The sequence below is a fragment of the Sphingobacterium kitahiroshimense genome, from assembly GCF_025961315.1.
GTDB lineage: Bacteria > Bacteroidota > Bacteroidia > Sphingobacteriales > Sphingobacteriaceae > Sphingobacterium > Sphingobacterium anhuiense.
Genome location: NZ_JAOQNK010000001.1, coordinates 1,153,432 through 1,268,774, shown reverse-complemented (window position 1 = coordinate 1,268,774; position 115,343 = coordinate 1,153,432). Strand labels below are relative to the sequence as shown.

Sequence of the window (115,343 nt, the reverse complement as noted above, 5' to 3'; positions counted from 1 at the left end):
TTACCCAACCTGTTACTGTCGGAATTGTGAAGTACCCGATAATACCGATAATCATAAAGATGATGTACACCGTATTGCTGGTATCAGGAATGTAGGTTGGATCGGCAAGCATTGCTATATCCCTTTCCAGTATGAGGGATTGTATTCTTGCCAGCATCGAGCTGAACAAATCCGAAACAGGAAGCCAGAGATATACGCTGACATACCTAGTGATCCACTGTGTGAGCGTGGACTGAAATCCGTCCCAAACGGAAATAGCAAAAGCTATTGGTCCGAGTATGGAAAGGACTATCAGGAAGAACGTCCGTATGGTATCAATAACCAAAGCAGCCGCCTGAAAAAGTATTTCCAGTAAATTGCGAAACCAATCCTTTATGGCTTTCTCTATCTTGTAGGCTTGCCTGTCCATATACATTCCCGCCATTGTACCAACGTCCGATGGCGACCAGCCCAATTCATCCAGCTTTTTATCAAACTCTTCGTCTGATACCATATAGGCCGTTTCGGGATTTCTGACCATTGCCTCGTATTCCAATTGGTCTTTCTGCTGTTGCAGCTTGTTGAGATCAAGCACCTGGTCTTCGAGTATGGCGTGGGTTCCTGTAACCACCGGGCTTAATACTGCATTAATGGTTCCCAACACGATGGTTGGGAAGAACATTATACAAAGCCCCAAAGCGAACGGACGCAACAACGGGAACACATCAATAGGTTCTGCTCGGCTTAAAGCCTGCCAAACCTTTAATGCCACATAGAACAACGCCCCCAATCCCGCCAAACCTTTAGCTACTGCCGCCATATCGCTTGCAAGCGGCATCATATCGTCGTAAAGCGAACGCAGGAGTTCGTGAAGATTATCCCATTCCATTTTTACCAGTATTTTTGATTAGAGGTTCCGTAGAGTTCAAGAACCCTTTTGGCATCGTTTTTCTTTTTCGCTCTCAGGTAGCTTACAGAAATGTTCTTATTGGTGTAGTAGCGTACAAGGCTGTGGTAATCCTTTACCTCTTTGTACACACGATCAATAATATCCATACGCTCTTTGTCGTTTAACGAAAGGCTTGAAGAGGTTATAATTTGCTTCAATTCTTTTAGCAGTTCGGTACTTTCATTGAGCAGTGCCGAATAACCATTGCCGATGGCAACCAATTCCTGCGGTGTAAAATTTGGGTCGTTCATCATCTTGCCAAAATTCTGCACGTACATTTCGGAAACATCGCCTACCAACAATACGGTTTGCTGTACCTTACGGGCATCTTTCACAAGGTTGTTGATAGCTTTCAGCTTGTCGTAATATTCCTTGCCCTGGTCGTACACTTTCTTCACTTCGTTGAAGTTCTTAACGACATTGCTCACAGTGGAAGAAGTCTGTATGATTTCGTTCGCACTGTTGATAATCCCTGAAGCCAGGTTTGCAGGGTCAGTTACTACAAATTGGGCTTTCGCTGACGGTGCTACGGCGAGCATTAGTGCCGTACACACCAGATACAATACTTTTTTCATTGTTTCTGATTTTTTAAATGTTAATGATTATTGATTTGATTTGTCCCGCCTTTGCATTGCGAGGTGCTTAATGGCGAGTTCTACGTTACCGTCGAGTTCAGCAGCAAGCTGCATCACTTCCATTTTTTCGGTTTCTTCGGTGGTGTAAGCGAGGTATTCCTCCAAACTAACTTCGGTGGCATAGACTGCCGAGTGCGTACCACCTAAGCCAATCCAAACCTCTTTGTACAAGCGGCTTGCATCGTTGTTCATATTGATAGAAAGTACCTGACCTTTCTCTTTATCCGTAAGCCCCAACATCGCCTGTATGTCATCGAATTTGTTCATATACTTGCGTTGGTCTAAGAGGATTTTACAATCGGAGTTATTGATGATACTTTCTTTCACAATGGGCGACTGGATAATATCATCGACCTCTTGCGTTACGACAATTGCTTCTCCGAAGAATTTGCGGACGGTCTTAAACAAATACTTGATGTATTCTGCCATTCCCTCTTTGGCAATCGCTTTCCACGCTTCTTCAATCAGGATGAGCTTGCGGATGCCTTTCAGCCTACGCATCTTGTTGATAAAGACTTCCATAATGATGATGGTCACAATGGGAAAGAGGATTTTGTGGTCTTTAATCGCATCAATTTCAAACACGATAAAACGTTTGCTCAACAAGTCTAACTGCTTATCGGAATTGAGTAAATAATCATATTCGCCACCTTTGTAATAAGGTTCGAGTACGTTCAGGAAATTGGCAATATCAAAGTCTTTTTCCCTTACTTGTTTTTCTTCGAGTACCTTTCGGTAATCGCCTTTTACATACTCATAGAAGCCGTTGAATGATGGGTAAACATCTTCTTGTTTGATGCGTTCGATATAGCCTGATACAGCATTTGATAATGCTACTTCTTCTGAGCGAGTTGGTGGTTCATCATCACGTTTCCAAAGCGTCAATATCAAAGTCTTGACACTTTCACGCTTCTCAATATCGAACACACCATCATCGGTATAGAAAGGATTAAAAGCAATCGGATTATCTTCGGTGTAGGTAAAGTAAACACCGTCTTCGCCTTTGGTTTTACCTTTAATGAGTTCGCATAATCCTTGATAAGAATTACCAGTGTCAACAAGCAAAACGTGAGCGCCTTGTTCGTAATACTGTCGTACCATATGGTTTGTGAAGAAAGATTTACCAGAACCTGATGGACCGAGTATGAACTTGTTACGATTGGTAATAATTCCACGTTTCATCGGCAAATCTGAAATATCCAAATGGATAGGCTTCCCGGTTAATCGGTCAGCCATTTTTATCCCGAATGGCGATGGCGAATTGTGGTAATTGGTTTCTTCTGTAAAAAAGCACAAAGCTGGCTCTATGAACGTGTAAAAGCTTTCCTCATTCGGAAAATCGCCGGCATTGCCCGGCATTCCTGCCCAATACAAAGTGGCTACGTCCGTAGTGTTATGACGTGGCTTGCATTCCATTAAAGCCAAAGCACTACCGCAATCATTCTTCAACTGTTTCAGTTCAGTAGGGTCTTCCGACCACGCCATAATGTTGAAGTGTGCCCTTACAGAAGATAGACCAAACGAATGTGCTTCATTGAGGTACTTTTCTATCCACTCTTTGTTGATTTGGTTGGCACGACTGTAACGAGCCAGTGAGTGCATATTCCTTGCGGACTTCTCAAACTTTTGTAGATTGGCTTCACTGTTATCCAAAAACAAATATTGGTTGTAAATGTGGTTGCAGTTTAACAACAAGCCCACAGGTGCGGCGAATGACAAACGGCAATCGCTACGGTCGGTAGATAGCTTTTCAAAACGGGTATCAGCCGATACCGTTCCGGGTAAATCGTCAGTATCGGACAATGTGTGCAGGCTCAACCTTTTGTTCCCGATACGGACTTCTTCCGTTCCGAGAGCGATGTCCTGCATCGGTGTTCCGGCTTCCCTTGATAGCGTAAGGTACTGTTCCAGTAGTCCCTGTGTATCTTCTGTGCCGATGATTTCATCTTCGGTCAGTCGTTTCAGGGTTATGAAACCGCTATCGTTTACGATACGTTCAAATTGTGCCACGGTTTCCATAAAACGATGTATCGTTTCCTTGTTCCTGATTTCCTTTGGTATCAGTGAACCTTTGCAAAGCGATGAAAAATTACTTTGCATACGCATACGCTCTTTGGTTGTCTTGGTTAAAAAGAGGTAGCAGTAATGGTTTAGGAACGGTCGCTCATTAAAATGACGTTGATAGGATTTTGCTAAAAAACTCTGGTCTTCCTTTTCCAAATTGGGAGCGTAGCTTTCTTTGATGTACCAATCCTGTTTATGTACGACTGTAAAATCAGGCAAAGTTTTAATAGCCTTATGCCAGGCGGAATGAATGGCTTCATATTCCGCAGAAGCTACAGTAAACAGTTCCGGTAAACGAACCTCAAAGCAGGCGGTAATGTCTGCATCTTTGGAAAGGATGCAGTTGTTTTCTACTGCCAACAAAGGAAATTTGTTTTCCAGCGTTGTTGTCTTTGCAACGTTTCTCATAGGGCATTCGATTTAGGAGTGAATTTTAAATAGCGGTGTACAGGCTTGCGACAAATGATGTATCGGGGATGTCTTTTTCCTGCCCCGATTTTCATTAGCCCGTGTTCGCCGTACTTCCTGTTTAGTGAAAAGGTCTGCCACACAATGAGCGAAGCACCGCCTGCTCCGAGGAACAGGCAGATGTAAGAGTTTACTCCTGCCATATACAGTATCATCACGAGGATGAGTGTACCAAGCAGTCCGCCTGCGAAAATGAACAGGTATTGTGCTTTCAGTCCCTTAAATTCCACTGTCCTGCCTATGCCTTTGTTTATGTTGTAATTGTTCATAAAGCAAAGGATTAAAGGAAGAATGAACGCAGGATGGTAGCCGCTACGATTAAGAAGATACACGCACCGAACCAGCTTGCCGCAGTCTTCGATGTGTCGGGGTCGCCCGAACTGAACTTATTGTAAACTTTAACGCCCCCTATCAAGCCCACGACCGCACCGATGGCGTAGATTAATTGGGTTGCGGGGTCGAAATAAGACGTTACCATTTGGGTAGCCTCGTTGATACCTGCCGAACCGTTTCCCTGTGCGAACACACCAATTCCTGACAGCATTGCCACGGCTGCCAGCAAAACTTTTTTTCTCTGTTTTTCCATAATTGAAACACATTAATTTGTTATTGTTATCCCGCACCTTGCGGACTTTCGGGACAAAGGTGTTTCAGAAATCAGGGCGTTATAATAAAGTGGCAGTCAAAGGAATGATTTGGCAGTGAGTGGCGTTGTAGTGAGTGTTTAAGCATAAAAAAACGCCAAACTTTTTTACTGTTTGGCGTTTACTAACCCGGCTGTTTATTTTACATTTTTCGCCCTTTCGGTTTGCTTTTCTTTGGTTGGGTTGGCTGTTGTTTTTCGACAGCTTTTTGTATGTTCTTTTCAGTTTTTAAATTGCTTTTTATCAAACCAACAAGAAAGGTTTTCTCCCACGGTATTTGCTTCGCTCCAAACTGCAATTTCAAGCCCTGTTTTGCCAGTCCGTGTGTCAATTCAAATCCATAATGTCTGTTCCATCCAACCCTGTCAAGCAATCTTTCAGAGGGAAAACTCACAGCGATTAAATCTTTGGGAAGCTCTTTTATATTCCGATAGTCAGGCTCCTGAAATTCGTGTGTCTTCGGGTTGTATGGAATAGTATAGGTTCTTTTGTCTTCATCATAATAGTTTTCTATATCCGAGAACACAATCCCTTTAGAAAGAAAGTCATCTTTAGGTCGTAACATATCCATACGAATATCCACATAGAACGTATGCCCTGCAATATCTATGGTAGGCAGCATTCCTTTGTTTACACGCAAGTCGTAGGCTTCCTGATTAATTTCATTTTCCATATTTCCTTGTTTTTAAAAATGACAAAGGGAAGTCTATATAAACTCCCCAATGTCAAAATCACTCAAATCACTTTTCCGCAAAGAGGAAGAACTGTCTTCCGTTTCAGATGAAAGGGTGCTATCCAAAAGCTCGGCTATTCTTCGGGAAGCATCTTCCATAGAATTTTCCAATAGGCTGAATAATTCGGTTCCTTGTATTTTTTGAACTATAGCTATCGCTGTTTCCTTTTGGGCTGGTTCCAAATTTTCTTTTTGGAGCAGCATCCCCACGGAGCTTAGTTCTTCAAAGGTAACCCCTTGGGCAAAACCGTCATCGCCACCGGATATTCCGTACCTGTTCCAATCTTCTTCCTCTTCCTCCAAATCAGGCATATTTCTGAAAACTTCGTCCAGCTCTTCCTGCGGAATTTGAACACTTACGTTTTCATTCTCGTCGTATTCAATGTCTAAATTAGCGGGGTTTATCTCCGGTTCCTCAATTTGGCGTTCATTGGCAGTGTTTGGCACTGAAAGGCGTTCTACGGGTTTAGGTTGCCCCATAATATCGGGCAGGTTCGGATTGACTTTCTTCTGCGGAGGTTCTTGTTTTGACCTTTTATGAATGACAATCTTATCCTGCAAAAGCAGGACAATGACAATCAGCAGGCATATCACAATTACTATTTCCATAACGTAGGGTTTTTAAAACAAGCCTTTGTACTTTTCGTTGAACTCTTTTGTAATCATATCTTCAAACACTTTAAAATGATGTTCAAGAATATTATTGAGATAGGCAAACAAGGGTATTTTATCATCGCCTATAATCTGGACTATGCGGGTTAAACGCTCGTGATGTTCAGGGCTTAGGTATATGCTTTTATTGCCTCTTTTCTGTATTTTATTCATTTGCATAAATGCGTTTTCATAGGTTGTTTTAGCTGTATTGCTAACTGTATCGGAGTTGCTGCCGGCTGCAACAGTATTCCTGTTCTTTTTATCTTTCTTCATTATAGAATGGGTTTAAAATGTTCATTGAAATAATCGGTAATATCGTCCCCGTACTCCCTGAAATGATGTTCAAGAATGTTGTCAATGTAAGAGTAGAGCGTTGTTCTTTCCTCTCTTGTCAGTTGAACGATGCGGAGCAATCTTTCGTGGTATTCAGGGCGTATGTAGACCACCTTGCCATTACGCCCCGATGGAAAGCGATTGACCAAAAATGTTTCCTCGTAGTCCGCTTTCTTTGATGCACTGTTACGGGCTTTTTCCCTGGGCTTGTTTTCCTTTGGTACATCCTGCTTTTTGTTAATGGTCGGTGGAGCAACAGGCTCATCGCCGCTTATGACGTTCATAAGGTATTCCTCATCAACATTGGGCTTTTCAAAATCGTTGTTTTTGTTATCTGAAGCCATACTTTACTGTTTTTATAGATGAGTGATTTTTAAAAATTCCTCGACAAACAAATCCATTTTGGTTGCTTTCATTAACTGTGGTTCGGCAGGCAGCAAACTTGACCGGAATACATAACTGCCTGTGTCGTCTGTTTCCTTTCGGAAACGCTTGCTGTCCATTATCCTTGTTTCCATTACGGGCAGGTTGAGTTCTTTGATGACACTTTGATACGCATCATACAAACCTGTTTTTTCCCTGCCGTCCACTTGGTTCCAGAACAGCCACATCTCTTGTTCGGGATTGCCCTCGTCCGTTTGGGGAAGTCCGAGAAAGGCTTTGGTAAAGCCCAAGGTACTTTCCACTACCAAACGGTCGGCAGTAATGGGCGAAAAGATAAAGTCCATTTTTTTCAAGGTAGTCAGTACACCTTTGGTATTGGCTGTTCCCGGCAGGTCGAAGAAAACCACATCCGGTACAACGGCCGACTGGCTTCTATATTCCGATGCTTTTTCCAAAGCCGTTTCAGCTTTGCATTTGATAATCGGGTATGCTTTTTTGTTGATGGCTTGGAACTGCTTCATTGCTGCCTTTTTATGGTAGTCGTTCTGCATTATGGTTCTCTTATCCCGTTCACGCATATTGGTCAGGCTGTGTTGCGGAAAGTCGCAGTCCATCACCAGCACATTAAAACCTAAACGGTAGTGAAGCACACTTGCCAGCAAAGTGGTCATTGTAGATTTTCCCACACCGCCTTTTTGGGTGGAGAAGCTGATTTTTAAAGTTTTCTTTGTTGTTTCCATTATTTAAAAATTTATTGTTACACACTTTATTTGTTTTGCAGGATTGAATATTTGACTATTACCTCATTACAATATTCCTGCATTCCCTTTTGGGTACTTTCCTGCACAGGTATTTACTTTCATTTTTGCCTTGTCAGGTACATTCTTTGGCAAGTGGCAAAACTTGCAACAGGTAAATTGCTTTACCGCTTTTATGCTTTTACACTTTTATTGTTTTATACTTTTAAAACCTTATGCTTTTATTCCAAACTGCCTGTTTGCAAACCTGATTTTCCTCTTTATTTAGATACATTTTTTACTACCTGCACTAAAATTATACGGCAAATAAAGCGATTGATTTGCCCGCTGATTGCGGTGTGGCAGTGTTTGGCGTTCAAAGGCAGTGTTTGGCACTGCTATACTATACACTGCTTTCGTAAACAGGGCTTTACTTTGTACAATGATTTTTATTAACGGATTTATGCAAAATTTTTTTGACAAATCGGAGGGTAACGGGAACGGCATCGAGCCGTTTTTCCCTGTTACATTTAATCCGTCCCGCAGGGCGGATTTTTGTGTTCAACGGAACACGGCAAGTTGTGTTTTGAGGCACTCGAAACTGAGTTAGTGCCTCAAAACAACTTGCCCTGCTGGGAGCTTAAAAAACGTCTTCCGAAGTCAGCGTTTTGTGTGGATTAAAAATGGATTAGTGATGAACGAGAACAATAACAAAAAACAGAATAAGGGCGGACGGAGAGCTAAGACCGACCCAAGCATCCACCGCCACGTTTTCCGTCTTACGGACGAAGAAAATGCCAAACTTTTATCGCTTTTTGAAGCATCAGGAATGCCCAATAAAGCAAAGTTTATCATTTCCCTACTGTTCAGTAAGGAAATGAAATCGGTTAGAATTGATAAAGGAACGGTTGATTTTTATATGCGATTGACCACGTTTCACAGTCAGTTTCGCTCCGTAGGTGTGAATTATAATCAGATTGTAAAGCTGTTGTACAAGAATTTTTCTGAGAAAAAAGCCGCAGCGTTCCTTTACAAATTGGAAAAACAGACGGCTGAAATGGCGATGCTATGCCAAAAAATCATTCAGATAACCGAAGAATTTGAAGCAAAACATCTAAAAAAACAGTCTTAGAAATGATAGCGAAAATCGGAAGAAGCGGAAATTTATATGGAGCATTGGCGTACAATCAGCTCAAAGTGGAGAATGAAAACGGACAGATTTTGTTTGCCAATAAGATAATTGAAACTGCCAACGGTCATTATTCTGTTGCACAATTAGCCCAATCTTTTACTCCTTACCTGATTGCCAACCGCAATACCGAGAAACATACTTTGCATATTTCGCTCAATCCCGACCCGAATGATAAGGTAAGCGATGACAGATACAGGGAAATGGCAGAGCAGTATATGAGGGAAATGGGTTACGGCGAACAACCTTTTGTGGTATTCAAACATACCGATATTGACCGCAGTCATATCCATATCGTTTCAGTTTGCGTGGACGAAGAGGGCAAAAAGATTTCGGACAAATTCGAGAAAATGCGGTCTATGAATGTTTGCCGTGAACTCGAAAGGAAATACGGTTTGATACCCGCAACGGATAAGGAACACAAGCAGAACGATAAGATTTTCCGTCCGGTGGATTACAAAGCTGGAGATGTAAAAAGCCAAATCGCTTCGGTTGTTCGCCACCTGCCGAATTATTATCAATACCAAACTTTGGGAGAATACAACGCTTTGCTTTCCCTGTTCAATGTTACTACCGAAAAAGTGGAGGGCGAATTGCAGGGGCAGCTACGGCAGGGTTTATTATATATTCCGTTAAATGAAAAAGGAGAAAGAGCCGGACATCCATTCAAGGCTTCGCTTTTCGGAAAAAACGCAGGGCTACCGACTTTGGAATTGCATTTTGCAAAAAGCAAAGAGGCTTTAAAAGACCACCCGACAAAGCCAACCATTAAAGCTGCCGTTACCATTGCCCTGCAATCAACAAATGATGAGCAGGGTTTTAAAAAGCAGTTAGGCGAGCAAGGCATTAATGTAGTGGTGCGTAGAAATGACACAGGACGTATTTACGGAATAACTTTTATAGACCACAATTCTAAAACGGTTTGGAAAGGTTCACGATTGGCAAAGGAACTTTCTGCTAATACCTTTAATGATTATTGGAACAATAATATCAAACCCGAGGTTAAAGAGCCAGTTGAACTACAATCGAAAATATCAAGAACAAATGATGCAGATCTTCCTGCGGAAGAACCTCATCATTTGTTCGACTTCCTGGATACAACTGAAAAACACGAAGACGGTTTGATAGAAGCGTTGGGCGGTTTATTGCCCGAAGCTCAGGGCGAAGATTACGAAGAACAGGATTTTGCCAATAAAACGAAGAAAAAGAAAAAAAAGAAAAAAGGAAGAAGATTGTAATTTGTCGGCAAAGCCTAACTGGCACATAAAGCGAACGACAACAAATAATAATATTAATTCTCGATAATCTCCTTTCGGTGCTTAATTCCCCAATTGGAAAGGTTGTGAATAATCGGAATCAACTCATTGAATACTTTTCAGAAATGGTAGACTGAACTCAATATATAAACGTCATTTTGCTTTAATTTTCTTTCTATGCTTTAGTCCAAAATCAATTAAAGCATTGACAACTGTTTCCGTTTCTTTGGCATGTGCGGTAAGCGCATAAGAAACGGTAACAGGTTTGGTGCTATTAACCGTTCGGGTAATCAGCAAATTATCTTCCAATTCCTGTAGCTCTTTGGATAGAACTTTTGGGGATATTCCCAGAGCCATTTCTTGCAAATCTTTAAACCTCATTGTGCCGTAGTTCTGTAAATTATGCAGGATACAAAATTTCCATTTGCCACTTAACAGTTCAATTCCATCTTTTAATGCCAATATACTTTCTTTATTGACGTCACTTCTCTTATCGCTCATAAAATAGTTACTTTCCTAAAGGTAATGAATAGCAAATATAAATCGAATATCCGATAGTTTTGTAGTCAGAAATAAAAAAATAATTCATTATGAAAGTAACAGTAATCGCAAACATTTCGGCTAACGGCAGAATTTTGATAGCCGATAACCCGCATCACCAGCTGCCACCGGAAGCAATGGAATTTTACGTGCAATTTGTAAGACAGGTTGGAAACGTTGTGATAGGATTAAAAACCTTTGAAAATTTTCTAAAATTCCCAAAAGAAGTAAAAGAACTTTTTAATGGAATAGAAATCATCATATTGTCTGATAATCCTTATACTACTGATGGCTACAAGACTGTGGGAAGTCCAGAAGAGGCTGTTGAATATATGTCTACAAAAGGTGTGCAAGAAATCGCCGTTGGAGGCGGAGCAGGTACTTTCAACGCCTTTATCGACAAAGACTTGGTTACAGATATTTATTTTAACATCAATCCGTTAATCACTGGAGCCGGTAGTATTTTAGGAAACAATATTGAACTAAACTCTAAGTTTAAACATAAAGAATACAACCATAAAGACGGTTTTGTTCAACTACATCTAACTAAGGAAGAAGGAATAACAACGAACCAATAACCTTTGTAAACAAGAGTTGAATACCGACCTCAGAATTACTATTTGTAATAGCAAGAAAATGAGTTTAAAGAAATTGTGAAAACGATAGAAATATATAATACACAAATGTACAAGAAGAAAGTACAAATTATCTGCTTAGGGTGCTCTTAACGCCAAACAACGCAATGTACTGCCATTGAATGCCACATCATTTTAATCGGGCTTCATTGTCTCTATATTCACGCCCGAACATTTAAAAATTTATAAAAATGCAGGGGGAAGATGATTTAAGAGGTTTAGCCAAAATAATGGCTTTTATGAGGGCTGTGAGTATCCTTTTGGTACTGATGCACCTTTATTGGTTCTGCTACGGTTTCTTTATGGAACGTGGCTGGACGTTGGAAGTAATCAACAAAATATTAGGCAATTTTGACAAAACGGCGGGTTTATTTTCACATACCTTATATACCAAAGCGTTTGCTTTGGTATTGCTTGCATTGAGTTGTTTGGGAACCAAAGGCGTAAAGAATGAGAAGATAACCTGGTCTAAAATTTACGTGGCTTTGGGCGTTGGTTTTGTGCTGTTCTTTTTGAACACACCGTTGTTAAAACTATCTCCGGTAATAGGCACATTTCTGTATATTCTTACTATCTCATTAGGTTATATCGCCTTGCTTATGGCTGGTGTATGGATGAGCCGATTGCTTCGTACCAATCTGATGGACGATGTTTTCAATAATGAGAACGAGAGTTTTCAGCAGGAAACTAAATTGATGGAAAACGAATATTCTGTGAATCTTCCCACCAAGTTTTATTATAAAGGAAAATGGAACAACGGCTGGATAAATATCGTCAACCCTTTTCGAGCCTCAATTGTGTTGGGTACTCCGGGTTCGGGAAAATCGTATGCAATCGTAAACAACTATATTAAGCAGCAGATTGAAAAAGGTTTTAGTATGTACATCTACGATTTCAAGTTTGATGATCTTTCTACCATTGCTTACAATCATTTATTGAAGCATCGGGATAAGTACAAAGTTCAACCCAAATTCTACGTCATCAACTTTGACGACCCACGCAAAAGTCATCGTTGCAATCCACTCAATCCCGACTTTATGACGGACATTTCAGATGCTTACGAAGCGGCTTACACCATAATGCTGAACCTCAACCGTAGCTGGATACAGAAGCAAGGGGATTTTTTCGTGGAAAGCCCAATTATCCTATTGGCGGCAATTATTTGGTATCTGAAAATCTATGAAAACGGTAAGTATTGTACATTCCCACACGCCATTGAATTGCTTAATAAAAAGTATTCGGACGTATTTACTATTTTAACCTCATATCCCGATTTGGAAAATTATTTGTCGCCTTTTATGGATGCGTGGCAATCCGGTGCGCAAGACCAATTACAGGGGCAAATCGCATCGGCAAAAATTCCTTTGTCAAGAATGATTAGCCCGCAGTTGTATTGGGTAATGACAGGCGATGATTTTTCGCTTGACATCAACAATCCGAAAGAGCCAAAGATATTATGTGTAGGTAACAATCCCGACCGTCAAAATATCTACTCCGCAGCATTGGGTTTGTACAATTCAAGGATTGTGAAGCTCATCAACAAAAAGGGGCAATTAAAGAGTTCTGTTATCATAGATGAGTTGCCAACCATTTATTTTAGAGGACTGGATAATCTTATCGCAACTGCGAGAAGTAATAAGGTAGCGGTTTGTTTGGGTTTTCAGGATTTTTCGCAATTAACAAGGGATTACGGCGACAAGGAAAGTAAGGTTATCCAAAATACGGTAGGTAATATTTTCAGCGGGCAGGTTGTAGGAGAAACGGCAAAAAGTCTTTCGGAACGCTTCGGAAAAGTATTGCAGAAACGCCAAAGTATGACGATTAACAGGAATGATAAATCTACCTCTATTTCCACACAGTTAGACAGCCTTATTCCGGCATCGAAAATTTCAACACTTACACAGGGTATGTTTGTGGGTTCAGTTTCGGACAACTTTGATGAACGTATCGACCAAAAGATTTTCCACGCTGAAATTGTAGTGGACAATGAAAAAGTTGCCGCAGAAACTAAAGTATATCAGAAGATACCGGAAATCCTATCCTTTGTTGATGAACACGGAGAAGACAAAATGAAACAGAAAATTGAAAGCAATTACCGTCAGATAAAACAGGATATTGTACAGATTATCGAAACGGAATTGGAGCGTATTAAACACGACCCAAACTTACAGCATTTGGTGAAATAAGAATAGATACAGAATGTAGGTAGCGTTTTAAAAAATAAATAGAGTGTTGTGTTCAGTAAGCTTTGTTTAATTTATTTTACTATACTTTTTAGGTTTCATTCCAATATGTTTTTCAAACAATCGTGTGAAATGACTAAGGTTTGAAAATCCAAGTTGATAGCCGACTTCCGCAACAGATAGTTTTTCTTCACGAAGTAAAAATGCCGCTTTCTGCATTCTTAATTTTTGATAATAATTGTAAATGCTATCCCCAAAAATTTGCTTGAATATTTTCCCCAACTTACTTACGCTCATGTTGGCTTTTGTCGCCAAAATATCCAATTGGGGAGGCTCATTTATATTGTCCAACATTTCTTCTCGCAATTTATAAACCGCTTTTATATCTTTTGGATGAATGGAGTATTTCGGTAATTCATCACGTTGTAATAAGTTTTCAAAAAACAAAAAAATTAATTCCTCAGCTTTTATTTTATAGTAAAAGTTTGCAAGAGGATGCAAAACCGCTATTTCGAAAATATCAGCAGCTACCGATTGTATTTTTGGTGAAACAAATTCTTCATACAAATAGGATTGCTCTTTTTGTACTACTAATTCCGTCAGTCGGGCATTGTTATCTTTTTCTAACAACTGCCTTAAAAAATTGGCTTCAATGCGTATAATAATATTGCTTGTTTCAAATAAGTTCGGCACTTCAATGTCTAATGCCACATCAGCAGTGGATACCTGAACAGAAGGCATAAATTTAAAAGATGATTTTTTTTGCGTATTCTGTTTTCCTGTTATTATATTTCTGAAACTAAAAATCAACACGCTTTTACTATCGTTATGCTTACTACGTTTTATGAAAAGACTTTTTTTTAGCTCATAATGCTGAAGCATAATACTGAGCTGAGGCAAAGGCTCTATCATTTTCAAATAGCCTGTTCCCAAACTTTCGGGGAAGTTCAAGTAACCGTTTTTATCAGTCAAACCACCCGACTTTTTGATGTATTCAGGTATGTTGTTTATCTCAATTGCTTTTTCCATTTCAACAAAAATACCATATTGGACTATTTTCACATCAAAAGTAACTATTTTATCCGTATGTAACTCCCGAAATTTGCAACGTAAATTATTTAAATAAAATAAAAATGGACAGTATAGAAAAGTTATACGATGTAATTGTAGCAGGTGCAGGACCTACAGGTTTGATGTTGGCTTGCGAATTAAAACTGATGGGGGCAAATGTTGCAATAGTAGAACGCAGAGTTCAAGGTACTACGGGAGAATCCCGTGCTCCTGGCATTAATGCCAGATCAATGGAGAATTTTAGAATGAGAGGTCTGGCAGAAGAGTTTGAAAAGCATGGAAATCCTCTAAAGGCAGTTCTTTTTTCGGGCATGCTAATGATGCCTAAGGCATTAGATCCTGATTTTCCGGATGCATTAATACTACCTCAACATCAAACAGAACGAATTTTGACAAAGCGGGCTACCGAATTAGGAGTAGATATTCATTGGGCTACCGAATTAATTTATTTTACTCAAGATGAAAATCAAGCAAATGTTTTTGTTCAGCAAAACGGGAATATAAAACAGTTAAGTGCCAAATATCTTGCAGGTTGCGACGGCGGAAACAGTGTAGTTAGAAGATTATGTGGTGAAAGTTTTACAGGAGAAGACCCGATTTCTCATTGGATTGTAGCGGATGTGCTGTTGAACACTCCACCGGCAGAAAATGAAAGATTTGGTCGTAACCTTAAAATAGGAACTTATCAGGTTTCAAATGTTGAAGAAGATTGGTTTAGAGTAAGTCTGATGAAAGTTACACCGCCGACAGACAGGAGCCAACCTGTTACTTTAGAAGAATTGCGGCAGTCAATGATAGAAGGAATTGGTACAGATTTCGGATTGCGTTCCGCCCGTTGGATGTCAAGATTTGGTGATGGTTTTAGACAAGTAAAAAAATATCGTTACGGGCGTGTATTTCTGCTTGGAGATGCCGCACATACACATTCACCTATTGGCGGTCAGGGTTTAAATCTTGGTGTTCAGGATGCAGTGAATTTAGGCTGGAAATTGGGCATGGTTGCCACAGGCAAAGCTTCTGTTTCTTTACTCGATAGTTTTGAAGAAGAGCGACATCCAGTAGGTGCCAAAGTACTTCAAATGGCAAAAGCACAAACTGCACTTATCAAACCGGGTACACAAATAGAAGCCCTAAGAGAGATTGTAAATACGATGGTGGAAGTACCCGAAGTAACACTTCATTTATCCAGAATATTAAGTGGTTTGGGTATTCGATATGATTGGGGAGAAGGATTTCACCCAATGCTAGGACAAAGGATACCTAATATAAAATTATTAATAAATGGTGTAGAAAAAGATTTGTTTTCTCTGATGCACAAAGCCCGACCATTATTGCTGAATTTTAATATCGAAGATAATATAGAAATCCCTGCATATCAGTCGAGCATTGATATTATTAAGGGAGTTCCAATAGTGAAAGGAAATAGTTCTGTATGGAACTTACCTGCAATCGGAGAAGTGCCTGCTATCAATAGTGTTTTCATAAGACCAGACGGATTTGTGGCCTGGGTTCAAACGGCAGAAGAACAGTTTAACAGCGAAAGACTAAATGAAGCTATAAATAAATGGTTGAAGTAAGAGATAAAACATAACAAACACCAGATGGCAGAAAGCCACTTGCCTGTACCCTGCATTTGTAACATTTCGTTTTTTACCAACAGCGAATTCGTAGACTCCAGCTCTTTAAGTGCTTAATTAAAACAGGCGAAGTTTTCCATTAAACTTCGCCTGTTTTATGTTTAACTAATTTAGAGGTCATTTCCTGAAAAATGCTCAGTAGAAAACTCAAAGAGCTTGAGTTGAATCAACTCATCACTGTAAAATATCAACTTAGCCAATACGGCGAAACGCTAAAAATATCTTACCCTCACTATTGGGATTGAATCACCGAAAGCAGATAATTGGGTAGGTTTAGTTCTATTGTGGGTCGCAGAGTAGAATTGTCTGGATTCATACAGTTCAAGTTCTTTAATTAATCTACAACAACTACTTCATCGGACACAAGCGTTACCACGTCATTCAAATCAATAAAATTACTTTCATCAGGGTGGACTTTTTGTTTGTAGTTTTCACTTGCAAAGAAGCTGTTAAAGTCGTTCATTGAGGCAAAATAAATATCAGTTATACCGTCATACGCTGGTAGTGGAAAACCTTCAATTATTTTAGGATGAGAAACAACATACTTTTTCACATATTGCTTTGATTCGGGAATAGACATAAACAAAGGTGCGTGATGATTTCTATGATAATCAATAAAATCTTCTTTGCTCATTCCTGTGGTTTTTCGGATTAAAAACGTAAACTTTAGCATATTTGTAATTTTAATTTCTACAAAGGTAGAACGCTTCATTTTTTTAGACAATTACGCATAAATTTATGCGTATTCTATCTGGTTACAGAGACATAGAAAACTGTGTAACTTTGCAGAAGTAAAATAGTTTATATGTATCAAAAGAAAACACCTGTTCAACTTGACTGCGGTTTACATTTTTTCAAAGAACTTCTAAATGGCAAATGGAAACTGATGCTTGTTTATTATATTTCCAAAAACCTCAAACGTCCAAGTGAACTGCAGCGTAAAATTCCAAACGCTGACAGAAGAGTTATGGACCAACAATTGCAAGAATTAGTATTGCACGGATTTATCAATAAAAAGACTTTCAATACCAAAGTTCCTAAAGTTGAATATGAACTTACAGAACTTGGTGAAAAACTTTTACCATTGATTTTAACTATTGAACAATGGGGCGAAGAAAACCGATTTGTACTTAACAAAGCATTAGAAAAAGACCCTAAATTTGAAAACGTAGTCTGATTTTAATGGAAATTGCCATATATTATGCAAAGTTACTTTTCCTATACGTTACATACGATACAACAAGTATTGCCAAAATGAACAATGGATACAGAATATTGAATATAGGATCGCCAACAACCGAGTGTGCAATAAATGCAGATATGAAACTAATTGACAAACCAATATAAGCTGTTTCTTTCGCAAAACGGAAAGGCAGCCAAAGTGCAATGGCGGCAAGACCTTTTGCAATTGCTAATTCAATCCTGAAATAATCAGGAAAACCCAAATGCTGAAACGCTTCTTTTAAAGCAGGATTTGACAAATACGCAAATGTTGAAAATGCCATTGCTAACGACATCAACCCTGTTGTAATGTAATAAGTGATTTTTGTTGACTTCATTTTTCTCTTTTTAATTTTTAATGCTGTAAAATTACTTATATTTGATTACTAATAGTTAGTAGTAAACAAAAGGTTAGTGGTAACTATTAGGTTACTTTCAATAAATTATGAAACAAAAAGTAATGTATTCAGAAGTACAATGCACTAAGCACATCAACTCGGTAGAGGACGCATTGTACGTATTGGGTGGTAAATGGAAATTACGAATTATTATAGCTTTGTTTAGCGGACAGACCCGTTTCAACGAATTACAGCGGACAATTAAAGGCATTTCAGCAAGAGTACTTTCTAACGAATTAAAGCAATTAGAATTGAACGGATTGCTCACAAGAGTCGTACACGCTGAACAAACACCTATTGTTGTAGAATATATTTATACAGAATATGCAACAACACTTAAAGATGTTGTTACAGCATTAGCTGATTGGGGAGAAAAACACAAAAAAAAATTACAGCTAAGCTATAATGTTTAATTACGCAAAAACGAAACATACATTGTCAGCATCCATTTTTCCTGAGAGAAACGAGCCTCAGCTCCCATAAATAAAAAATATAAACAATGACTAGCAATTGGGATAAATTCGACCATCTTTTTAAACGACAGGAAGTTCCTGCCAAAACAATCCTTTTACAGGAAGGAGAAATTTCGAGAACAATGTTCTTTATCGAGAAAGGCTGTTTGCGGACCTGGGTAAATAATGACGGTAGAGAAATTACTACTCAATTTTTCTTTGAAGGCGACAAGGTTTCTTCTATTGAAAGTTTTAGAACAAATCAACTGAGTTTATACAGCATTGAAAGTTTAGAACCTTGTATTTTACAGACGATTTCGCAACAAGACTTTCAAAACGTGTTAGAAAATTTGCCAGAAATCAAAGAAGAGATGCAGGAACATTTATTCAGACGACTTTTGCAATCTCAAAAAATTTTCTATTCCTATCTTAAAAATACGCCTCAACAACGCTACCAAGAGCTTATTGAAGAATATCCCCATATTATCCAGCGTATTCCGCAACATTATATCGCGTCCTATTTAGGCATCACTTCTGTTTCATTAAGCCGAATACGAAACAGGCGATAAGTCCATTTTCCTTCAAATTTATTTGTGACGTGAAATACCATACAAATAAAATCCATTGGCTATCTCTTTGCCATTTCTTTACAATTGTTATCGTCAAAGCATTTGCTACTTCTCAACTTTGCAGAATAAAATCAAGTAAAGTAAAAAATGAGAGTAGCAATAGTACTTTGAAAATTATCACAGACAATCGACATTAAGGTTTACAGCCCAAAAAACTCATTTTGGTTACAACGTAACTCAATTTGGCAACAAATAACTTTTGGCTTCTTCTGACTTTTGCATTATCAAATTTTAAAGAATAAGAATATGCAAAAAACAATTTTCATTACAGGAGCTTCCGCAGGTTTGGGAAAAGCAACTGCCAAGCTGTTTCAGTCAAAAGGTTGGAATGTCATCGCTACTATGCGAAATCCTGAAAGAGAAACAGAGCTAACTACATTACACAATGTTTGGGTTACCCACCTCGATGTACTGGATTTGGAGTCCATCAAAAAAGCAGTAAACCTAGGTATCCAAAGTTTTGGGAAAATTGATGTGTTGCTTAACAATGCTGGTTATGGTGCTTACGGAACATTGGAATCTTTCACAAGGGAAAGAATCATTCGTCAATTTAACACTAATGTAATTGGGCTGTTGGATGTTACCAAAGCATTACTTCCGCACTTTCGCCAGAACAAAGATGGCGTTATCATTAATATTTCCTCTATCGGAGGTAAAATGGCATTTCCATTAGGCTCTTTATATCATGGAACTAAATTTGCTGTTGAAGGTATTTCGGAAGCTTTGAACTATGAGGTGGAACAATTTGGCGGAAAAGTAAAAATCATTGAACCTGGCGCCATTGCCACCGACTTTGCAAGCCGTTCATTAGATTTTTCAAATGACGAAACGATGGCAGAATATCAACCATTAGTTGGTAAAGTATTGGAAGGAATGCCCGCCTTATATAAAAATGCGTCATCAGGGACTTTGATTGCCAATGCAATTTATGAAGCAGCTACCGATAACAAAAATCAATTGAGATATATTGCGGGGGAAGACGCTAAAATGTTTATAGCAAACCGTCAACAAATAGATGATGAAATTTTTATTGGAGGAGTAAAATCACAATTCGGATTGTAAACAATTAAAAAAAATATACAGCCATTGGTAATACAATAATTCTATATTTATAACGACTTTAACCAATAATTTATGGGTGCATTTGTCCATTTAAAAACTGTTTCGGATTTATTCAAATTATTTTATTCGAATAAAAACATCCAGCACCCTTTGGTTGCTGTTGTAGATTTCAGCAAGGTAGATGAACATATACGTGATGACACAAGGATTTCAGCTGGTTTTTATTCGATGATGTTCAAAAACTATTCTAAAAACAATATCAAATATGGTCGCAAGGTTGTTGATTTTCAGGATGGAAATTTGATTTGTATGGCACCAAATCAAATCATTGAAATGGATAATGATGTTGAGGTGTCAGAGAATATGTTAGGGTGGGGTTTGTTCTTTCACCCTGACTTGATAAGAACTACTTCTTTGGGACATAAAATAAAAGGGTATAACTTCTTTTCTTATGAAATATCCGAAGGCCTTCATCTATCGGAAAAGGAAAAGCAGATTTTATACGATTGTGTGTTAAAAATCCAAACGGAATTAAAGGAAAACATAGATGAGCACAGTCAAAACATAATAGTATCAACCCTTGAATTGTTGTTAAACTATTGTTCGAGATTTTACGGACGACAATTCATTACAAGAAAAACCGTGAACCACGATTTGCTTACACGGATGGAACAGTTATTAAATACGTATTTTGAACAAGAAGAAGCCTTACAAAGGGGATTGCCAACAGTTGAGTATCTGGCAGGGGAGCTAAATCTTTCCCCTCGTTATTTAGGTGACCTACTTCGGTCACTCACAGGACATAATGCACAACAACACATTCACGAAAAATTAATTGAAAAAGCAAAAGATTATTTAACAGAAACCCATTTATCGGTATCGGAAATTGCTTATCAATTAGGATTTGAACATCCGCAATCCTTTAGCAAACTATTTAAAGCAAAAACACAGCTCTCACCTTTGGAATTTAAACAATCGTTTAATTGACGAGCGACAAACAATGAAAGGCAATCTCTTTGCCATTTCTTTACAATTGTTATCGTCAGAGCATTTGCTACTTCTCAACTTTGCAGAATAAAATAAAGTAAAAAATGAGAGTAGCAATAGTATTTAATCATCCTTACGAGGGAAGTTATAACAATGCCATATTAGATGCCGTAACAAAAGGGCTAAAAAATGCAGATCACGAAGTTGACCTGATGCATCTTGACAATGACGGATTTAATCCTGTAATGTCAAAGGCCGATTTAAAAGCCTTTGTAGAACACAAACCCATTGACCCGCAGGTAATAGATTACAGCGAACGTCTAAAAAAGGCAGACCATCTGATTTTTATCTTTCCTATTTGGTGGGATTTAATGCCTGCAATGACAAAAGGATTTATTGACCGTGTTTTAAGTCCCGGAATTGTATATGACCATCATCCAAGAGGTTTTGGATTAGTCCCACTTTTGAAAAACCTAAAAAGCGTGACTATCATCACTACAATGAATAAACCCAAAATAATGTATTCCCTGCTTATTGGAAATTTAATCAGGAAAGCAATGCTAAAAAGTGTTTTTAAAACTATGGGTTACAAAAATCTTAATTGGATAAGCTTTGCTTCAGTAAAATCAGTAAGTCAGAAAAAGAGAAGCAATTGGCTGATTAACCTTGAAAACAGATTTTCAAAATTCAACTAAACAACCCTTTGTATTATGAAACTGAACAGAAATTATATTACCCCTTTTATTTCCTTGGTTTTTCTTGTTGTGGGACTTTCGGGGTTACTGATGTTTTTCCATTTGTTTGACGGCTATACCGAAGTTGTCCACGAGTTCCTTGGTGTTTTTTTTGTTGTTTGTGCCGTTTTCCATATCATACTTAATTGGAAAGCATTAAGGATTCATTTCAAAAAGGGTGTCTTCATTCCTACGGCATTAGCTGTTATAGTCGTATCTGTACTATTCATCGTTCAGCAACATTTCAATCCGAAAGTGGATACCATACTTTTGGATAGAATAATAAAAGCACCTATCAATGATGCTTTTAAGGCGTTGGGGGTTGATTATTCCGAAGCCGTAAAAAGATTAGATACAAAAGGAATATCAGTTGAAGGAGCTACAACAATAGAAGCTATTTGGATTAACAATAGTGCTGACCCTGAAGAAGTGATTGATTTAATTGTTGAATAATTACTTGTAATAAAAAAAATATGAACGATAAAACCTTATTATATATTCAGGATATTGTGCAGGAAACTGCGGATACCATAACGATACACTTTACCCAGCCAGAACAGCAATTGAGCTATCTATCAGGGCAATTTTTAACTCTTATTTCTGAAATTGAAGGAAAGGAAGAAAGACGTTCATACTCGCTCTGTTCTTCGCCATATATAGATAAAAACTTGTCTGTAACGGTAAAAAGAGTAAAAGGAGGGAAAATGTCAAATCATCTCAGCAATAATGTCAAGGCTGGAGATACGATAGCTGCATTGCCACCTATGGGTAATTTTAAATTTAAACCCGAAAATAACCAACGTCATATTGTGCTTGTTGGAGGTGGAAGTGGAATTACTCCTTTGTTTTCTATTATCAAGTCGGCTCTTATAAAAGAGCCTGAGTCAATGGTATCTTTGATATATGTAAATTCAAACAGAGAAAATACTATCTTTTATCATCAGCTTGAACAATGGTCTTCCAAGTTTTCATCACGTTTCCGTATCGTCTATTATTGGAGCGATGTTATAAAGAATGAACAGCTGAAATCAGGTTTTTTGTCAAGACTTTTTAAAAGGGTAAATGGAAATGCCCATAGAATAAATGCTATGCGACTGAAAACAATTCTTACTGATTTACAACTTAAAAATGACACAAACACCGAGTTTTATATTTGTGGCCCGCAGGAACTGATGGAAATGGCAACAGGCACTATACAAAAAACAGGGTTTTCTAAAGAAGTTGTTCATAAAGAAAGTTTTTACACTGCCACAAAAACAACGCATAAACCAGCTGAAGCGCAACAAGAATATCAAATAAAAATACTTTTAAAAGGTAAAGAACACGAAGTAAATATACCAGCGGGTAAGTCTATTTTATTTGCAGGACTTGAATCAGGACTTGATATGCCTTATTCCTGTCAAAGTGGAAATTGCATAAGCTGTGCTGGCAGATGCCTGTCAGGAAAAGTAGAAATGTTAGTAACCGAAGGACTTACGGAAGAGCAAATTAAAGACGGATATGTGCTTACTTGTGTAGGATATCCCAAATCTGATGATGTGGTAATCGAATTTAATAGGATAATTTAAAATGAAATATTTAGTAATAGAAAATGAAGAGCAAGAAATAGGTGAATTTCTTTTCGATATTGCAGATTTCTTCTGGAATAATGGAAACGAAGTTTATATCAGCAACAATTATAATGATGAGATTGACTATCATGATTTTGTAAAAAAATGTGATTGTATAGTTTTGTTGATTAATAAGGATTGTTCGGCAGAATCATTTTTTGCAAATGAACAAGATAAGTTTCAAAAAGATTTTGACATAAAGAAAGGCAATACTAAAAAAATAATGCTGGTTTTCTCAATGAATGGTGTTTATTCTAATGCTATTCCATTTCCCCATAAAATTTTTCATTTTAATAAGTTAAATAAAAATGAATTGAAACGCTTTTTCAATTGGTCTAAGAAATTAAATCTGTTTGATAAACAAAAGTAGTCCAAGCAAAATTTAACCTAGTATAATTATGCTTTTGCAAGATAGCGAACGTTGACATTAACACAAATTCCTTTACTATAACGGATTAGGATTTAAAAGTAACAGAATGGATAAATTTTACAATGAAACGCTATATAAGCTGGAAGTAGAAATCAAGGAATTAGAGATTGAAACTGCTTGTCCAATACAACGGATTGAAAAGGTTATACCCATCATCATACTATGCCTTTCCGAAGTAAAAGAATATGTTTTAAAAAACGGATTTAAAAATATTGATAAGGAAATCCATTTTTTCAAAAACCAGAAACCGGTTATTGTTTCAAAACTCATTTACTATAATGCCATTTATAAAATTGAAACAAAGAAACCTAATGATGCAAAGGCTGTCAGGAAATACCTCAAGGAAGAATTAGGAAAACTCAAAAAGTATTTTGACAACAATCTCGAATTTTATAAATACCATCGGACAAACAATTCGTTTATTGACGAAAAGCTGTTTGTTCGAGGGAAACACGATATAAAATTGAGTTTGGATACTATTTATTTTGAAACGGACCATAGATTTTCTACCTCACACGATTATAAAGTGGCAAAGGTTATTGCCAATGACCTAATACAACTCTATCTCGAAGATCAGTTAAGCAATAATAGTAAGAAAAAAAATAACAGTTCCACTCTTAATTGGACAGGTAACAAAACAGCATTAACCGAATTAATTTACGCACTATATTCACAAGGTGTATTTGGTAATGCAGACATAAAAGTCATCGCCAAAACATTTGAAAGCACATTCAATATTAATTTAGGAGACTTCTATCATACGTTTATGGAAATTAAATCTCGGAAAATAAACCGAACTAAATTCCTTGACAGCTTGCGTGATGCCCTGATTAAGAAAATGGACGAGCAGGACGAGAAGTAACAGAACTTGTTTACAATACACCACGAGGTAAATGAATACCTTTTGTTTGTACAAAGGTTTCCGAAATACTTGGAGTTTCTTGCTGTTTTTCGGTCTGTTCAGCAGGTTCTTCTTTAGGCTCAGGCGTGATAGTGATAGATAACAGTATCTTCCGTTCTAGGCCAGCCAGTTCCGTTTTGAGTTCGCTTAATCGACTTTCTTTAGACCACGTACCGTTTACCACTTCCTGAAGAATTGGCAGGTCTTTTTGTATCTCCGCAATTTTCTTTTGCTCCTGCTCGATATAGCCGGGCAATTTCTCCAGTGCATTAAGGAAGTTCATAGCCGCCAGCTTTTCATCTTTGGCGATTAGACCGTTGTTGTAGGTATATTTGATATTGCCCTCTCCTTGTACCCAAAAACGGTTTACCTTTATATCCACGCCCTCTTTTTCAGACATTTCGGTTTTGACCAATAAGGTAAAACCGTACAGGCTTCCTATTTCTTCGTACTGACCTCCGGTACGGGCTTTGTCCGCAAGCTGGTTGAGCTTTGCACCGATTTGTTTCATATCCCCATTGGGTGGTAAACCGTCCAACTGCACAGAATTTGCGATTGTACCGTCTGAATGCTTTTGTAAGCGCCCTTGAAGATTTTCCCAATCAAGGCTCATTCGGTTAAAACGGGACTGCGCACCTTCCAGCAATTCCGTAAAGTCTTGCAGTTTGTATTTGGCGCTGAATTTAGAACGGTTGAACGCCTGTTTTTCGCTTTCCAGTCCGGCAATCTGTTTTTCTAACTTGGCTTTATCCAACAGGTCTGTATTCCCTGATAGGATAGCCACGTATTCCGAAAAGTTCATTCCCGATTTTTCGTCCATACTGCCCTCGTCAATCGTTCGTTTGCCGAGATTGTTATTTTTTAGTTGGTCTATAAATAGCTGTTTATTATAAAGCAGGTTAAACTTGTAACTATCCAATGATTTTTCAACAGCATAGATAATCACATCTACTTTGTTATCGGCAAAGAATTTGGCAATTTCATTACCTTTTCGGACAGCCCTACCGTCACGTTGGGCAAGGTCGCTTGGTCGCCACGGTGTATCGAGATGATGAACGCCAACGGCTCTTTTCTGTGCGTTTACCCCTGTACCCAACATACTTGTAGAACCAAACAGCACACGGATTTTACCCTCGTTCATTCCTTTGATAATTTCCTGACGTTTCTTATCATTTTTCGCCTCCTGAATAAAGCGGACTTCATTTGTAGGTATGCCGTGGTCTTCCACGAGCTTACGTTTGATTTCGGAGTACACATTCCATTCGCCCGGCTTGTAGGTTCCCAAATCGGAGAAAACGAACTGCGTTCCTTTCTGTGCGTTGTATTGGTTGTAATACTTGGCAATGTTTGCCGCACAATGCGAAGCCTTGTTATCGGGGTGGTCATCATACGCACCGCTTACCATTCGCATATCAAGCGACATCTTCCGGGCGTAATCTGTGGCGATAAGCATCTTTGCTTTTTCTTCCGATGGAGATAAAGGTGCTCTTCCGAGTAGTTCTCCTTTGCCTGTTTTTGCAAATTCCATCAGGCTTTTGATAAATTCTTCTTGGTCGGGAGTAGGTGGTATGTTATACAATACCTCGTTTTTATTAGGGCGGTCAATACCTATATCCTTTGCCGTTCGGTAATCCGTAATTTCGGAGTAGAACTGTGCAAGCTCCGGCACTTTGATAAAGTAGCGGAAACGTTCTTTTGCTACAATATTATTGGCAACCGAAAATTCATAATCGGTTGTTTTCCTTGCATAGATAGCCGCCCACGCATCAAAAGAATGGATGCCCTGTTTTTCCAATGCCCGTGGTCGCAGGTATTTGAACAGCAGATATAGTTCGGTAAGCGAATTACTGATAGTTGTACCTGACAAAAAGGTAGCTCCCATATCCGCATTTGTTCGTTCCTGAATGGTACGGATAGCAAACAGCAGGTTCAATGCCTTTTGGCTTCCGTCCACATTGCCTAATCCGGCTACCCTTGTATGCCTTGTGTTGAACATCAGGTTTTTGAATTGATGACTTTCATCCACGAACAAATGGTCAATGCCCATCATCTTAAAATCCACCACATCATCTTTGCGGTTTTCAATATCGTGTTGCAGGGTTTTGAGCTTCACTTCGAGATTTTCTTTCCGCTTAATTACTCCGGCAAGCATCCCTCTGGTAACTTCCTTGCCTTGCGATTGCAGTGCATCGAGGTTACGATCTACACTGTCTAATTCGATTTCGAGTATTTCCTTTTGTATTTCGGGCGATTGCGGTATCATTCCGAATTGGTCGTGCGTTAAGATGACAGCATCCCATTCGTTATTCTTAATATCCCCAAAAATCCGCAGGCGTTTTTGGGGAGTAAAATCTTCTTTGCCCGGAAACAGGATTTTTGCGTGAGGGTAAGCGGTACGATAAGCTTCGGCAATTTCGTGAACATTACTTTTCAGCCCAATAATCATCGGTTTGTGTGCCAATCCCAAACGCTTCATTTCCTGTGCTGCCGTACACATTACCAACGTTTTTCCTGCACCTACTTCATGGTCGCAGATAGCACCGTTGTTCAGCTTTATCATCCAAACCGTGTCCTTTTGGCTTGAATACAGGTCTTCAATGCCCAATGCCTTACGGTCTAATCCCGGAAAGTCCTGATGGCTTCCGTCATAGTTCGGTCGAACGAAGCAGTTAAACGTATCGTTGTATTGGTAGGTCAGCCTGTTTGTAAACTCATCGTTTTGGGCGTGAAGCCAATAGGTAAAGGCGGTGCGGATTTCATCAATTTTTGTATTCGCCATTTGTATGGCTTCCATATCCCGTACCTTGACCTCCTGGTCGTCAACCGTAATTTTTTTGGTAATATCAGGCGTGGTATTGACAAGGGCGTGTTTGAGCAGGGCAATCCCGTCAAACGTCCGGCTTTCAGCTTTGACAGCGTATTTTTCCCATATATGCAAATTCTTACGGTCGCACTTTACGGAAAAGTCATCGGAGCTTTCAGAGTAATGAACGAGTACATCTGTATCAAAAAGATGTGAAGCAAATCGGGCATAAATGCCTGTGGGTATCCAGCGTTCGCCCAAATTAAAATCTAGTTCCTCAAATTCGATACGTCTTGGTCGGGCTTCCTCCAAAACGATAAGGCTTGCTTTGGCTTCTCTGTCATCGGGATTGCGTTCGAGATACGCTTTGACCTCTTGGGCTTTCTCTACTACGTTCCCTGCAATCCAGCGTTCGGATATTTCGTATTCCTTTTGCAGAGGATTGTAGTAAATACGACCGTGCAATGCTTCTTTTAAAGCATCGTCCGTCATACCGCTGATTTCGGACATATAGTCCAAATCCACGCTTCCGTATTTGTTCAGCGAAGCCGCTAACGCTTCTTCGGGATTGTCCGTTGCTATTGTTAAGGTGGAGAAACTTACAGGACGGCTGAATATATCCGCTTTGTGTACCACGCCACCAACGACACGTTCCAAATAAGGGATTTCCTTACCGGAGCTATCCGTTTTGATGAGCTTGATATTATCGGCACTATTGAGGTTGCTGTACCGTTTGGTAAAGGCATCGTAAAGGAGGTTCAGGGTTTCCCGTTCTTCCTTGTATTCGGTCTGAAACTTTGCCTCTTTATTGTAAAGGTCTTGGTAAACATCACGTACAGCAATGTACGCTTCGGCTCTTGCTTTCTGTAAGGTCGGTAAATGCAAAGGGTGGAAAACTGCCGTACCGTCTGATGTATCTACATCTTGCAGATGACCGACCCAGCCGTTATCCACAACAAGACAATCGTTACGGTGGTACGATTGCAGTTCGCCACTATAAGGAGCAGGTTCGGGAATGACTGGCTTATCAGCTTGGCCATTCCCGTTTATTTGTGAAAACAGGTCGCCGATGGCTTCCTGTTTTTTGCCATTGGTAGATGTATTTCCATTGGTGGCTCTATTAGTAACAGTGGGCGTATAAGGTTGCTGCATCGCACTGCTGAACAGGTCAGGTTGGCGACCTATTGCACCTCTTCTTTTGTTGGTGCTTTGCCTTTTAGCTTGTGTCGTTCTTTTGGGTGGAGCAGCAACCATTACAGGCTCGTCCACATTTTCAAACAAGTCGAAAATGCTTAGTTGCTTTAATTCCTGCGGACTTTCCCGATTGATTATAGGAACAGATAAAGATTGTATTTCCGGTTGAATGGTTACAGGTTCGATAACCGGAGGTGTAACCGTTGGTTCAATCGGAATTTGTATTACAGGCTCATCGTTTCGTTCGCCTTTATATAAACTCAAATTCAGGTGCTTTCCAAAATCATCCGTAAGCATTTGTTTGAGGTCTTTGGCAATTCCGTTAACGCCGTCTTTATGAGTATAGATGAGTGCAGGTTGTCCGTAAGGGTCGGTATCTAATTTGCGGTCGGTATGCACAATTCTTGTGCTGTCCTGAAAGAGCGAATTGCCCGGAGTATTGTATTCTGTTTGCCTGCTTTGGCAAAACAGATCTTCCCTTTCGGTCAGACCTTGTTTTGCTGTGTTCTTTTGCAGGATAATCAAATCACTGCCAACTTCCGTACCTGCATAATCTGTAAACAAGTTGTTGGGCAGGCGAATAACTGAAACGAGATTGTTATCCTGCATCAACGCCCTGCGTATGGGTTCGTTCTTGGGACTATTGAGAATACCCTGCGAAGTAATGTAAGCCAACAAACCGCCCTCACGGAGCATATCAGCACCTTTTAGAAAGAAGTAATTGTGTATGCTTCGGGCAGCCTGCACTTTTGCCGTGTCTTTGCTTCGGGAATAAGAAAGGTCGAATACGGAAGTATCGCCAAAGGGAATATTACTGGCGATTATATCATAGCTATTTTGTTCTTTTTCGGGGATTTCCTCAAAACCACTTATACGGATATTGCTTTCGGGATAGAGCTGTTTCAAAATTTTGCCTGTCAGCAAATCCTTCTCATAAGCGGTAACGTTGGCTTTTTGGTTTTCCGAAAAGGATTGAATGAATGAGCCGATACCTGCGGAGGGTTCGAGGAGTTTATCAATGTTCAGACCGTTATCACGCAAGGTTGCGGAAATCGCATCTATGACCTGTGGCGGTGTATAAAAAGCCGTAAGTACAGAGCTTTTCATACTGTCCACATACCTGCGGTATTGCTTATCGTCTTCGGAATTTTCTTTGAGTAGTGTGTGGAGTTCCTGCGTGAGCGGAAACAGGTCGTGTTCAGTTTTTCTCCAATTATTGATGTCTATTTCATTTTCTATGGGGTTCAACACGAATTTAAGACCGCCAAATCCGCTGTATAGCATCATTAGCAGTCTTTCGCCTACGGTGGCTTGTCGTTTCTCCTTTTCCAGTTTAAAAGCAATTCGCAGGGCATCAATATTCAGTTGGAGATGTTGCTTCTTACTGAAGCCCATTTTCCTCTATCCATATTGCGATGGTTCCGGTTATTTCGGTATAGAGTAAATCAAACTCATAACCGTATGCGAAGTCATCGGTTAGTTCATAGCCGGAGAAAACAGGCTCACAAACAGGGAACATTTTTAGAGCAAAGGGTCGCAGTTCCTCGTCTGCCATTAGGGTATCAAACTCATTGCATACCACCTGAAACACGGTGTCGAATTTGGAGAAATGCAAGCCCTCAAAAAGTATGTAATTGGCTATTTCGTTGCATTGCTCAATAGCGTTTCCCGAACTAAAAGCCCCCTCGTAGGCATTGGCAGCCCACGAGGAACGCTGCTCAATAAATTTATGGTCGTTGGCTTTTTCGGGAAAGCTGGTGTTTAATAATTCTTGCAGTCGTAACCTGAAATACGATAGGTCTTTTTGTTGTGTATCCATACTATAATTTTGTTTAGAATTTTATTTGAAGCCTAAAATTATAGCAGTAGATAAGCCACTTTGCAGAAGTGGCAGGGTTTGGCTTTAAGAGGTAGGATTTGTCGTAAACATAATCGGCTAAGCAACGGAATACAGATTGGTTTTGATTAAATTTGACGATTAAACTATGTGAGGAAGAATATGACTAACAAGGATTTTGACAATAAGAAACCAAATAACATTGTAGAGTATGTAAACCTTGCAAATGATATATCAGACTACCGGAATAGGTTGAACGCAATAGACTTCCTTTCAAAGTATAAATGCTTTGAAAGCAAAAGGGAATTGTATCGTTTGATGAAAACGGATAGAATATTTGAAGTTAAGGAGCAAGCCTTTAGAGCCTTGCAAAATTTTGGCGAAGATGTTAGATTGACCAAAAAAAAGAAAGGAAAGCCAGTTAAAACTATAAATGATAAACTTTTGATTTTGCACAATTCATTTAATGGTGACCCTTATACATTAACAGATTTCAAGATAAAGTTTAAGGATTTATATCCCGACGTTTATGATATTTATAATTATGAAAAGAAATCAAGGTTTGACAGTTTTATAACAAGCTCCATTAAGACATTCGCAAAAAATAAAATAAAGCACAATTATTCCATAAATATACGTTTTGATGCTCCTGACATTTCAATTTCTCGGGAAGTATTTGGAATGGAGTATAAAGGAAGTTCAGATACAAATGACGAATTAGTGATTGAGAATGATACACTAACAATAAAGTGCAATAGAACTGCAAAAATCAATCTCATAAATATTGTTTTTTCAGAAAGCAGTTCAATTCATAATCAGATTATAAAATCTCTGATTTACTATTACATCCGAGTAAACCGCTTCGTTCCTATACAGCATATCTCTATTAACCGAATAAAGCAAACAGGAGAAGAAACAATGCTTGCCTTACCAACTTCAAAAATTGGTATAGAGCAAATATTGAACGATAAATTTTCAGGTATTGACATTTCAACTGCCAATATCAACGACATATTCAAGATTAATGATAAATCTAAAGCAATTCAGTATGCTTTAACCTATCTTATGAAATCTAAAATTACCAATGAAGAAAGTGAGCGGTTTGAAAAGTTATGGAAATCTTTTAATTCAATCTATTATTATTTTGGAAATGGTGCAAACGAAAATGAATGCCACCGATTAATGCGAAATTTCATAATTACTAATCCAACATTGTTTCCAAAATCACTGCATAGAGCAAGAAATATTACAGCTAAAGAACTTCGAGAAAAAGTTCGTTTCAATGAGCTACTAAGTAATGATTATGATACTAAAGAAAAGATAGTTTCCTTTATTGCATTTATCTTCAGGTATCAAAATAAGATTATTTGTAAAAATCTGCTTGATAATATCAGTTATTTTGAAGCTGATTTAAAAGATATTTTCAGTGTGGATAAGGTTGAAAATAAGTTTAATAAGTTCGACTATATCAAAGACCTTTATCACAATTATAAGTCCTCAACTGACAGCGAAATAATCTTTAAAAGGATTACTGGATATTTGGAGGACAAGGTTAAAAATCCTGTAACAAATACCGAATTAGAAATTACTGTCTTCATCTGTATTAAATACTGTTACTATTTACGGAATAAGATATTCCACGCAGAAAAGCAAGATTTAACTTTTAGGTTCGCTAAGAACAATTTGATTTTTGAATTAGAATGGGTAAACGAAATACTGGAAACCCTAATAGTTGAATTAATATCTGCTAATTTAAGTTGGACAAGAAGAAATTAGAATTTTAAATCCCTGTCAAAAACAGGGATTTAATTAAACTCTATTCAGTAATTGGAGCATTCTGCCCACCTCAATATCCATTCTCGAAAAGGCAAACCATTTTTTGCCCAGGTCTTTTAGTGATGCTCCGATATGGTAAAGTTCCACATCGTCAATAATCAAAAAGCGGTCGTGAGCATCGGAAAAAATCTTAATTTCAATCCGAGGATATTGGCTGTTGTACCGTTGTACATCCAGCCGTAGCTGATTACTGATGTTTTTGGTATAGATAGTGGCAGTTGCAGTATTATTCCGTTTACCCAATAAAGTCAATACCGTATCATCTACATAATTATCCAACAGGATAATGGAGGTTTTTGCATTTCGGATAATATCACATACAAAGGCGTAGGCATCAAAAATCTGTCCGTTGTAAAAGATACCTTTTTCGCTGTGGAGCTTGTCGCTTTCCAGTGCCTTAAAAATCTCTTCAAATCTTTGGTCGGCTTCTAATTGTTTCAATTCAATCTTATCCAAACGATGAAAAAGAGAGGCATTGCTGGCAAGCATTCTCCGCATTTCTACAAAGGCTTCCATAATTTCAACACTGACTTTAACCGCTATATTTGAACGGAGTATGGCAGAAGCCATTGCGACCCCTTGTTCGGTAAAAACATAGGGCAGATAACGTCTTCCGCCGTAGCTCAAACTTGAGGTTCCAATTTGGAACCTCAAGTTTTCAACTTCCTCTTCGGTCAGTTGAAAGCAAAAAGAAGCAGGAAACCGCTCAATATTTCTTTTTACGGCTTTGTTGAGGTTTTTTGTTTCCACTTGATATAAGGAAGCGAGGTCGCTATCCAACATCACTTGCTTGCCACGTATGGTATAAATCAGGTTCTTGATTTCCATTGTGCTAATGGTAGGCTTATTTTCCATTACTTTTTGTAGCTTTTATTTTTATCAAACTCAAAAGAGGTTGTACAATCCTCTATCAATACGATATACGCATCGAATTTCTTTCCTGCCTTGCTTTTCATCCCTTTGATAAGTGAAGTTTTCCTTTTATTAACAAGGTTTTCAATATCGGCTATGCCGATTTGTATGCCACATACATTGCGGAACTGCACCCAATTACAAACCTCATCAGGACACTTCACTATTTTATCACGGATAATGAGTTGCTGGCTTTTACATTTCGGGCAAACCAATTTAGGCAGGTTATTTTGAGCAATCGAAGTTTGCAACAATTCATTGGTAATAGATGAGGCGTAAGTTTCCATTTCTTTTTGAAATGCCCCTGCATCGGCTTCGTTGTTTTCGATTTTTTGCAAAGCCAATTCCCATTCGGCGGTCATTGCCACATCCGAAATTTTGCGGTCTTTGACCAATTCGTACACCTGCAACCCTTTTTCGGTAGGGATTAGGGATTTCTTTTCTCGTTGGATATAATTGCGGGTAAACAGGGTTTCAATAATCGCTGCTCTTGTGGCAGGCGTACCTATACCGATATTTTGCAACACTTTCCGTTCGTCTTCGTTTTCAATTTCCTTTCCTGCACTTTCCATAGCCGACAAAAGCCCGGCTTCGGTATAAAGTACAGGTGGTTTGGTTTTCTTTTCCAAAACGGAGGCTTCTTTTATTTTGAGTTCATCGCCTCTTTTCAGTTCGGGTAAATCCTGTACAGGTTCGGTATCATCATCGGAGAAACTGCCTTTAATGGAACGCCAACCTGCTTCAATTACCTTACAACCCTTTGCCATAAAATCATAATGCAATGCTTGTAAACCTACATCGGTTATCTCTTTGATGCAGGCTTGTGAAAGGGCTTCGAGCAATCGAAAGGCAACCATATCATAAACAGAGTTTTCCTTTGCGTTCAGGGCTGACGGGATTTTATCAGTAATCAATAATCCGTGGTGGTCGGTAACACGCAAATCGTTTACAATACGTTTATTGAACCGTCCCCATTTCAGTTTAGCTACGGCTTGCTTACAGGTTTCCCTGTCCTGCAATGCCCTCACGAGGTTGGGAATTTCTGCCCACATATCTTCAGGAATGTATTTGCTTCCGGTACGTGGGTATGTGATAAACTTTTTTTCGTAGAGGCTTTGAGCAATATTGAGCGTTTCTTCGGCAGAAAGATTGAGTTTTTTATTGGCTTCTTTTTGCAATCCAGTAAGGTCAAACAGCAAAGGCGGTTGCTCTGTAACACTTTTGGTTTCTACCGCTGTAACTGTTGCTGTTTCGGTTCGCTGAATGGATTTCAGCGTATCATCGGCAATTTTTTGGTCTTCCCATTTTGTTTTGGAAAGGCTTTTAAAATCTATCAACTCTTTAATGTGCAATAGCTGTATCTGCCAATATTTCTTTACCGAGAAATTTTTGTTTTCCAGATAACGTTTGCATATCAAAGCCAATGTAGGCGTTTGTACCCTGCCGAGTGAATAAATGCCATTACCTGCGACTATGCTCAATGCCTGTGTAGCATTGATGCCCACGAGCCAATCGGCACGGCTTCTGCCTTGTGCAGCTTGGTATAATCCGTCAAATTCTTTTCCGTCTTTAAGGTTATCAAAACCTTGTTTAATAGCTTTTTCAGTTAGTGAGCTTATCCAAAGGCGTTCAAAGGGCTTGTTACATTTCAGGTATTCATAAATGTACCTAAATATCAATTCCCCCTCACGACCTGCATCGGTGGCTACGATGATGCTGTTGCTACGGTTAAAAAGCTGTTCGATGACTTTCAGTTGCTTCAATGCTCCTGTATCAGCGGTATAGCCTTTGTCTTTTTTTACTTTTCGGACGGTCAGCAAAAACGGGTTTGGGAGTATTGGCAAAGCTGCTTTGTCAAATCCCGTAATCCCGTAATCTTCAGGCATTCCCAATCCGATTAAATGACCGAATGCCCACGTAACAAAATAGCCGTTACCTATCAGGTAGCCGTCCTTTTTATCGGATGCTCCCACAAGTCCGGCTATTTCCCTTGCTACGCTTGGTTTTTCTGCAATGATTGTTTTCATATTTTACATTTTTCTGCCTTTGGATTTTGCAGGTGTTTCGGATTGTTCCTGTTGTTCCTGCTGTTGTTTGTTTTTCGGTCTTTGCTGTCCCGACTTCAAAGGCTCGTTGATATTCTTGGTCGCCTCGTTGGTCTTGCCCTCCGAATTGACGGCAGTTTGTGTTTTATGGGCTTCGGCAGGTTTTGCCTGTGCCTTAACTTGGCTTGGAAAGGCAAAATCAGTTTTTCCGGTTTCCTTATTGAATGTGATATAACCTTGATACGGTTGCCCTTTCTTATCTTTCAATCCGTCAATGTAAACGGTTTGCCCGGCTTTGAAATCCTTGTGTTGCTCATCGGTCAGTTCTTTGCCCCTGAATGTTTTTGGAGCTTCCTGCGGTTGGCTTTGCTGATTGTTTTGGCTTTGCCTGTTGGAATTATTGCGGTCAAAAAGGAACTCTACATAACGCTTATCAGCATTGAACTGTACCGTTGCCGAGAACTCCGTTCCTTTCGTGGAAATCATACCGTCTAACTTTAGCGGTTTACCCTCCATTAAAGTTTGCTTTTGCTCATCGTTCAGTTTTACGCCTTTAATTTCATCAGGAATTTTTATGAAATCCGTCCGTAAGGCTATCACATCATTGGTTAGCCTGTCTATGCTGATAATGGACGGCATCAGTTCGCCCGTTTTGGAATTGGTCAGGTTAACCACACGCCCCATATTACCTGTTTCGAGCAGGTTTTTCTTGTCCTCATCCGTAAACTTGTGTCCGAAAAATTCAAAATGCAGGTTTGGTTCTTTTTTGATACCGTGTATTGCTACGATTACATTTCCGTCTTCCGCTTGCTGTAAAGACAATCGGGCATCTGTGCGAAGAACAGAACCTCCGAAATTTACGCCTATCGGCAAAAGTTCATTGGTTTTGTAACCTCGTAACAAAGGGTCAAGCAGGTTTCTTTTTTCAAGGTATTCCTTGCTTAATCCGAGATTGTTCATTGTCCCCCAATCAATCTGCTCCGGTTTGTAGCGGTATTCGCTGGCTTCCGGTGTTGTTTGTATTGTTGCCATATCTTTTTGATTTTCATGTTTGCTATCTTGTTTTGCTCCGGCTTTTATTTCGTGTTCTTTCATCACTTTTTCGCTTTCGGGTGTTGGCTTATCAACCTGCTTTTGCATTTTCTGTGCTTTTTCAACTGCGATAGGTGCAGGCACTTTGAAGAATGAAAAATTGGTAGGGTTCTTTAACTGGCTAAAAAAATTGGAGAAGAAGTTGGAAAAGAAATCGCCACTCTTGTCCACACGCATAAATTGGTTTTGGTTTTTCTTTGTGGGGTCAACGGTTTCCATTTTCCCGTTTTCGTCAATACTCTTTACTGCCTGGATTTTCATTTTTTCTTTATCCAGCACTAATAATATGTCCGATAGTTGTTCGGGCATTTCCTTTTTGTCTGTGGTTTCTTCACTCATAATCTAAAAATTTTGAAATTCACTGCCGAATGTAAAAGAAGCGTTCACTGCATTGCCTGAAGTGGCAGTCAAAGGCAGTGTTTGTCACTTATTGGCGTTCATCTTAATTGCGGGAGGGTTAAAGCTCTCTCTTATGAACTGATGCACATCGGACAGCTTGTAATACAATTTTCCGCTTATCGTATAATAGGGCAGTTTGCCGATAGAGCGATACCGTTGCAGGGAACGGTTGCTTATTTTCAGCATTTGGAGCAAATCCTGATTATCGAGCAGTTCCTCACCATCTATGCTATTACGTTTCTTTTGCAAATCGTCTATATTATCACCCAGCATATCAAGGCGACCCATTAGGCGTTCCATCCACGCCAAAAATTCCATTCTATCAATATTCATAGGAATACTTTTAAGGGTTCATACCTATTTTTTATCTGTCTTTAACCTTCTGCCTTTTTCGATATAGCTTTTGCCTTTTGCCATAAGCTCCTGTACAAATTCATCACTGCTCTGTATGGCATTTGCATTGAGCATATCTTTAATAGCCCCAATGGTGTAGAAATACTGACCATAGATTTTTGAATAAGCTATCTCGCCTTTGGTACGCATACGCCATAGCGTTTTCTCGCTAATGTGTAGATATTGACATACCTCGTGGTTATTAAGCCACAGGTCATCATAACTTTTATCTTCCTGTCTTTTCAGATAGTCGGCAATGGCATTGATACGGCTGTTGAGCTGTTGCCACGCTTCTTCTTCAATGGTTATTATTTTCATTGCACATCATTTAAAGTTCACTATGCAAAATTGTGAAAGGTGGCAGTGTTTGTCTGCCAATGCTTGCCAATTGGTTTGGCGGTTTTTTGAATTTTTTACAAATTGGTAAAACTCTTCTTTAATAAGGGTTTAGGATATTTTTGAATATTTTGTAATGAAGTTTAAGAGCATTTGCCAATTGGCATATATGGGCAAAGAAAAAGCAGTACATTTTGTGTACTGCTTTTAAATTAATGTATCGTATTAGCTAAAGGTCTTTATCCATATATTCTTCGAGGGATATTTTAAGCTGGTCTAAAAATGCAGTTCGGGAACCTGCCCTTGTTTTCATTCGGTGGAAAGAATGATGTATATCGTTTAAGGGAGTTCGGAATAGCACTTGAAAAATCAATGCTAATTTTCGGATGCCTATTTTTCCGTATGCAATGGAATTTGAAGCATACAGGGCGTATATCAGTTCGATAAGTGCATTTTGAGAATTTGTCCACGAAATATCCTTGTTTGCTTCTCCATTTAATAAAATTAAATCTGGATTTTCTTTGGGGCTGATTTTAGTAAGCATATAAATATAAAGTAATTCGTTCGCTATAATATAGGCTATCTTGTTATCATAATATGTTGAAAAACTAAGGTCAATTTCAAATACACCACTCTTTAATCCATCGTGGTAATTGATTTGTCCGAGCCTGAAATAAGTATGGTCACGGTCTGTCCTACCTGCACGATAATATCTGTAAAAATCCTCATTGCAAATACTTTCTTTATATTCTGATTTGAGGTTTTTTAATAGGTTCTCATAATAGCTTTGATGTATTTTACCATTGCTCACAGGGCAAGTTGTTTCAATGCGGAATACTTTGTTATAGTAGATGAGTTTCCCTAAAATTTGCGGTTTAATGTTCTTGAAAAAGTCAATCTCTTGCTGTTCGTCTGCAAAACTATCCTGCAATACTCTTGCTTTTATGATAGACAGCATTTCTTTCAGGAACAAGGTCATTTCAAAAGCCTCGTCCGCCGTTCGCATCATTTGAGAAGACAGTTTATCTTCCTGATGATGAATTTTGGTTATTATTTTATTCAACACGATTTCCATAGCATAGCCGTTTTAGAAGTTCTCACAATTTGTTTCGGAGTTGCATCTATTGTTGATATGCCAAAATTTGGGAATAATATTGAAACGATTATCACAGTTTCCCCCCTATGGGGAGATTTTATTGATATTGCAAGTAGAAAGGGAAAGACGAAAAAAGGGTAAAGCACACTTTGTTAATCTTTTCATTCGAAAAGCACAAAAATTCACTTTACGATTTTTAATCTATTCCATAAAAGCAATTTTTTTATATCGATTTTCATTTTCAAAAAAATCCTTTTTTTGCTTTACTTTTGAGGAGACAATCGTACTCATTTATTTAATTTCAAAGTTTATTATAATTAGTAAGAGGGAATTATTTTCTTAAGAAAATTTTTTATGATTGTAAAAGTTAAAAAAAATTGGTTTTGCCTTTACAATGTCCATTTGGTAATAATTCATCATCATACTTCCTGTTTATCGAGCGTTTTATCTTCCCTGAAAATTGCGGTGTATTTCTGGCTGGTATTTCCATCAGTTCCAAAAGTGCTTTTAGTTCATTTATCATTCCGTCCAATGAGAATATTGTATTGAGATAACTATAGTTAGCACATTTTTTCATTGGAATTATAAGATAGAAAGTCTTTTAGGGGTTGTTCAATGTGGTAACTGATTGCTTTATAAAGATTTTTCTAAATGATTATTTACGTTGGGCGGGCTGCTCCGTTTTAATCTCTTTGTTTCTCCTTATCTTTTTTCTCACCGGAACAAACCCACTGTAACAACAGACCGGAAATAATTAGTGCCTACCCACAGTATATAGTATAGATTGAAATTCTCGATTGCCAAATTATTGTATATCGGGAATTGTTGCCAAATGATTTTTAGAATTATAGAGAAACAGATTTTAATAAAGTTAAGCGGTTTCGTCGAAGCAACATTCTGCATTTGGTATATCAGCACGGAGCCAACTAAAGGATTTTGCTATAATGTCGTCTTTTCAGTTAAAACAAAATGCAATTCGGTTAAATTCAATGCTACTTTTTTTTAGACCTTTACAGTAGGGCATTTTTTATGCAAAGTGATCAGAATTTAGAAGTTTAGGGAAACCGAGGTGATAAAAATTGTAGAGTTTGAAGATCCTATTCCGCAGCTAGACGAAATTTAGTGTGTGTTCGAATTCATTGACCCTGGAAAAATAAATACTGTTACAAGCAAAATCAGATGTTGGAAAAAATCTACCGAAGCGCATTACAACAATAAATTATCTTCCTTGAGATGAGCAAAAAAGTTTAAAAACGATGATACGATATAAAACAATCAGTGAATGGTTTGAAGCTTGGCAAATGCCGAAGCCTGAGCATCCTCTTATTAGTGTATTTTATATAGATACTAGCAGGATAATACGTGGTGGCGATACTTTTAGCAGTTTTTGCGATTTTTATTGCATCGCGCTGAAGCGGGTTACCGGCGTTGAAAATCTCCAATTAAAATACGGGCAAAATTCATACGATTTTAATGAAGGGGTGATGTCTTTCGTGTCGCCTGGTCAAGTAACGACCATCAGCGTAGAGAAGGATATTGAAGTAAAACAATCGGGCTGGTATTTGGTTATACACCCTGATTTTTTATGGAACACGCCTTTAGCCAATAGCATAAAACGATATGACTTTTGGGATTATACAGTAAACGAATCGCTGTTTCTGTCCGAAAAAGAGGAAGATATCCTTATTCAAATCATTGAAAATGTACATCGCGAAACACACGCCAATATCGACAAATATAGCAAACAAATCATCCTATCGCTGTTAGAAAGCCTGCTTAATTACGCCGAACGTTTTTATAACCGTCAGTTTGTAACACGTGAAAAGGCTAATCATCAAATCCTTGATCGTCTGGAAAAGGTTTTGAACGATTATTTAAATAGTGGTCAAACTGCTGTAAAGGGAGTTCCCTCAGTAACAGAAATCGCAGCCCTGCTCAATATTTCCCCCAAATATTTAAGCGGTCTATTACGAATGCACACTGGACAAAACACCCAGTATTATATCCATGAAAAACTGATAGAAAAAGCCAAGGAAAGAATATCGACCAGCGACCTTTCCATTAGTGAAATTGCGTACGAATTAGGGTTTGAGCATTTGCAATCTTTCAGCAGGTTGTTTAAAGCGAAAACGAACCTTTCTCCCGTAGAGTTTAGGCAATCGTTCAAGAATTAGCAAAAGCACCGTAATTTAAGTTCAAATCTCTAATGAAAACAAAGCAACAGGTACCATTAACGGGCTACCAAAAGTTTGTCATTTTTATACTGGCAATCACACAATTTACCGTTATATTGGATTTTATGGTAATGTCGCCGCTTGGTGATATGCTGATGAAATCATTATCACTTAGTCCATCCGGCTTTGGTGCGGCTGTATCTGGCTATGCGATTAGTGCTGGTATCAGCGGCTTGCTAACCGCTGGCTTTGCTGATAGGTTCGACCGCAAAAAAATGTTGCAATTCTTTTATTATGGCTTTATCGTGGGAACTATTTTCTGTGCACTGTCTGAGAGTTACGAAATGTTGCTTGCAGCACGCATTATAACAGGCTTGTTCGGCGGTGTTATTGGTTCGATTTCTATGTCCATTATCACAGATATTTTCCCAATACAAAAACGCGGACAGGTAATGAGCTATGTTCAAATGAGCTTTGGCGCCAGTCAGGTATTGGGTGTACCCATTGGCATTTACATTGCCACACTTTGGCAATGGGAAGCTCCTTTCTGGATGGTAGCGGGATTAAGCATTTTAATTGCCATAGCCATTAGCCTTTACTTAAAGCCAATAAATTCACATTTGGTTTTAAAGAATGTAAGTTCGCCTTTTAGGCACTTAATTAAAACTATTTCCAAAAGAGATTATCGGACAGCTTTTACATCCACTGCTCTCCTTGCCATTGGAGGATTTATGATGATGCCTTTTGGCAGTGTTTTCGCTGTAAACAATCTTGGTGTAAGCTATGAACAGTTGACGATGATGTTGATGGTATCCGGTCTAAGTTCACTGATAATTATGCCTTTTATTGGAAAATGGAGCGACAAGATAGATAAATTTAAAATTTTTGTAACAGCATCCATCTGGATGATGGTTATCTGTGTAGTATACACCAACCTAAGTAGAACACCGTTGCCATTGGTAATCGTTTTAAATATTGTGTTGATGATTGGCATTATCAGCCGTACGATTCCGTCATCTGCGCTCACCAGCAATATTCCTGATATGAACGACCGGGGAGCATTTATGAGCATTAACTCATCTCTGAATCAGATTGCAGGTGGCGTTGCGTCTATAGTCGCAAGTAAAATCGTCACACAAGAAAGCCAGGGTACACCGTTACAGCACTACAATGTAATTGGCTATATCGTTGTTGTGATAACACTTATCAGCATCGGTTCTATGTGGCGGGTAAATAGGCTCGCCGCTCAGCGTGCAAGAATGAAACAGCCGGATGTAATGCTGCCAGGGCAGATGAGTATCTAAGCGAACAGAATTTAGTAAATTTCAGCCAAAGAAAGGTTGCTGACGATACATTTCTGGTAAACAAAACAGCATCATATTAGGCTTTGAACGTCGGTAGTCTTTTGAGCAAGAACTCAGCTTACTTCATTTTTAGTTTTTTGTATAAGAGGAATAGTTTTAATTTATCCTCTTTTCCATATATCGTCCTTTTTGGTTCCAATAATCTGAATTTCGGTTAAGTCTGTTTTTTCTGTTTTGAAGAACTTTGTACCAATAAAACAAATCAATATGAAAGCATTCTTATTATATGAAACCGGAGCACCAGACCAATTGGTTCTAGGAGAAGCGCCAAAACCTACTTTGCAAAAAGGTGAAGTTTTAATTAAGGTAAAAGCCATGGGCATTAATCCCGCCGACGCAAAATATCGCAGTTCAGACGTATTTATTGCCGCTTTTTTTGGTAACGTGCGACCAGCTATTATAGGTTGGGATATATCTGGCGAAATTGTAGAAAAAACGGAAGGTGCCGATGGTTTTGAAGTAGGCGAAGCGGTTTTTGCACTTTCACCAAATGCCCGTGGCTATGCCGAATATGTAGCGGTGAAAGTCGATTTTTTAGCTAAAAAACCTGCCAATGTCAGTTTTGAAGAAGCAGCGGCCGTGCCGATGGCTGCTCTGACAGCGTGGCAACCGCTAGTTCACGGAATGAAAATAAAAAAAGACGACAAAATCCTTATTCATGCTGCATCAGGTGGTGTGGGACACTTTGCTGTACAAATAGCCAAATATTTTGGTGCAGAAGTCATCGCAACTTCATCCGCCAAAAACCGTGATTTTGTTATGTCGCTTGGTGTTGATAAACACATTGACTATCAAACTGAAAATTTTTGGGATGTAATTAAAGAGGTTGATTTTGTTTTTGATACCATTGGCGGAGAAACGTTGGAACATTCTATTGATATAACAAAATCGGGCGGTACAATTATTTCTATTCTGGGGCTTGCAGATGAAAGTTTAAAAGCGAAAGCCAAAGATAAAAATGTAAAGTTAGTTTTATGGGGAATGCAAGCTAAAGGTGAAGATTTAAGAGCAATTACTGAATTGATATCCAAAGGTGTGCTAAAACCCCACATCAATAAGGTGTATCCTTTTACAGATATGGAGGAAGCTCATAAACAAATTGAAACCAATCGTACCGCTGGTAAAATTGTAGTTGTTTTTTAAAAATAACCAATGTTGTCAGAAAAAAAAGGAATTGTTGAAAGAAAAAGAATATGATTTTACGGCAAGCTTTTGAAGTTCAGATTATGACTTTCAATCTTTCCTTCAGGTGTTTACACAGTTCTTCGTCGACTGTATTATATTTATTACGCAGTTTTTTTCCATACTGATACTAAATTTCCGATAATATTTTGTTCAACATTATTTCCGTAGCTTAGTTTGTTAGAGGTTATCATTACTTGTTTCGGGACTCCATCTTTATTGATACACCAAAATTTGGAAATAATATTTGAACCATTATCACATATTGCTACCATATTGGGAAAGATTTATTTTCAATGACTGTTTTTCGATGGATGAGTAAAAAACTAGAAACGCATAAAGTAGGCTACAACTTAACCCCTTTTTTATTACATTTACAGTAATGATTTACAAGGCAATCAAATAAAAGCGAGTGCAGTAAGCACCGTTACTAAATCGTTACCGATAGCGCTTCCAGTTCTTGTAAACTACTCTTTATTAGTCACTTTGGACTATATTAATCTTTTTTGTATAAAAATTCGTTGGCTTGAATATACGGTTAAATACAAAACTAAATAGTATTAAAATTGGTAAAGCTAACCAAGCTGTAAATACTAATTCCAGTCCATTTTGTCCGCCATGACCATGGCACAATGTCTTTCCGCTTATAAACAAAGGTGTCAAACTTGATTGAATAAAAATATACTTAAATAGTATTAGATGTTTTTACAGAATGATTCTATTCGTCTATATCCTCATAAATTAATTCATTTTTTAGTTTGCTTATCGTAATTTTTCTAAAAGTAGGGGCATAATTATTTTGTCCACTGGGTTTAAAATACTCCCTAACATAAGCATCTTCTGTTTCATAATTCTGTGTAATTTTTGGACCCCAATATTGATTTAATGAATTATAAGATACAATGTGATTAGAATCTTCGGTCGAATGGAAATTTTTTGAATTTATAATTTTCGAAATAGCTTTTTGTTTATCCAAATTAGAGATTTTAAGCGTAAATGTTTCATAACTCTCACCAATTGCAAACGATGAGTTATAGTTACTGATCTTAAATTCATCTACTAATGTTATCGCTTGTTCTTCAACTAGTTTGAGCGCATCAGATTTTGTGAAAAAATAATTACTAAAAAATAGATAACATGTAAATAATAGGCAAATAAAACCATAGGTAAGTAGCACATATCTTGCAAACCTTGGGTATCCCAGTTTTTTAGGTATTATATATATCAATAATCCAACAACAATTGGTATACCTATGAAGATGAGAAATAAAATCAAAGGAAAAAGAAAATCATCCATAAAATTAAATGATTAGCAACAATCCCAGTTGAACCAAACTTTGTCAAATCGCTTATTTATCAAATCTTCAGGGTAAATTATTGTATGCATATTTTAATTCGTTATTAGTTCGGTAATCCTTTCCAATTTAACAAAAGAAATGATAGGTTACAACTACCCCTATTCATTTCCCAAATTCTCCGAGATTTTTATTGTGTTAGTCTAATTGCCATAGGGTAGGGACGATTTACACTCTACTTTTGAATCAACAATTGCTTCAGCAAGCATCAGGGTTTGAGTTGGTGGATGAGGGGCTGATGCAACTTATAAATAGAAACTAACAATAAAAATATTATGAACCATCATGGGTACATTGGTAATTAGTTGTAGACTTTATACTCATGATAGCCTTATCACCTTTAAATAACAAATTATCTAGATAAAAAACTTTAGCAAAAACATTCGCAGTAGCAGCCTTGATTTCAGTATCAACATTTACTATGGGAGCAGGTAAACTAGAGGTCTCGAACCCTAAAAAAGCAGTGGTCAGTTTATCTACAACAGATCTAGCCATTGATCATTATATTGCGGTTATGACAGATGGTCAATCAGCAGGAGTGGAGCAATTGTTTACAGAGGACTTCAGCCAGAAAGTACAGGCATCAGAAAAAACACTAAAAATATAACACGAAAAACAGAAGAGCATATATTGAGAAAAATGTCCGCTATTTTAAGTAGAAATAATAACGGTCAGACTTTGGATATTCAGACCAGTAAAAACTGTTTTTGAAAGGATGCTGCATTAAGATGAAATTCATTAATTTCTTTGCATCATCTCGGTTTCCACGATGTATTATTGGATTTTCAAAGCTATTTAATGAAGCGTTGAGAACAAATGAAATAATAAGTTCTCCTTGTGGGATTTGTTGTATACCTGATTGATAGCGCACAAACTGATTTTCATACAGTTGATCCCACACAAATACCTCTGCAGCTTGTGCTGATTCTATTCTTTTAAGACTATCTAATAAGGGTTGAGGATTGATTAATGTGATCTCATATATACTTTTAATAGGTTTACCATAATATAAAGCTATTCTCCAGCGGTTTAGTTTTGTGCTGTCCAAGTACGACAGAATTTTTTCGGAACCCGTAAAAGAATGGTTCCCTTTTTCATCCACATATACTTCTAGTTGATGTTGATACCTTGAATAATTTTGAAAGTCGAAATTATTTCGTTTTAGCTCAGCTACCATATTTTTAACAAATAATCCAATTCCCCCGTAGGGGCTAGGCATGTAGTTCGAATAATTTGTAAAACCTTCTGAAACTTTCTTTCCTATTGAACTGTAAACTTCTGTTGAATATAGATCCCAGTATATATGTAAGAAGTACGAATTTTTAGACTGAAGTAGAGAGTCTTTTTTTAAAATAGTCTTTATCTTATTTAATAACAAGTCATCTGTTGGAATACTAGGGGTCAAAATGCTAATTTCCCCATTACTCACTTTACTAAAATGGATTGAAAATTGTTTTCCTCTCACCAATTCATCCTTTAGAACCTTACTCAGTTCATCAGTAAGCTGTTTTGATGACTGCCCGTTTACAGAAAAGCTAAAGAAAATTAAAAATAGCAGTAATAGTTTCATATGTAAATAGATGCTAGGATAGGAGATATTCCATAATTTGTGGGATTCACAAAAATCGTTTAACTTATTTTAATTTACAATTAAGCCCTGTAATTAGAAGATTTGGTATCTTATGATATCTCTAAGAAAAGCAAATTTAAACAAGTGAAAATACTTATAAGGTTTTGGCTTGTAACAACCATTCTTTTACTTTTTATCCACATAATCCCAATCATGATCTGTCTCATCATTACATAGAAAACCCTCAAACAATTTGCTCTCTATTAATTGTTCCATTTTTTTGCTGTCTGTCGCAATAATAAAGAAAAAACTATCCCATTCCACTGTAAACAAAAGTTCAAAATCAGCAGAATATATGTAGTAATCTTTGAAATTAATTTGATCACAAAATTCAAATTCACTTAATTTATCGAGGTCTACACTAAAGGTCTGTTGGTAGAATTCGTCTGTTATAACAATCTGAGGTTTTCTGAAAAACTGGAAAGTTCTATAAATGCTTGCTTTTGATAACATATCAAAAGTGCCTTCAGTAGGATGATAGATACTTTTCTTATCCGTAAATGCATTAAGATTTTCCAAAAGGTCTGGTCTAGTATAGTTTTTACTTAGCGCACCAATCGAAGTTCGTAAAGCTTTATTAAGTTCAGCATAGTCCGTAAACCCTGATCCAGTAACTACCTTGTTCCATGAGATTGCTTTGCCTTTCAAAAAAATAGTTTCATTTGAGGGATATTCATCATTTTTGTAACTATAAATTTGCCTATTCGCTTTTGGAAGATCTTTCAAGAATTCAAATTCCTGTACAGCTTCTTCATGAGACAATAGTTTTGATTTCTTGAGACTAACCTTGTTATTCGTCTGTGAATCAATTTGAAAGAATGGAATGAAAGCTATAAATGCAGCATCGTAAAAAACTTTGAAATGCTCTTTTATCTTTCCTTGATACGGATAAATGTTTTCATCCTTAAATATGTCGCTCATAAAATTCCTTTATTGCCTTATAAAATGATAATTGTAACAGAGTTTTCTGTAGTTCAGCATCTTTTCGATTGTAAAAATCTAGTATCCAAATTCTTCAAAGTTTGCTTTTTCCATTGCGATCCAGCTTTCCCAGTACTCTTTACCTGTTGCACCAGCACCCTCAGGGTCGATTTCATAGAAGTCGGCAAACACTTCAAAACGTTTTCTTTTTTAAATTTCGGTCAGGAAACGTGTTAAGCATGTCAGCATTTTTCTAAATGATGAAAAAATAATTTCACTCAATCCATCTACATCACCACCATATTCATGGTCATAAACTCTTATCGGAAAATCTTCCTTTCCGCTAGCGTTCCTTGTGTCAAAGACTAATGGTCCGGCATTATTACCTTCGTTTGCAAAGGGAATAAGACCAAGAGGAATCAGCTGTTCTGCTATACACCAGTCAAGATTGTCTATTAATTCCTGTAGCGGTTTTGTGGGACTTGAGAAGGGTAGTCTGATGATTGAACAATCACAGTCTTCGAAGAAATAACGTTTGTGCCATGCTATAAAGTTTTCTGGGAAAGTGATGTTAAACTGTGTTTCTACGTTTTTACAATCTTCATTAGTCAATACTCCAGGAATTAGTTTCCATTCATAACTTCCTTCACTATTAGGTGCCGAAACCATCATTTCTTTTGGAATATTTTCGGTGCAACCGGCCTTCATTCCCGTTTGCCAATATGCCTTAAAAAACTGTTTGATTTCGTCTGTCATGGTCAATAAATCATTTTTAATAGGAAGTTTGATATGAAACTAAATATATAGAAATTTAATAATTATTCATTTATATCACCGACAATTATATTATCTCAAATCTCTTTTCAAGTTTGATAACATCGTTTTCTATAATTTGAAAAGTCCACACACCCTTTTGAATTTCCCAATGATATTCAAAATGGATGAAGTCAAATTCGATTGTCCTTGATGAAGAAAATCCAGTTTCTGGGTTTGTAAGGGGTGGGTGAGTAATTATACATCTAAAAGTCATAACGTTAAATTTTTCTGAGGAATAACCTTAAATATGGTACTCTATTCCAAATTTTAAACCTTCATATGCCAGGAGGTGATCATAAAACCTATTTTCACGATACCTGCCTGTGTAATAGAAATTCAGGGCAAATTTTTCACGAAGGATTTGGATTTATATACCTCGAATTGATTTTTTTTGTTAAAAGCGAAGCTGAGGTTGAAGACGAACTGGACAAAATATTTTTTATGCTAAAGAATATGTGTACGTTAAAGACCTTGCCACGGATCATGAAATCGGCGGTATTTCAACGCTTCTTTCAGTTGGCAAGCTATGCAAAATTGACAAAGGAGGAACGAACTATGTATGATATTAGTTTAAAATGTAAATGGGATGCCGAAGCAGTGCGGATGTATCAAAAGGAACAAGTTGAAGGACTAGAAAAACAATTGAAAGAGGCTAAGCAAGCATCCAAGAAAGCAGTTGCAATTGCTAAAGCTGAAGGCCAACACCAAAAAGCTATTGAGACGGCTGTAAAGCTAAAATCGATGGGATTATCAGTAGACCAAATTGCTGAGGCGACAGGCCTTACCATCGACGAGATTGAAAAACTGAAATAAATCAAATAGATCATATAAAATAACCAATAAAGCCATTCTGTCAAGAATGGCTTTATTGGTTTTATACCATCCTTACGGCTCCAGTATATTTTAATCAAACCAATTACCACAACAATCCCATATCAGAAACAGCTGTTATTGTAGTCAATGCTTTGATTGAAATAGGACCTAGCTTCGTAGATATCTTCGGTGGGCGCTCCCGCAATTATGAAAACAAAAACAGGAACTATATAAGAGCGTAGTGGAGTCTTTAAAGCAAAATGCGCGTAGCTATCGGGCAGATGCGGTTATGGCTTCAGCGTCAATATTGATGAGATCTCGGGCAAGGGAACACCGGTCGTTTATGATCTCCGCTATCGGTACATCTGTATTGCTTCAACATCTTTAGTAGAATTCATACGTTAACTGAGTTGTACCTTTTGTCGTTTCCAGTAAAATTTTCCCATCCAAAAAATCTTTCCACGTGACCGAATAATCTTTGTTTTCAATTTCTTTAATCATTTTATAAAAAAGTTTACTACTTGGACGAGGGATATTCGGAGACTGAATATATCTGGTAGGTAGCCCATAATAAAAAATTAAAAACTGTTCGAGCGATTTGTAATAGCTGTAATTGTCATAAACACTTCGTACTTCTTTTAGGTTGTTATTTCTAATGACAATCTTTTTGATTTTCCCTTTATTGAAAAAATAATCTACGGTAGAAACATAAAATCTATCTAACCATCGTCCTCCAATATGTCTTATATGATCCTTATCATAAACTGCTATAGAGTCCCTTTTATTAAAGAAATAACCAATATCTCCAATATGATTTAGCTTGCCAAATTGAAATGAATAATTCTGTCTGATACTCATAGGTCTACTATCTTTGGTTGCAGGAATCCATTTCGATATATTTTCAAATTTTTGTTTCAATGAGTCTATGCCATCAATATAACCTATAGAATTTATCTCTGAAACACTGCTGTCTTTCATTGCACTAAATTCTATAATAATTCTACCATTAGCATGTGGAAAAGCTTTTAAAAGTTCTTCATGAAACTCATATACACCAATTTTGGGCGTTGGTAGAAAGTTTTCATACGAGATAAATATAACCTCTTTATCTTCTTGGCTTTTGGCGATAAAACTTAAAGCTAATAATGAAGCAATTATCAAGCATCTAGCTAAACTATATTTAATACCGCTTGAATACATAGATTTAGTTATTGTAAGTATATAGGTTAATCGTATTAAGTTACGAATAAATACCATATATACATCATGGATAATAGTTGCGAATGAATGAGAATCCATATTCATCAAAAGGGCCTAATTCTCATTAGACCCTTTATCTTGGCGTTTAACTGCACAGTAATTTTTATGTTTCTTATCGTTTCCTCTTTTTTGTTTCATCATCCAAATTGTTTTCAAGCAATTGGATTTATTTACTGTACTACGTCATTTATCGTTATCCACTTTCATGCTGAAAGTATGTTTGTTATCGCTTTGTATTATAAGAACACCTGTCGAATAGAATAGTTCAAAAAAGTTTAAAATAATTTCACCTATTCATTTCGACCGTTCACCGAGTTTTTAGTTGGTTTAGTCTAATTACCATAGGGTAGGGACGATTTACACCCTACTTTTGAATCAACAACTAGAAAAAAAAACTAATAATATAACATAAAGACATTATGAGAACTTTAGCAAAAACATTCGTAGCAGCAGCCTTGATCGCAGTCTCTACTTTCACTATGGCAGCAGGCAAACCAGAGGTATCAAACCCTAAAAAAGCGGTGGTCAATTTATCTACAGCAGATCTCGCCATTGATCATTACGTTGCGGTTATGACAGCAGGTCAATCGGCAGTAGTAGAGCAGTTGTTTACAGCAGATTTTAGTCAAAAAGTACATGCCTCTGAGGTGAAGACAAACAGCCGTTCAGAAGTTATCAGCTTTTTGAAAAAGCAAAAAGGTGAGCAGTTGAATTGTAAAACAAGTACCACTGTCGTACAGGAGTCTGCTGATTATATGATCGCCAAAATAACGATGCAGTTTGAAGGGTTTACCAAAACCGATCTAGTGACTCTGGTCAACGAAGCCGGTAATTGGAAAGTATCCCAATCGATCAATTCGTACAAGTAATATACTGTTTAATCATATGTTTAGGTAAGGCCATGTCGTAAGATGTGGCTTTTCTTTTTTCTGTTGTATTTCTAAAGACTGATTCAAGTTGCACTAGCCGACAACAAACGTTTACAAACGACAACAAAAGTTTAATAACCGGCTAATAATTTTAGTTTTTCTGATGTTTGTTTAGCAACATTAATTATTTAAGCAGATCCTAAAATTATGAAAAATCACGTTCAACCCGTTTTTATTGATCCTACTACCGATGAGGGCTTCAAACGGTTATTCGGAGACAAGATCAACCTAATTAATTTTCTCAATATTATCTTTCGTGGTCGAAAGACCATTACAGATCTTACTTACTGGGATACCGAGCGTATCGGTGCAACCGAAGAGATCGGTAAAGTTATCTTTGATCTTGTAGTGCAGATCAGTACAGGAGAAGAGATTATCATTGAGATGCAGACCAGTACACAGACCAACCTGAAGCAACGTATGCTGTATTATGCCAGCAAGGTCATTTCAGACACAGCACCCAAAGGAAACCGCAAAGCCTGGGGGTATGCCATTCCCGAGGTTTATACTATTGTACTGATGGACGGTTTTCATATGCCGGGAGGTGATCATAAAACCTATTTTCACGATACCTGCCTGTGTAATAGAGATTCAGGGAAAATTTTCTACGAGGGTTTGGGGTTTATCTATTTAGAAATTATTAACTTTGTTAAAAGCGAAGCTGAGGTTGAAGACGAACTGGATAAAGTATTCTTTATGCTCAAAAATATGTCTACGTTAAAGACCTTGCCACGGATCATGAAATCGGCAGTATTTCAACGCTTCTTTCAGTTGGTCAGCTACGCAAAATTGACAAAGGAGGAACGGACTATGTATGATATTAGTTTAAAACGAAAATGGGATGCAGAAGCAGTGCGGATGTATCAACAGGAACAAGTTGAAGGACTAGAAAAACAATTGGAAGAGGCTAAGAAAGCTGCAATAGAGGCTAAAGCTGAAGGCCAGTACCAAAAAGCTATTGAGACGGCTGTAAAGCTAAAATCAATGGGACTATCAGTAGAACAAATTGCTGAGGCGACAGGCCTTACCATCGACGAGATTGAAAAACTGAAATAAATCAAATAGATCATATAAAATAACCAATAAAGCCATTCTGTCAAGAATGGCTTTATTGGTTTTATACCATCCTTACGGCTTCCAGTATATTTTAATCAAACCAATCACCACAACAATCCCATATCAGCAACAGCTGTTATTGGAGCCAATGCTTTGAGTGCAATCAGGAGCGAGCTTCGTAGACCTCTTCGGTGGGCGCTCCCGGAATTATGAAAACAAAAACAGGAGCTATATAAGAGCGTAGTGGAGTCTTTAAAGCAAAATGCCCGTAGCTATAGGGCAGATGCCGTTATAGGCTTCTGCGTCAATATTGATGAGCTCTCGGGCAAAGGAACACCGATCGTTTATGATCACCGCTATCGGTACACCTGTATTGCTCAATGAAATTAAACATATACAAGCAGAAGCGGTAGGTGGAGATATCGATGGATCAGTTATTAAGAACAAAGTCAAAGCAAGCTTGATCATAGAACGTTATACAGGTATCTATAACATGGACAATACTACAGCCGAGTTTATAGCCACATCGCGATTGACCGAATTTGTACCCCTGCTATTCAAAGCAATGAATGAAACAGGGGAGAACCAAGAATTCAAAGACCGTCAAGCCACGCTCTTCCGTTATTTTGATTTCCTGGACAAAGATCAAGCTATAACTATACTCTATGGACAATTGCTGTCCGATGATTTAACCGGTGCGCAGTTTAAGATCATTAGCAAAGCGATCAGCAGTTCCAATCTTATCGATTACGATCAGGTGGAAAAACTGTTAGCAGGATCTTTATTGGTAAAAAAGGCAGCATTGAAGGTACTTACCTTAGACAAAGACTGGTATTCCGCTCCGGATATTGCCTATCTACAGACATTGAAAGGAGAGGGCCTGTTACAGCAGTTTCAAGAAGTAGTTACTGTTAAAGAATCAAAAGGCATGTTTTCATCGGGCAAAGAAGTTTGGGAATGTTTATGTGGCTATTGCAACAAGCTGGATGCTACAGCATGTAGTTCTTGTACCAAAGATAAACGAGGCTTTGGTGCTGAGGAATTAAAACCCGAAGCTGTGCAGAAACTGATTAATCGGAGATTAGCAGTTATTGAAGGAATGTAATTAGGTCAATTACTTCCCGTATGTTAATTAATCAAATCTCATACATGACGAATAATTACTCTATGAAATCCTTTTTGATTTTAATCTTGAATGATTCATGTTTTTTGACTGAAATTAGACATCGACGTTCCCCTGTTAATTTTTTACAGTCCATTCCAGTTAATACACTAAAATTGTTAAATTCAAATTATATTACTTACAAAAGCACTTCAAGCCAAAGGGTTTCGCCGTAGAAAATTCCAACGACTTATCCTTTTAATTGATCCTTTCGAAAAACGGTTGGAGTTACACCGAACTGTTTACGAAATGCTGCCGTAAAATATGTCCCGGACGAAAAACCTACTTTTTCTGCAATTTCATTTACATGTAGGCCTTCGAGCAGTAGGTTTTGTGCTTTAGCCATACGCCGTTGTAACAGATAGTCATTGACACTGCAATTTAATAATGCTTTTGTTTTTCGATAAAGTTGTATCCGTGATAAATTCAGTTCCTTGGCAATGTCCTCGACACTCAGGGTTTTATCGGAAAGATGTCCTTCGACAACCATGGACAATCCCTGTAAAAAACGTTTGTCTTGCGGAGTATGTGAATCAATTTCTGTTTTATTTTCCGAAGGCTTGAGTAAAGTGCCATACTGCTCTTTGAGTTTCTGACGGGACAGAATTAAGTTGGCGACTACTGCTTTAAGGTGGTCCACCTTAAATGGTTTTGTCAGATAGGCATCTGCCATATGGCGCATTCCCTCAATGATACTTTCCTCCGTATCAAGAGCACTAAGTAGAAGTACGGGTATTTGGTTGAACTGCGAATTGTTTTTAACGGTTTTCAATAATTCGATACCTGTTTCATCAGGAAGCATAATATCGCTGAGGATCAGGTCAGGATAATTGTTTTTCATTTTTTTAAGAGCGTCGGAATAGCTTTTGGCAAAAATGAGATTATATTCTTTTTCTAAAATTTCTTTCAAGAAACGCATAATATCAGGATGATCTTCAACAATCAAGATATTAGCTGCTCTGCTGGAACAGAAGGAGACCGAATCAACATCAAAATCTTCCAAATTTTCCTGTGGCAAGTTTCTTTCAAAATGTAATATTGAAGGCTCATATTGGGAGTTCTTTTTTTCTTCTTCCAAAAGATGAAGATGACCCGTAGGCAAGCGTAAAGTGAAAGCAGATCCCATTCCTTTTTTACTGCTAGCGGTTACTTGTCCATGATGAAGTTCAACAATCTGTTTTACATAAGCAAGACCTATTCCTGATCCAGGAAGATGCTGTTCACCTTTGTAGAAATTGTCAAATATATGATCTAAGTCACTGGCTGCGATACCTGATCCATTGTCAATTACACGGATAAGAAAATAATCTCCAAATGTATTTTCTTCTACGGTCAAGCTGATGGTTCCTCCTCTTGGGGTATATTTAAATGCGTTGGATAGCAGGTTCGAAAAAGCATGTTCCATCAGTTGCTCGCTTATCCAGATCTCTTTCAGAGGTGTCTTGCTGAGATAACTTAAGGAGATGCCCTTCTTCTTAGCCAAAGGTCTAAAATTAGCAATGATCTGTTGGATGAAATTATCAATGTGTACCGCAGTAACCTGTAATTTTAATTTAGATTTATCAATCCTATGGATATCAATGAGGTCGTGCACGAGGTCTTGAAGTTTTTTAGCATTCCGTTCGATGTACGCAAGTTTTTCTCTACTGTTAGCGGAAAGAGATTTTTCTTTTTCTAATTCTTCAAGTGGTCCCATGATAAGGGTCAGGGGAGTCTTGAATTCGTGGGAAACATTGGTGAAAAACTTGCTCTGTTCTTCTGCTGCATTTTGAATCTGTTGATTCATCTCAACAATCTGTTTCTGTTGTTGTAAAATTTCTTCGTTCTGATTTTTAAGTTGCTTGTTTTTTTTACGGTTGTTGCCAATCATAACAATCGAAATACCTCCTAGAATAATCGAGATCACCAGGCTCGTCATGACAACCTGGAGAGTTGTTTTTTGGTTGTTGTAAATCTGATTTTGCTTTACGATAAACTCCTGTCTCTTGTCGATATCTTTTTGTTGTTCTTGAATCTTATTCGACTGGAGCATCATCAGGTTCGCATTCTCTTTATTTATAACCAGCGTGCCCAGTATGTTTTCCCGTTTATAAGGAGTTTTTTCTAAAATTGCTATTGCCGTCCGGATCGCTTCTGTGCCCCCGGTTGGGTAAAGCATAGAAGCGTAAAGCGTACCATTTGCTATTTCTTCCAAACCATTTTTTGCTCCAGGCAATGCATCGATACCAATAATTTTCTTTTTGTCATTACCATTTTCACGGAGAGCCTGGATGGCCCCAAAGGCCATTTGGTCATTAAAAGCGAAGATAAGATCTTGTTTCTGTAAATCTTCAATTTGTTTTTTCGCTAAAGCATAGGCTGTAGCCCTGCTCCAATCAGAATGAAGTTCCAATCCTACCTGCGTTTTACCGGCACTATCTAGCCCCATCATCAAGCCTTTTTTTCTTTCTATAGAAGCTGAAGTACCCTTTAAACCAGTAATAACCCCGATTTGTCCCTTTCCATTAAGAACATTTGAAATATATTGGCCCGCTAATTTACCAATTGTAAGATTATCAGCTCCAACATAAGCATTGTAAAGACCCGAAGACGTTTTTCGATCTGTAACGATGACAGGGATTTTCATTTGGAAAACTGAGTCTACAATTGGTGTTACGGGAGCCGCTTCATTCGGAGAAACAATTAAGAGATCAATATCATTTTTTAGCAGTTCCCTAATTTGCGAAATCTGTACTTGGTTACTCCCTTCAGCATCTCGATATATAAATTTAACATTAGGATAGAAAGACAACTCTCTTTTCATTTCCTCCAACATGGTCTCCCGCCAAGAATCATTACCAGTACATTGTGAGAATGCTATTGTGTAATTTTTGCCCTCATTCTTAGGATTACAAGAATGAAACAATAGCGATATCATGATCGACAATATACAGTATACTCTTAACATGTTGGATTAATGGATTATTGATGATATATGCTCAAACTTAGATGTATATATTGCTTCATATACAATTGCATCACATATTAAACAAATATATTGATATCTCCACTGTCATCAAGAATTATTTTTATAGAAAAAAACGAACCATATTTTTTTTAATCACCCAATTGCTTTTTCAGCGTATTTGATAAATTGGTTTTATTCTAAATTATATTTCAAGGTCGCAGAAAATAAAACCGATCATCTTGATCAATTATGATAAAGCGCAGATCCTCGTGTAGACAAATGTCAAATTTCACCCATTTTCAAAGATTTTAAAATACACTTAGTGTAAAAACAACACAGTTTTTGATTTATAGATGAATGTAACATCACCTATGTTTTTTGTCAAAAAAACACTTTTTCACTGTTTAGTAAAGCATTTTAATGTGCTGTTTTTTAATTGTTTATGTGTTTTTTGATCTTGATGTAAATTTGATGCAATTTGTCATGTAAAAATTCAGGTCTTGTAATCTTAGCTGTTAATTTTGAGTAAATCAATTATAAATTTAAAATGAACAAAAATTCAGTTTTGATATGGTCATTCGTGGTGGCCTTGGGGGGATTTCTCTTCGGTTTTGACACAGCAGTTATTTCAGGTGCCGAGAAGGCTGTTCAGGTATTCTGGTCTCTAAGTGAATTTCAACATGGTCTTACGATGGCGATCGCGTTATTAGGTACAGTTATAGGAGCAGCAATGGGCGCATATCCATCGGACAGATTAGGACGTAAGAATACTCTGTTTCTGGTTGCCGCACTTTATTTTTTCTCCGCTATTGGTACAGCTCTGGTTCTAGATTGGAACATGTTTATTTTGTTTCGATTTCTAGGCGGGATAGGAGTCGGTGTCTCTTCTGTAACCGCACCAATTTATATTTCTGAAATTTCCCCTGCAAAATCCCGTGGCAAGCTAGTCGGATTATTTCAGTTCAATGTTGTGTTTGGGATCTTAGTCGCATACCTTTCAAATTATTTTATAGGTCAAACAGGGGAAGAGTCTTGGCGTTGGATGCTCGGAGTACAGGCAATCCCATCATTGATTTTCTTTGTGCTGATATTCTTTATTCCGGAAAGTCCCCGTTGGTTGCTTTTGCACCGAGGTAAAAAGGACGAGGCAATAGCGATTATGCGTAAAGTAAGCGGTGATCAAGCTGAAAATGATGTTGAACAGATGTTGAACAGCCGTCAAAGAGGTCAAGAAAAAGGTGAGAGCCAATTATTTTCCAAATCGAACCGTACACCTGTTATTCTAGCGGTACTATTTGCAGTTTTTAATCAAGTATCCGGCATCAATGCCATTATTTATTACGCGCCACGTGTTTTTGAGATGGCAGGTTTAGGCGGTCAGAGTTCGTTACTTTCTACTGTTGGTATTGGTGTGGTTAATTTTGTGTTTACTTTGATTGGTATAAATTTTATCGATAGGATTGGCCGTCGCAAACTGATGTTCATTGGTTCATTTGGGCTAATCGCTTCTCTTTCTCTTGTTTCGCACGCTTTCTTTGCTGGTCAAATTGAGGGAATAAAAGTCACCATTTATTTGATGTTGTTTATCGCATTTTTTGCACTCTCGCAGGGAGCGGTAATCTGGGTTTTTATCTCTGAGATTTTTCCGAATGATGTCCGTGCCAAGGGGCAAACATTGGGAAGCTTAACCCACTGGGTGATGGCCGCAGTAATTACATTTTGTTTTCCTGCATTAACAGAACTGCTTGGTGGAGGTTATACCTTCATGATTTTTGCAGTTTGCATGTTTTTGCAGCTATTGTACGTATGGAAGATGATGCCAGAAACCAAAGGAAAATCTTTGGAAGATATGGATGGACCGATGCCCATGCACTAAGTCAGGATTTAAAACAGAATTACCGTTAATTAAGATCATAAACATCTGATTCAGATAAAAATATTATGAAAAACGAGGTATTAAATATTAAAGGGGTTTGTTTTGGAGAAATTCTTTGGGACAATCTGCCTACAGGAAGAAAATTAGGTGGTGCTCCGCTAAATGTTGCCTATCACCTCAATAAATTGGGGGTTTATACCGATGTGCTTACAAGGGTAGGGAGCGATGCAAATGGTCAGGAAATTGTTTCATTGTGCCGTGAGCTTTCGATTCCTTTAACATTATTTCAGGAAGATCATATCTTACCTACATCTACAGTAGAAGTCCATATTGATGACAAGAAGGATGTTCGCTATGAAATCGTCTATCCCGTCGCTTGGGATCACATTACACTTGGCGAACTAGAATTACAAACAGTTCGTGAAGCAGATTTTTTTGTGTTCGGGAGTTTATCCACACGAAATGATGTCAGCTACCAGACATTAAAAGGCTTAGTTAAACAAGCAAAATATAAGATCCTTGATGTCAATCTTCGCGCACCATTTTATACAAAAGAACGGATTTTTGAATTGATCGGCTATGCTGATTTAGTCAAAATGAATGAAGAAGAATTGGGCTTTGTTTCGGCGTGGTTAGGCTTACCTCCAGATATGAGCGATCAGTCGAAATCGGAGGCCGTGATGAATCATTTTGCAGTTCCGGAATTGATCGTGACCTATGGCGCCGCAGGTGCAATCTATCATTCTACAGCAGGACATTTCAGTCATCATTATCCTGCTCTGAAAGTGGAAGTAAAAGATACAATTGGTAGTGGCGATTCATTTTTAGCCGCTTTTTTATCGTTACGTTGCCGCAATGACAAGAATATCCCTGCAGAAGAAATATTGGAGTTTGCAGCTACGCTAAGCGGTTATGTTACGCAGAGCAGCGGTGCATGCCCAAATTATGATGCTACGGCTATAAATCGATTTGTGTGGCTGAATGAGTTGCAATAATTAAATTTTACATAAGAAAATCAATCTAAATAATTATCCATTTATAAAATAACCAAATTATGTTTACGAGAGAGAAAATCATGCTGTTTCTGTCTTTGATTCTTTTTTCTGTAGCCAGTTATGCACAGCAGGCAACCATTAAAGGAAGAGTCACAGATAGTGGAACGGCAGCACCATTAGAAGGTGCATCTTTGATTGCCAGAGGTACGGGGCAGGCAACCAAGACAGATGAAAAAGGAGAATTTACGATCCAGGTATCCAGTAGCAATCCTACACTTGAAATATCAAATGTAGGCTATACTACACAAACTATCGCAATCGGGGAAAAGAAGTTTGTGGAGATCCGTCTAGTCAGCACAGAACAAGGGCTTGATGAAGTCGTGGTGACGGGGTACCAGACAGAGCGGAAACGAGATCTCACAGGTGCAGTCAGTGTGGTCAATGTTACAGAAATGATGAAAGCCCCTGAAAATAATCCCATCAAAGCACTTCAGGGCCGGGTAGCAGGAATGACCGTGACATCTGATGGTAATCCAAGCGGTGCTGCTACAGTGCGTATGCGAGGAATCAGCTCAATCAACAGTAGTCAGGACCCATTATATATTATCGATGGGATGCCATCACAGGGTGGTATGCACGAACTGAATTCCAATGACATTCAAAGTATTCAGGTATTGAAAGATGCTTCATCGGCGAGTATCTATGGTTCTCGTGCTGCCAATGGTGTCATTGTAATTACGACAAAGAAAGGCAAAATTGGAGCCCCAAAGCTTACATTCGACGCATTTCTAACCAACACCTATTTTAATAACCGTATGAAGGTGCTCAATTCCTTGGAATATGGTCAAGCTTTATGGCAGGCAAACATGAACAGTGGCGGAAATCCTAATGCTAATAATATTGGATATCAATTTGATTGGAACAATAATGCCAATGGTGATCCACAGTTAAATCATGTGTACGTTTCTAAATATATTGACCGGGAGCATACCATGTATGCTGCTGATACAGATTGGTTCAATGAAGTTTCCAAACCAGGTTTGCTCCAATCTTATAATGCGACACTTAGTTCAGCGACAGAAAAATCGAGTTCGTTTTTTTCTTTAGGATATCTGCACAATAACGGTACAATTAAACATACAAGTTTCCAACGGATATCAGCACGTATGAATACAGACTACAAACTCTTCGACGGTAAGTTGGTTATCGGAGAAAATTTCACGGTCAACAATACGGGTGAAGTTCAAGTACCGGGGGATGTCCTCGATCTATCTTTAAAAGCCTTGCCGATTATACCGGTACATACCGTAGACGGAGCAGGATGGGGTGGCCCTTCATTAGGTATGAACGACCGTCATAATCCAATGCGTTTACAGTATGATAATCGAAATAATAAATATAATTTTTGGCGTCTATTTGGCAATGTCTATGCCGATCTACAGATCATAAAAGACTTACATGTCCGTACCAGTTATGGTATTGATTATAGTAATTTTTACAAACGGAATATGGAGTTTTCTTATCGTTCGGGCTTCATGAACAGCGATCGGAGCGGTGTGAATATGGAACAGAAGCACGGTATGAAATGGACCTTATCCAATACGGCAACCTATAGGAAAGTTATCGAGAAGCATGCAATTGATTTATTAGCTGGTATGGAAATGAATCGTCAAAATGATATCAGCTTCAATGCATATACTGCAGGTAATGGTGCTTTTGCCATTGAAACACCTGAATACATGTGGCCAGGTGTAAGTACTGGAACAGCAGCAGTAGGTGGCGGTTCAACAGGCTTTTCGCTTCTTTCTTACTTCGGAAAGGCGAATTATGCATACGATGACCGTTACCTTGCTTCCTTTACTGTGCGACATGACGGTTCATCAAGATTCGGAAAAAATAACCGTTTTGCAACATTTCCAGCCGTGACCGCAGGATGGCGGATTTCAGGAGAGCGCTTTATGGAAGGAACAAAAGGTTATATATCAGATTTAAAACTTCGTGTAGGCTGGGGGCAGACCGGAAATCAAGGAATTGGAGATCTAGCTACTTATGCACTGTTTGTGCCAGAGTATGGTATTGGCGATCCAACCTGGAATATTATAGACGGGACCGCATACGATCTTTCGGGAACAGGATCGGGAATATTGCCATCAGGATACCGTAAAATTCAAACCGAAAATAATGATCTGAAGTGGGAAACAACCACACAGACCAACATTGGGTTAGATTTTTCATTCTTTAATCAGAGTCTATATGGATCGATCGACTGGTATGTCAAAGCAACAAAAGACATGTTGATCAATCCTGCCTATATCGGTGTAGTAGGAGAAGGTGGCTACCGTTGGGCGAATGGAGCTTCGATGGAAAATAAAGGTGTGGACATTTCTGCAGGATATCGTAATAAAACTGCTTTTGGTTTAGACTATGATATAACAGGAGTTTTTTCAGCATATAAAAATAAAATTACCCATTTACCAGAAGCAGTTGAAAATTCATATGGTGGCCGTCAGGGTGATAATATCATAGGTCGGCCATTAGGCTCATTCTATGGTTATGTGACTGACGGAATCTTTCAGAATCAAGATCAGGTCGATGCGCATGTCAATCAGGCAGGTAAAGGTATTGGGCGCCTAAGGTATGTGAATGTCTATGATGGCGATAGTCAGATTACAGATCTGGACCGTACTTGGATCGGTAGTCCGCACCCCGATTTTTCATACAGTCTAAATATTGCATTGAAATACAAAAGGTTTGATCTATCGGCTTACTTTCAGGGAGTACAAGGTATTGATGTTGAAAATTGGTTAAAGAAGCAGACCGATTTTTGGAGTGTTGATGATGTAAACTCCAATAAAGGTACCCGCTTACTCAATGCCTGGACGCCACAGAATGCTAATTCTACTATTCCAGCACTGCAGACAGTAAACAATAACGATGAGGGACGTCTATCCAATTATTTTATAGAAAATGGATCGTATATGAAACTTCGTAATTTATCTCTGGGCTATACATTACCAACAGATGCCGCCTCGCGGTTACGCATGAGCCGTTTACGCATATATGTTACCGGTCAGAATCTATTTACTGTAAAATCAAAGAATTTTACGGGTGTTGATCCTGAAAACGTCGGATGGGGATATCCCATACCGACCACATGGACAGCAGGACTTAACATTGGTTTCTAATTAATGAGTGTGTGATTAAAAAAAATTATTCTCATGAAAACAACATTTAATAAAATAATAATAACGGTATTGGCCGCAGGACTTTTGTCCGGATGTAATAAGTTCTTGGACGAAACACCAAAAGGCGTATTGAGTTCCGATCAGGTGAAGGAGCCTGAAAGATTACTTACAGCCACTTATGCAGCATTGGGAAACGATCACTATGATGTTCCATTTAGTTTATGGCCATATGGAACGGTACGATCTGACGATGCCTATAAAGGAGGTTCAGGGCCTCAAGATATACAGGTCTTTCATTTTCTGGAAACGGCAAACAATATTACACCGACTTTTGATGAAGTAAACCGTCTCTGGTTTCAACTATATGTATCGATTTCCCGTGCTAATACCACGATCCGGACGATTCAGGAAATGGGTGATTTTGCGAATAAAGACGAAAAAATGGCAGAAGCAAGATTTCTCCGTGGACACTTTTATTTTATGCTCAAGATCCTTTTCAAATATGTACCGTATATTGATGAGCAAGTGCCGATAGATAGTTATGAAACGATTGATAACCGAGCGTTAACCAATGATGCATTATGGCAGAAGATCGCAGATGATTTTCAATATGCAGCAGATCATTTGCCAGTTGTTCAGACAGAGGTTGGTCGTGCCAGCCGTATTGCGGCTGCCGCGTACTTAGCAAAAACATATTTGTATAAAGCTTACCGTCAGGACAATCAAGAGCGACATGCGGTCACCAGTATAAATCAGACAGATCTTGAAAAAGTAGTACAGAGTACAGATATTGTCTTATCCTCAAATCGTACATTAGAAACAGATTTCGGATTTAATTTCCTGCCGGGTCAATATGAAAACGGTACCGAAGCACTTTTTTCGATTCAATTTTCCAAAGATGACGGAACGAAATTTGGTCGAGTGAACTTATCTGATGTCCTTTCTGTGCCGATGGGATTGGGGTGCTGTGATTTCAATAAACCTAGTCAAAGTTTGGTGAATGCCTTCCGTACCACGGGAAAAGGACTGCCGTTGGATAACTATAATACGCTTAATACATTTAATGTTGCGGAGAAATACGATCCTCGGCTTTTTCATACTGTTGCAATTCCAAATTTACCATATAAATACAGTGCGAAACATGTGTATGAAGAAAGCTGGACCCGTAATCCGTCGGAATACGCTATGTATGCCTCTTTGAAAGAAAATGTTGATCCAGACTGTGATTGTTTTGTTCCGATGGTACCCTTTTATGCGAATACAAAAAATCGTATCGTCATTCGTTTTGCCGATGTATTGTTAATGCGTGCCGAAGCACTTATTGAACTTCACCGTTCCCAAGAAGCACTACCATTAATCAATCAGGTACGCATACGTGCAAAAAACAGTGTGACACTGACGGGCTATGCAACAGATAAGATGCTCATTGAAACGTATAAAAATGGAGAAAATATCATTTGGAACGAAGAAAATGCACGGAAGGCCTTACGTTGGGAGCGCCGATTAGAATTGGCCATGGAGAACGGACGATTTTTTGATCTCGTGCGCTGGGGGATCGCAGGTGAGTCTATGAACGCCTATTACGATGTCGAAAAATCACGTAGATCATATTATGCTTCTTCCCATTTTACTGACGATAAGTATGAGTATCTGCCTATTCCGGAAGCACAGATCAGATTAAGTAAATACTTGTATAAGCAGAATGCAGGATATTAACACTTGTTCATTTTGTGATGGTGAAATGAAGTGGAAAAAAATTAGTTAATGAAAAGATCCTGAATGTATCCTTTGTAACTGTATAAAGAATATGTTCAGGATAGTTTTCTGCTAAATAAATAGGGACATGAATCAATCAATGCTCGAATGCATTGATATCACTTGTAAAACAATTATAAACGAATGAAAACATTAAAAAATAATCTAGGCTTAGGAATTTTCCTGCTCTTTATCGGATTGTTTACATCTTGTAAGGAGGACTCAGCTACATCGCTCGATTTGGGTTCGGATGTCAATATCCTTTCTTTTAAAGTGGGAAATACAGCAGGCGTTGTCGATAACGAGAAAGGAACAATTAGTGTGCTTGTACCAGCAGGGACGGATCTTTCTGCGGTAAAGCCGAGTATTGCAATACCTGAAAATGCAACTGTCTCCCCAGCTTCTGGAAGTGCTCAGAATTTCACCTTTTCTTCAACAACACCGTTAGTTTATCGTGTATATAATGGAAACGTTTTTAATACCTACCAGGTAACAGTTAAGGAGATTATAGCCGAAATAACAGCTTTCCGTATCGGTAACAAAGTGGCTATTATTAATCAAAAAAATAAAAGTATCACCATATATCTACCGGTTGGTACAGCTGTAAAAGAACTCAATCCATCAGTAGAATTTACTAATGGAGCAAGTATAGCACCGGGCCAGGGCGGATATGTTGATTTCAGTTCAGCCGTAAAGTATACGCTTACTTATATGGGGCAAACATTTCCATACACGGTGACTGTAGTTTTGGGCGACGAACCAGCATAAAGAATATGTATACTGCCGCTTTTATAATTCACATATTATAAATCAAAGTTTGAAACTTTTTTAATGAATTGATTAAAGTTAGCGGAATTAAACGGAGAAATAATAATAAAACAATTAATTTGTATTTGATAAACCTTATAGAAAAATTTAAATCATGATGAAGAAATTAGCATTTATATTACTAGCACTTCCTTTATTTAGCTACGCTCAGACTGGAAGTACGAAACAAGATAAGCAAATGGTACAAGTGGAAAATTATCGCCCTTTATATCATTTTACACCTAAAGAAGGGTGGATGAACGATCCAAATGGAATGGTATATAACAATGGTACTTATCATCTTTTCTATCAGCATAATCCAGATGAACCTAAATGGGGTCCCATGCATTGGGGACATGCTACCAGCACAGATCTTGTGCATTGGGAAGAACAGAAAATAGCGCTATATCCAGATAGCCTGGGGACCATATTTTCAGGGAGCGCTGTTATTGATAAAGATAATACAGCTGGTTTTGGTAAAGATGCCATGGTCGCAATCTTTACGCATCACAACCACAAAGAAGAAGACAAGAGAACCGGTTTACATCAATACCAGAGCTTGGCATATAGTTTAGATCAAGGTAAAACTTGGGAAAAGTACAAGGGAAATCCTGTATTACCTAATCCTGGAATATGGGATTTCAGAGATCCAAAGGTGATGTGGCACGAAAAGTCACAGGTATGGATCATGACTTTAGCAACAAAGGACTGTATCACATTTTATTCCTCTAAAAATCTGAAAGAATGGAAGATGGAAAGTAGTTTCGGAAAAGAAATCGGAGCTCATGGTGGCGTATGGGAATGTCCAGATCTGTTTCCAATGACAGATAATGGGGTAACAAAATGGATATTATTGGTCAGTATAAATCCAGGAGGACCAAATGGTGGTTCTGCGACACAGTATTTTGTTGGCGATTTTGATGGAAAGCATTTCACAACAGATGATACCCAGATTAAGTGGTTGGATTGGGGAACAGATAATTATGCGGGTGTAACCTGGAATAATGTGAAGGATCGTCATTTATTTATCGGATGGATGAGCAATTGGCAGTATGCGAATGAGGTACCCACATTAAAATGGCGGTCGGCTTCTACGATCCCACGTGAATTATCACTGACAAGCATAAATAAACAGTATTATGTAGCAAGTAAACCCGCTAAAGAAATTGAAAATGCTTTTAAAATATCGAAAACAATTGCTCCTAAAAAAGTAAACGAGATTCTGTTAAGTGATCATCTGCCTACAGGATTCCAATTGGACATCAGTAAACTGAAAGTACAGGATTTTAAGATTATTTTATTCAATAAAGAAGGAAATGAGCTAACAGTTGGGTATAATAAGGCCAAAGATCAGTATTTTATCAATCGTAGTGAATCTGGAAATATATCGTTTAGTCACGATTTTCCTAAAAAACATGTAGCTCCCCGTCTTTCAAAAGAGTCTCAAGTAGACATGAACGTATTTTTTGATGTGACTTCTGTCGAGTTTTTTGCCGATAACGGACTTTCGGTGATGACAGACATATTTTTCCCTGATAGTCCTATGACCCATTTAAAAATTACAAGCAATGCTCCTTTAGAATATCAAAATATCATTATTTCAGAATATAAAAAATAGTCAATTACAGCAATAGACGGCTATAGGAATTAATTTTAGCCAGCCCAGAAACGCTTTCTTCATTAGATTGGAGGAAGTGTTTTTTGGATTTGAGCGTAGGTGTGGCATCAATTTGGTTTATTTATTTACACTCAAAACTTCACTTATTCGCAACTTAGTATTATAAATTTATAATATGTTTAAAATTAGAAAAGCCAGCTTCTATTAAAAAAGCTGGCTTTTGTGATAAAGTGAAAATTTGCAATAATTTTTTAATATTAAACCCTGCATAACCGCACCATTTTGTGGTAAAGATTTTGCTTGCTATATCAATTTTAAGTCCAGTATTTTTTAACCTTTATAGGGCTTCTTTGCAGCTTCGATCAATTCTTTCATTTCTAATTTTATATAGTCTACGTTCGGCGTAGATCCAGTTAAGAAATATCGTATATTTCCTTCCTTATCGATAATAAATTTAGCAGGAATACCTTTCACACCGAATTTAGCAGCCATTACTTCACCAGTTTGAGGATCTTTTTGATCATCATAAAGAACTTCAAAAGGGTAATTGTTTTTTGTTATAAAAGACAACACATTTTCTTTATAATTTTTGTCGCGTTCCCAAGTATTCATAAACAAGAATTGAACATCTTTATCATTTGCATATGATTCCTGAGCCGCTTTCATACCCGGGAATGAACGTACACAAGGCTGACACCAAGTAGCCCAGAAATCAAGAACGACAACTTTTCCTTTTAAACTGGCCAACGATACCTGTTCACCTCTTAAATTGAGCAACTCAAAATTTGGAGCAGGTTTGAAGGTTTCCATTTCCTTAATATGGTCACGTATGTTCTGTGTTAAAGTTTCTTTTAATGATGCATTGAAATTTTCGTAACCCTGAGCCGATCCGTTCAATTCCAAATAAAGCTTTTTAAGATCATTCTCAACGGCAAATTGTCCTTTAGTATATAATTTCGTCAAGATATTGTATGCCTCAAGTTTTCGTCCGGTTCCCATCAACGATTTGTAGTAAACCGTTGCTAGTCCGTCAGCTTGCTCAGGAGCTGATTTTAATGCATTTTCTATGTAACCAAGTGCATCGTTATATTTTTTTTGAGCTACTAAGATATTGACATAAGCAGACATAGAGCTGGCATAACCCATAGAAGCGAATCTTGCTTTATTGTCTTTCTCTTCCTCAGGCAGGCTTAAATAATAATAACTGTCATCCATAGCAGTTTTTAGAAGCGGTGCTGCAGAAACTGTATCTCCTGCCGATAATAAAATCTGGCCTACGGGTAGATATCCATTGCCACGCCAAAATTTTTCTTTCATTTCGCCAAGGTAATGGATAGCTTTAGGGGCATTTCCATCATTTGCAAATCCCTGCGCTAAATTGGCTAAAACATAATCATAGGTCAAAAGCTCTTCGCTGAAGTTTTTGGACGGCCACTTTTTGTTCAAGTCATTATAAGCTTTTTCTTTCTCCTGGACAGTAGATGCGTTATAAAAAACATTGGTAATAAAAGAATCGCGGGTCAGTGATCCCTTAGGATATTTTTTTTTCGCAATAGCTTCTACCGAAGCCTGTTGCTGTTCCTTTCCCAATGACCTTAGGATATTGATTGTTGTACGGAACTCTTGCTCTGTTTTATAGCTCTTAATTTCGGTCAAAAGTACATTTGTAAGCGAATCTTTTTGAGCTATGCTGCCTTTTTCTATTATAGGGAGATATTTTTGAAATTTGTCTCCTGATGCCTTTTGTGCCATTACATTAGCTAGGGCAAAAGTCAAGGCAATGGTTAAGATTGTTGTTTTCATTTTTTAATAATCAGTTTAGATAATAATTTAGTTTTCGTATCCAGGATTTTGTGTCAGTTTAGTATTGATCAGAATTTGAGCCTGAGGAATTGGAAAAAGCACATCTGTAGGTTGCCAATTTGATTTAACAGGCGAAAGAACCTCGTTAGCACGTTCAGTACGTTTAAGATCAAGCCAGCGATGGCCATACTCGCCAAAAAATTCATGAAGTCGCTCTGTTTCTATCGCGGTCAATAACTGTGTTTGATTACTGCCGATATTGATACCTGTTAATCCGGCACGATTACGTACAGCATCAATATCAGCGCGTGCACCGCTTAGATTATTGAGTCTGCTTCTGGCCTCTGCACGTATAAGATACTGTTCAGCCAAACGTAGTATGATATGATATTCTGCACCTGTTCCAGAAGCTACTTTATACTTAGTGATGGCATAGTAGTTCTTACCTGAAATGGTTTTAAGACTTGTCCAGTTCATTTTTCTTAAATCAGTTGTGGACGATGACTCGAAACTGTTGTATACTGCATCGGGAAGCGTATAACCAGGGACAGCAGTCACTGCGGTAATGTAGTTTGCTCCGAAAGTTGTGATACCCGTCAGATTTCCCAACTGAAGGATAACCTCGTTGCTCGTGTTTTGGAAGTTTTTGTCTGGAGCAGGCATACCATAATCAGAAGACTGCAGTACTTTTGTTGCGTACAATTCGGCATTTTGATAGTCTTTTTGATATAAATATACTCTGGCCAATAGGGCACTGGCGGCAGCTTTATTTGCCCGTCCTCTTGGACTGGCAGTTGCATCATAGCTGGTCTGCATTTTACTCTCTGCATCTTTTAGGTCACTGACGATCTGATTATAGACCTGCTGTTTATCTGTCCTTGGTAGAGAAGCATCTTCAAATGCAAATAGGTCATTCCGTAATTGTAAAGGAACATCACCATATAGATTCACAAGATAGAAATAGGCATAGGCTCGGAAAAATTTAGCTTCACCGATTAGCTGATCTTTTATGGTTGGTGTCAGGGAATTTGATACTTCCAAACCTGAGATAGCGTTGTTGGTGTTCTTGATCAATTGATAACAATTATACCACAGGTTAGCGACATTATTATTTGTATTTAATATATTATTACTTGCGAACTCTGTTATACCAGCATCTGTCGCATTATATTGAAGATCGTCTGCCGCGATTCCGGTAAAGAACGTGGTTGTGCCGGACAAGTTGATATTTAATACTGTGCTGTACAATCCACGGATCACACTATTTGCTGATGCATCTGATGCAAACGCATCTCCAGTGATAACCTGAGTCGGTGGAGCGCCAAGATCTACAAATTTTTCGCAGGAACTAAATAAAAGTGCCCCATTGGTCAGTATAAGCGATATGATGGTTTTATTGTTTAATTTCATTGTTGTACGTTTTAAAATTGACAGTTAAATCCAAAGACAATTGTGCGCAGTGGAGGTAGCACTTGTGCGATAGTTCCTGTACCTAAACCAGATGGACCACCCTGGACGGTAGTTTCCGTATCGAGTACATACTTATTTTTTGCCCAGGTAAACAGATTCTGGCCCTGCATAAATACACTACAATTGGACATTCTCAATCTTGAAGTCCAGTTTTTTGGCAGGTTATAGGAAAGATTTATAGATCTCAATTTAATATAAGATGCATCCCCGTACACAGCATCAGAGCTACTGTATAGATTGTATGAATTGTTTAAAGCAGTTCCTGTAGGCGTAGAAGTTGGTGATGAGGGTGTAATCGCACCAGGAATATCAGTATTCGGATTCGTTGGAGACCATCTTCCAAGCCAGTATTCATTCTGGTTAACCATTGCTCCAGGTCTTGTATTTAAAATTTTGGTTACTCCAAATCGATGGTTAAACTGGAAAAATACACCCAGCTCAAATCCCTTGTATGAAAAAGTATTGTTAAATCCACCATAAAATGGTGTTCCCAAGTCAGCAACATAACGATCATCTGCATTGATAACCCCATCACCATTACGGTCTTCATAAGTTGCTCTGCCAGTTGTTTCATCAACACCCTGATAATGATAAAGACGGATTAGATTGAGTGGCTCTCCAACGAGAAAACTGCTGGCATAGAATGTATTTTCAATTCCCGGAAATTCCACTAATTTATTTTTATAGAATGTGAAGTTGGTCGATGTTTTCCATGTAAAATTTTCCGTAACAATATTGGTGGTATTCAATTCAAGTTCCAGTCCTGTATTTTGAATAAGTGCGGGAAGATTAGCCTTATAACTGTTATACCCAACTTGAGTACTTAGGATAACGTCGGTAATCTGGTCGCCTGAACGATTTCTAAAATAGTTACCGGTGAATAAGATACGGTCTCTCAAGAAGCCAAGATCCAGTGCAAATTCCATCTTTTTGGTCGTTTCCCATTTGATATATTCATTAGGTAGCGTCCCAATGTTCATCGAAGGATTATTTAGATAGGCCGTAGCAGAGGAGTAGAGCGGCAGATACATGTAGTTTGATATCTGATCGTTCCCGGTCGTACCATAACTAGCTCTCAGTTTACCAAAACTGAGAAAAGGCAGCTTGTCCTGCACAAAATCTTCTTTTCCGAATACCCAGCCTAGGCCGATTGCACCAAAATTTCCAAATCTGTTTTTTGGACCAAAACGTGAAGAACCATCTCTTCGGAATGTTCCGTTAAATAAATACTTCTCATTCCAGTCGTAATTCACTTTTCCAAATACAGCATTATATTTGTAATAAACAAGATTGTTGCTTGCTGTGAAAGTTCCCGCTGCACTGAGCGATCCTAAAAGTGCATCATTGCTGTAGTTGGATCCATTAGTTGTCTGTGAACGTGATGAATTCTGCTGAAAACTCGTGCCGATCAATGCTGTTAGTTTGCCTTGACCTATATTTTTGACATAATCCAATGTGGGTTCGATAATCCAGTTCTCAGCTTTTGTATTTGAAAAAGCAGATGAGCCCAATGGATTCGTGAGGGTGTTATTTAAGGATGAAATCGGTGTCTGGTTATTTTGGTTGAGCTGTGTAATGGTGTACCCGAAATTTGTTTTAACGGTCAGTCCCGGGATAATCTTATAACTCAAATTTGCATTTGAAATGAGGTTATTCGTCGTTCCTATGTATTTTCTGTTGAGCATAGCAATAGGATTGTTGATACCTGCTGAAGACGGTAGCCAATAAAATCTTCCGTTGTCATCATAAATAGGGTAGTTGGGAGGAAGGTTGTACATTGAAGTAATATCCGAAGATGGCATATCCGAATTGTCATTGGCATAACTTACAGATAATGCCGCATTAAACTTCTTGTCTGCAGATGTATGATCTAGGTTTAGACGAGAGGTAAACCTGCTATTTTTACTGTCTCCATAGAATACCGTGCTTTCGCGTCTGTATCCTGAGTTAAAGAAAAAGCGAGTAGATTCATTTCCGCCGGACATATTCGCTTGCATATCGGTAATATGACCTTTATTGCCGATCAGCATTTTTTGCCAGTCTGTAGATTTATTCTGGTCCCACAACAAAAGGTCTGGAGCATTTGTTGCGGTTGGTACCGTACCATCATTAACAAAAGCTTCCTTTCTCAAGGATAGGTATTCTTCCAGATTCATCATCGGAATAAATCTATTAACTTCCGTAAATCCGGTGTTAAAATTAACACCGATGCGGGTGCGGCCCGATGATCCTTTTTTTGTCGTAATCAATACCACACCATTGGCACCACGGCTACCATAAATTGCTGTGGCATCGGCATCCTTGAGTACATCTATACGCTCAATGTCAGCAGGATTAATCATACTAAAAGGGCTAAGACCACCAGAAGATCCAGAAATACCAAAAGAGTTTAGATTGTCGGTTGCAGGTTGGCCACCGTTAAAATTAGTGAAAGGCACCCCATCAACAACGTACAAGGGAATAGACCCTGAGGTCGTCCCGCTTAGTGAAGCCTGGTTTCTGATCTGTATTTGTACCGCGCTTCCGGGTACACCGTTATTCTGCGCAATCAATACGCCCGACATTCTCCCGGCCAATGCTGCAAGTGGATTGCTTACAGGTTGTGATGCAATATCTTTAGCTGTTATCGAAGCTACAGAACCCGTATTTAATCGACGTGTTGTTGTTCCATATCCGATCACCACGACTTCTTCTAAACTCCCTTCAGCAGGTTTCAATCGAATAGGAGTAGCGTTTGCAAGAAGCTGTTTGGCTGAGATCTCCACCTTCTGGTATCCCATGAAAGAAAATATGATGGTGATATCTTCATTGGGTATCCGCAATCCCCATTGCCCATTCGCATCAGTAGCTGTACTTGTCTGTATATTACGGTATGCCTCTTTTTGCCAGTCTTTTACTATCACCGATACACCAGCTAACGGAGAACCATTTTCATTAAGTACTTGTCCGGTCAAGTGTGGTTGGCTTTGTTTCTTTTCTTTTATGGCAATAATATTATTATCCAGGATTTCCCAGGTAAGGTTACTTCCTGAAAGAGATTTTGATAGTACATCTTTAATACTGATTTTTTCAGCGACAATATTTACTGTTGAATTGGGCAGTATAGCCTTGCTGAAGAACATTTTGTATTTACTGTTTTCATTTATTGTCTGAAATACGTCTTCCAGTTTGCCCCCCTTTATGGATACATCAATTTTTTCAGTTTGTGAATAGGCAAAACTTTGCACATGTATGGTGCTGAGGCAAATCAGAAGCAGGGCCAACCTGGATTCTTTTTTAAATTTAGGTACTGTTTTGTTCATATGAGTTATGTAGGTTAGTTTGTTTTAAAATAGCTGTATTTGAGTTTTACCTGTCTTTTTGATCTGGAAGTAATTAACAGTCTGCAGTGCTTTTAAGATATTGTCTAAATCTTCATTTTCAAATGTCGCAGAGAAGCGCTGAGTTGCGATTTTACTACTTAAGATCTGTATCTCCACACCATACATACGTTCTAATTTTATAACAATATCTGCCAATCTTTCATCACGGATGGTCATCCGTTTAAGCATCCATTCTGTTTCGAGTGCAGTACCGTCTTGATTTGAGACAACTAAAGGCTGGACTGCAACTGTGGCATTTTGCAGTGAAACAACTTTTGGATTGGTAGATTGTGCATTGTTATGGATATTCGCATTAGACAGCACAAACTTTTCATTCGGGTTCAAAATGAATTTGTTGTTCGTATGACCCGTTTTCCAAATTGAAACTTTTCCACGTATTAAAGCAGTCTCTGCATTTACTTCATTTTCATAGTCACGAACATTAAAAGCAGTTCCCAATACACTGATTTCCATTCTTGGGGTATGGATGATAAATGGTTTTTTTGGATTTTTAGCGACATCGAAAAAAGCTTCGCCGATTAAAATCACTTCACGTTTAGAAGAGTCTTTAAAAGAATTAGGATAAATAATTCTACTGGATGCATTAAGTGTAATTTTTGTTCCATCTTCTAAGGTAATATGGCGCTGTTGTCCACTTGCTAAGTTGATTTCTATATTTTTTAAGCTCCTGTTTTTATACTGATATTGATATGCAATAGAAATACAGAAAAGTGCTACAGTCGCGGCAACAGCAAGTTTAATCAGACTGATTTTTCGAATGGGTGTTGGAGAAATTTTCTTTACGACATTTTCCTGGATTCTCTTTTTTATTTCGTTCTGTTTTTCAAAATCGAGTTGATCCAAGATATCTGGGCGCGATGAAAAACTTTCGAAAAAATTCTCTACAATTTCCGATTCCTCTTTATTGCACGTTCCTTTTAAGTATTTATCTATAAGACTTTGAAGCCTTGAGTTATGATGTTCCATTTTTGATTAGTACAGTATTTATATATACAGTGTACTTAAATAGGAAGATCGTACTAGTCTAAAAGTAATTTGTTTGTAACTTGCTTGAGATCAATATAATAAAGTTAGTACAAAAACTAGAAAATGTTGAATGATCAATTTTCTTAGTTTAGCAATGGAGATACCTAAATGGTTTTGTATTGTATTTTGTGAACTTTCAGTGATTTCGCTTATTTCTTTGGTAGAAAGTTCATCGAGATACCTCATTTTAAAAATTTCTTTTCTTTTCTGTGGCAGATGGGCAATCCATGCTTGTATTAGAGATTTTAAATCTTTTTCAGCATACTGATCATATTCGGAAATCTCATATTCCTTCATTAACGATAGATTTTCTTCGAGCATTGATTTTGTTCTCCTATTTTTTTTGTAAACTTCAAAAACTTTGAACTTCATACAGGTACGCAGATAGGCTTCAAGATTCTGGATATCTCTCACCGCTCTCTGCTGCCAAAGATCTATAAATACATCTTGCACCACTTCCTCACAAAGAGCCATATTATTAAGTCGTTTAAAGGACTCATTCACTAGAACGGACCAGTACCGCTCATAGATAACGTTGAAAGCATCCAGATCGCCCATTTTAAGACGCTCTAGTAAACTCTCGTTACTATGCAATACATGTTCGTTTTTCATTATGATTTTAGTGTGAATCATTTGGTTTTGGCTTCCAAATGTTTAAATAATATTGTATTTTTTTCAATTATAGTAATATTTATGGCTTGTGACAACTTTTTTGTTAATTTTATTCCTATCTCTATTGTAAAAAAGCGTATGAAGCCTGTAGCCGTGTAAATATTTGAATGGATAGAGGTGCTCTTGGTTTTTTAAATAAGAATTATTGTCATGATGTAAATAATCAATTGGTTTGTAATCGAAGTTAACATTTGTTTATGAAGAAAGCTTAACAGCGTTTTACTTTCGAATATATTATTGTATTTAAATTTTATTGTACTGATATGCTGAATTTTTTATTGCATACTGTTAGTTTTTCAATATTTATTATTGTTTTATATTAAATAATCGTTTTATGATTTAAGAACGGAATTCTTATGTGAATTAAATGTTGAAATATTCATCATTAATCAACATATTTGATAAGGGATATTAAAGCGTCTATTTAAAATGGGTACATTTGATTTTTTGAAACGATGGAATAGCAAACCTTCGATAAAGGAGAGATTAAGAAAACTGCTTAATTCCCTTAATGAATCATTTGCTGATAAGCAATATTTTCAACAAATTGTAGAATACAACCATCAGGAGGAGTGGGAGCTTACAATTGAAAGTCTGATAGAGTTAGGTATTAACGGAACCGTACAGTTCACTAAAGAAGTGTGGGTTGAACTATATCAGCTGGCTAAAGAAATAGGGCTAGATGAAGACGCAAATTATTGCCGAAAACAAATTGACCTGATAGCATCTGAAATTTATGAAATAGACGAGGTTGATGAATTAGGATTTACAAAATCTGAATTGGAAGAGTATGACAAGCACGTCAAGTTCTACTATACCAATATCGTCAATTCGCTTATCCTGTTCACTTATAAATCTAGGGAACTAGAGCTGATGGCATCTCCCTTTTTCAATCAAATGACAGAGCTTTATGAGGAATTGGAATATGCATATACACCCGTGTGCTTCGAAACAGTATTTAGGAAAAACCTCATACCAATCATATACAAAAAAGAACTACTGACGTTCAAAACTAAGGTCGATCAAATGCCAAGTGAGATATGGGATTGGGAATATTTGGAAGAACATCCGAGCTGGATAAACATAAGAACTGATGCTGAAGAAATATTAAAGAAAATGGGAATACTGCACCGCGTATATGATTATTCATTCACCAATATAATATCATCAAGTGGAGAAGTGATCAAAAAGAAAGAATAGTAATAAGATTTTGAACAATAATCTTGAATCAAAAAATGTTAATTTTTAAATTAAACTGGCTCTTTTAGGACTTAGATAATTTAATTCTTTTCCTTCAAAAATTGTCTCTAGAGCATCATATCCAAATTCAATTTTAAAATCCCGTTCAGCTTTTGTTATAGGAATATACCAAAAGCATTTGATGGTTTTATGATCTATATCTATTTGCTCAAAGTCAGGTTTTTCCAGATAAGGAAAAGATATAAAGCCATGGTCGCATAACGATTCCCCCAACCAAGGTTGTCCTAAATTAACTGTGTGATGTAAGTTCAATGGCGCATCGTTTCGATGGTAGCTTGCACAGTAGCAGAGAAGGTCGACAAGTAATGAATTCTTTTCAGCGGCATAAATGAATAACTCAATCAAGTTTTCATCCCACCTGTTTAATGACATTCCTACTGTACAATAGGTGTACATATTATGAATCTGATTGGGAGGAAACTCTAATATGAAAAATTCAGGATCAAGTTTATTTATTGGTCCCTTATCGATTTTATGCACAATTCCTGAAATACCAAAGTATTGTTCATAATGCCTCTTCAACTTATCTCTATAAACATTGATCATATTTTATAAAACAATTTATGTGCTGAATTTAGCATTTTGAATCCATCTTCACAACTTCACCTATCTATTTCCCTCATTCACCGATTTTTTAGTTGGTTTAGTCTAATTGCCATAGGGTAAGGACGATTTACACCCTACTTTTGAATCAACAAATAAGATAAAACTAACAATATAACATAAAGACATTATGAACCATCATGAGTACATTGGTAATTAGTTGCAGAATTTATACTCATGATAGCCTTATCACCTTTAAATAACAAATTATCTAGATAAAAAACTTTAGCAAAAACATTCGCAGCAGCAGCCTTAATAGCAGTATCTACATTCACTATGGCAGCAGGCAAAGCAGAGGTATCAAACCCTAAAAAAGCAGTGGTCAATTTATCTACAGCAGATCTGGCCATTGATCATTACGTTGCGGTTATGACAGAAGGACAATCGGCAGGAGTAGAGCAATTGTTTACAGCAGACTTCAGTCAAAAAGTTCAGGCATCAGAAGATAAAACCAATAGCCGTTCAGAAGTTATTTCCTTCTTAAAAAAGCAAAAAGGTGAGCAGTTAAACTGTAAAACAAGTACCAACATCGTACAGGAGTCAGCAGACTATATGATAGCCAAAGTAACTATGCAATTTGAAGGTTTTACCAAAACCGATCTTGTGACTTTAGTCAATGACGGCGGTAACTGGAAAATATCCCAATCGATCAACTAGTATAAGTAATTAACTGTTTAATCACATATGTTTAGTTAAAGCCATGTCATAAGATGTGGCTTTTTTTGTGTCCGGAAAGCAAGACTAGGTTAACAAATTGATGCTTTTGTTGCCAGCTAGCCGACAACAAACGACTACTATCGACAACAAACGTTTAATAACCGGCTAATAATTTTAGTTTTTCTGATGTTTGCTTAGCAACATTAATTATTTAAGTAAAGCATATTATTATGAAAAAGACAAAAAGTAACATGGGCAAGTATGTTGGTTTTAGTGGAGACTGGAGCTTTAAATTTTATTTTGGAAGAGAAGAAAATAAGCCTATTTTAATTGGATTTTTAAATGGACTCTTTGAGGGAGAGAAAGTTATTCAAGATCTTCATTATCGGCCAGTGGAGCAGGGGGGCGATGTTGAAAATGATCGGAAGGTCATTTTCGATCTCTATTGTACCGGTATTGATGGTGAGCATTTCATTATAGAGATGCAACAGCTTTATCAAGATTTTTTTAAAGACCGGACCGTTTTTTATACATCCAGGCTTATCAATAAACTTATACCCAAGGGCTATAAGGGAAATACATACGAACTTCCCGAAGTATATTTTATCGGTATCTTAGAGTTTGAGTTAGGAGAAACTGAACGCGGTAAGTATTTTTACGATGTTGCCCTTTGCGATAAGCAGAGTAATCTTGTTTTTTATGAAAAGCTTGGTTACAAGCTCTTAGTATTACCAAATTTTAATAAGAATGAGGCTGATATAAAGACAGATATGGATATGTGGCTATATCTATTGAAAAACATGAGCAAACTTGATAAAATACCGGATTTTTTGGATAAGCGGGTATTTGGTCTTATCTTTGACATAGGCGAAGTCGCAAAATTAACACCGGAGGATAAGATGGCATACGAAGCAAGTTTAAAACATAAGCGCGATGCAGAGAATACCTATTCTACTGCTCAGCGTATTGGACATGATCGAGGTTTAAAAGAAGGTTTAAAAGAAGGTATTGCCCAAGGCGAACACAAAAAAGCCATTGAGACAGCTTTGAATTTGAAAGAGATGGGTTTGTCTACTCAACAGATTGCCAAAGCTACAGGCCTTACCATCGACGAGATTGAAAAGCTGAAATAAATCAAATAGATCTTATAAAATAAACAAATAAAGCCATTCTGTCAAGAATGGCTTTATTTGTTTTATATCCTCCTTACGGCTTTACGTATTTTTTTAATCAAACCGATCACCACAAAAATCTCTTTTCAGCACCAGCTGTTATTGGAGTCAATGCTTTGAGTGCGATCAGGAGCGAGCTTCGTCTTGTTTGCTTCGCAGATCTCTTCGGGATTTTTCGGTGGGCGCTCACGCAATTATGAAAACAAATTCCAGTAGCTATATTGACTACTTTAAGTCACCCTTATTCTAGATAATTCTCCTTTTCCATTTCTTGTATCTCTTTTTCGATTTCATCATCGACAATGCTAGAAAGATTAGTTTTAACTTCTTTAATAGATTTGTATCTCCTTACGTCTTTATAAAATCGTGATATATAAATATCTTTTTCCCACTGTAGAAGATTAAAACTGAATGTAAAATAGTCTGAAGGTGATTTTATTACACAAGTCACCACGTAGTTGTCGCTACCTTTTTTATCAAAATATGTTTCGTGATAGGAAGAGTTCGTATCAATGTTCAGTTTATTGGCTTTAACTTTTAGTTCATTCCAAGCAACGGGTAATTCCAATTCCGAACCTTGTAGCATTCCTAAGACAAATTCAGCAGGACTATCTTTAAAACTAGAAAAATCTTCTTTTGGAAACAGACTTTTAAGTTTAAGCGCATACTTGAAATCTTCGATTTTTCCTCTTTGTATTAAAAATTCGGTGGTTCTTTTTCCAATATCTTCAATTTTGGTATTGATTTGTGATCGCAAAATGTTGTGCGTAAAAAGGGAGATGATAAGTAAAATTAATTTCATAAATATATTATAGTATTAAAAGTATTTTTCAATGGATAAGTACTCCCCATTGTTAGTACAATCATCATCAGTGGAACCATTAACAGTTAATATAGGAAAATCGTATATATAAGTCCCAGTGATTCAATTTTGAAAATAATCATTATCAAGTGCGATTGAAATCCCAATAAAGAATACTACTAAAAAAAAGTATAATTTGTTTTAATTTCTTTTTTCTTAGTATTGCGTATAATCAAGTTTTAAAAATTTGTGATTTAAACACCATTTAAATGCCATATGTAGCTATTGTCTTTTGATAATCTTAACTTTAAACATTATAAGCATATAGGTTAACCGCATTAAGATACATATAAAAACCAAATATCTATCATGTAAAATAGTTGCGAATGCTTGAAAATCCATATACATCAAAAGGGCCTAATTCTCATTAGACCCTTTATCTTGGCGTTTAACTGCACAGTAATTTTTATGTTTCTTATCGTTTCCTCTTTTTTGTTTCGTCATCCAGATTGTTTTAAAGCAATTGGATTTATTTACTGTACTACGTCATTTATCGTTATCCACTTTCCTGCTGAAAGTATGTTTGTTATCGCTTTGTATAATAAGAACACCTGTCAAATAGAATAGTTCAAAAAAGTTTAAAATAATTTCACGTATCTATTTCCTTCATTCACCGAGTTTTTAGTTGGTTTAGTCTAATTGCCATAGGGTTGGGACGATTAACACCCTACTTTTGAATCAAAAAATAAGATAAAACTAACAATATAACATAAAGACATTATGAAAACTTTAGCAAAAACATTCGCAGCAGCAGCCTTGATCGCAGTATCAACATTCACTATGGCAGCAGGCAAACCAGAGGTATCAAACCCTAAAAAAGCAGTAGTTAACGTATCCACAGCAGATTTGGCCATTGACCATTACGTTGCGGTTATGACAGAAGGACAATCGGCAGGAGTAGAGCAATTGTTTACAGCAGACTTCAGTCAAAAAGTTCAGGCATCAGAAGATAAAACCAATAGCCGTTCGGAAGTTATCTCCTTCTTGAAAAAACAAAAAGGAGAGCAATTAAACTGTAAAACCAGAACTACCATCGTACAGGAGTCAGCAGACTATATGATCGCCAAAGTAACGATGCAGTTTGAAGGTTTTACCAAAACAGATCTTGTGACTTTAGTCAATGACGGCGGTAATTGGAAAGTATCTCAATCGATCAATTCTTATAAGTAATCAAGTTTAATCCATATATTAACTAGAAGCCACCTCGTGAGATGTGGCTTTTTAGAGTATCTGTTTTTGATATAAAGAGTGATTTCAATAAGTTATAATTTAATTTTAAATATAGGAGTTTGTACTTTTTTTAGTGGCCAATCCTTTTTTCTTGTAACCAATTCCTCCTTAAGCCCGTCAGAGGAGTAAGATGGTCTTGACTGCCTAACATATACCGGGACATTATAATTTGGGATCACATCCAATTCAGCATAACATTTTTTTGCCATGTCAACTATTGCTGTCCTGTTTTCCTCTGTACCTGCGATCTGACTAGCAATATAAGACTCAGGGCCATACAGTTGTTCATATATTTTTGAAGCTTCAAATATCGTGAATTTTGCACGCATCATAATCTGAACTAATACTGAGTATAAGCTATTATCTTGAGGAGATAATTCTATTTGTTGCAATATTTTGGGGATCTCCTCCCACATGATCAATTCTACCAATAGATCTTTTGTGTTATCACCAATAAATTTTAAATCGGACCACATTTGATCCACGTAACCAATGATTTCTTTTCTATTCTTATGTAAAAATTGTAATTGTCTATCGCTCCAATACTCTAAAGGTAAATCTGATCGATAAAAAGCACCGTATATTCCTGTTGATTTAAATCGACCAAGACTTCCACAATTTTGCATATAGTATTCTTGTGTCATCATACAGTAGTTAAATCTATCGCGATTGTTTAGCGAATTAAATGTTTTGGCTGAAAGATGGTGGCTCAATGCATAATAGCGATCCTTACTTAAGGTCTCATTTCCTGAGACCAATTCATCAATGTAATATTCTCGCAACAGAGTACTTACAATTGATTTTCTATCAATAATCGGTATATTTTTATATTTATACTGGTCCAACCTGTATACATAAGCCGGCAAATTATTTGTTACAAATTTCGTGGTATCCTTAAGTTTATATTGAGAAAAACAGAGTAAAGGACAACCCCAAAAAAGTAATATTGAAATGTATTTTAATAAGTTTTTAAGAAAAGGCGTATAATTGGTCAATATCATATGTAGCAAAGCTATTATAAGTCTATAATATTATATTTCATTTATTAAGATAATGAAATTAATGTCCTCATCCTATTTTTTAATACAATAATTTAGAAATCAATAATAAAGAGATTATTCATAATTGAGATTATAAATTGTATTGACGTGTTATAAAAACGCATGAAATTTAACGTATTTTATTGACGTGTTACAAAAACGTTAAAAAAGTAACATCAAAATGATTAGTTGTCCGGTCTGATTGATACATTTTAGCTGTCAATGAACTAGTATTATACAGTTTATGAAGAGCATGTCCTGGATTATTTATGTATTTGTAGATATTGTTGATATGATTCTACAATTATCACATTTGAAATCATAAAGATTATGTAATTGTGTTTTTAAGGTCCATTTTTTCTTACAATTTGGGCAGAGTCTATTTTTATCATCTCCACTATTTTTCCTGTAATTGTATAAATAATAAAATGTTGGAATTGTCGTTTGTTCTTCAATTTGTTTACATATATCCAAACCTTGCTTTGATAATGGTGATTTTGTTTCTTGCATCTGATTTAAAGACCAACGTTCTCCGACCTCACAATTCATTTGTAAGCTATCACAAGCTTGATAGTTTGTTTCCCAACTTAAAATTGGCATATAACCAAAGTCGTAAAATTTTGGTAGCTTATAAATTGGGACAGATTTGTTACATGTACCACACGTTAATGGAGAGTCAATCGAAATGTAGTTTGTGATAAGAATGTAAAATTCAGATTTACAACATATACAAGGTTTCTTATACTCTGAACTTGTTTTACCTATATTCTTAATTGAAATTGTCGATCCACTAAGTTTTTCAATTTTGTCTATTTGGTCTTGGACATATTTGTTATTATACTTTTTACTAAGTGATTTTTTTTCAAGTGTATATGGAAGACTTACAATTTTATTCTTTCGCAAAGAGCCTGTTGACAATGGTGATTTCTTATTTGTTCATTTTTTTTTATAAAAATTCGTTGGCTTGAATATACGGTTAAATACAAAACTAAATAGTATTAAAATTGGTAAAGCTAACCAAGCTGTAAATACTAATTCCAGTCCATTTTGTCCGCCATGACCATGGCACAATGTGTTTCCGCTTATAAACAAAGGTGTCAAACTTGATTGAATAAAAATATAATTAAATAGTATTAGACGTTTTTACAGAATGATTCTATTCGTCTATATCCTCATATATTAATTCATTTTTCAGTTTGCTTATCGTAATTTTTCTAAAAGTAGGAGTATAATTATTTTGTCCACTGGGTTTAAAATACTCCCTAACATAAGCATCTTCTGTTTCATAATTCTGTGTAATTTTTGGACCCCAATATTGATTTAATGAATTATAAGATACAATGTGATTAGAATCTTCGTTCGAATGGAAATTTTTGGAATTTATAATTTTCGAAATAGCTTTTTGTTTATCCAAATTAGAGATGTTAAGCGTAAATGTTTCATAACTCTCACCAATTGCAAACGATGAGTTATAGTTACTGATCTTAAATTCATCTACTAATGTTATCGCTTGTTCTTCAACAAGTTTGAGCGCATCAGATTTTGTAAAAAAATAATCACTAAAAAATAGATAACATGTAAATAATAGGCAAATAAAACCATAGGTAAATAGCAGATATCTTGCAAACCTTGGGTATCCCAGTTTTTTAGGTATTATATATATCAATAATCCCACGACAATTGGTGTACCTATGAAGATGAGAAATAAAATCAAAGGAAAAAGAAAATCATCCATAAAATTAAATGATTAACAACAATCCCAGTTGAACCAAGCTTTGTCAAATCGCTTATTTATAAAATCTTCAGGGTGAATTAGTGTTTGCATATTTTAATTCGTTATTAGTTTGGTAATCCTTTCCAATTTAACAAAAGAAATGATAGGTTACAACTTCACGTATCTATTTCCTTCATTCACCGAGTTTTTAGTTGGTTTAGTCTAATTGCCATCGGGTTGGGACGATTAACACCCTACTTTTGAATCAACAAATAAGATAAAACTAACAATATAACATAAAGACATTATGAAAACTTTAGCAAAAACATTCGCAGCAGCAGCCTTGATCGCAGTATCTACATTCACTATGGCAGCAGGCAAACCAGAGGTATCAAATCCTAAAAAAGCAGTGGTCAATTTATCTACAGCAGATCTCGCCATTGATCATTATGTTGCGGTTATGACAGAGGGACAATCGGCAGGAGTAGAGCAGTTGTTTACAGCAGATTTTAGTCAAAAAGTACAAGCCTCTGAGTTGAAGACAAACAGCCGTTCAGAAGTTATCAGCTTTTTGAAAAAGCAAAAAGGTGAGCAGCTAAACTGTAAAACTAGTACCACCATCGTACAGGAGTCTGCAGACTATATGATCGCCAAAGTAACGATGCAGTTTGAAGGTTTTACCAAAACCGATCTCGTGACTTTAGTGAATGACGGCGGTAACTGGAAAATATCTCAATCGATCAACTCGTATAAGTAGATGAAGTTTAATCCATATGTTTAGTTAAAGCCACGTCATGAGATGTGGTTTTTCTTTTTTCAGCATTGATGCTATCTCGGGAAAAGAAACGCCAATCTTTTAAGATCCCCTTTGTCGATACACCCGTACTTCTACGGTCAAGAAAATAAATAAAAATGCTAATATATTTAGTTTTTATTTGTATCTTTATTTCTATTAACCAATTGATAGACCGTTATGAGTGTAGATTCAAGACGTTTAAAGCCAGCCAAGAAGAATGATGAGCTTTTGAAAGCCATTTTTGAGGACAATTTTCCTGATTTTTTACGGTTCATGTACCCAGATGCGGATGCTACCTTTGATCTCGGGCGTGGATTGACATTTATGGACAAAGAATTGTTGGAGATCATTCCCTATCGTGAGCGTAAAAAAGGGAAGCGTGTGGCAGACCTTCTGGTCAAGGTTTATTTAAAAGATGGAAGCGAGAAGTGGATTTTAGTGAATACCGAAATCGAAGGCGGACATGATTCCGATTTCTCACATCGTATCTTTCAGTATTTTTACAGGCTATTAGATCGTTACCGTGTTCCTGTGGAGACCATTGCTGTTTTTACTGGAGGACGTTCGCAGCCATGTACTGATGAATATCATTTTGCTGTTTTTCGCACGTCGTTACGCTTTCAGTACCTGAGCTATCAAATTTTTGATCATGACGAATCAGAGCTACTCGATATGGACAATATATTTGCTTATATTGTCTTGGCATGCCAGAAAGCTTTAGATGAAGATAAGGTTCCGGAGCAGGAGCTCGCAGAGCAGCGTAGTACAATCGCAAGAAGGCTCATCGAGACCAATAAGTATAGTAAAGATCGTATAATGAGCTTTTTAGTTTTTTTAAAGAGTTTTCTTTTTATACGAGATAAAGAAATAAATAGTAACTTTGATCAATACATTTATCAAGTGACAGGAGGCACAATCGAACTCTCCATACAGCCACTATTTTATAATTAAATTGTATGGATACTCCAGATGGCCAATAAAAAACAAATCATTTACATATGAAATGGGTGTAATAGAAACAATCAAACGACAAGAAAGAGAAAAAGGAATCCAAGCTGGAATCGAAAAGGGAATTCAGTCTGGAATTGAAAAAGGCAAACGAGAAGAATCAATTGCCATTGCTTTAGAGTTCAAGAAAATGGGCTTACCTATTGCAGATATTGCAAAAGGTACAGGCCTTACCATCGAAGAGATTGAAAAACTGAAATAAATTAAATAGATCATAAAAATAACATATAAAGCCATTCTGCCAAGAATGGCTTTATACGTTTTATACCCTTTTTACGGCTTCCCGTATTTTTTAATCAAAGCGATGCTTTATTTTCGGGCTTTTAAAACAGTATTCATCATAGACCATGATCGTTACCAGTACCAATACCATCGAGGGGAGAGAAGTCCTGCGTTATTTTGATCCTATTTCAGCAACAGCTGTTATTGGAGCCAATGCTCTGAGTGAAATAGGAGCCAGCTTTGTCTTGTTTGCTTCGCAGATCCCTTCGGGATTCTTCGGTGGTCGCTCCCGCAATTATGAAAACAAAAGCAGGAGCTATATAAGAGCGTAGTAGAGTCTTTAAAGCAAAATGCACGTAGCTATAGGGCAGATGCCGTTATAGGCTTCAGCGTCAATATTGATGAGCTCTCGGGCAAAGGAACCCCAATCGTTTATGATCACCGCTATCGGTACACCTGTATTGCTCAATGAAATTAAACATATACAAGCAGAAGAAGTAGGTGGAGATATCGATGGATCTGTTATTAAGAACAAAGTCAAAGCAAGCTTGATCATAGAACGCTATACCGGTATCTATGCGATGACCAATGCTACAGCCGAATTTATAGCCAAATCTCGATTGACCGAATTTGTACCCTTGTTATTTAAAGCAATGAATGAAACAGGGGAGGATCAAGAATTCAAAGACCGTCAAGCCACGCTCTTCCGTGATTTTGATTTCCTGGACAAAGATCAAGCAATAGCCATACTCTATGGACAGTTGGTGTCGGATGATTTAACCGGTGCGCAGTTTAAGATCATTAGCAAAGCTATCAGCAGTTCCAATCTTATCGATTACGATCAGGCGGCGAAACTGTTAGCAGGATCTTTATTGGCAAAAAAGGCCGCATTGAAGGTACTTACCTTAGACAAAGACTGGTATTCCGCTCAAGATATTGCCTACCTACAGACTTTGAAAGGAGAGGGCTTGGTACAGCTATATACAGAAGTAGTTACCGTTAAAGAGTCAAAGGATTCTATTACTTTTTCAACATCAAAGAATGAGCTGGATATGGAATTAGAATGAAGTGATCTGGTACTGATTGTGACAGGTATTCCTTTAATTTGTATATTTGATAAACGCTTAGAAGTTTCAATACTATGCTCGTAAACCAAACGATTATAACCGACATCAAAACCATAATTGCACAATCAAAAGATAAAGCGATTCGTGCCGTAGATCATCAACGGACATTGATGTATTGGCATATAGGTAAACGTATTTTTGAAGAAGAACAAGATGGGAAAGAACGTGCTGATTATGGTACTTACCTTATCAAATATCTTTCGGAAAAATTACAGCCCGAATTTGGAACTGGTTTTTCAATAAGACAAATCAACTTGTATCGTCAGCTTTATCGGACATTTCCAATTGTGCACGCACTGCGTGCACAATTAAGCTGGACACAGTACAAATTGCTTTTAGGTGTTGACAGTGAGGAGAAAAGAGAGTTTTATATCGCTGAAACCATAAAAAATAATTGGACGTCAAGACAGTTGGAACGCCAAGTTTACAGCAATCTATACGAACGCCTTTTATTAAGTAATGATAAAGATAGTGTATTAGCAGTTGCTAAAAATGAAAAACTCCCATCGGATGCCAAAGAAATTATTAAAGACCCCATGTTTTTAGAATTTCTAGGTTTGAAACGTGAAACCTCTTACTATGAAAGAGATTTAGAAAATGCCATCATTACCCATTTACAAGAGTTTTTGTTAGAATTAGGAAATGGATTTTCATTCGTTTCCAGGCAAAAACGAATTCATTTGGATGGCGATGAGTTTCTTGTTGATTTGGTTTTTTATAACCGATTATTGCAGTGTTTTGTCATAATCGAAATCAAAACGCACAAACTAACCCATCAAGATATAGGTCAGTTGCAGATGTATGTCAATTACTACGACCGAATAGAAAAATTATCGCACGAAAATCCAACCATTGGTATCCTGCTGTGCGCTCATAAAAACGATACAGTTGTAAAATTCACATTACCCGAAGAGCAGAGGCAAATCATCGCCAGCCAATACAAACTTTACCTACCAACGGAAAAACAACTTTTGGAAGAAGTAAAAAAAGAATTGGATAGTTTTGAGGAGAAAGAGAATATTTGAAAATAAGTATTCACTAAGATTCTTTTTTATGAGTTTTAATGGTATGTTGGTATATTAAAGAAGTTCTAGCAATTGATGATATTTTTTAGAGATTTTGAATAGATGTACACAGATTTTCTATTTCGGGCTTTTAAAACAGTATTCATCATACAGCATGATCGTTACCAATACTATCTACCACATTGTTGAATTTGAAAATATAAATAAGATTACAATATAGAATTTTAAGGAATATGATGAAATCCACATTATTAGTAATAAAACTAGTTGTTTTATTATGTTTTTTTGGTTGTAAAAAATCGACAAATTCGGAGGAAAATGAAAGTCACGATCCTCAATATGATGTTTTTATTGCAGGAACGGAAACTAACGGTTCAAATACTTTTGTTCAATTATGGAAAAATGGTCAATATACTAATCTTACAGATGGGAAATCCGTTGCAACCGTGAGCGATATGTATGTATCGGGGAAAGATGTTTATTTAGTTGGTTATATATGGCGCAACAATAAAAATTTAGTGGCAGCCTTATGGAAAAATAATGAATTAATTGAATTAACAGATGGGAAATATTCTTCTCAGGCAAATTCAGTTTGGATAGATGGCAACGATATATATATCGTGGGATACGAAGGATCACCTAACGGAGATATTGCCAAATTATGGAAAAATGGCATTGCATCAAATCTGTTGGATAAGTCAAAAGAAGGACAAGCTAATTCCATTTTTATCAAACAGAATGATATATATGTAGGAGGTACATATTATGATATAGGCAATCGAGGTGGGTTTATATGGAAAAATGGTGTTGTGACAGATTTAGGTAAAGAAAACATATATGAATCAAATTCCATAAAAAAGATATTTGTAACTGACGGTGCTGTGTATGCTGTAGGATGGCGGGCTTTTGGTCAAGTTACATATGCAACTGTTTGGAAAGATGGTGTTGTGACACTATTTGACAAGGATAGAGAATCTAGTTTTGCAAGTTCAATTTATGTTAAGGAGGATGATGTATATGTCGTAGGACAATCTAGTGCCTCTGATAACAGTAAAGCAGTTCTATGGAAAAATGGCGTAAAGACAATCTTATCTCAGGATGATATGCAGGCAAGTGCAATAGATATTAAGGTTATCAATAATGATGTTTTTATTACAGGTTTTGAAATGCCTAAAAAAGGGACAATCAGTGTTATGTTATGGAAGAATAATACACCCTTTAAGATTTCCAATAGTAACAAATATGCCGCAGGTAAAAGTATTTTTGTCTCAAAGAGATAATTTTAATTGAATAACTTGAAAAGCTGAAATAAATCAAATAGGTCATAAAAATACCAAATAAAGCCATTCTGTCAAGAATGGCTTTATACGTTTTATACCATCCTTAAGGCTTCCCGTATTTTTTAATCAAAGCAATCTTTTATTTTCGGGCTTTTAAAAAAGTATTCATCATACACCATGATCGTTACCAGTACCAATACCATCGAGGGGAGAGAAGTCCTGCGTTATTTTGATCCCATTTCAGCAACTGCTGTTATTGGAGCCAATGCTCTGAGTGAAATCGGAGCCAGCTTCGTAGACTTTTTCGGTGGGCGCTCCCGCAATTATGAAAACAAACTACAGGAGCTATATAAGAGCGTTGTGGAGTCTTTAAAACAAAATGCACGTAGCTATAGAGCAGATGCCATTGTAGGCTTCAGCGTCAATATTGATGAGCTCTCGGACAAAGGAACACCGATCGTTTATGATCACCGCTATCGGTACTCCTGTATTGCTCAATGAAATTAAACATATACAATCAGAAGCGGTAGGTGGAGATATCGATGGATCTGTTATTAAGAACAAAGTCAAAGCAAGCTTGATCATGGAACGCTATACCGGTATCTATACCATGGACAATGCTACAGCCGAATTTATAGCCACATCCCGATTGACCGAATTTGTACCCCTGCTATTCAAAGCGATGAATGAAACAGGGGAGGATCGAGAATATATAGATTCTCAAGGCACGATCTTCCGTTATTTTGATTTCCTGGACAAACTCAACCTATAGCCATACTCTATGGACAGTTGCTATCCGATGATTTAACCGGTGCGCAGTTTAAGATCATTAGCAAAGCTATCAGCAGTTCCAATCTTATCGATTACGATCAGGTGGCGAAACTGTTAGCAGGATCTTTATTGGCAAAAAAGGCAGCATTGAAGGTACTTACCTTAGACAAAGACTGGTATTCCGCTCAAGATATTGCCTATCTACAGACATTGAAAGGAGAGGGCTTGGTACAGCTATTTCAAGAAGTAGTTACAGTTAAACAATCTAAAGGATTTTTCTCTTCAAATAAAGAAGTTTGGGAATGCTCATGTGGCAATAGCAATGACCTTGATGCTACAGCATGTAGTTCTTGCACAAGGGATAAGCGAGGTTTTCGGGCGGAAGAATTAAAACCTGAAGCCGTGCTGAAGCTGATTAATAGGAGGTTAGCGGTTATTGAAGGAATTTAATGGTGAATAGAACTATTTTTCTTTTTTATTCTTTAATTTTCGGTTTATATTGTGGTCGATTTTGAGAAGAAAATATTAAGCCAAGAGTCTAAGTTATCTTTTATAAAAATTGTATTGCAGTTATTATAAAAGAAGATTGATATTAACCTTTTCACTCCTTAATCAAGATTGTTTTTTATTAAAGATTAGAATGGATTTCATCCTGTTTAGGGGTTTAATTCACGATAGATTGCGAATCTGTTTTGCTCAATATCTATTGTGTGATTAGTTATAATGATAACAAAAAAATGACATATAATATTAAGCAATGAGATTAAATTTGAAATTTGTAATAATACTATTATTAAATAGTAGTCTGTTATGAGTTGTAAAAAGGATCCGCGTGTAGGTCCTTATATTTAAGATAGTGTACTTGTTAATGTATTAGATGAGCAAGGTAATGATTTATTAGATCCTTCAGTAAAGGTTGAAAAATCAATAGATATTAATAAACTTCAACTAATCTACATATTAGGCGGAAATCAACGTGTACAGTATCCAGGAGCAACGTTAGTTAAACCAACTGATGTGCATAAGAATTACAGATTGCTTTTTGCAGTTAATGCTGATAAACGTGAAAAAGAGCATGTCACATTATTAAAATGGACTTCAGAGCAAGTGGATACTATAAAATCGACTATTTATTTTACAGAAGATTCAGCTGGCGTTTTCTGCAGACAGTTAATTCATGATAATGTTATCGTTTGGGATTCAAAAACGAGCAATACTATAAGAATGTTTACTATCACAAAGTAGAAATATTATAAAAAATTAAAAGGCTTAGAATAATAATCTAAGCCTTTTTGATTATGATTCAGGAGAGACGAATATAATACCTTCAGACCACATAGCTGTTTAGGGGATTTAACACCTGAAATGTTTATTGAAAATCAGGTCAAAATAGCAAATTTTTCTACTTTATAATACTCCTGAAATTGGGAGGACGTCAATTGCAGATTAATCTGTCCGTTTGTTTTTCTTACTTTTTATTTTGGTGTATAATTTATTAAAATCTTCTGTTTCAATTGTTCTTTCGTCAAGTTTCATTTTGGATCCTTTATCAGTTACAATTGTAATCCGTCTAAATATTAGATACTTTTTGTCACTTGAAAAAAGTCTAACTATATTAAATGGATTATTAAAGTGGCTGGTGTCAATTACTTTTTTGTCATAACGAACCATACTCTCCAAGTTAATAGTACGTTGAAACAGTCCTGAAAAATTTGTCTTTAATAGTTTATTTTCTTTAAGCTCAAATGTCTCAATTTTCCAAAGTCCGAAAAGTATCATAAATGTACCGAAGCTGAGCCATACTACTGAAAAAGGTGTAAGTTTAAAACTTAAATTTATAAACAGCAGAAGGATAAAAAATAAACCATAAGAGATAATTATTATGGGTATAGTCTTGTCGGTTCGCGTCTTCATGATTTACTACTAAAATATTGGTATCTGTATATTTTTTTAGAAGCTTAGGCTGCGTTTAAAATGAGTGTCTTAAGCACCACTAAATGTATTGATTCAGCATCACTATAAACTACTCTCTGAAATCATAATAATAAATAATCACTTTATAATTTGCAAAGTTCTATCTTCAGCGGTATAAAATTTTGCTTTATTTAATGAACCCGACAGGTCATTTAATCACATAATGATTTCAGTTTTTCAAAATCTTCATCTACTTCAAAACTGGGATGCTTTTCAAGGTCAAGAGAGAGGGCTTTTTTGAAATCTTTGCAAGCATTTTTTTTATCCTCAAGATCTAAATAAATGCCCGCTCGAGTTAAGTATCCCACACTATAATTTTTATTAATTTTTAGAGCTTTATTTATATCTTCTAATGCCTCTTCAGGTCTATTAAGTTCTTTATAAGTAACAGCTCGATTGTTATAAAGTATATGGAGATTAGGCTCATTAGGAAATTCAATAATTATTTTTTCATAATCCGCTAGTGCTTCATCATATAGTTTTAATTTTTTTTTAACGTTTATTAAATTGGCAAATGATTTAAAATCTTTCGGAGATATTTTTAACTGTGATTCTAGATCATTTTTTGCATTCTCATAATCTTCTAATCTTATATAAGAATATGCTCTATCAAAGAAGATATCCTCAAAGGAGGGTTTTATTTCAATTACTTTTGAATAGTCAGAAATAGCTTTTTTAAATTCCTTAACGTCTTTATAAACACCAGCCCTAGCATAGAGCGCATCAATGTTATCTGGAGATAACTCTAAAAATTTAGAATAATCCGCTATTGCAAGCTCAAATTCTTTACGAAACCGATGAATGTTACCTCTATTTGCATATGGGCCAGGTAAATTAGGATTTAGGTTTATTGCTTTATCAAAAGCTGAAAAAGCTTTATCAGATTTATCTTTTTTAGCATATTTTATGCCAAGCGAATTTAGTTCATCTGCAGTTTGGGCAATTAAACTTTGACACAGTATAAGTAAAACTATGATAGATAATAATTTTTTCATTTTGGATATATCTAAAGCTAAATATTATGGTATGTCAATATACAAAAAGTTCTATAAATGGACCTTCCACAATATAATAAATCTTCCTTCAGCTGTGAAAACAGGTAAAAGTAGATCACAACTAACTTTTAGACAGATTGCCGGTATCCGAGAGTCTGCCTTTAGTATCTCTCAGTTATTTACAATAGCTGATGGGGAAGAGATTATTAGACAAGGTTTTGCTCGTTGGCCAGATGTAATAGTAGGGGAGTTGAAACTACTTAAAAAGAGAATGGTTGATTTAATGTGTAGTGACTGGATTTTTATTTCAATATTAAATGTTTTTATTAGTTGTAACATTCTATCACTTTTCGTATTTATATTATAGATGGTTTTTGAAGAATTATATAAAATGTATTCTCATAAAGTATTCAGGGTTTGTCTTGGATACTTTAATGATGTAGATAAAGCAAAAGATGTTACACAAGATACTTTTATTACGGTTTTTGAAAATTTTAAATTTCTGAAAAATACCGAAAATATATCCGGTTGGATTTATAGGATTGCGAGTAATAAATGTTTAAGAATAATTGAAAATGAAAAAAAGAATAAGCAGGTTTTTGACTATGACTTTCTAAAGGCAGAGGATGAAAAAACTACTGTTTATGAAGATGATTTTGTGAATCTTCATAAATGCATTAGTGAACTTGCCGAATTAGATCGTATTATAATCGGTCTTTACCTTGAAGATGTTGGCCAGGAAAAGATTGCGGATATTGTTGGAATCAGTTACGCTAATGTAAGGGTGAAAATACACAGAATTAAAAATATTTTATCAAAAAAAATGAAACGAAATGGCTGATGGCTTTGAACAAATAAAAAACATGTGGCATTCCTTTGATGATAGCTTAATAGTTGACTATAGTGAATTTCAAAATGAACTTACCCAACTAAGAAAGCGGAGGAGAAGAAGCATATTATACTGGTGTATCAGCGTTATTATATTTTCAATCTTCGCTATAGGATACGTTATTTATACTGATGAGTTGAGCAGTATTTATAAAAGTGTATCGGAATTTATAATTCTATTTACAGCTATTTATTTGCTTATGAATTCATGGAGAAATATCAAAAAGCAAAACAAAGAATATTTATTGAGCAATATTGATTTTTTAACAAGTGTCTCAGACCTAGAAATGAAGAAAACTTTGAGACAAATTGTAGCCAATTGTATTTGTATAAGCTTTATAATAGTTGCAATACTTCTCTATTTTTTAGATGAATTCATTCTATCGCGAAATTGGCTTCTATTAAGTATATCAATCTTACTTGTTTCTCTACTAATACTTTGGGTAATATTGAAGCCTATCTATGTGAAAAGAAAAAAAAATCAACATGAAATATATTTAGGTCGAGCTGGCGTCATTTTAAAAAAGATAAACAAGTAAAATAATTATGAAAACCCTATTATTAACATTCACATTTTTAACAAGTTTTGTTTTTGCACAAACTAAGGCCATTCAATACAAAGAAACAAAGAGAAAATATATTGTATACACTCCTAAAGGATACGATGTTCAGAAAAGCTATCCGGTCGTTTTCAATTTTCATGGGAGCGGTATGACACCTGCCGAGCAGATGTTGTATACCAAACTAAATCATACAGCTGATAAATATGGCTTTATTATAGTCTATCCCAAAGGGATTAAAGAAGATTGGAATGTTGGTTACGGAATGTCTTACAAAAATGGAACAGATGATATTGGTTTTACAGATGCATTATTAACACAGATTGAAAAAGATTATAACGTGAATAGCAAAAAAGTCTTTGCAACGGGTTTGTCCAGAGGTGGTTTCTTTTGTCATCGAATTGCTGCGGAGTTATCTCATCGGTTTTCGGCTGTTGCAAGTATAGGTGCCACACTTCCAGATTCGGTTGCTTATTATAATCAAAATAAAAATGAAATTGGTGTTTTAATGGTACATGGAAAAGCAGATGAAATTGTTGATTATGAAGGGAAGCATGGAGGATATTCTTCAGCAATGAATTCCTACGACTATTGGAAAGGAAGTTTATTTACTGACGAAAAATCCACTAAAATTAATAAAGTGAAGAATGACCACACGGAAGTTGAAATTTTGGAATCCACTTATGGAAATAAGTCCGTTATATTGATTTCTATTGATAACGGGGGACATACTTGGCCAGGAGCTGATGATTTTAATATAGGATTACCAATCGGTCTCACATCCAAAGAATTTGATGTAAATGAATATATGTGGAAATTCTTTAATAAGCAGAATTAATATTTAGTAGAAATTGATTCTTTGGGATGTTAGGTCCACTATTTTAATAGGGAGATGTTTTTGGTGAAATTCTATTTTCTAGAAGATAAGTAAAAGGCACTTGATTGATTCCAGATACCTGGACTTGCAAATTTAAAATAAATTAAATGTTGAAATATTCATCATTAATCAACATATTTGATCGGGAATAATAATGCCTCTTTTTAAAATGGGTACATTCGATTTTTTGAAACGATGGAATAGCAAACCTTCGATAAAGAAGAGATTAAGAAAGCTGCTTAATTCCCTTTATGAATCATTTTCTGATAAGCAATACTTTCAGCAAAGTGTAGAGTACAATCGTGTGGATGAATGGGGGCTTGCAATTGAAAGTCTGATAGAATTGGGTGTTACAGGACCGTCGCATTTTACTAAAGAAGTGTGGGTTGAACTTTGCAAATTGGCTAGTGAAATAGGGCTAGATGAAGACGCAAACTATTGCCGAGAACAAATTGACCTGATCGCTTCCGAAACTTATGAAGGATATGAGCTAGATGAATTGGGATTTACAAAGTCTGAATTGGAAGAGTATGACAAGCACGTCAGGTTTTACTATACCAATATCGTTAATTCGCTTATTCTGTTCACTTATAAATCTAGAGAACTAGAGCTTATGGCATCTCCGATTTTCGACCCAATGACAGAGCTTTATCAGGAATTGGAATATGCTTATACACCTGTGTGCTTCGAAACGGTATTTAGAAATAACCTAATACCAAGCATACTTAAGCAAGAACTATTGTCTTTCAAAACTAAGGTCGTTCAAATGCCAAGTGAGATATGGGATTGGGAATATTTGGAAGAACACAGGAGCTGGATAGAATTTAGAACTGATGCTGAAGCAATATTGAAGAAAATGGAAATAACGCACCGGGTATATGACTACTCATTCACCAATATAATATCATCAAGCGGAGAAGTGATGAAAAAGAAAGAAAAGTGAAGATGGCTGACATCTGATCCATTTTGATAAACTCTTTTTTAGAAGAAGTAGCATCTCAAAAATACCTCATTTGTGATGTTTTTTAGAATAAATAATTAACAATATGACCTTAGAAAATCGAAAGTCGTTCTTAGAAATTAAAGTGATTTGGAAGGATGACGAAATGTTTGAGCTAAGGGTAACAGCGTCAAACATTAACTTTTTTGGAACAACAGATGTATATGATAAATCAGAATGCTTAGCTAATTTCGCGAAGACTTTAAAAGGTTTTCCGAATGATAACGAAACAATATTCTATGAATTAGGAAAGAAAGACTGTTATGCTTACTTTTCTATGAAATATTATTCAATCGGTAAAAGTGGTTATATTGGAGTGGAAATAAATCTCGAGAGCGATGTGCCAACTGTATATCGACAAGAGGAAAAGAATAAAATAAAACTGGAAATTATTGTTGAGCCAAATGCAATTGACAATTTTCAAAAAGAACTATTTTATATTGCTTCTAGAGAAGAAGGAGTAGCCACACTGCTCGCCACCAATGATATACTTTACATTTAACAAGTTTGTTAGCAAGACGCCTATTTAATCAATTTTCCGTCTTTATAAGTTTGAATGGCATTCTGTTTTCCATCTTCACTTGTCATTTCCCAAATACCGTCATATATGCCATTCTTCCAGTTTCCTGTAGCCCTTTTGTTCCCATTGGGAAACCAGTAAAGGTGTGTGCCGTTAGGTTTTCCATCAACAAATTGACCTTCCCGTGCTTTTTTTCCGTTTGGATGCCAAAACTCCCATAATCCATTCTGTTTCAGATTCTCTATTTTACCGCGAGAATATAAGATTCCATTCAGATAATAGGTGTCTTTCATTCCATCAGTGATAGGTTTAAAAGTAAGCTCTCCACGTTTTGAAACATCGAGTTGCTGGCCTTTTGCAAAATCTTCTTTTGCTATTAATGTATCACCCAAATATACTTCGTACTCATCCAAATTAACCGTTTGGGCTTTTGTACTGTAGAAGCATGCTACAGTTAGTGCTATTATTAAGATTATCCGATTCATTTTTTAGTTAATTTAAACAATTCAAAGGTACTCCTCAAACTTTTGAACTAGTTGTTTTAAGGCAATTTTAAATTCATTTCTGTCGAACGCTAATTCTTCGTTCTTTTTTGATTTGAATAGATAGTGATAATTGTAGTAATTCCAAACCATTTTTAGCACTGGACTATCGTGTAATGATAGGAGCTCTACATACTTTTTCTCCTGATAAGCTAAATCACCAATTACATTAATGAGATTTACGTAATCTTCTAATATATCATCTGGAATATCTTGTTTTACAAAACCTTTCATTATTCGATTGGGCGAGTAAATGATAGCTTCCGATGTTAATAAATCCTTCATGTTAAGTAGCCATTGTGCTAAATTAATAGGAGGATTAAAGCTTTTGTCATTATCCTTAAGTAACTGGAGCAAATCGTTAATCGTGTGAGCATATAGGATCTTTCCATTTTTCCATGTAAGCAATTTATCATTTTGATCAATATCTTGATACCATATAAAAAACAAAGATGAAATATGTTTCAGTGGTTCATATTTAGAAATCCAGATATTATTGTTTTCACAAAAATTTGAAAAGATGTCTTTAGCTGTCATTACTTTACCGTAAACGATCCTATTGTTATTAACTCCTTTTTCCAAAGCATAATCTGGATCAATCTTTTTATTGATGAGTTTTGATAGAGCGATTTGGAGAGAAAGAGGACTAAGTTTTAATTTCAATTTTTCTTTAAGAAACAGATATACGGTAAGTGCATATTTAGCTTTGTTAAAATATCCATTTGAGATAAGTTTCTTTAAAATTTTTAATAAATCATTATTTACCTGTGCACGATTTCCTTTATTGATTTCAATTTTCCATCTATAATTTTTTTTTGTGCCGTCTATAAATGAAACAGTAAACTTATAGTAGATTAATTCAGATTGAATATTTTTTTCAAAAATGTAAGAACCCTGAATATCTATAGTTTCTTTACTTAAAAGTTGGTTTGGAATGATTTTCTGAATACCTGTAGAGGCAATGCTTGGTAAAATATCAAGAAATTCCGATTTAATATCTTCTTTGTTGAATGGATTGAGAATTTCAGTGAAATACTTATCATGCTTCCCGAATAGAAAGGAAACTTCTCTTTCTGTGATTCCTTTCTTTTTACAGATTCTATAAAAGTTGACAAGAATTTCGAAATCCATGCGCGACATATTTCTGCTACGGTTCTCTATTATATTTTTTTGTTTAATTCTTCTTCTTCCATTAAATCTTTCCATTGGCTAAGCAAATTAAGAATTAAATCGCGCATTAGTATATCTGTTCAGATTAAAAGTATTGATAATCGGAACTACAAAATACTTTATAAATTTAAAGCACAAGAAGTAATCAACGCTGTTTTGGTTATTTTTACTTTGGATTTTCAACATTATTTACTAAAAAGCCTTGCGAAAAAGCCCTTTTTCTTATTCAATTTTTCGAATGCCCATATTAATTTCGACTCATGTCTCTTGATATGTGACACATCCGATCCTAATTTTCCCCAAGCAAAACCCGAATTATTTGATTTGTTTTGTAAATCCGCAAATAGATAATTTTCAGGAAATAGTGTAGCAAATTGTATTATATCGTCATCATGAGATTGTAGCATTGCTTCTCTTGGTATCAACCCGTAGTTTCTTTCCCATATATCGAAAACGGACTTCTCATGCACCTGATCTAGATGTGATTGTTTTCCCCTTTCCCCAAATTCGTCGATATGCAAAATAAATTCTTTTAGATTTTCGGAATGTTTTATGACAACAGCTGGATCGTGGCATACATAAAAAACATGGCCCCATTTGCCATTCTCATCTAAATCTAAAATCCAAAAATTTCCAAATCCGTCTCCCGCGAGTTGAATTGTATTTGGGAAAAAATCTTCAAAACCAAAGGTATTCACTGTATCAAAAGTAATCTTCTCAAGTGGTCCAAATTTAAAACCGCGAGCATACAAGAGTAATTGATATATTTCTTCTGGTAAATTATTATTTGGAAGCTGGTTTTTTAAGTTTTCAATTTCTTCATCAGTATAGGGAGGCAGTAACTCAATTTGATAAGATTCTCCATCTTCAGCAATGTAACTCTTGCCACTAAGAGATTGTAGTTGTTCTTTAACCGTCATACCTTTAATTTAGTTAAAATATATTTATACGTAATTGCTCATGTGTAATTTTCACCCTTGTTTCTGCTAGATATGCATTATCGTTGTCCAGCATTGGCAACGTTATTCAAATTACATTGATGACAGTGGTTTGAAAATTTCAGATGTTTCACTAATAAAGAAAACTCTTTTTGCCTATTTTTTATTTTTGTATGACCGCGATCGGTTTTGCTTCTAAGTTGTAATAACTGAATATTTCAGCTATTTCTTTATTATTCAATAATGTTAAATTAGCTTTCGCAAGTATCGCTTCCTCATCTTCCATTGAACGCATCAGGATGACTTGATATACCTCTTTCTTTTTGTCCAGACCAATTTCTTTATGTGTTAACATGAATTTTTCATATGCCCTAGCCATCGCTAGCCAAATAGCTATTTCATTATCAGGGTTTTGGTCTCTCTTAAAGTTTGATATCGTTTCTTCCAAAGTGCTTGGATTTACTTCCGAAAAGGCTATCTGAATTTTTGTTATTTTTTCAATTTGGTCATTATTTAGCGTGTCATGAACAACTGGTCCCAAAGTCAAATCGTTTGCGTTCATTGTCTCATTATTTGTAGACTTATTATCTGTGTTACAGGATAAAATTGTTAATCCAAAAATTGCCATTAGTGATAATGTAACAAACTGTTTATTAAAAATTAAAATCATATTTTTATCTATTTTCATTGGTCTTAATTTGATTAGTATCGTATAATAACAACAAGTAACCCAATATAAGCATGTTTTGTGATTTATTATAGAGTTGATTTAAACATTTAAACAAGCTCCGTATTTGTGCTGAAGAGTTTACCCGATCCACACAACTTCACCTAGCCATTTCCACTATTAACCGAGTTTTTAGTTGGTTTAGTCGAATTGCCATAAGATAGGGGCGATTTACACCCTACTTTTGAATCAATAAATAAAAAAAAACTAACAATATAACATAAAAACATTATGAAAACTTTAGCAAAAACATTCGCAGCAGCAGCTTTGATCGCCGTATCAACATTCAGTATGGCAGCGGGCAAACCAGAGGTATCAAATCCTAAAAAAGCGGTGGTCAATTTATCTACAGCAGATTTGGCCATTGATCATTACGTTGCGGTTATGACAAAAGGGCAGTCGGCAGGAGTAGAGCAATTGTTTACTTCAGATTTTAAACAGAAAGTACATGCCACAACAGATAAAACCAACAGCCGTTCAGAAGTAATTTCATTTTTGAAAAAGCAAAAAGGCGAGCAGTTAAATTGTAAAACAAGCACAACTATTGTTGAGCAATCCAGTGATTTCATGGTTGCAAAAGTAACCCAACAGTTTGAAGGTTTTACCAAAACCGATCTTGTGACTTTAGTCAATGACGGCGGTAACTGGAAAATATCGCAATCGATCAACTCGTATAAGTAATATACTGTTTAATCATATGTTTAGGTAAGGCCATGTCGTAAGATGTGGCTTTTCTTTTTTCTGTTGTATTTCTAAAGACTGATTCAAGTTGCACTAGCCGACAACAAACGACTACTGTCGACTACAAACGTTTAATAACCGGCTAATAATTTTAGTTTTTCTGATGTTTGCTTTATGTAATTAATTATTTAAGCAAAAGCTAAAATTATGAAAAATCACGTTCAGCCCGTTTTTATTGATCCAACCACCGATGAAGGATTCAAGCGGTTATTCGGAGACAAGGTCAACCTGATCAACTTTCTTAACATCATTTTTCGTGGTCGAAAGACCATTGTTGATCTGACGTATAGAGATACCGAGCGTATCGGTGCAACCGAAGAGATCGGTAAAGTTATCTTTGATCTAGTAGTTCAGATCAGTACAGGCGAAGAGATGATCATTGAGATGCAGACCAGCAGTCAGACTAATCTAAAGCAACGCATGCTTTATTATGCCAGCAAGGTTATTTCAGATACGGCTCCCAAAGGAAACCGTAAAGCCTGGGGCTATGCCATTCCCGAAGTTTATACCATTGTCCTGATGGATGGTTTTCATATGCCAGGAGGTGATCATAAAACCTATTTTCATGATACTTGCCTGTGTAATAGAGATTCAGGGCAAATTTTTTACGAGGGTTTGGGGTTTATCTATTTAGAAATTATTAACTTTGTTAAAAGCGAAGCTGAGGTTGAAGACGAACTTGATAAAGTATTCTTTATGCTCAAAAATATGTCTACGTTAAAGACCTTGCCACGGATCATGAAATCGGCGGTATTTCAACGATTCTTTCAGTTGGCCAGCTACGCAAAATTGACAAAGGAGGAACGAACTATGTATGATATTAGTTTAAAACGAAAATGGGATGCCGAAGCAGTGCGGATGTATCAACAGGAACAAGTTGAAGGACTAGAAAAGCAATTGGGAGGACTAGAAAAGCAATTGGGAGGACTAGAAAAGCAATTGGGAGGACTAGAAAAACAATTGAAAGAGGCTAAGCAAGCATCCAAGAAAGCAGTTGTAATTGCTAAAGCCCAAGGCGAACACAAAAAAGCCATTGAGACAGCTTTAAAATTTAAAAAGATGGGCTTACCTATTGCAGATATTGCAAAAGGTACCGGTCTTACCATCGACGAGATTGAAAAGCTGAAATAAATTAAATAGATCATATAGATAAACGTATAAAGCCATTCTGTCAAGAATGGCTTTATGCGTTTAATACCATCCTTACGGCTTCCCGTATTTTTTATTCAAACCGATGCTTTATTTTCGGGCTTTTAAAACAGTATTCATCATACACCATGATCGTTACCAGTACCAATACCATTAAGGGGAGAGAAGTCCTGCGTTATTTTGATCCCATTTCAGCAACAGCTGTTATTGGAGCCAATGCTTTGAGTGCAATCCGGAGCGAGCTTAGTCTTGTTTGCTTCGCAGATCCCTTCGGGATTCTTCGGTGGGCGCTCCCGCAATTATGAAAACAAACTGTAAAAACTACATAAAAGCATCTTATTATTAATAAAGTAAAGGATCCAGTATCTATCTATTGGATATTATGGTGTCGTAAATATTTACTAAGTTTGTGTTAACTGATGGCTTTAAGGAGTATTCTATACGATTGTAATATAGCTAACTATGATGTTGTTGTACTCGTCGTGTATTAAATTTATTTTTTGATACAGAACTATATTTAAGACTTTTATTAATTAATACGTAATGAGTAATTATACTATCCCAAATTTACCGTTAAGTGTAGATCTCGAAACAAAAATAGTTTTAAAAAAATTAGTTTCTGCTCATAAAGCTTTAGCAGAACTGAATGGAGTCTCCGAGACCATTCCTAATCAACAAATTATTATTAATACACTCGCGTTACAAGAAGCAAAAGATAGTTCTGCCATTGAAAACATTATAACTACGCAAGATGAACTTTTTAGCAGTGACGCAATTACTGATAATTTTGCTAGTCATGCAGCTAAAGAAGTTTTTAATTATGCGACAGCTTTAAAAAGTGGTTACGAATTAGTTATTAATAAAGGGTTAATAACTTCTAATAATATTATTGCCATTCAAGCTATATTGGAGGAAACGAGATCTGGTTTTAGGAAACTACCGGCACCTCTTTAAAAAACGATCAAACTGATGAAGTCATTTATACCCCACCTCAGACTTTTATTGAAATTGAAGATTTAATGTCCAACCTTGAGAAGTTTATCAATAATGATGAACAATCAGATTTAGATGCATTGGTGAAAATGGCTATTATTCATCATCAGTTCGAAAGCATTCATCCATTTTATGATGGTAATGGTCGGACAGGTCGTATAATAAATATTCTATATTTGGTTAAGGAAAATCTTTTAAGTCTACCTATTTTATATTTAAGTAGATATATAAATCAGAACAAGGCTCAATACTATGAGTTATTGCAATATACAAGAGACTCTGGTGAATGGGAAAAGTGGATTATGTTTATGTTAGATGCTGTTGAAAAGACCTCCGTGCAAACAATTGAAATTGTTAAAGGAATCAAAGAAATAATGCAGTTTTATAAAAATAAAATTCGAAGTGAGCTCCCGAAAATTTATTCTCAAGATTTAATAAATAACTTATTTAAGCATCCTTATACTAAAATTGAGTTTTTTGTTGAGGATCTCGGTATTTCCCGTCAGACGGCTTCTCGTTATTTGGATCAATTGGTAGCGCTCAAATTGGTTTATTTACAGAAAATTGGAAAAGAAAATTTTTATATAAATATAGAGCTATATGATTTTTTAAACAAAGCAGCTCATCTTCATAAATTGATATATGAATAGCATTTTGTGTTTTACGTGTTATAAAAAGATTAAAAATGTAACACGTGGTAATTACGTGTTATAAAAAGATTAAAAATGTAACACGTAAAATAAATCAAATAGATCATATAAAATAAACATCTAAAGCCATTCTGTCAAGAATGGCTTTAGATGTTTTTATGCCATCCTTATGGCTTCCCGTATTTTTTAATCAAACCGATGCTTTATTTTCGGGCTTTTAAAACAGTATTCATCATACACCATGATCGTTACCAGTACCAATACCATCGAGGGGAGAGAAGTCCTGCGTTATTTTGATCCCATATCAGCAACAGACGGTATTGATAAGCAAACAATAGAAGATTATGATCAAGACCTGACCAAGAATCTAGACAGGCTGTGGTAAGTTGTTTATCATTAGAGAGTTACTTTCCATCTGCAGTTTTGCGGGGTTGATATTGCACAAAGCAACGGAAAACGAACTCCCATGGGGTACCGACTATTAAAGATCGAATAGCCCAAATGGTTATTGAGGATATTTTAGAACTTATAATTATCTAAAATTAAATTTAATTGAAAACAATAGTTGTGAAGGTCTTAACTGGTAGCTAGACTTGATTATTTGTGCTTGATCAAAATATAGTCTTGTAAAATCTCGATTATTTATGATATTATTCCACTTAATTTCAAAGTCAATTTTCTTTTTTTCTATAGAAAAACGATACAGAAGGTTTAGAAATGGATAACTATTTTGATTATCTTGATAATTAAAGATGTAATAATCAAGATTCACATGAAATGCATGTTTTTCGATAGGGATAACATAAAAGTTTAAAAAGTGATTTTGTTGATTAAAATCAACCTGATTTAACATGCTTTTAGAAGTTCCTAGTGTGAAAGAATATTCATATTCAAAACCTAACGAGCTCAATTGATTATATGTTATTTTAGCTTTTGCAACATAGTTATTTACCTTATTTTCAATGAACTGATTTTGAATTAAAGAGTTTGTATTTAATAATGTATAACCAGTATTAAATTGAATGTTACTACGAATGTTTTGATAATATTTGCTCACATTGCCTAGGAAAGAAATTGAATTTCTTCTGTTTTTCATTGGTAGCAACTCGAATGATCTTTGTCCGTTATCTAAAATAGTTTCCGAATAAATATAATCTTTCTGTGTATTTGTATAATTCAAAGTGATATAACTCGCTATACTATTAAGTGGATTATTATATTTCCATTGATTTTCAATTTGAAACTCTTTCTGACGGGACAGATCTATCGGCATTTTAGTCACATTCAATGCATTCAAAATAGGATTATTGTAAATTTGATTAACATTTCCAAACGTTCGATTTATTCCGCTTGACATTTGCCACTCCCAAAAGTTTGGAAGTTTTAAGTTTGTGCGAATATGAGGTTCGAAAAATAAATTATTTCCTTTGTTCTGATACTCTAATGTTTTGATGTTATAGTACTGCAAGTTAAATGGTAAGTCGATTTTTATTTTAAACCGATCCGTATTTCTGCTGATGATCATACTTCCGGTTTGTATAATGCGATTGATTGCAGTTTGATTCGAACTTAGAGATTCATTCAAGACATATAAATTAGATAACAAATCATTATGAACAGTTTTTAAATCTAAGGCTGGTGAGAAAATCCATTTTCCTTTAAAAAATTGCATTGATAGGCTATGAAATGTTTCTAGGTCTTTCGTATCTAGAGACTGTTTTAGCGTGTCTTGGGTTTGGACATCTAATTCAGGAATTAGGTATATGTTTTTTGATTTCAACAAGTAATTATATTCACTATGCTGATATTTGATATTGGATTTATAATTAATCTGGTGAATCTTGTTTTTACCAATTACCGTAGTACCTGTCAGAATATTTTGAAAGCCGACACTTGGTGTTGTTATATTTTGTGCTATTCTATTTGAATTCAGATCTGTGTTGTTATCAGTTAATTTGCGATTGTATTGGAAAGTGAAATTGTTTTTCAAATAATTATTCTTCCCATTTTGTTGAATAAAAAATGTTCCTTTCAGGTTTTTGTCCTTTATGTTATTATTGACACTTTCTTCGTAAGTTAAAATTTCCTCCTTTTCATTATTCTTTAATAGAATTGTAGTATTTTCGTTACCCTGTGTCCGGATATTATTCTGCCAGGTATCAATATTCCATTTTATTTCCCAATCACTGTTGAGTGGTTTTAATATATTTGAGGAAAAAACATTTGATTTATTATCTAAATAAATAGAAGATTTTAATGGAGGCAGCGAGAGTGTATTGGTTTTTAAAAAGTTTGTAAATGCAATTGGTTTTAAGTTTTCACTAATACCACTCATACTGACATTCGTAACATCATAGGAAGCTAGAATATCTTCCCCAGTATTGTTACTTTTTAGATCTATAAGAGCTTGAATATCCTTAGTGAACAACATCGGTGTTATATTAACATTCCACAATAAGGGGGATGCTCCCGCGCCGATACCTGCTCTTCCAGATAAGGATACATTTTTTTTTAGTCTAATATTAAATGCAGCTTGATGAGAAGGGATTTTTCCTTCCAACATCTTAATTGGTTGATGGTTTTGGAGAATTTCAACAGATTCAACATCACGATTTGATAAAGCATTGGTAATGGTTCCATATCTCAATTCCATTAAGTCTTTACCTTCGACATAAAATTTGTTGATATATTGACCATTGTATTTTATTGTTCCATTTGGATCAACCTCAACGCCAGGTATTTTTTTTAATACATCTCCAATTGTGCGATCTTGATTGTTGGCAAAATTATTTATTAAGTATACTAGAGTATCACCTACAATTTTTATAGCAGGTTTTTCAATAGACACTTCTGGTATTTCAATAATGCGACCATCTAATTGAATAGAGATATGTTGATTTATATTTTGAATTTTTTTTGCGGCTCTACCATCAGTTAGATGACTAAACGCTAAATTGATTGATTTAGATTGATTTTGGAACTCAAGACTAAAAAAACCATTATTATCACTAAAACTATACGCTAAAACCGAGCTATCTGAAGGTTGGATCACCTGAATATTTGCTTGTGAAACAGCTTTACCGCTTTTATTTACAATAGTACCTGTTATTTTCGTTTGTGCGAAAATAACAATGTATACTCCTAATAAGACTAACGTAAGGAAAATACGGGTATAATAAAATAAGAATCTTTTAAGGCTCAAGTGTTAATTCAATAGGGTTGTTATATTTCTTTTTTTCCTCATCCAGTTTTTTTTGTCTGATTTCGATAAAATCTGGCATTTGCTCACTCTTTATTGTTTGACCTTCAAATAGCGCATTTGTGAATTTCCCTTTATAAATGACATTTCGCGTATTTTCTTTCGTCATTTTCACAATACCACTCAATTCACTTTTAGGAAATATGCGCGGAGATCTCTTTATCTTAAATATTTCAAATTTATGTGTGTTTAATTCATCTTGTATCGATATAATTAATCCTGGTAAATTATAGAATTTGTAAGGACCAAAAGGAACTGGTACATCTTTAGCATACCATGCGATCCAATTTCTTCCAAATAGTTTTGTCGTTGCTTTCAGACACACAATTCCTAAAATAGTTCTTGTTTCCTTAGATAACACCCAATTAGGAATGAATTTCTCTTGATATTCTGGATAAATTAAAGGATTTACTTCCGCTACTTCTTTAACTTTAATCGTATTTGTTGTACGATTAATATTAATAAAATAATCGTTATTTGAACGGTATTTCAAACCTGTCATCATTTTTGTGACATCATCACCAGAGGTATAGCTAGATATCGACTTTAAACTGTCCAGCATGTAACTAGCGCTAGAAGTAAACACTGATTCTTCATTGTTTACTAATAAGACCATATTTTCATCCTGGTATTCTTTCGCATTAATGTCTGTTTTATATGAATACTTGTACTGGACCATAGTACTGTATTTGGTTTGAGCTAAACTGACATTTACAAAACAAATTAATATAAATAAACTTATACTGTAATACATATATAAAATATTATTTTAAATTTAATGACGCTATACATACCTGTATAGCGTCTAAATTTAGTTAAAATTTAACTAATTTCAATAACATGCTTTTCGGGTATACTACCACAGCCTAAAACTTGATAATAATACATGTTGGCAGTCATTTGAACAGCATTTAAAACAGTAGGGCCTGATACAGTAAAAGATACACCACAACTTGTATTGTAAGTAACAGTGAATAATTTTGCGAATACAGATGTGCTTACAATTACACAAAGCGCAATAAGTGTTAAGGTTTTTTTCATATTATTAAGTTTGTAAAATGATTAGTTATATTGTTTAAATATATTGTTATTTTTAGATGTTAACAAATAATATTTAAAAAATAAAGAAATAAATAGTCGAAATGTGGTGAGTGATGTAAGTGAAAATTCGTTTAAGTTATCTTTGGAGCGTGTGTTTCGTGTGAAAATATAATTTTATATTATCTATTTGAGATACTAGTTTCTCATTTATTTATCTGAGACACTTTGAAATGCCTCAAGATCTCTATATTCCTTCAACGCAATTGATGATAATGTATTTCCAAAAGATAACATACAAAGATATTATTCTGAGAAAAGTGTAATTGCACAAGGGTGGCATTTAGAGATGGTAGAATCAGGCGGGTATGGCTTTATCTATGATCCGACTGCCTTAAATCTATTTCTTATACCTTTCTTTAAAAGATTTTTGAATATTAACTGACATAAAACTTTATCTAAAGTTTTATTATTCATCACATTTCATACTTTAGTGATTGTCGTCGAGCACAAATAAGCCATTGAGCCAGCTTTGAATTTGAAAGAGATAGGTTTGTCTATTTAACAGATTGCAAAAGGAACAGGCCTTACCATTGACGAGATTGAAAAGCTGAAATAAATTAAATAGATCATATAGATGTTTAATACCATCCTTACGGCTTCCCGTATTTTTTAATCAAACCGATGCTTTATTTTCGGGCTTTTAAAACAGTATTCATCATACACCATGATCGTTACCAGTACCAATACCATCGAGGGGAGAGAAGTCCTGCGTTATTTTGATCCCATATCAGCAACAGCTGTTATTGGAGCCAATGCTTTGAGTGCAATCCGGAGCCAGCTTCGTAGCGTTTGCTTCGCAGATCCCTTCGGGATTTTTCGGTGGACGCTCCCGCAATTATGAAAACAAACTACAGGAGCTTTATAAGAGCGTAGTGGAGTCTTTAAAGCAAAATGCACGTAGCTATCGGGCAGATGCCGTTATAGGCTTCAGCGTCAATATTGATGAGCTCTCGGGCAAAGGTACGCCGATCGTTTATGATCACCGCTATCGGTACTCCTGTATTGCTCAATGAAATTAAACATATACAAGCAGAAGCGGTAGGTGGAGATATCGATGGATCTGTTATTAAGAACAAAGTCAAAGCAAGCCTGATCATAGAACGCTATACCGGTATCTATACCATGGACAATGCTACAGCCGAGTTTATAGCCACATCCCGATTGACCGAATTTGTACCCCTGCTATTCAAAGCGATGAATGAAACAGGGGAGGATCAAGAATTCAAAGACCGTCAAGCTACGCTCTTTCGTTATTTTGATTTCCTGGACAAAGATCAAGCAATAGCCATACTCTATGGACAGTTGCTATCCGATGATTTAACCGGTGCGCAGTTTAAGATCATTTGCAAAGCTATCAGCAGTTCCAATCTTATCGATTACGATCAAGTGGCGAAACTGTTAGCAGGATCTTTATTGGCAAAAAAGGCAGCATTGAAGGTACTTAGCTTAGACAAAGACTGGTATGGGATTGGTTAATGTAGCCATAGCAATAAACTGGACTCTAGTTAGTTATTTTTAATGATCAGAGTTTGGTATGTATAGTAGCATTATCCTGTAAAAGGATCGATGTATGATTGGTAATAAAGAAATGGAATTAATGATCAAATTCTTTATATAGAAGAATTGAATATTTTAATCACAAAACGATAGCTTTATAAATGAAAACATCATCTTGGCGTTGGTCCAATTTCTTTTTAGGGCGTAAAAAAAAGAATTAAAGTGAAATATTAATGCAGATTTCTATTTCGATCATAATACTAAAAAAGTATTTTTGGAAAGTATTAGATATGGTTTTTAAATAATTGTGGCTGGTAAATTTGATTATGATTTATAAATATTACATTTCAGTTTCAGGTGATAATTTAATTCCCGAAAAATTTATGGGTAAAATTACTGGCGATTTTATTATTGATTCACATTTCAAATCAACTGATAAACGGGATTGTGATTTAGATAGAACTTATGATTATGGTGGAATTTCATTTTGGCATCCTAATAAATTTTCAACAAGGGAAAATATTTTAGATTATGAAAATGATTTTGTAAAGTTTATCGAAGATAACTATAGATTGTTTATTGAGAACTCTGCTACTGATTTTGAAATTTATATGGAAATTTATTCAGATGGAGGTCAATGTAATTTTGAGATTTTTAGTAAAATACTGTTGAAAAAACTTGCTAAGTATTCAGTTTCTTTGCCAATTAGTTTTTATGTCCTTAAAATTAGGCAAATGAAAAAATGGGAAAAGGAAGTAGGTATGAGTTGGAGGAAATAATAAAAAAGTTTTGACAATCTGCTTAATAAATATGACCTATTTTAAAAAGTTTGTTTATGATTTAAAGCCAGAATATTCTCTCCTAATAGAAGATGATGGTAAGGTCTGTTATGCATACCTATACATTAACAATAAAATAGTTGGTGATATCTGGTTATATAATACAATGAAAAGCCCGGTTAAAGCAGAATGGCACAGTCCAGATAATTTACCATTTTTAAATCCTATTGAATTTATCAAAGAGAATATCGAAACATTTGATGATGAAACCAATATAAAAATCAAGTGGGGCTTGGATAATAAAGTTGTTGCACTGATTTATATTTCAAATAGATTGATCGCTAGGTTATCAGAAGGTGATTTCCCAGGTAGCTCAAGTTTAGTAATTAAAGATGGGCCTCTTGCAATCGTAATGTAGAATTTAATATTGGAGAGCAAGTTTATGAGAATATAAGTAATAATAAGATTTGGACTATGATTAATAAATCGATTTGATTACAAAATGGGTATCAATCAATTTTATAATTTCATTGGTAAAAATGACGGTCTCCTAATTTTATGATTCCTCCCCAGAAAAACAATAGCAGCATTATCTGGAGATGAAAACTTGATCGGACAACTAAAGACTCTAGAAACTTCGAAAAGTAAGCATGTAATGTCTGAAGGAGCAAATAAAGGCTCGAATAAGAGACTCTTACGATGATGAAAAATTTGATCTTAACCTCTTAAGAAATCCACATAATTTGATTTATAAATCTAATAATGAAAACAAAATGATAAGAACCATTCTAATAATTTTGATTTTTGCCTTTATTTTTTCGTGCAACTCTAACGGTTCAAAAGAAGTCAAGGTTAATAATTCGAATAGGGACATTGAGATACGAGTAGAATCTGTTAAGAAAATAGAAAATCGATTAGGAAGAAAAATTAGTATTCAAGAATATATTCTCAGTCAGGATAATGAAGACTTTTATGAGAGAGTCAGTACTTTACCTATTTTTGGTAGAATCAAAGATGGTGTAAGTAGCAACTTTGTATCAACAGATTTTAGCAAAAGTAATTCGCCATTACATTAGCTAAAATTAAAAAAAGGCCGCATCTTTTGGTGTGAAACAAAATCAATGTCGGCCTCTTAATAAAAACAGAGTTTTTATGTGGTACAAAGTTAAAGAATTAATTGGATCGGGACTAAACATAAGTCAGATTCATGTTGAAACCGGTTTAGACCGGGCTACAGTACGCAAGTATCTGTCACTTTCAGAAAAAGGTTTCCATGACTGGATCTCACGGCCCAGAAATCTCCCCAAGAAACTTTCGGTCTATTACAGTTATGTTAAAGAAACCCTGGAACTTCAGCCCTATCTATCCGCAGCACAGGTTGAGGATCGCCTTATGGAGCGATATTCCGACCTCCCTACGGTACATAGCAAAACCATCTATAATTTTGTCAGGAACATCCGTCTTGAACATGGTCTGGTAAAATACAGGGATAAACAGGCGCGTGATTATGAAAAATTGCCGGATACACCTTATGGCCAGCAGGCACAGGTTGACTTTGGACAGGCCTTTATGCAGACCGACACCACTTACCAGATGAAAGTTTACTTCTTTGCAATGGTACTGAGCCGCTCACGGCAAAAGTTTGTTTACTTCCAGAACCATCCGTTTACCACAACAACAGCTGTTTATGCACATGAACTTGCTTTTGAGTTTTTTCAGGGTATCCCTCAGCAGATCATCTATGACCAGGACCGGGTATTTATCCAGGAAGAAAACCTTGGCGATATCCTGTTGACTGACGGTTTCCGTTCTTTTTGTGACAGTAACCCATTTGAACCAGTGTTCTGCAGAAAGGCTGACCCTGAATCAAAGGGAAAAATAGAAAATGTGGTCAAATATGTAAAGCATAACTTTCTTCGTGGACGCTTATATAAAACAGTTCCTGTCCTGCAGAAAGAGGCTCTGGACTGGCTTAAAAGACGTGGCAACGGAAAAGTACATGGCAGCACCGGTAAGATACCCCATAAGGAGTGGCTGATGGAGCAAAAGTATCTGCAGTCTATCACTGCTGTTCCAACTTTACCTAAGACAATGTTACCTGAATACTTTGTAAGAAAAGATAACTGTATTACCTATCGTGGCAATTACTATAGTCTTCCATCTGGAAGTTATAAAGGTCAGGGAACCAAAGTACTGCTTGAAATCAAGGGGAGCAGTATGTGCATCTATAGCGAAGCGAATCAGATAGTGGCACGGCATATCATCTCACAGCAGAAAGGCTATATCGTACGTCTTGAAGGACATAAAAGAACCGGTTCAGACCGTGTTGAACAAACAACAGCAGAAGTGACCGCTCTTTTTAACAATAATAATGGGGTCATTTATCTTACGCTTTTAAAAGAAAACAGACCGAGGTATTACCATGACAGCCTAAAAGTGATCCTTAAAAATCTCAGGAGTGCATCGCAGGAATCTATAGATCAGACATTGGGCATATGTCTGGAAAACAAAATCTTCAATGCCTATGAATTCTCCCAGGTTCTCAATCTGCAGAAGAAACTGCATCCTGCAGGCACAGAATATCTAACAGTCGGATCCAGTGCTGACACTACGCATTTACAGCAGGGCCTAGATCCTGAAACCAGTAATATCAATTATTATGAATCTATACTCAACTAATCATGGAACAGATCAAACAAATCAAAGAACATGCAGAGACATTGCGTCTGACCAATCTCAAAAAAGCTCCGGAAGAACTGATCCATCGGGCACAGATCGATAAACCGTCCTATATGGATTTTATCATGGAGATATTGGCAAGTGAAGTGAGCTACCGAAAATCGGCAGATCTGGAAAGAAGAATCCGGCTGGCCAAATTACCCAAGCATAATGATCTGGACAGCTATGACTTTAATGTGTCCAACGGATTATTAAAGGCTGAACTGGCTCAGCTCAGAGAGTTGTTGTGGCTCGAACAGAATTATAACCTGATACTGATGGGACCCAGCGGAACAGGAAAAACATATCTGGCAGCGGGGCTGATCCATGACGCTCTGATTGCCGGCTACCGTGCATATTTTCTGAGTATGGAGGAACTAACCAATATCCTCAAGATGAAGGATATCACTGTATCGGCAATGAATGCGTATAACCGGCTATTAAAAGCACATGTACTGGCTATTGATGATATCATGCTTTTCCCTATCAATAAAGTTCAGGCTGTGGCTTTCTTCAATATGATCAACCACCTCCATGAACAGGCATCCATCATTATCACAACCAATAAGTCTCCAAAACAGTGGGCAGAAACGCTTGAGGACGAAGTGCTGGCAACAGCATTATTGGATAGATTATTATATCGATGTGAGGTTGTTAAATTGAAAGGAACAAGTTATCGGATGGATAACAGACAAACGATCTTCCCTGAAAAAAAACAAGAAAATACACCGGAAAAGTAAATGTATTTTTTTGAAGAAAAGTGGTGAAATACTTTTGCTAAAAATTGATGAAAGTAAATTTGCTATTTACAGATGGTAAAATGTTTACAGGTTTAGTAATGTGGTTTAAGCATTATTACGATGAAAACATATCTTCCAAGGGTACTTTTCATGATTTTTTAGAAGATGTTATGAATAATCAACAAGATATAGAGGTTATTGAGAAAGTCGTTACTGAAAGTTATATGTTTTCAAAGAGTCCAGAAGTATTTCAACATGTGGAAAATCCAATATCAAAGATTATTAGTCAATTTACATATAAAAAAGAAACTGGAGATCAGTTTTATATTAAGAAAAAATTTCTGGAATCCTTCGGTGTCAAATATTCGATAGCATACTTATTTTATAAAAATGGATATGTATTGATCGAAGATGGATACGAACCATCTTCTTTTTTTCTTCCAATCAACAAATTATATTAATGGCAGTATATTATTCTTTTGATATTTTTTGGTATTCGCATTTGTCTTTATCAACGATCTTTAGCTCAGCAAAGAATCTCATTTTAGCTGCAGTATGTAATAATGCTTCTTCGGATATTTCTAGTTCGTTGATAAGCTTCTGCACAGTGTTTAATTTACATTTTAAAAGCAAATAAAAATGATTTTATGGTTTATAAGCACAAATGTTTTAGGACCTTACTTTTCTTTATATATTATGCCAATCATGCCCGCAACCATTTTTACATTCCGTATTCCGTCGTTGTGTATCTGTTTGTTTAAATATCCACAAAAGTGCAATAATGGTCTTTTGTTGTTCATCTTTACGAAGTATCTCAAGTTTGTTAAATGCAATTTTAGTAGGGAACGATTTTAAAATTACAACTGGAGTTAAGGTAGGTTTAAGTGGTATACTGGCAATTGCTTGAATGTACGTATCGGTAGTATAATTTACTTTTTCGGGAATTGAATTGACAATGTAATTCCTCAACAATGTGAAAACAAGTTCAAATTCAAAATTGGCGTGATTTAATATAAATGAACTGCCTTGATTAAATTCAATTTTATCCTGAGCTATTTGATTTATTAGGGTGTCAAATTCTTCCATCGATATTTCGGATATTGATAAATAATTTTTAATACTTTTACTTAGTAAAATAGCTGAGTTAGTTGTCATCAAATATTTTTAAAGCAAAGCTTTTCTCTACTTCCAATCTGTCAAATGCCACTTTGCCAACTCCCAATTATTGTCCGGATCGATTCGATAGTCAAACTGTCTAGGGGAGGAGTTGGCTGTAATAATTTCTTGGAGAAATCTATTTGAGATTTCAGGATCGTATACTCGCCAAATTAATTCTCGCGTTTTATTCCAGGTTATTCTTGCAAGAAATAAGGCATTAGGTTTTTCCTTATCCGGGCCTTTTATTTCATTATCCAAATAATCGCCATAGTTATCAATTACTTCAACTTCACTTTTTGAAGGCATTCCATTATCGATTAAATCTTCTAGATCTATCATAATCGATAAGTGCCATGCGAAAACTATTTTTGGTTCAAATTTCCTTAAAGCAGTATTGACCACGGCCACACCTGGAAAATTATCTTGCTTAAAATTTAACACTGAATAGGATTCGTCGGGTATCAATACTTTATAATCTGTCATAATTTATATTCTGGTGTTATTTCTTAAAGTGAGTGTGATCTGGGTTATAATAACAAATAGTGTGCAAAAGGTAATAATAATCTGAAATGGCTACATATAACCGTAAATCGTTATTGAATCCTGATCAGTGTCGAATGGATAGTTTTTATCTTCGAGAAATGAGACCAATGATTCGTTACCTAACAACGTTATTTTTTCAATATCCAGAAATTTTATGAATCCGCTTTTGTCATCAATGATGAGGCAGTCAGACTCCAATTCGCGAATAAGCGTTACTCCGATTTCTATTTCATGGTTTAATCTCTTTAATGAAAATTGTCTACCTAATTGCTCCAATAATTCAAATAAATTAAACCATTTGATATTATTTAATAAACCAGATTTAGTATTCATTATAGTCTGTTATTGAAGATTAGTATTTAAGCTGAATAGTTTTATAATCTTGCTAAGATATCAATTT

118 protein-coding genes (1 of these 118 running past the window's edge) are annotated in these 115,343 nt (G+C 36.3%); 65 read left to right on the top strand and 53 right to left on the bottom strand.

Translation table 11 applies throughout. The features are described from left to right. From traJ to M2265_RS05710, 10 genes are all read right to left on the bottom strand, one after another. A protein-coding gene (traJ, locus tag M2265_RS05755) for a conjugative transposon protein TraJ (protein WP_132773218.1) crosses the window boundary here: on the bottom strand, nucleotides 1-868 show its 5' portion. The gene continues 128 nt to the left of window position 1, outside the view; 868 of the gene's 996 nt are visible here — the first part of the coding sequence; the start codon lies at nucleotides 866-868; the stop codon falls past the left edge of the window. A gap of 2 nt (nucleotides 869-870) precedes the next feature. Beyond that, the gene (locus M2265_RS05750; protein ID WP_076553442.1) at nucleotides 871-1,503 is read right to left on the bottom strand and encodes a DUF4141 domain-containing protein; all 633 of its coding nucleotides are present in this window, start codon (nucleotides 1,501-1,503) and stop codon (nucleotides 871-873) included. Between the two features lie 27 nt (nucleotides 1,504-1,530). Continuing rightward, a complete protein-coding gene (locus M2265_RS05745; protein ID WP_132773220.1) occupies nucleotides 1,531-4,035 on the bottom strand; it encodes a TraG family conjugative transposon ATPase in 2,505 nt (834 codons plus the stop codon). Then, on the bottom strand, nucleotides 4,032-4,364 hold the full coding sequence (locus M2265_RS05740; protein ID WP_019974897.1) for a DUF4133 domain-containing protein: 333 nt from the start codon (nucleotides 4,362-4,364) through the stop codon (nucleotides 4,032-4,034). Before M2265_RS05740 ends, M2265_RS05745 begins: the two co-directional genes overlap by 4 nt. A gap of 11 nt (nucleotides 4,365-4,375) precedes the next feature. Beyond that, nucleotides 4,376-4,681: a DUF4134 domain-containing protein gene (locus M2265_RS05735; protein ID WP_089874082.1), complete on the bottom strand. Its 306-nt coding sequence runs from the start codon at nucleotides 4,679-4,681 to the stop codon at nucleotides 4,376-4,378. 200 nt (nucleotides 4,682-4,881) lie between these two features. After that, nucleotides 4,882-5,412, bottom strand: coding sequence for a hypothetical protein (locus tag M2265_RS05730; protein WP_132773222.1), 531 nt, complete (start codon nucleotides 5,410-5,412; stop codon nucleotides 4,882-4,884). A 33-nt stretch (nucleotides 5,413-5,445) separates the two neighbouring features. Next, nucleotides 5,446-6,081 (bottom strand): conjugal transfer protein TraD, encoded by a 636-nt coding sequence (locus M2265_RS05725; RefSeq protein ID WP_132773224.1) that lies wholly within the window; start codon nucleotides 6,079-6,081, stop codon nucleotides 5,446-5,448. A gap of 12 nt (nucleotides 6,082-6,093) precedes the next feature. Continuing rightward, the gene (locus M2265_RS05720; RefSeq protein ID WP_132773226.1) at nucleotides 6,094-6,399 is read right to left on the bottom strand and encodes a DUF3408 domain-containing protein; all 306 of its coding nucleotides are present in this window, start codon (nucleotides 6,397-6,399) and stop codon (nucleotides 6,094-6,096) included. Beyond that, nucleotides 6,399-6,803, bottom strand: coding sequence for a DUF3408 domain-containing protein (locus M2265_RS05715; RefSeq protein ID WP_132773228.1), 405 nt, complete (start codon nucleotides 6,801-6,803; stop codon nucleotides 6,399-6,401). The genes M2265_RS05720 and M2265_RS05715 overlap by 1 nt, the downstream gene beginning before the upstream one ends. Before the next feature lie 12 nt (nucleotides 6,804-6,815). Continuing rightward, nucleotides 6,816-7,583 (bottom strand): ParA family protein, encoded by a 768-nt coding sequence (locus M2265_RS05710; RefSeq protein ID WP_132773230.1) that lies wholly within the window; start codon nucleotides 7,581-7,583, stop codon nucleotides 6,816-6,818. A 691-nt stretch (nucleotides 7,584-8,274) separates the two neighbouring features. On the opposite strand from M2265_RS05710, the gene mobA reads away from it, so the two are divergent. Together mobA and mobB are read left to right on the top strand one after the other, a co-directional pair. Further along, nucleotides 8,275-8,712, top strand: coding sequence for a conjugal transfer protein MobA (gene mobA / locus M2265_RS05705; RefSeq protein ID WP_132773232.1), 438 nt, complete (start codon nucleotides 8,275-8,277; stop codon nucleotides 8,710-8,712). A gap of 2 nt (nucleotides 8,713-8,714) precedes the next feature. Next, nucleotides 8,715-10,007, top strand: a complete 1,293-nt coding sequence (gene mobB / locus M2265_RS05700) for a conjugal transfer protein MobB (RefSeq protein WP_132773234.1) — start codon at nucleotides 8,715-8,717, stop codon at nucleotides 10,005-10,007. Nucleotides 10,008-10,178: 171 nt separating this feature from the next. On the opposite strand, the gene M2265_RS05695 is transcribed toward mobB, so the two are convergent. After that, nucleotides 10,179-10,526 (bottom strand): winged helix-turn-helix transcriptional regulator, encoded by a 348-nt coding sequence (locus M2265_RS05695; RefSeq protein ID WP_132773236.1) that lies wholly within the window; start codon nucleotides 10,524-10,526, stop codon nucleotides 10,179-10,181. A gap of 89 nt (nucleotides 10,527-10,615) precedes the next feature. On the opposite strand from M2265_RS05695, the gene M2265_RS05690 reads away from it, so the two are divergent. Continuing rightward, nucleotides 10,616-11,143, top strand: a complete 528-nt coding sequence (locus M2265_RS05690) for a dihydrofolate reductase family protein (RefSeq protein ID WP_132773238.1) — start codon at nucleotides 10,616-10,618, stop codon at nucleotides 11,141-11,143. Between the two features lie 248 nt (nucleotides 11,144-11,391). Then, on the top strand, nucleotides 11,392-13,386 hold the full coding sequence (gene mobC / locus M2265_RS05685) for a conjugal transfer protein MobC (RefSeq protein WP_132773240.1): 1,995 nt from the start codon (nucleotides 11,392-11,394) through the stop codon (nucleotides 13,384-13,386). Between the two features lie 66 nt (nucleotides 13,387-13,452). On the opposite strand, the gene M2265_RS05680 is transcribed toward mobC, so the two are convergent. Then, nucleotides 13,453-14,412, bottom strand: coding sequence for a helix-turn-helix domain-containing protein (locus M2265_RS05680; protein ID WP_132773242.1), 960 nt, complete (start codon nucleotides 14,410-14,412; stop codon nucleotides 13,453-13,455). A gap of 104 nt (nucleotides 14,413-14,516) precedes the next feature. Between M2265_RS05680 and M2265_RS05675 the strand changes: the two genes are divergently transcribed. Further along, on the top strand, nucleotides 14,517-16,031 hold the full coding sequence (locus M2265_RS05675; protein WP_132773244.1) for an FAD-dependent monooxygenase: 1,515 nt from the start codon (nucleotides 14,517-14,519) through the stop codon (nucleotides 16,029-16,031). A gap of 394 nt (nucleotides 16,032-16,425) precedes the next feature. On the opposite strand, the gene M2265_RS05670 is transcribed toward M2265_RS05675, so the two are convergent. Further along, nucleotides 16,426-16,764 (bottom strand): EthD domain-containing protein, encoded by a 339-nt coding sequence (locus tag M2265_RS05670; protein ID WP_132773378.1) that lies wholly within the window; start codon nucleotides 16,762-16,764, stop codon nucleotides 16,426-16,428. Nucleotides 16,765-16,896: 132 nt separating this feature from the next. On the opposite strand from M2265_RS05670, the gene M2265_RS05665 reads away from it, so the two are divergent. After that, nucleotides 16,897-17,268: a winged helix-turn-helix transcriptional regulator gene (locus M2265_RS05665; RefSeq protein WP_026726951.1), complete on the top strand. Its 372-nt coding sequence runs from the start codon at nucleotides 16,897-16,899 to the stop codon at nucleotides 17,266-17,268. 22 nt (nucleotides 17,269-17,290) lie between these two features. Here M2265_RS05665 and M2265_RS05660 read toward each other — a convergent pair whose 3' ends face one another. Next, entirely contained in the window at nucleotides 17,291-17,650 is a 360-nt protein-coding gene (locus tag M2265_RS05660) for a DoxX family protein (protein ID WP_026726950.1), read from the bottom strand. A 107-nt stretch (nucleotides 17,651-17,757) separates the two neighbouring features. Between M2265_RS05660 and M2265_RS05655 the strand changes: the two genes are divergently transcribed. The 9 genes from M2265_RS05655 to M2265_RS05615 all read left to right on the top strand — a co-directional run bounded on the left by M2265_RS05655 (nucleotide 17,758) and on the right by M2265_RS05615 (nucleotide 24,476). Next, the gene (locus tag M2265_RS05655; protein ID WP_035108215.1) at nucleotides 17,758-18,123 is read left to right on the top strand and encodes a winged helix-turn-helix transcriptional regulator; all 366 of its coding nucleotides are present in this window, start codon (nucleotides 17,758-17,760) and stop codon (nucleotides 18,121-18,123) included. 86 nt (nucleotides 18,124-18,209) lie between these two features. Further along, entirely contained in the window at nucleotides 18,210-18,731 is a 522-nt protein-coding gene (locus M2265_RS05650; protein WP_132773245.1) for a Crp/Fnr family transcriptional regulator, read from the top strand. A 306-nt stretch (nucleotides 18,732-19,037) separates the two neighbouring features. Then, nucleotides 19,038-19,853 (top strand): SDR family oxidoreductase, encoded by an 816-nt coding sequence (locus M2265_RS05645; RefSeq protein ID WP_026726947.1) that lies wholly within the window; start codon nucleotides 19,038-19,040, stop codon nucleotides 19,851-19,853. Nucleotides 19,854-19,925: 72 nt separating this feature from the next. Then, complete coding sequence (locus M2265_RS05640; protein ID WP_132773247.1) at nucleotides 19,926-20,840, top strand: helix-turn-helix domain-containing protein; 915 nt, start codon at nucleotides 19,926-19,928, stop codon at nucleotides 20,838-20,840. A gap of 104 nt (nucleotides 20,841-20,944) precedes the next feature. Continuing rightward, nucleotides 20,945-21,535, top strand: coding sequence for an NAD(P)H-dependent oxidoreductase (locus M2265_RS05635; protein WP_132773249.1), 591 nt, complete (start codon nucleotides 20,945-20,947; stop codon nucleotides 21,533-21,535). 15 nt (nucleotides 21,536-21,550) lie between these two features. Beyond that, a complete protein-coding gene (locus M2265_RS05630) occupies nucleotides 21,551-22,027 on the top strand; it encodes a DUF4405 domain-containing protein (RefSeq protein ID WP_132773251.1) in 477 nt (158 codons plus the stop codon). Nucleotides 22,028-22,047: 20 nt separating this feature from the next. Continuing rightward, nucleotides 22,048-23,142 (top strand): ferredoxin--NADP reductase, encoded by a 1,095-nt coding sequence (locus M2265_RS05625; RefSeq protein WP_132773253.1) that lies wholly within the window; start codon nucleotides 22,048-22,050, stop codon nucleotides 23,140-23,142. A 1-nt stretch (nucleotide 23,143) separates the two neighbouring features. Then, complete coding sequence (locus tag M2265_RS05620; RefSeq protein WP_026726942.1) at nucleotides 23,144-23,554, top strand: hypothetical protein; 411 nt, start codon at nucleotides 23,144-23,146, stop codon at nucleotides 23,552-23,554. A gap of 106 nt (nucleotides 23,555-23,660) precedes the next feature. Beyond that, on the top strand, nucleotides 23,661-24,476 hold the full coding sequence (locus tag M2265_RS05615) for an RteC domain-containing protein (RefSeq protein WP_026726941.1): 816 nt from the start codon (nucleotides 23,661-23,663) through the stop codon (nucleotides 24,474-24,476). Nucleotides 24,477-24,486: 10 nt separating this feature from the next. Here M2265_RS05615 and M2265_RS05610 read toward each other — a convergent pair whose 3' ends face one another. Together M2265_RS05610 and M2265_RS05605 are read right to left on the bottom strand one after the other, a co-directional pair. Next, the gene (locus M2265_RS05610; RefSeq protein WP_132773254.1) at nucleotides 24,487-29,907 is read right to left on the bottom strand and encodes an N-6 DNA methylase; all 5,421 of its coding nucleotides are present in this window, start codon (nucleotides 29,905-29,907) and stop codon (nucleotides 24,487-24,489) included. After that, complete coding sequence (locus M2265_RS05605; protein WP_132773256.1) at nucleotides 29,894-30,331, bottom strand: DUF1896 domain-containing protein; 438 nt, start codon at nucleotides 30,329-30,331, stop codon at nucleotides 29,894-29,896. The genes M2265_RS05610 and M2265_RS05605 overlap by 14 nt, the downstream gene beginning before the upstream one ends. Before the next feature lie 180 nt (nucleotides 30,332-30,511). Between M2265_RS05605 and M2265_RS05600 the strand changes: the two genes are divergently transcribed. Further along, nucleotides 30,512-32,125, top strand: a complete 1,614-nt coding sequence (locus tag M2265_RS05600; protein ID WP_132773258.1) for a hypothetical protein — start codon at nucleotides 30,512-30,514, stop codon at nucleotides 32,123-32,125. Nucleotides 32,126-32,158: 33 nt separating this feature from the next. Here M2265_RS05600 and M2265_RS05595 read toward each other — a convergent pair whose 3' ends face one another. The 7 genes from M2265_RS05595 to M2265_RS05565 all read right to left on the bottom strand — a co-directional run bounded on the left by M2265_RS05595 (nucleotide 32,159) and on the right by M2265_RS05565 (nucleotide 39,035). Further along, a complete protein-coding gene (locus tag M2265_RS05595) occupies nucleotides 32,159-33,040 on the bottom strand; it encodes an ORF6N domain-containing protein (RefSeq protein ID WP_132773259.1) in 882 nt (293 codons plus the stop codon). Next, entirely contained in the window at nucleotides 33,040-35,124 is a 2,085-nt protein-coding gene (locus M2265_RS05590; RefSeq protein ID WP_132773261.1) for a type IA DNA topoisomerase, read from the bottom strand. The genes M2265_RS05595 and M2265_RS05590 overlap by 1 nt, the downstream gene beginning before the upstream one ends. Nucleotides 35,125-35,127: 3 nt before the next feature. Then, a complete protein-coding gene (locus M2265_RS05585) occupies nucleotides 35,128-36,573 on the bottom strand; it encodes a DUF3945 domain-containing protein (protein WP_132773263.1) in 1,446 nt (481 codons plus the stop codon). Nucleotides 36,574-36,657: 84 nt separating this feature from the next. Next, nucleotides 36,658-36,966 carry a helix-turn-helix domain-containing protein gene (locus tag M2265_RS05580; RefSeq protein WP_132773264.1) on the bottom strand — a complete coding sequence of 103 codons (309 nt, stop codon included), beginning with the start codon at nucleotides 36,964-36,966 and terminating at the stop codon, nucleotides 36,658-36,660. A 24-nt stretch (nucleotides 36,967-36,990) separates the two neighbouring features. Then, nucleotides 36,991-37,344 (bottom strand): helix-turn-helix domain-containing protein, encoded by a 354-nt coding sequence (locus M2265_RS05575; RefSeq protein WP_132773266.1) that lies wholly within the window; start codon nucleotides 37,342-37,344, stop codon nucleotides 36,991-36,993. 247 nt (nucleotides 37,345-37,591) lie between these two features. After that, the gene (locus tag M2265_RS05570; RefSeq protein ID WP_132773268.1) at nucleotides 37,592-38,437 is read right to left on the bottom strand and encodes an RteC domain-containing protein; all 846 of its coding nucleotides are present in this window, start codon (nucleotides 38,435-38,437) and stop codon (nucleotides 37,592-37,594) included. Nucleotides 38,438-38,825: 388 nt separating this feature from the next. Further along, a complete protein-coding gene (locus tag M2265_RS05565; protein ID WP_132773270.1) occupies nucleotides 38,826-39,035 on the bottom strand; it encodes a hypothetical protein in 210 nt (69 codons plus the stop codon). A gap of 679 nt (nucleotides 39,036-39,714) precedes the next feature. Here M2265_RS05565 and M2265_RS05560 point away from each other — a divergent pair. The 3 genes from M2265_RS05560 to M2265_RS05550 all read left to right on the top strand — a co-directional run bounded on the left by M2265_RS05560 (nucleotide 39,715) and on the right by M2265_RS05550 (nucleotide 43,139). Then, nucleotides 39,715-40,632, top strand: coding sequence for a helix-turn-helix domain-containing protein (locus M2265_RS05560; RefSeq protein WP_132773272.1), 918 nt, complete (start codon nucleotides 39,715-39,717; stop codon nucleotides 40,630-40,632). Between the two features lie 32 nt (nucleotides 40,633-40,664). After that, nucleotides 40,665-41,936, top strand: coding sequence for an MFS transporter (locus M2265_RS05555; protein WP_132773273.1), 1,272 nt, complete (start codon nucleotides 40,665-40,667; stop codon nucleotides 41,934-41,936). A 267-nt stretch (nucleotides 41,937-42,203) separates the two neighbouring features. Next, nucleotides 42,204-43,139 carry an NADP-dependent oxidoreductase gene (locus M2265_RS05550; RefSeq protein ID WP_132773275.1) on the top strand — a complete coding sequence of 312 codons (936 nt, stop codon included), beginning with the start codon at nucleotides 42,204-42,206 and terminating at the stop codon, nucleotides 43,137-43,139. A gap of 757 nt (nucleotides 43,140-43,896) precedes the next feature. Here the strand turns inward: M2265_RS05550 and M2265_RS05545 are convergent. Further along, nucleotides 43,897-44,475, bottom strand: a complete 579-nt coding sequence (locus tag M2265_RS05545) for a hypothetical protein (protein ID WP_132773277.1) — start codon at nucleotides 44,473-44,475, stop codon at nucleotides 43,897-43,899. Nucleotides 44,476-44,487: 12 nt separating this feature from the next. Further along, the gene (locus tag M2265_RS26950) at nucleotides 44,488-44,565 is read right to left on the bottom strand and encodes a DUF1963 domain-containing protein (protein WP_132773380.1); all 78 of its coding nucleotides are present in this window, start codon (nucleotides 44,563-44,565) and stop codon (nucleotides 44,488-44,490) included. 389 nt (nucleotides 44,566-44,954) lie between these two features. Here M2265_RS26950 and M2265_RS05540 point away from each other — a divergent pair, with 389 nt between their 5' ends. Continuing rightward, nucleotides 44,955-45,140, top strand: a complete 186-nt coding sequence (locus M2265_RS05540) for a hypothetical protein (protein WP_132773279.1) — start codon at nucleotides 44,955-44,957, stop codon at nucleotides 45,138-45,140. 39 nt (nucleotides 45,141-45,179) lie between these two features. Here the strand turns inward: M2265_RS05540 and M2265_RS05535 are convergent, their stop codons facing one another. From M2265_RS05535 to M2265_RS05525, 3 genes are all read right to left on the bottom strand, one after another. Continuing rightward, complete coding sequence (locus M2265_RS05535; protein WP_132773281.1) at nucleotides 45,180-46,103, bottom strand: hypothetical protein; 924 nt, start codon at nucleotides 46,101-46,103, stop codon at nucleotides 45,180-45,182. 186 nt (nucleotides 46,104-46,289) lie between these two features. Further along, complete coding sequence (locus M2265_RS05530; protein WP_132773283.1) at nucleotides 46,290-47,084, bottom strand: DUF2711 family protein; 795 nt, start codon at nucleotides 47,082-47,084, stop codon at nucleotides 46,290-46,292. A gap of 210 nt (nucleotides 47,085-47,294) precedes the next feature. Beyond that, nucleotides 47,295-47,840: an SMI1/KNR4 family protein gene (locus tag M2265_RS05525; RefSeq protein WP_132773284.1), complete on the bottom strand. Its 546-nt coding sequence runs from the start codon at nucleotides 47,838-47,840 to the stop codon at nucleotides 47,295-47,297. Between the two features lie 282 nt (nucleotides 47,841-48,122). Between M2265_RS05525 and M2265_RS05520 the strand changes: the two genes are divergently transcribed. Further along, nucleotides 48,123-48,713, top strand: coding sequence for a PD-(D/E)XK nuclease family transposase (locus M2265_RS05520; protein ID WP_319801177.1), 591 nt, complete (start codon nucleotides 48,123-48,125; stop codon nucleotides 48,711-48,713). 384 nt (nucleotides 48,714-49,097) lie between these two features. On the opposite strand, the gene M2265_RS05515 is transcribed toward M2265_RS05520, so the two are convergent. After that, on the bottom strand, nucleotides 49,098-49,874 hold the full coding sequence (locus M2265_RS05515) for a hypothetical protein (protein ID WP_132773289.1): 777 nt from the start codon (nucleotides 49,872-49,874) through the stop codon (nucleotides 49,098-49,100). A 518-nt stretch (nucleotides 49,875-50,392) separates the two neighbouring features. On the opposite strand from M2265_RS05515, the gene M2265_RS05510 reads away from it, so the two are divergent. The 3 genes from M2265_RS05510 (at nucleotide 50,393) to M2265_RS05500 (ending at nucleotide 53,063) form a co-directional block, all read left to right on the top strand. Continuing rightward, nucleotides 50,393-50,842, top strand: coding sequence for a nuclear transport factor 2 family protein (locus tag M2265_RS05510; RefSeq protein WP_132773291.1), 450 nt, complete (start codon nucleotides 50,393-50,395; stop codon nucleotides 50,840-50,842). Between the two features lie 207 nt (nucleotides 50,843-51,049). Continuing rightward, complete coding sequence (locus M2265_RS05505; protein WP_132773292.1) at nucleotides 51,050-51,958, top strand: Rpn family recombination-promoting nuclease/putative transposase; 909 nt, start codon at nucleotides 51,050-51,052, stop codon at nucleotides 51,956-51,958. 346 nt (nucleotides 51,959-52,304) lie between these two features. After that, entirely contained in the window at nucleotides 52,305-53,063 is a 759-nt protein-coding gene (locus tag M2265_RS05500; RefSeq protein WP_132773294.1) for a hypothetical protein, read from the top strand. Nucleotides 53,064-53,310: 247 nt separating this feature from the next. Here the strand turns inward: M2265_RS05500 and M2265_RS05495 are convergent, their stop codons facing one another. Beyond that, entirely contained in the window at nucleotides 53,311-56,037 is a 2,727-nt protein-coding gene (locus tag M2265_RS05495) for a substrate-binding domain-containing protein (protein ID WP_207902507.1), read from the bottom strand. A gap of 577 nt (nucleotides 56,038-56,614) precedes the next feature. Between M2265_RS05495 and M2265_RS05490 the strand changes: the two genes are divergently transcribed. The 6 genes from M2265_RS05490 to M2265_RS05465 all read left to right on the top strand — a co-directional run bounded on the left by M2265_RS05490 (nucleotide 56,615) and on the right by M2265_RS05465 (nucleotide 66,303). Then, on the top strand, nucleotides 56,615-57,943 hold the full coding sequence (locus M2265_RS05490; RefSeq protein WP_132773297.1) for a sugar porter family MFS transporter: 1,329 nt from the start codon (nucleotides 56,615-56,617) through the stop codon (nucleotides 57,941-57,943). A 65-nt stretch (nucleotides 57,944-58,008) separates the two neighbouring features. Continuing rightward, a complete protein-coding gene (locus M2265_RS05485) occupies nucleotides 58,009-58,938 on the top strand; it encodes a carbohydrate kinase family protein (protein ID WP_132773298.1) in 930 nt (309 codons plus the stop codon). 59 nt (nucleotides 58,939-58,997) lie between these two features. Then, nucleotides 58,998-62,123 carry a SusC/RagA family TonB-linked outer membrane protein gene (locus M2265_RS05480; RefSeq protein ID WP_132773300.1) on the top strand — a complete coding sequence of 1,042 codons (3,126 nt, stop codon included), beginning with the start codon at nucleotides 58,998-59,000 and terminating at the stop codon, nucleotides 62,121-62,123. Nucleotides 62,124-62,156: 33 nt separating this feature from the next. Then, entirely contained in the window at nucleotides 62,157-63,839 is a 1,683-nt protein-coding gene (locus tag M2265_RS05475; protein ID WP_132773302.1) for a RagB/SusD family nutrient uptake outer membrane protein, read from the top strand. Nucleotides 63,840-64,022: 183 nt separating this feature from the next. Further along, the gene (locus M2265_RS05470) at nucleotides 64,023-64,646 is read left to right on the top strand and encodes a hypothetical protein (RefSeq protein WP_132773304.1); all 624 of its coding nucleotides are present in this window, start codon (nucleotides 64,023-64,025) and stop codon (nucleotides 64,644-64,646) included. Nucleotides 64,647-64,800: 154 nt separating this feature from the next. After that, a complete protein-coding gene (locus M2265_RS05465; protein ID WP_232789241.1) occupies nucleotides 64,801-66,303 on the top strand; it encodes a glycoside hydrolase family 32 protein in 1,503 nt (500 codons plus the stop codon). Between the two features lie 330 nt (nucleotides 66,304-66,633). On the opposite strand, the gene M2265_RS05460 is transcribed toward M2265_RS05465, so the two are convergent. The 5 genes from M2265_RS05460 to M2265_RS05440 all read right to left on the bottom strand — a co-directional run bounded on the left by M2265_RS05460 (nucleotide 66,634) and on the right by M2265_RS05440 (nucleotide 74,597). Continuing rightward, nucleotides 66,634-68,106: a TlpA disulfide reductase family protein gene (locus M2265_RS05460; protein WP_132773305.1), complete on the bottom strand. Its 1,473-nt coding sequence runs from the start codon at nucleotides 68,104-68,106 to the stop codon at nucleotides 66,634-66,636. Between the two features lie 27 nt (nucleotides 68,107-68,133). Then, complete coding sequence (locus tag M2265_RS05455) at nucleotides 68,134-69,516, bottom strand: RagB/SusD family nutrient uptake outer membrane protein (RefSeq protein WP_132773307.1); 1,383 nt, start codon at nucleotides 69,514-69,516, stop codon at nucleotides 68,134-68,136. 11 nt (nucleotides 69,517-69,527) lie between these two features. Continuing rightward, the gene (locus M2265_RS05450) at nucleotides 69,528-72,878 is read right to left on the bottom strand and encodes a SusC/RagA family TonB-linked outer membrane protein (protein WP_132773309.1); all 3,351 of its coding nucleotides are present in this window, start codon (nucleotides 72,876-72,878) and stop codon (nucleotides 69,528-69,530) included. Nucleotides 72,879-72,902: 24 nt separating this feature from the next. Then, nucleotides 72,903-73,925, bottom strand: coding sequence for a FecR family protein (locus tag M2265_RS05445; protein ID WP_132773310.1), 1,023 nt, complete (start codon nucleotides 73,923-73,925; stop codon nucleotides 72,903-72,905). Between the two features lie 90 nt (nucleotides 73,926-74,015). Beyond that, the gene (locus M2265_RS05440; protein WP_165905981.1) at nucleotides 74,016-74,597 is read right to left on the bottom strand and encodes an RNA polymerase sigma factor; all 582 of its coding nucleotides are present in this window, start codon (nucleotides 74,595-74,597) and stop codon (nucleotides 74,016-74,018) included. Between the two features lie 489 nt (nucleotides 74,598-75,086). On the opposite strand from M2265_RS05440, the gene M2265_RS05435 reads away from it, so the two are divergent. Then, nucleotides 75,087-75,857 carry a hypothetical protein gene (locus tag M2265_RS05435; RefSeq protein ID WP_132773313.1) on the top strand — a complete coding sequence of 257 codons (771 nt, stop codon included), beginning with the start codon at nucleotides 75,087-75,089 and terminating at the stop codon, nucleotides 75,855-75,857. A 45-nt stretch (nucleotides 75,858-75,902) separates the two neighbouring features. Here the strand turns inward: M2265_RS05435 and M2265_RS05430 are convergent, their stop codons facing one another. After that, nucleotides 75,903-76,463 carry a suppressor of fused domain protein gene (locus M2265_RS05430; RefSeq protein WP_132773315.1) on the bottom strand — a complete coding sequence of 187 codons (561 nt, stop codon included), beginning with the start codon at nucleotides 76,461-76,463 and terminating at the stop codon, nucleotides 75,903-75,905. 333 nt (nucleotides 76,464-76,796) lie between these two features. Here M2265_RS05430 and M2265_RS05425 point away from each other — a divergent pair, with 333 nt between their 5' ends. After that, the gene (locus M2265_RS05425) at nucleotides 76,797-77,177 is read left to right on the top strand and encodes a nuclear transport factor 2 family protein (protein ID WP_132773316.1); all 381 of its coding nucleotides are present in this window, start codon (nucleotides 76,797-76,799) and stop codon (nucleotides 77,175-77,177) included. A 230-nt stretch (nucleotides 77,178-77,407) separates the two neighbouring features. Continuing rightward, nucleotides 77,408-78,310, top strand: a complete 903-nt coding sequence (locus tag M2265_RS05420) for an Rpn family recombination-promoting nuclease/putative transposase (protein WP_132773317.1) — start codon at nucleotides 77,408-77,410, stop codon at nucleotides 78,308-78,310. A 280-nt stretch (nucleotides 78,311-78,590) separates the two neighbouring features. On the opposite strand, the gene M2265_RS05415 is transcribed toward M2265_RS05420, so the two are convergent. Further along, nucleotides 78,591-79,151: a hypothetical protein gene (locus M2265_RS05415; protein ID WP_132773319.1), complete on the bottom strand. Its 561-nt coding sequence runs from the start codon at nucleotides 79,149-79,151 to the stop codon at nucleotides 78,591-78,593. 780 nt (nucleotides 79,152-79,931) lie between these two features. Here M2265_RS05415 and M2265_RS05410 point away from each other — a divergent pair. Further along, on the top strand, nucleotides 79,932-80,381 hold the full coding sequence (locus tag M2265_RS05410) for a nuclear transport factor 2 family protein (RefSeq protein WP_021190167.1): 450 nt from the start codon (nucleotides 79,932-79,934) through the stop codon (nucleotides 80,379-80,381). Between the two features lie 92 nt (nucleotides 80,382-80,473). Here M2265_RS05410 and M2265_RS05405 read toward each other — a convergent pair whose 3' ends face one another. The 4 genes from M2265_RS05405 to M2265_RS26945 all read right to left on the bottom strand — a co-directional run bounded on the left by M2265_RS05405 (nucleotide 80,474) and on the right by M2265_RS26945 (nucleotide 83,306). Next, nucleotides 80,474-81,442 carry a hypothetical protein gene (locus M2265_RS05405; RefSeq protein ID WP_132773320.1) on the bottom strand — a complete coding sequence of 323 codons (969 nt, stop codon included), beginning with the start codon at nucleotides 81,440-81,442 and terminating at the stop codon, nucleotides 80,474-80,476. A 306-nt stretch (nucleotides 81,443-81,748) separates the two neighbouring features. Then, complete coding sequence (locus M2265_RS05400; protein ID WP_132773322.1) at nucleotides 81,749-82,399, bottom strand: DUF2310 family Zn-ribbon-containing protein; 651 nt, start codon at nucleotides 82,397-82,399, stop codon at nucleotides 81,749-81,751. Nucleotides 82,400-82,637: 238 nt separating this feature from the next. Beyond that, on the bottom strand, nucleotides 82,638-83,216 hold the full coding sequence (locus M2265_RS05395; protein WP_021190178.1) for a hypothetical protein: 579 nt from the start codon (nucleotides 83,214-83,216) through the stop codon (nucleotides 82,638-82,640). 12 nt (nucleotides 83,217-83,228) lie between these two features. Then, nucleotides 83,229-83,306 carry a DUF1963 domain-containing protein gene (locus M2265_RS26945; protein WP_132773383.1) on the bottom strand — a complete coding sequence of 26 codons (78 nt, stop codon included), beginning with the start codon at nucleotides 83,304-83,306 and terminating at the stop codon, nucleotides 83,229-83,231. 196 nt (nucleotides 83,307-83,502) lie between these two features. Here M2265_RS26945 and M2265_RS05390 point away from each other — a divergent pair, with 196 nt between their 5' ends. From M2265_RS05390 to M2265_RS05345, 10 genes are all read left to right on the top strand, one after another. Further along, a complete protein-coding gene (locus M2265_RS05390; RefSeq protein ID WP_132773323.1) occupies nucleotides 83,503-83,952 on the top strand; it encodes a nuclear transport factor 2 family protein in 450 nt (149 codons plus the stop codon). A gap of 216 nt (nucleotides 83,953-84,168) precedes the next feature. Next, nucleotides 84,169-84,942, top strand: coding sequence for a hypothetical protein (locus M2265_RS05385; RefSeq protein WP_132773324.1), 774 nt, complete (start codon nucleotides 84,169-84,171; stop codon nucleotides 84,940-84,942). A gap of 52 nt (nucleotides 84,943-84,994) precedes the next feature. Next, nucleotides 84,995-85,201, top strand: coding sequence for a hypothetical protein (locus M2265_RS05380; protein WP_132773326.1), 207 nt, complete (start codon nucleotides 84,995-84,997; stop codon nucleotides 85,199-85,201). Between the two features lie 145 nt (nucleotides 85,202-85,346). Next, nucleotides 85,347-85,553, top strand: a complete 207-nt coding sequence (locus M2265_RS05375) for a heavy metal-binding domain-containing protein (protein ID WP_132773327.1) — start codon at nucleotides 85,347-85,349, stop codon at nucleotides 85,551-85,553. A 102-nt stretch (nucleotides 85,554-85,655) separates the two neighbouring features. After that, nucleotides 85,656-86,288, top strand: coding sequence for a hypothetical protein (locus M2265_RS05370; protein WP_132773328.1), 633 nt, complete (start codon nucleotides 85,656-85,658; stop codon nucleotides 86,286-86,288). Between the two features lie 74 nt (nucleotides 86,289-86,362). Then, a complete protein-coding gene (locus M2265_RS05365; RefSeq protein ID WP_132773330.1) occupies nucleotides 86,363-87,373 on the top strand; it encodes a PDDEXK nuclease domain-containing protein in 1,011 nt (336 codons plus the stop codon). A 233-nt stretch (nucleotides 87,374-87,606) separates the two neighbouring features. Continuing rightward, a complete protein-coding gene (locus M2265_RS05360; protein WP_132773332.1) occupies nucleotides 87,607-88,653 on the top strand; it encodes a hypothetical protein in 1,047 nt (348 codons plus the stop codon). Between the two features lie 177 nt (nucleotides 88,654-88,830). After that, nucleotides 88,831-89,154: a heavy metal-binding domain-containing protein gene (locus tag M2265_RS05355; protein ID WP_132773333.1), complete on the top strand. Its 324-nt coding sequence runs from the start codon at nucleotides 88,831-88,833 to the stop codon at nucleotides 89,152-89,154. After that, nucleotides 89,117-89,425: a hypothetical protein gene (locus M2265_RS05350; RefSeq protein ID WP_132773335.1), complete on the top strand. Its 309-nt coding sequence runs from the start codon at nucleotides 89,117-89,119 to the stop codon at nucleotides 89,423-89,425. The genes M2265_RS05355 and M2265_RS05350 overlap by 38 nt, the downstream gene beginning before the upstream one ends. Before the next feature lie 17 nt (nucleotides 89,426-89,442). Further along, nucleotides 89,443-89,874, top strand: coding sequence for a hypothetical protein (locus M2265_RS05345; protein ID WP_132773336.1), 432 nt, complete (start codon nucleotides 89,443-89,445; stop codon nucleotides 89,872-89,874). 996 nt (nucleotides 89,875-90,870) lie between these two features. Here the strand turns inward: M2265_RS05345 and M2265_RS05340 are convergent. After that, nucleotides 90,871-91,338: a hypothetical protein gene (locus tag M2265_RS05340; protein ID WP_132773338.1), complete on the bottom strand. Its 468-nt coding sequence runs from the start codon at nucleotides 91,336-91,338 to the stop codon at nucleotides 90,871-90,873. 212 nt (nucleotides 91,339-91,550) lie between these two features. Further along, a complete protein-coding gene (locus M2265_RS05335; RefSeq protein WP_132773339.1) occupies nucleotides 91,551-92,393 on the bottom strand; it encodes a tetratricopeptide repeat protein in 843 nt (280 codons plus the stop codon). Here M2265_RS05335 and M2265_RS05330 point away from each other — a divergent pair. From M2265_RS05330 to M2265_RS05305, 6 genes are all read left to right on the top strand, one after another. Continuing rightward, nucleotides 92,371-92,760 carry a hypothetical protein gene (locus tag M2265_RS05330; RefSeq protein WP_132773341.1) on the top strand — a complete coding sequence of 130 codons (390 nt, stop codon included), beginning with the start codon at nucleotides 92,371-92,373 and terminating at the stop codon, nucleotides 92,758-92,760. The genes M2265_RS05335 and M2265_RS05330 overlap by 23 nt on opposite strands. Then, nucleotides 92,761-93,234: an RNA polymerase sigma factor gene (locus M2265_RS05325; RefSeq protein WP_132773343.1), complete on the top strand. Its 474-nt coding sequence runs from the start codon at nucleotides 92,761-92,763 to the stop codon at nucleotides 93,232-93,234. Beyond that, entirely contained in the window at nucleotides 93,227-93,820 is a 594-nt protein-coding gene (locus M2265_RS05320; RefSeq protein ID WP_132773345.1) for a hypothetical protein, read from the top strand. The genes M2265_RS05325 and M2265_RS05320 overlap by 8 nt, the downstream gene beginning before the upstream one ends. Nucleotides 93,821-93,827: 7 nt before the next feature. Beyond that, nucleotides 93,828-94,679, top strand: a complete 852-nt coding sequence (locus M2265_RS05315) for an alpha/beta hydrolase family esterase (RefSeq protein ID WP_132773347.1) — start codon at nucleotides 93,828-93,830, stop codon at nucleotides 94,677-94,679. 208 nt (nucleotides 94,680-94,887) lie between these two features. Further along, nucleotides 94,888-95,661 carry a hypothetical protein gene (locus M2265_RS05310; RefSeq protein ID WP_132773349.1) on the top strand — a complete coding sequence of 258 codons (774 nt, stop codon included), beginning with the start codon at nucleotides 94,888-94,890 and terminating at the stop codon, nucleotides 95,659-95,661. A gap of 103 nt (nucleotides 95,662-95,764) precedes the next feature. Next, a complete protein-coding gene (locus M2265_RS05305; RefSeq protein WP_132773350.1) occupies nucleotides 95,765-96,220 on the top strand; it encodes a hypothetical protein in 456 nt (151 codons plus the stop codon). Nucleotides 96,221-96,240: 20 nt separating this feature from the next. Here the strand turns inward: M2265_RS05305 and M2265_RS05300 are convergent, their stop codons facing one another. The 4 genes from M2265_RS05300 to M2265_RS05285 all read right to left on the bottom strand — a co-directional run bounded on the left by M2265_RS05300 (nucleotide 96,241) and on the right by M2265_RS05285 (nucleotide 99,576). Next, entirely contained in the window at nucleotides 96,241-96,723 is a 483-nt protein-coding gene (locus M2265_RS05300) for a toxin-antitoxin system YwqK family antitoxin (protein WP_132773352.1), read from the bottom strand. 21 nt (nucleotides 96,724-96,744) lie between these two features. Continuing rightward, nucleotides 96,745-97,986 (bottom strand): hypothetical protein, encoded by a 1,242-nt coding sequence (locus M2265_RS05295; RefSeq protein WP_132773354.1) that lies wholly within the window; start codon nucleotides 97,984-97,986, stop codon nucleotides 96,745-96,747. A 149-nt stretch (nucleotides 97,987-98,135) separates the two neighbouring features. Continuing rightward, entirely contained in the window at nucleotides 98,136-98,870 is a 735-nt protein-coding gene (locus M2265_RS05290; RefSeq protein WP_132773356.1) for an SMI1/KNR4 family protein, read from the bottom strand. A 181-nt stretch (nucleotides 98,871-99,051) separates the two neighbouring features. Then, complete coding sequence (locus M2265_RS05285) at nucleotides 99,052-99,576, bottom strand: hypothetical protein (protein ID WP_132773358.1); 525 nt, start codon at nucleotides 99,574-99,576, stop codon at nucleotides 99,052-99,054. A gap of 270 nt (nucleotides 99,577-99,846) precedes the next feature. Between M2265_RS05285 and M2265_RS05280 the strand changes: the two genes are divergently transcribed. From M2265_RS05280 to M2265_RS05255, 6 genes are all read left to right on the top strand, one after another. Then, the gene (locus tag M2265_RS05280) at nucleotides 99,847-100,296 is read left to right on the top strand and encodes a nuclear transport factor 2 family protein (RefSeq protein ID WP_132773360.1); all 450 of its coding nucleotides are present in this window, start codon (nucleotides 99,847-99,849) and stop codon (nucleotides 100,294-100,296) included. A 207-nt stretch (nucleotides 100,297-100,503) separates the two neighbouring features. Then, nucleotides 100,504-101,487, top strand: a complete 984-nt coding sequence (locus M2265_RS05275) for an Rpn family recombination-promoting nuclease/putative transposase (protein WP_132773362.1) — start codon at nucleotides 100,504-100,506, stop codon at nucleotides 101,485-101,487. 146 nt (nucleotides 101,488-101,633) lie between these two features. Beyond that, a complete protein-coding gene (locus M2265_RS05270; protein ID WP_165905982.1) occupies nucleotides 101,634-101,810 on the top strand; it encodes a hypothetical protein in 177 nt (58 codons plus the stop codon). Between the two features lie 238 nt (nucleotides 101,811-102,048). After that, nucleotides 102,049-102,459 (top strand): Fic/DOC family N-terminal domain-containing protein, encoded by a 411-nt coding sequence (locus tag M2265_RS05265; RefSeq protein WP_207902508.1) that lies wholly within the window; start codon nucleotides 102,049-102,051, stop codon nucleotides 102,457-102,459. A 23-nt stretch (nucleotides 102,460-102,482) separates the two neighbouring features. Next, nucleotides 102,483-103,148: a Fic family protein gene (locus M2265_RS05260; protein WP_207902509.1), complete on the top strand. Its 666-nt coding sequence runs from the start codon at nucleotides 102,483-102,485 to the stop codon at nucleotides 103,146-103,148. A 241-nt stretch (nucleotides 103,149-103,389) separates the two neighbouring features. Continuing rightward, nucleotides 103,390-103,533 (top strand): hypothetical protein, encoded by a 144-nt coding sequence (locus tag M2265_RS05255; protein WP_021187894.1) that lies wholly within the window; start codon nucleotides 103,390-103,392, stop codon nucleotides 103,531-103,533. 147 nt (nucleotides 103,534-103,680) lie between these two features. Here M2265_RS05255 and M2265_RS05250 read toward each other — a convergent pair whose 3' ends face one another. The 3 genes from M2265_RS05250 to M2265_RS05240 form a co-directional block, all read right to left on the bottom strand. Beyond that, nucleotides 103,681-106,350: a carboxypeptidase-like regulatory domain-containing protein gene (locus tag M2265_RS05250; RefSeq protein ID WP_132773364.1), complete on the bottom strand. Its 2,670-nt coding sequence runs from the start codon at nucleotides 106,348-106,350 to the stop codon at nucleotides 103,681-103,683. After that, on the bottom strand, nucleotides 106,340-107,161 hold the full coding sequence (locus M2265_RS05245) for a GLPGLI family protein (protein ID WP_132773366.1): 822 nt from the start codon (nucleotides 107,159-107,161) through the stop codon (nucleotides 106,340-106,342). The genes M2265_RS05250 and M2265_RS05245 overlap by 11 nt, the downstream gene beginning before the upstream one ends. 68 nt (nucleotides 107,162-107,229) lie before the next feature. Further along, a complete protein-coding gene (locus M2265_RS05240) occupies nucleotides 107,230-107,448 on the bottom strand; it encodes a hypothetical protein (RefSeq protein WP_021187890.1) in 219 nt (72 codons plus the stop codon). Nucleotides 107,449-108,172: 724 nt separating this feature from the next. Between M2265_RS05240 and M2265_RS26940 the strand changes: the two genes are divergently transcribed. From M2265_RS26940 to M2265_RS05200, 9 genes are all read left to right on the top strand, one after another. Continuing rightward, complete coding sequence (locus M2265_RS26940) at nucleotides 108,173-108,349, top strand: heavy metal-binding domain-containing protein (RefSeq protein WP_132773368.1); 177 nt, start codon at nucleotides 108,173-108,175, stop codon at nucleotides 108,347-108,349. Then, nucleotides 108,270-108,521, top strand: coding sequence for a heavy metal-binding domain-containing protein (locus tag M2265_RS05235; RefSeq protein ID WP_132773370.1), 252 nt, complete (start codon nucleotides 108,270-108,272; stop codon nucleotides 108,519-108,521). The genes M2265_RS26940 and M2265_RS05235 overlap by 80 nt, the downstream gene beginning before the upstream one ends. Continuing rightward, nucleotides 108,484-108,984 (top strand): hypothetical protein, encoded by a 501-nt coding sequence (locus M2265_RS05230; RefSeq protein WP_132773372.1) that lies wholly within the window; start codon nucleotides 108,484-108,486, stop codon nucleotides 108,982-108,984. Before M2265_RS05235 ends, M2265_RS05230 begins: the two co-directional genes overlap by 38 nt. A 347-nt stretch (nucleotides 108,985-109,331) precedes the next feature. Beyond that, nucleotides 109,332-109,784, top strand: a complete 453-nt coding sequence (locus M2265_RS05225; protein ID WP_197086622.1) for a hypothetical protein — start codon at nucleotides 109,332-109,334, stop codon at nucleotides 109,782-109,784. Between the two features lie 31 nt (nucleotides 109,785-109,815). Continuing rightward, entirely contained in the window at nucleotides 109,816-110,202 is a 387-nt protein-coding gene (locus M2265_RS05220; RefSeq protein WP_021187887.1) for a hypothetical protein, read from the top strand. Between the two features lie 355 nt (nucleotides 110,203-110,557). Continuing rightward, complete coding sequence (locus tag M2265_RS05215) at nucleotides 110,558-110,860, top strand: hypothetical protein (RefSeq protein WP_132773374.1); 303 nt, start codon at nucleotides 110,558-110,560, stop codon at nucleotides 110,858-110,860. Nucleotides 110,861-110,936: 76 nt separating this feature from the next. Continuing rightward, nucleotides 110,937-112,463 carry an IS21 family transposase gene (gene istA, locus M2265_RS05210; RefSeq protein WP_132771070.1) on the top strand — a complete coding sequence of 509 codons (1,527 nt, stop codon included), beginning with the start codon at nucleotides 110,937-110,939 and terminating at the stop codon, nucleotides 112,461-112,463. Between the two features lie 2 nt (nucleotides 112,464-112,465). Next, the gene (gene istB, locus M2265_RS05205; protein ID WP_264599342.1) at nucleotides 112,466-113,242 is read left to right on the top strand and encodes an IS21-like element helper ATPase IstB; all 777 of its coding nucleotides are present in this window, start codon (nucleotides 112,466-112,468) and stop codon (nucleotides 113,240-113,242) included. Between the two features lie 47 nt (nucleotides 113,243-113,289). Beyond that, complete coding sequence (locus M2265_RS05200) at nucleotides 113,290-113,703, top strand: hypothetical protein (RefSeq protein WP_132767225.1); 414 nt, start codon at nucleotides 113,290-113,292, stop codon at nucleotides 113,701-113,703. Between the two features lie 226 nt (nucleotides 113,704-113,929). Here the strand turns inward: M2265_RS05200 and M2265_RS05195 are convergent, their stop codons facing one another. The 3 genes from M2265_RS05195 to M2265_RS05185 form a co-directional block, all read right to left on the bottom strand. Beyond that, nucleotides 113,930-114,397, bottom strand: coding sequence for a DUF5958 family protein (locus tag M2265_RS05195; protein WP_132767227.1), 468 nt, complete (start codon nucleotides 114,395-114,397; stop codon nucleotides 113,930-113,932). Between the two features lie 27 nt (nucleotides 114,398-114,424). Next, nucleotides 114,425-114,883, bottom strand: a complete 459-nt coding sequence (locus M2265_RS05190) for a DUF695 domain-containing protein (protein ID WP_021191087.1) — start codon at nucleotides 114,881-114,883, stop codon at nucleotides 114,425-114,427. Between the two features lie 90 nt (nucleotides 114,884-114,973). Further along, nucleotides 114,974-115,276, bottom strand: a complete 303-nt coding sequence (locus tag M2265_RS05185) for a hypothetical protein (protein WP_021191088.1) — start codon at nucleotides 115,274-115,276, stop codon at nucleotides 114,974-114,976. Between the last annotated feature and the right edge of the window lie 67 nt (nucleotides 115,277-115,343).

Excerpts from the sequence above, each read along its gene's own strand:
- M2265_RS05360 (WP_132773332.1), top strand. The coding sequence starts at position 87,607 with ATGATGAAATCCACATTATTAGTAATAAAACTAGTTGTTTTATTATGT.
- M2265_RS05575 (WP_132773266.1), bottom strand. The coding sequence starts at position 37,344 with ATGAAAATAATAACCATTGAAGAAGAAGCGTGGCAACAGCTCAACAGC.
- M2265_RS05430 (WP_132773315.1), bottom strand. The coding sequence starts at position 76,463 with ATGATCAATGTTTATAGAGATAAGTTGAAGAGGCATTATGAACAATAC.
- M2265_RS05350 (WP_132773335.1), top strand. The coding sequence starts at position 89,117 with ATGATCACCGCTATCGGTACTCCTGTATTGCTCAATGAAATTAAACAT.
- M2265_RS05440 (WP_165905981.1), bottom strand. The coding sequence starts at position 74,597 with ATGAAAAACGAACATGTATTGCATAGTAACGAGAGTTTACTAGAGCGT.
- istB (WP_264599342.1), top strand. The coding sequence starts at position 112,466 with ATGGAACAGATCAAACAAATCAAAGAACATGCAGAGACATTGCGTCTG.
- M2265_RS05410 (WP_021190167.1), top strand. The coding sequence starts at position 79,932 with ATGAAAACTTTAGCAAAAACATTCGCAGCAGCAGCCTTGATCGCAGTA.
- M2265_RS05395 (WP_021190178.1), bottom strand. The coding sequence starts at position 83,216 with ATGGATGATTTTCTTTTTCCTTTGATTTTATTTCTCATCTTCATAGGT.
- M2265_RS05660 (WP_026726950.1), bottom strand. The coding sequence starts at position 17,650 with ATGAAGTCAACAAAAATCACTTATTACATTACAACAGGGTTGATGTCG.
- M2265_RS05540 (WP_132773279.1), top strand. The coding sequence starts at position 44,955 with ATGGGAGCAGGTAAACTAGAGGTCTCGAACCCTAAAAAAGCAGTGGTC.
- M2265_RS05665 (WP_026726951.1), top strand. The coding sequence starts at position 16,897 with ATGTATCAAAAGAAAACACCTGTTCAACTTGACTGCGGTTTACATTTT.
- M2265_RS05415 (WP_132773319.1), bottom strand. The coding sequence starts at position 79,151 with ATGAAATTAATTTTACTTATCATCTCCCTTTTTACGCACAACATTTTG.
- M2265_RS05480 (WP_132773300.1), top strand. The coding sequence starts at position 58,998 with ATGTTTACGAGAGAGAAAATCATGCTGTTTCTGTCTTTGATTCTTTTT.
- M2265_RS05580 (WP_132773264.1), bottom strand. The coding sequence starts at position 36,966 with ATGAATATTGATAGAATGGAATTTTTGGCGTGGATGGAACGCCTAATG.
- M2265_RS05340 (WP_132773338.1), bottom strand. The coding sequence starts at position 91,338 with ATGAAGACGCGAACCGACAAGACTATACCCATAATAATTATCTCTTAT.
- M2265_RS05220 (WP_021187887.1), top strand. The coding sequence starts at position 109,816 with ATGACCTATTTTAAAAAGTTTGTTTATGATTTAAAGCCAGAATATTCT.
- M2265_RS05555 (WP_132773273.1), top strand. The coding sequence starts at position 40,665 with ATGAAAACAAAGCAACAGGTACCATTAACGGGCTACCAAAAGTTTGTC.
- M2265_RS05725 (WP_132773224.1), bottom strand. The coding sequence starts at position 6,081 with ATGGAAATAGTAATTGTGATATGCCTGCTGATTGTCATTGTCCTGCTT.
- M2265_RS05335 (WP_132773339.1), bottom strand. The coding sequence starts at position 92,393 with ATGAAAAAATTATTATCTATCATAGTTTTACTTATACTGTGTCAAAGT.
- M2265_RS05730 (WP_132773222.1), bottom strand. The coding sequence starts at position 5,412 with ATGGAAAATGAAATTAATCAGGAAGCCTACGACTTGCGTGTAAACAAA.
- M2265_RS05675 (WP_132773244.1), top strand. The coding sequence starts at position 14,517 with ATGGACAGTATAGAAAAGTTATACGATGTAATTGTAGCAGGTGCAGGA.
- M2265_RS05510 (WP_132773291.1), top strand. The coding sequence starts at position 50,393 with ATGAGAACTTTAGCAAAAACATTCGTAGCAGCAGCCTTGATCGCAGTC.
- M2265_RS05435 (WP_132773313.1), top strand. The coding sequence starts at position 75,087 with ATGGGTACATTTGATTTTTTGAAACGATGGAATAGCAAACCTTCGATA.
- M2265_RS05680 (WP_132773242.1), bottom strand. The coding sequence starts at position 14,412 with ATGGAAAAAGCAATTGAGATAAACAACATACCTGAATACATCAAAAAG.
- M2265_RS05305 (WP_132773350.1), top strand. The coding sequence starts at position 95,765 with ATGACCTTAGAAAATCGAAAGTCGTTCTTAGAAATTAAAGTGATTTGG.
- M2265_RS05550 (WP_132773275.1), top strand. The coding sequence starts at position 42,204 with ATGAAAGCATTCTTATTATATGAAACCGGAGCACCAGACCAATTGGTT.
- M2265_RS05330 (WP_132773341.1), top strand. The coding sequence starts at position 92,371 with ATGATAGATAATAATTTTTTCATTTTGGATATATCTAAAGCTAAATAT.
- M2265_RS05405 (WP_132773320.1), bottom strand. The coding sequence starts at position 81,442 with ATGATATTGACCAATTATACGCCTTTTCTTAAAAACTTATTAAAATAC.
- M2265_RS05695 (WP_132773236.1), bottom strand. The coding sequence starts at position 10,526 with ATGAGCGATAAGAGAAGTGACGTCAATAAAGAAAGTATATTGGCATTA.
- M2265_RS05585 (WP_132773263.1), bottom strand. The coding sequence starts at position 36,573 with ATGAGTGAAGAAACCACAGACAAAAAGGAAATGCCCGAACAACTATCG.
- M2265_RS05535 (WP_132773281.1), bottom strand. The coding sequence starts at position 46,103 with ATGAAACTATTACTGCTATTTTTAATTTTCTTTAGCTTTTCTGTAAAC.
- M2265_RS05200 (WP_132767225.1), top strand. The coding sequence starts at position 113,290 with ATGAAAGTAAATTTGCTATTTACAGATGGTAAAATGTTTACAGGTTTA.
- M2265_RS05315 (WP_132773347.1), top strand. The coding sequence starts at position 93,828 with ATGAAAACCCTATTATTAACATTCACATTTTTAACAAGTTTTGTTTTT.
- M2265_RS05320 (WP_132773345.1), top strand. The coding sequence starts at position 93,227 with ATGGCTGATGGCTTTGAACAAATAAAAAACATGTGGCATTCCTTTGAT.
- M2265_RS05560 (WP_132773272.1), top strand. The coding sequence starts at position 39,715 with ATGATACGATATAAAACAATCAGTGAATGGTTTGAAGCTTGGCAAATG.
- M2265_RS05495 (WP_207902507.1), bottom strand. The coding sequence starts at position 56,037 with ATGATATCGCTATTGTTTCATTCTTGTAATCCTAAGAATGAGGGCAAA.
- M2265_RS05275 (WP_132773362.1), top strand. The coding sequence starts at position 100,504 with ATGAAAAATCACGTTCAGCCCGTTTTTATTGATCCAACCACCGATGAA.
- mobC (WP_132773240.1), top strand. The coding sequence starts at position 11,392 with ATGCAGGGGGAAGATGATTTAAGAGGTTTAGCCAAAATAATGGCTTTT.
- M2265_RS05640 (WP_132773247.1), top strand. The coding sequence starts at position 19,926 with ATGGGTGCATTTGTCCATTTAAAAACTGTTTCGGATTTATTCAAATTA.
- M2265_RS05385 (WP_132773324.1), top strand. The coding sequence starts at position 84,169 with ATGAGTGTAGATTCAAGACGTTTAAAGCCAGCCAAGAAGAATGATGAG.
- M2265_RS05445 (WP_132773310.1), bottom strand. The coding sequence starts at position 73,925 with ATGGAACATCATAACTCAAGGCTTCAAAGTCTTATAGATAAATACTTA.
- M2265_RS05710 (WP_132773230.1), bottom strand. The coding sequence starts at position 7,583 with ATGGAAACAACAAAGAAAACTTTAAAAATCAGCTTCTCCACCCAAAAA.
- M2265_RS05590 (WP_132773261.1), bottom strand. The coding sequence starts at position 35,124 with ATGAAAACAATCATTGCAGAAAAACCAAGCGTAGCAAGGGAAATAGCC.
- M2265_RS05460 (WP_132773305.1), bottom strand. The coding sequence starts at position 68,106 with ATGAAAACAACAATCTTAACCATTGCCTTGACTTTTGCCCTAGCTAAT.
- M2265_RS05670 (WP_132773378.1), bottom strand. The coding sequence starts at position 16,764 with ATGCTAAAGTTTACGTTTTTAATCCGAAAAACCACAGGAATGAGCAAA.
- M2265_RS05240 (WP_021187890.1), bottom strand. The coding sequence starts at position 107,448 with ATGAAAAAAACCTTAACACTTATTGCGCTTTGTGTAATTGTAAGCACA.
- M2265_RS05650 (WP_132773245.1), top strand. The coding sequence starts at position 18,210 with ATGACTAGCAATTGGGATAAATTCGACCATCTTTTTAAACGACAGGAA.
- M2265_RS05735 (WP_089874082.1), bottom strand. The coding sequence starts at position 4,681 with ATGGAAAAACAGAGAAAAAAAGTTTTGCTGGCAGCCGTGGCAATGCTG.
- M2265_RS05195 (WP_132767227.1), bottom strand. The coding sequence starts at position 114,397 with ATGACAACTAACTCAGCTATTTTACTAAGTAAAAGTATTAAAAATTAT.
- istA (WP_132771070.1), top strand. The coding sequence starts at position 110,937 with ATGTGGTACAAAGTTAAAGAATTAATTGGATCGGGACTAAACATAAGT.
- M2265_RS05610 (WP_132773254.1), bottom strand. The coding sequence starts at position 29,907 with ATGGGCTTCAGTAAGAAGCAACATCTCCAACTGAATATTGATGCCCTG.
- M2265_RS05475 (WP_132773302.1), top strand. The coding sequence starts at position 62,157 with ATGAAAACAACATTTAATAAAATAATAATAACGGTATTGGCCGCAGGA.
- M2265_RS05425 (WP_132773316.1), top strand. The coding sequence starts at position 76,797 with ATGGCAGCAGGCAAAGCAGAGGTATCAAACCCTAAAAAAGCAGTGGTC.
- M2265_RS05715 (WP_132773228.1), bottom strand. The coding sequence starts at position 6,803 with ATGGCTTCAGATAACAAAAACAACGATTTTGAAAAGCCCAATGTTGAT.
- M2265_RS05370 (WP_132773328.1), top strand. The coding sequence starts at position 85,656 with ATGATCACCGCTATCGGTACACCTGTATTGCTCAATGAAATTAAACAT.
- M2265_RS05255 (WP_021187894.1), top strand. The coding sequence starts at position 103,390 with ATGATCGTTACCAGTACCAATACCATCGAGGGGAGAGAAGTCCTGCGT.
- M2265_RS05285 (WP_132773358.1), bottom strand. The coding sequence starts at position 99,576 with ATGAAAATAGATAAAAATATGATTTTAATTTTTAATAAACAGTTTGTT.
- M2265_RS05615 (WP_026726941.1), top strand. The coding sequence starts at position 23,661 with ATGGATAAATTTTACAATGAAACGCTATATAAGCTGGAAGTAGAAATC.
- M2265_RS05295 (WP_132773354.1), bottom strand. The coding sequence starts at position 97,986 with ATGGAAAGATTTAATGGAAGAAGAAGAATTAAACAAAAAAATATAATA.
- M2265_RS05450 (WP_132773309.1), bottom strand. The coding sequence starts at position 72,878 with ATGAACAAAACAGTACCTAAATTTAAAAAAGAATCCAGGTTGGCCCTG.
- M2265_RS05455 (WP_132773307.1), bottom strand. The coding sequence starts at position 69,516 with ATGAAATTAAACAATAAAACCATCATATCGCTTATACTGACCAATGGG.
- M2265_RS05500 (WP_132773294.1), top strand. The coding sequence starts at position 52,305 with ATGATCACCGCTATCGGTACACCTGTATTGCTCAATGAAATTAAACAT.
- M2265_RS05750 (WP_076553442.1), bottom strand. The coding sequence starts at position 1,503 with ATGAAAAAAGTATTGTATCTGGTGTGTACGGCACTAATGCTCGCCGTA.
- M2265_RS05185 (WP_021191088.1), bottom strand. The coding sequence starts at position 115,276 with ATGAATACTAAATCTGGTTTATTAAATAATATCAAATGGTTTAATTTA.
- mobB (WP_132773234.1), top strand. The coding sequence starts at position 8,715 with ATGATAGCGAAAATCGGAAGAAGCGGAAATTTATATGGAGCATTGGCG.
- M2265_RS05230 (WP_132773372.1), top strand. The coding sequence starts at position 108,484 with ATGATCACCGCTATCGGTACTCCTGTATTGCTCAATGAAATTAAACAT.
- M2265_RS05655 (WP_035108215.1), top strand. The coding sequence starts at position 17,758 with ATGAAACAAAAAGTAATGTATTCAGAAGTACAATGCACTAAGCACATC.
- M2265_RS05465 (WP_232789241.1), top strand. The coding sequence starts at position 64,801 with ATGATGAAGAAATTAGCATTTATATTACTAGCACTTCCTTTATTTAGC.
- M2265_RS05545 (WP_132773277.1), bottom strand. The coding sequence starts at position 44,475 with ATGGATGATTTTCTTTTTCCTTTGATTTTATTTCTCATCTTCATAGGT.
- M2265_RS05375 (WP_132773327.1), top strand. The coding sequence starts at position 85,347 with ATGATCGTTACCAGTACCAATACCATCGAGGGGAGAGAAGTCCTGCGT.
- M2265_RS05490 (WP_132773297.1), top strand. The coding sequence starts at position 56,615 with ATGAACAAAAATTCAGTTTTGATATGGTCATTCGTGGTGGCCTTGGGG.
- M2265_RS05380 (WP_132773326.1), top strand. The coding sequence starts at position 84,995 with ATGGGTGTAATAGAAACAATCAAACGACAAGAAAGAGAAAAAGGAATC.
- M2265_RS05270 (WP_165905982.1), top strand. The coding sequence starts at position 101,634 with ATGATCGTTACCAGTACCAATACCATTAAGGGGAGAGAAGTCCTGCGT.
- M2265_RS05485 (WP_132773298.1), top strand. The coding sequence starts at position 58,009 with ATGAAAAACGAGGTATTAAATATTAAAGGGGTTTGTTTTGGAGAAATT.
- M2265_RS05245 (WP_132773366.1), bottom strand. The coding sequence starts at position 107,161 with ATGTATTACAGTATAAGTTTATTTATATTAATTTGTTTTGTAAATGTC.
- M2265_RS05525 (WP_132773284.1), bottom strand. The coding sequence starts at position 47,840 with ATGACAGACGAAATCAAACAGTTTTTTAAGGCATATTGGCAAACGGGA.
- M2265_RS26950 (WP_132773380.1), bottom strand. The coding sequence starts at position 44,565 with ATGCATACAATAATTTACCCTGAAGATTTGATAAATAAGCGATTTGAC.
- M2265_RS05365 (WP_132773330.1), top strand. The coding sequence starts at position 86,363 with ATGCTCGTAAACCAAACGATTATAACCGACATCAAAACCATAATTGCA.
- M2265_RS05355 (WP_132773333.1), top strand. The coding sequence starts at position 88,831 with ATGATCGTTACCAGTACCAATACCATCGAGGGGAGAGAAGTCCTGCGT.
- M2265_RS05605 (WP_132773256.1), bottom strand. The coding sequence starts at position 30,331 with ATGGATACACAACAAAAAGACCTATCGTATTTCAGGTTACGACTGCAA.
- M2265_RS05720 (WP_132773226.1), bottom strand. The coding sequence starts at position 6,399 with ATGAAGAAAGATAAAAAGAACAGGAATACTGTTGCAGCCGGCAGCAAC.
- M2265_RS05325 (WP_132773343.1), top strand. The coding sequence starts at position 92,761 with ATGGTTTTTGAAGAATTATATAAAATGTATTCTCATAAAGTATTCAGG.
- M2265_RS05390 (WP_132773323.1), top strand. The coding sequence starts at position 83,503 with ATGAAAACTTTAGCAAAAACATTCGCAGCAGCAGCCTTGATCGCAGTA.
- M2265_RS05265 (WP_207902508.1), top strand. The coding sequence starts at position 102,049 with ATGAGTAATTATACTATCCCAAATTTACCGTTAAGTGTAGATCTCGAA.
- M2265_RS05470 (WP_132773304.1), top strand. The coding sequence starts at position 64,023 with ATGAAAACATTAAAAAATAATCTAGGCTTAGGAATTTTCCTGCTCTTT.
- M2265_RS05300 (WP_132773352.1), bottom strand. The coding sequence starts at position 96,723 with ATGAATCGGATAATCTTAATAATAGCACTAACTGTAGCATGCTTCTAC.
- M2265_RS05645 (WP_026726947.1), top strand. The coding sequence starts at position 19,038 with ATGCAAAAAACAATTTTCATTACAGGAGCTTCCGCAGGTTTGGGAAAA.
- M2265_RS05600 (WP_132773258.1), top strand. The coding sequence starts at position 30,512 with ATGACTAACAAGGATTTTGACAATAAGAAACCAAATAACATTGTAGAG.
- M2265_RS05190 (WP_021191087.1), bottom strand. The coding sequence starts at position 114,883 with ATGACAGATTATAAAGTATTGATACCCGACGAATCCTATTCAGTGTTA.
- M2265_RS05625 (WP_132773253.1), top strand. The coding sequence starts at position 22,048 with ATGAACGATAAAACCTTATTATATATTCAGGATATTGTGCAGGAAACT.
- M2265_RS26940 (WP_132773368.1), top strand. The coding sequence starts at position 108,173 with ATGATCGTTACCAGTACCAATACCATCGAGGGGAGAGAAGTCCTGCGT.
- M2265_RS05530 (WP_132773283.1), bottom strand. The coding sequence starts at position 47,084 with ATGAGCGACATATTTAAGGATGAAAACATTTATCCGTATCAAGGAAAG.
- M2265_RS05420 (WP_132773317.1), top strand. The coding sequence starts at position 77,408 with ATGAAAAAGACAAAAAGTAACATGGGCAAGTATGTTGGTTTTAGTGGA.
- M2265_RS05620 (WP_026726942.1), top strand. The coding sequence starts at position 23,144 with ATGAAATATTTAGTAATAGAAAATGAAGAGCAAGAAATAGGTGAATTT.
- mobA (WP_132773232.1), top strand. The coding sequence starts at position 8,275 with ATGAACGAGAACAATAACAAAAAACAGAATAAGGGCGGACGGAGAGCT.
- M2265_RS05745 (WP_132773220.1), bottom strand. The coding sequence starts at position 4,035 with ATGAGAAACGTTGCAAAGACAACAACGCTGGAAAACAAATTTCCTTTG.
- M2265_RS05595 (WP_132773259.1), bottom strand. The coding sequence starts at position 33,040 with ATGGAAAATAAGCCTACCATTAGCACAATGGAAATCAAGAACCTGATT.
- M2265_RS05565 (WP_132773270.1), bottom strand. The coding sequence starts at position 39,035 with ATGAAAAAATGTGCTAACTATAGTTATCTCAATACAATATTCTCATTG.
- M2265_RS05280 (WP_132773360.1), top strand. The coding sequence starts at position 99,847 with ATGAAAACTTTAGCAAAAACATTCGCAGCAGCAGCTTTGATCGCCGTA.
- M2265_RS05215 (WP_132773374.1), top strand. The coding sequence starts at position 110,558 with ATGATAAGAACCATTCTAATAATTTTGATTTTTGCCTTTATTTTTTCG.
- M2265_RS05570 (WP_132773268.1), bottom strand. The coding sequence starts at position 38,437 with ATGGAAATCGTGTTGAATAAAATAATAACCAAAATTCATCATCAGGAA.
- M2265_RS05635 (WP_132773249.1), top strand. The coding sequence starts at position 20,945 with ATGAGAGTAGCAATAGTATTTAATCATCCTTACGAGGGAAGTTATAAC.
- M2265_RS05225 (WP_197086622.1), top strand. The coding sequence starts at position 109,332 with ATGATTTATAAATATTACATTTCAGTTTCAGGTGATAATTTAATTCCC.
- M2265_RS05690 (WP_132773238.1), top strand. The coding sequence starts at position 10,616 with ATGAAAGTAACAGTAATCGCAAACATTTCGGCTAACGGCAGAATTTTG.
- M2265_RS05290 (WP_132773356.1), bottom strand. The coding sequence starts at position 98,870 with ATGACGGTTAAAGAACAACTACAATCTCTTAGTGGCAAGAGTTACATT.
- M2265_RS26945 (WP_132773383.1), bottom strand. The coding sequence starts at position 83,306 with ATGCAAACACTAATTCACCCTGAAGATTTTATAAATAAGCGATTTGAC.
- M2265_RS05630 (WP_132773251.1), top strand. The coding sequence starts at position 21,551 with ATGAAACTGAACAGAAATTATATTACCCCTTTTATTTCCTTGGTTTTT.
- M2265_RS05740 (WP_019974897.1), bottom strand. The coding sequence starts at position 4,364 with ATGAACAATTACAACATAAACAAAGGCATAGGCAGGACAGTGGAATTT.
- M2265_RS05505 (WP_132773292.1), top strand. The coding sequence starts at position 51,050 with ATGAAAAATCACGTTCAACCCGTTTTTATTGATCCTACTACCGATGAG.
- M2265_RS05310 (WP_132773349.1), top strand. The coding sequence starts at position 94,888 with ATGGGTACATTCGATTTTTTGAAACGATGGAATAGCAAACCTTCGATA.